This is a genomic window from Embleya sp. NPDC127516, assembly GCF_044765325.1.
Taxonomy (GTDB): Bacteria; Actinomycetota; Actinomycetes; order Streptomycetales; family Streptomycetaceae; genus Embleya.
The window spans coordinates 172,531-287,873 of sequence record NZ_JBIWJT010000007.1 but is presented as its reverse complement, the minus strand read 5'-3'; the positions used below and the strand labels follow the sequence as shown (position 1 = coordinate 287,873).

The following is a 115,343-nucleotide window of genomic DNA, read 5'->3' as shown; positions in this document are numbered from 1 at the left end:
CGCGGTGGAGCTGCAACCGGGCGCGGACGGCGGCACGGTGGTCGAGATCGTGCTGCCGCACGCGATCATCGCCTCGGTGGGCCGCCATCGACGCCGGGTGGAGCACGTCACCCGACCGGGCACCCCGCAGATCGGCCCCGCGCGCCCGATCGCCATCGGCGCCGGCGTGAACGGCCACGGCCCGAACGGCAACGCCGCGAACGGCGGCGCCGCCAACGGCAGCCACCCGCACGGAGCGGATCCGAGTGCGTCCGCCCCGGTCGTCGGCGGCCCGCTCCCCGCGAACTACGCGCCCGAGTTGACCGCGCAGGGCCTGCCCCGCCGCGAACGCCGCACCGGACAGGCGACCCAGTTCCGTCGTACCGCCCCACCCACCCGTGACATCGCGCAGGCCAGCGCCGCCGCCGCCTCGTTCGGGCGCGGCGCCCGCGACCTGCCCTTCACCCGGACCCCCAAGGAATCCCCATGACCGAGCCCGCCGTCGACCAGAGCGTGCTCGACGACTTCATGCGCCAGTTCGTGCACGACCACGCTCCCGACGTGCTGCACGCGGTCGCCGCCAGCGGCGACTCGCTGCTGGTGGCCCAGGCCGCGCTGCCCGGTCGCATCCGTACCGACGCCGCCGCGCAGGCGGCGTGGATCGCGAACGCGGAGAAGATCGCGTCGAGTGCGCCCGGTGCCCTGCTCATGCAGGACTACAGCGCCGACTTGATGGGGCTGGGCCCGGTCAGTGTGCTGATGTCGCAGGCCGAGCACGGGCTGCTGCTCACCATGGGCAACACCAGTCCGGGACCGGACGGGCAGGTGCACCCCTCCGCGCTGATCGTGGCGACCACCTGGAACGCCGACGTCGGCAACCTGATCCGGGCGATGCACGCGCTGATGGAGCGTGTCGGCCCGTCCCTGACCCCGCTCGCGCGCGGTCGCGGCCTCCAGCCGCAACCCGCCCGCATGCCGGCTCCCAGCCGGGTCTTCTGACCCCACGATCCCGGCTGCCCTCGCCGGGCGCCCCGGCCATCCGCCCGGGTCGTCCGGAGTATTCGCGCGCCCCGGCCCACCGGCCGATCCGGCGCGTCCGCCCCGCCCGGCACCCGCGCGCCCCGAGACCGCCTTCCACCTCGTCGCGTGAGTGAACCGGCAGCCACACCCGGAGAGTTCGAACCCCCGTATCGCGAACCTGCCGAGAGAGAGACCGACATGCGCAGCAGCACCAGTAGACGGTTCCGCAGCACCCGCGTCCCGCTGGCCATCGCCTCCACCGGTTTACTCCTGGTGTTGTCGGCGTGCTCGGGCAGTGCGGCCGGTGACGACAAGGGCAAGGCATCCGACGCCGTCGCCAAGATCGGCCTGCTCACCCCCGCGAGCGGTCCCTACGCCGCCGTCGGCGAGGACACCCGGGCGGGGCTGGAGCTGTACCGCGACACGCACGGCGGCAAGCTCGGCGGGCTCAAGGCGGAGATCGTGGTGCGCGACGAGGGCGCGGGCCCGCCGACCGCCGTCCCGGCCGCGACCGAACTGGTCAAGCAGCAGAACGTGTTGGCGATCACCGGCATCGTCAGCGGCGGCAGCGTGGCCGGTGTGCTGCCGATCGCGGCGGCCAACAACACGGCACTGATGGGCGTCGCGGGCCGACCCGAGTTCCCCGATCCCAAACTGACCGCGCACGTCTGGTCGTTCAACACCCAGTCCTACGAGGCCGGCGCCGCCGCCGGTCCCTGGGTCAAGGAACACGTCAACGGCCCGGTCTACGCGATCGGCCCGGACTACCAGGGCGGTTGGGACCAACTCAAGGGCTTCACCGAGTCGTTCACCAAAGCCGGCGGCACGCTGGCCAACCCGGACGGGAAGACCACCTTCACCCCCTTCCCGGCCACCCAGAACTTCCTGCCCTACCTGAACAAGATCGCGCAGAGCGGCGCCAAGGCCGTCTACGCGTTCTACGCGGGCACCGCGGCGGTCGACTTCGTCAAGCAGTACAAGGCCTCCGAGGCGGCCAAGCTCCCGCTGTACGGCAGCGGACCGCTGACCGAGGGCCGCCAACTCGACGCGCAGGCCGACGCCGCCGCCGGGATCACCACCTTCGCCACCTACGGCGCGGACCTGGACAACCCGGCGAACCGGGCGTTCGTCGCCGCGTGGCAGCAGCGCCACCCGGACCGCAGCCCGACCATCTACGCGGTCGCCGCGTGGGACATCGCCCGGTCGCTGGACACCGCCATCGCCGCAGTCCGCGCCGAGAAGAAGACGCTCACCCCCGAGGCGGTGAACACCGCGCTGGGCAACGTCGGGCAGATCGACAGCCCCCGCGGCGTGATGCAGCTCAACCCGGCCACGCACTCGCCGGTGCAGCAGTGGTACCGCTTCGAGGTGCGCAACGACGGCCCCAAGCGGGCCAACGTGGCGGTCGAGCAGCTCGCCGTCCTCGGCGGCTGATCCCGCCGGTCCCCTTCCCCACCGCTCCACCCACCCCAGGAGGGCTCTTGTACGCGTTCGCCGAAGCCGACGACATCACCTTCCAGTTGGAGACTTTGCAGAGCCTGCTCGACCCCAGCACCCGGATGGTGCTGGACTCCCTCGACGACCCGACCGGCCAGGAATGGCTGGAGATCGGCTACGGACTGGGCAGCATCGCCCGGGAGTTGTCCCGCCGCATCGGTCCGATCGGCGTCGTGCACGCCACCGACCTGGACGCGCGCCCGCTCGCCACTCCCGTCGACGGCGCGCCGATCCGCACCTTCCCGCTGGACCTGCGCACCGACGAACTGCCGCGCCGGCCCTACCGGGGCATCCACGGGCGACTGGTCCTGCTGCACATACCCGAGCGCCGGGCCATCCTGTCGCGCCTGGTCGACGCGCTGGAACCCGGCGGTGTCCTGGTCGTCGAGGACTGGTACTGCCCCGAGCCACCACGCGTCCTGGCCTGCGCCGACCCCGCCGACGAGAAGGTGTTCACCGAGGTCGTGGCGGGCATCCTGGCCGAACTGCGCAGCCGGGGCGCCGACCTGGAATGGGCGGCGGCGACCAAGGACGCGTTCGTCGAGGCGGGGCTGACCGACGTACGGGTGACCCGTTCCGACGCGGACTGCGCCGGACCCGGCCTCGCGCACCGCCTGTACGCCTGCAACGCCCGGCAACTCCGGTCTCGGCTCGCCGAGTCGGGCCTGGACGACGACATCCTGGACCGCTTCCAGGAGGTCGCCGGCCGGCCGGGCCTGGTCACCACCGGCTGGCGGCTGTATTCCACGATCGGCACCAAACCGGCGGCCGGCTGACCCGGGACGGCGCACCGACCTCGCCCCCTGTCGACGCTCCGACAGGGGGCGAAGTCGTCTGCGCCCGGGCACCTGCCCTCGAACGAGCCGAGGTGACGCTCTGTACGGCCGACAGGACAATCGGTGAACGGTGATCGTGCGCTCCGCCGGGACCGGGACTACAACTCGCGCACCGGTCGGCCGGCCAGGAACGCGGCGATGTCCTCGACCGCGTCGGTGTACGCCAGCGTGTAGTTGCCCTGGGTCGCATAGCCGATGTGCGGCGTGAGGATGGTGTTGGGGGCGTCCAGGATCGGGTCGTCGGCGGGCAGCGGCTCCACCTGGTGCACATCCAGCGCGGCACCGGCGATCCGACCCTCGTGCAGCGCGGCGAGCAGGGCCGCTCGGTCCACGATCGCGGCCCGGGAGGTGTTGACCAGGTACGCGGTGGGGCGCATCAGGGCGAGTTCGGCCGCGCCGACCAGGGACCTGGTCCGCTCGCTGTGGCGCACATGCACGGAGACGAAGTCGGCGCGGCGGAAGAGTTCGTCCTTGGCGACCACCTCCACACCGAGTTCCGCACCACGCTCGGCTGTCAGGTTTTGGCTCCAGGCCAGTACCCGCATCCCGAACGCCGCGCCGATCGTGGCCACCCGCGCGCCCAGTTTGCCCAGACCGATCACCCCGAGGGTGGATCCGGCGAGGTCCGACCCGATGCCGCACTGCCATCCGCCGGCGCGCAGGCTCGCCTCCTCGGCGCCGGTACGGCGGGCCAACTCGAGGATCAGCGCCCAGGTCAACTCGGCCGCCGGATGCGGCAACAACCGCGTGCCGCACACCGTCACGCCTTGCGCCCGGGCCGCCTCGATGTCGATGGCGGCGTTGTTCATCCCGGTGGTGACCAGCAGCCGCAGGCCCGGCAGTCGCGCGAGCAGCCCGGCGGGAAACGGGGTACGCTCGCGCATCGCGATCACCGCGTCGAACGGCGCCAACCGCTCGACCAGCGCCTCGGCGTCGGTCACGTGGTCGGGGAAGAACGCGACCTCGGTGCCTTCCGGCAGTTTGCACCAGCAGTCGAGCGCCGCGGCCGGCCCCTGGTAGTCGTCGATGACGGCGACCCGAAACACCTGTAGTCCCCCCGCGTCCGGCGACCGCCGGAGCGCGGATCACCCGGTCGGCTCGCCCGTCCGACCCTATCGGGCGGAGCCGTCGAGCGCGCCCAGACCCTTCTGCAGGTCTTCGAGGTTCATCACCGGCTTGACGCTCACCTTGGCGCCCATCGAGAAGAACGGCTCCGCGATGCCCGGCAACTGCGACGAGTCCTGCATGTCGAAGACCAACAGGCACGAGCGGTCGCCCTCGACGGCGGTGAAGTAGGCCGCCTCGGGGTGTAGTCGCCCGACGATCGCCTGGATGGTCTTGGCCAACGACCCGTCGGCGATCGCCCGGTTGCCCGCCTCGGTGTCCATGCGTGCTTGGAGGAACATGCGCATCGATCTCACCCGGTCTCGCGTACGGACCGTGTTCGGCGCTCACCACGGGCACTCATGAGGACTCGGTCGCGTACGCTTCCAGGCTCCTCTCGTGCGCCGGCGCCCGCAAACGCCGCGGACGGCATCGGCCGCGATTCGCGTACCGGTTCGGTGGTCGGGTATGCGAAAGGTATGAACGCGCGACATCGCGCTCCGGCCAAGCGCCCTCCCGGCAGCGAGGCGGCCCATCCACGCAGCGACCTCGCCGCACGCAGGGTCATGTCCAGGATCGCGCTGCCGTTCTTCGTGGTCGGTTGTGCGCTGTGCGCGTGGGCGGCCTCGACGGATGTCACGAGCGAGGTGCGCACGTTGTGGATCGTCGCCGCGATCGCGTGCGCGGTGACGGCGTTGATCGCCTGGATCGATCTTGTGGTCATCGCGCGGCGGATGCGCGGCGAGCGGACCTGGTCGGCACGAGACCGGTGAGCAGCGGCCGACCGTGGGTGGGCCGACGCGCGGTGCGCCTGTCGATGGGTCGTTCGACGCGCTTGATCGGCGTTCCGCTCCGCGTGCCGCTCGGCGCGCGTGTGGTCGGCCTCCCCCTCGGCATGCCGACGGTGCGCTGTGTACGTCAGTGCGCCGCTTGTGCCACCGGGGGTTCGGCGCGGGCGGTGGGCTCGGTGTGCGCGGTCTCCTCGGTGTGCCCCATGCGCCAGTAGCCCATGAAGGCGATCGAGCGGTGGTCCATGCCGCGCTCGTCCTTGAGGTGGCGGCGCAGCGCGCGCACCCGACCGGCCTCACCGGCCAGCCACGCGTAACCGTGTTCGACCGGCAGGTGGGCGTCGCGGATCGCGTCCAGCAACCGGTTCTCGGCGACCGGTGCGTCGCCGCGGTGGATCCAGTCCACCCGTACCCCGGGCGGCGCCGCGAGATGTTGGCGATCCGCCTCGGAGGCCACCTCGACGAAGACGTGCCCGCGTGCGTCCGGCGGCAGCGACTCGACGATGGAACCGATCGCGGGCAGCGCCGCGTGGTCACCGGCCAGCAGCAGCCGGCGCCCGGCGGGCGGCTCGAAGCTGTAGCCGCCGTTGCGCTCGGCGGTCGGCCCGAGCAGCTCGATGGCGTCGCCGGGACGCGCGGCGCGGGCCCAGCGACAGGCGGGTCCCCCCGGCGCGTGCAGTGCGAAGTCGATGTCGATCTCGACCGGATCCGACCGGTGCGCGCGCACGGTGTAGGTGCGCTGGTACGGCCGGTCGGCCTCGGGGATCCGCGTCCACGCCTCGCGCCAGGTCAGGTCGTCCCGGGTGATCCGGGACGCGGGCCGGCCCTCGCGCGGCACGAAGAGCTTGACCCGCTGGTCGGGCCCGCCCGGGACGAAGTGCGCCAACCTGGGGCCGGTCAGGGTGATCCGGGTGGCGTTGCGGGTGATCGGCGTATTGCGGACCACGGTGAGCTGGAAGGGCCGGTAGAGCTGCGCCCGGCGTTCACGTTCGGTGGAGATTGGAACTCGCCCTCTCGGACACGGTCGGCCACGGACGACCCGAGACGATGTCGCGGTTAGGTTAACCTAACCACAGACTCCCGCCGGCCGCCGCCGACGCGCCGGACGAAGCCGGGAACTCCCGGGGCGCACCGAACGGCCCTGGGACCGACCGGATTTGGCCGGCAAGTATGCCTACCCTAAGTTGTGGGGCGTCCGGGTGGACGGGTCCGGATCGACGCTCCGGTCGATGTTCCCGTTCGACGTGCCCGGGTCGAGGTGCCCGGTTCGCCGTGTCCGGGTCGACATGTCCCAGGGGGAGCGATCACGCATGCGGCTGTACCTGCTCGCGCTCAATCCCACCGACTCGGTGACCGAGGGATTCCTGCCCGCCGCCCATCGCCTCGGACTGCACGTCACCCTGCTGGCCGACCCCGCGCACGCCGCGCGACACCGCGAACTGTGCGCCGCGCTCACTGGGGTGCGGGTGCTGGACTGCGACGTCCGCGACTTCCGCGCGGTGATAGACCGGATCTCGGGCGCACATCGTCCGGACGCGATCTTCACCAACAGCGACCACCTCCAGGTGCAAGCCGCCCTCGCCGCTTCCTACTTCGACCTCCCGGCCAAGGACTGGAAGGCCGCGCTGCGGACCAAGAACAAGGCCCGGATGCGCGGCCGACTGGCCGATACCGGCACGGACACCGTCTGGGCCGCCGAACTGGCGCCCGGGCAGCCGGTCGCCGACCTGTTCGACCTCACACCGCCGTATCCGTGCGTGGTCAAACCGCGCGAGGGCGTCGCCGGAGAGGACGTGGTCCTGGTCACCGACGACGCGGAACTGCTCGAGCGCTGCGCCGAGATCCAGGCCCGCCGACCGGCGGCGGCGCTGCTGGTCGAGGAGTTCCTGCCGGGAGAACTGCACACCCTGGAGACGCTCGGCGATCGGCACGGCATCCGGGTCCTGGGCGGCTTCCACACCCGACTGTCGCCACCGCCGTACTTCGTCGAGACACGCCTGGATCTGGTGCCCGAACCGCCCGCCGCGACCACCGCCGCCGTGCTCACCCAACTCCACGCGCTGGGAGTGGGTTTCGGTGCGTGCCACACCGAATTCGTGGTCCAGGACGGGCGACCCCGGATCATCGAGGTCAACTACCGTGCCATCGGCGACCAATGCGACCTGCTGCTGCGGGACGTGCTCGGCATCCCGCTGTTCGAGCACATCCTGCGCGTGCACCTGGGCATCGACCTGCCCGCCGACCTCGGCGCGCGCGCCGGCCGGCACGCCCGGGTGGACTATCCGTGCGCCGACCGTGCGGGCACCCTCACCGCGGGCCCGGACCGCGTGCGCTCCGACCCGGCCGGCGACACCCGCGTGGACTACCACCCGCTGCGCGCGATCGGCGAGCGACACCCGGTGTACGGGTCCAACCGGGACTACCTCGGAGTGCTGCGCACCATCGGCACCGACCGGGCCGCCGTCGACCGGGCCGCCGAGGACTTCCTGACCGGCCGGCAGTGGAGCATCACGCCGTGACCGAACACGCCGCCGGCGAACCGCCGCCACCCTCGGCCGGCGCGGACGCGCCGCTCGACGCCGCCGCCGGCGAACCGCCGCTCCACACGGCCGCGGCCCATCCGGCCGATGCCGCCTGTGCGGTCGACGGGCCCGGTGGCTTCGACGGCGAGCTGCTGTGTCGGGTGCTGGACACCGTGTTGCGCGAGGACGTCCTGGGCCTGCGCGGCACCGCCGTACCCGAACAACGACCGGACGGGACCTGGCTGCGACTGACCGCGCGGACCGGCACCGACGCGTTGCTGCTGCCGGTGCGCGCCGACGGGTTCCAGTGCGAGTACGCCGCCCGCGCGCCGCTCCTGGTGGCGTCGCGGGACGGCGCGCGTGTGACCGACACCGACCGACTGCTCGCGATCCTGCGGGACTGGGCGGATCCGCGGGACCGGTCCGGCTTCGACGACTTCGCCGAGGAATGCCGGCAGGCCGCCCGGGCCGGCCGACTGCTCGCGCACACCGGCCCGGCCGTTCGCGCCGGGCTCGCCGACCGGTACGGCCCGGACCCGAGCGCGTGGACCGGGCTCGGCTCGGGCCCGGCCCTGGACACGTTGGCCGCGCACGTCGACCATCCGCTCTACCCCACCGCGCGCGCCCGCTCCGGCCTGACCGAGACCGCGCTGCGCCGGTACGCGCCCGAACACCACCCGAGCTTCCGTCTGCGCTGGGCCCTGCTCCCGCACGACGCCACCACCCGCGCCGGGACCCTGCCGCCCTGGTGGCCGACCCCCGCCGACCTCGGCCGGCCCGACCTCGCCGGCAGCCATCTCGCCCTGCCCGTGCACCCGTTGACGTTCGACCGGCTCCCGGACCCGGCCGTGCCGACCGACCGGGCGTATCTGGACGTGCGCCCGACCCTGTCGATGCGCACCGTCGCGGTGACCCGCGACCCGGCCGTGCATCTCAAGCTCCCGCTGCCGATCGCCACCCTCGGCGTGCGCAACCGGCGCACCATCAAACCCGGCACCCTGGTCGACGGTGCCGCCGGCCGACGACTGCTCGCCGAGGTACTGCGCCGGGAACCACGCTTTCGCGACCGGGTGTTGCTCGCCGACGAACAGAGCTACCTGCACGCGGACCACGAACTGCTGGGCGTGCTGGTGCGCCGGCATCCGCCCGACCTGGAGCACACCCTCGTGCTGCCGCTCGCCGCACTGCTCGCCCGAGGACCCGACGGCACGCTGGTCCTGGACCGGGTGGCCGAGCGATTCCACGCAGGCGATCGATTCGCGCTGCTCGACGCCTACCTCACGCTGCTCCTGGACTGGCAGACCACGCTGTTCCGGTACGGCATCGCGCTCGAATCACACCCGCAGAACCTGTCCCTGGTCCTGGCCCAAGGGCAACCGGCTCGCCTGCTGTTCAAGGACAACGACGGCCCGCGCGTCAATCCGGCGCGCTGTCCGCTGCCGCACGGCGGATTCGAGGACGCGCGCACCTACACCGCCGACGACGGCCCGCTCGCCGACCTGTTCCTCACCATAACCGTGCATCTGTGCGCCGGTGCGCTCGCGTTCGCGCTGCCCCCGCCGGAGCGGGACCGACTGCTGCGGCTGGTGCGCGAGCGGCTGGCCGTGCTGGCGCCCCCGGAGCTGCGGCGCCGCGCACTGGACGGGCAACGATTGCCGGTCAAGGCGATGATCACCGCCGGCACGCTGCTCACCAAGGAGCGCTCCGGCGCGGCCGATATCAACAAGTACTACACGACCGGGCCGAACTACCTTCGTGGTGCGCAGCGTTCGACCTAGCGATCGACCGCGACCGTCGATCCGCCCGACCGTACACCGCGCACCGCGCCTCGCCCTCGAATCGTTGGAGTCGCCCATGCCGCTGCCGTCGGCGCAACCCCGAACCGATCCCGCGCACACCGGCCAGGCGCCACCCGCCCCGCCCACTGCCGATGAGGTCGTCGTGCACACCCTGCTCAACTGCCTGCATCGGGAGGTCTGCCGGCCGGAGGGGCGCAGCGTGGTCGAGCCCGGCGACGGCGGGCACCTGCGGTTGCACCTGGCCCGCTCGGGCACCCGGTTGCGGGTCCGCCTGCGTCGCGCCTCGCTGTTCGGCGACCATCGCTTCACCGGCCCGGTGGCCGAACTGCGCGGCTCCACCTGGCACGTGCTGACCTGGCCCGAGGTGGCCGAGCGCGTGCACGCCGAACTGGGCCTGCGGACCGGTGTGCGCAACGACGAGTTCCTGGACCAACTGGCGTCCAGCCACGCGGGCGTGCGCGCGGGACTGGCCCGCCGGAGCGCACGACCCGCCTCGCGCTACCTCGACTCGGAGCAGGCCCTGCTGTTCGGACACCGCTTCCATCCCACCCCCAAGGCGCGCGGCGCCGACCCGGCCGCGTGGGCGGCCTACGCGCCCGAGGCCCGGGCCGCGTTCCGGTTGCGGCATCTGGCGGTGCGCAACGAACTGGTGGCGCAGGAACGGCTGACCGAGTCGGCGACGGCCGTGCTGGACCGGCTGGGCCCGGTGCCGGCCGGATACACACTGCTGCCCGCGCACCCGTGGCAATACGAACTTCTCGCCGAGCACCCGCGCCTGCGGGCCGCGCTGGACCGAGGCGACGTGCTCGACCTGGGCCCGCGCGGCGACTCGTTCGCTCCGACCGCGTCGGTGCGTACGCTCGCCGGCGCGGGCGCCTTCCTCAAGTTCAGTCTGAATGTGCGCATCACCAACTGTGTGCGCAAGAACGCCGCCTACGAACTCTCCGGGGCGGTCGCGCTGACCCGCGCGCTGGGCCCGATCCTGGCCCGAACAGCGGCCCGACGGCCGGACTTCGCGATGCTCGGCGAACCCGCGTACCGCAGCCTGTCGGCCGCCGTCGCGCCGGAACTGCTCGAAGGCTTCGGGGTGATCGTCCGGGACGGTCTCGACCCGCTGCTGCGGCCGGGCACGACGGCGCTGCTGGCCGGCGCCGTGGCCGCCGAGTACCCCACCGGGTCCGCGCACGTGTCCCGGTTGCTGGACGGCGCCGGGCCGGACGCGGTGATCCGCTGGTGGGACGACTACCTGCGGCTGCTGGTGCCGCCGGTGCTGGCCGCCTACTTCGAGCACGGCGTGGTGTTGGAGCCGCATCTGCAGAACGTGCTGCTCGCGGTGGACGACGCCGGCCGGCCCCGCCAGGTACTGATCCGGGACATGGAGGGCACCAAGCTGCTTCCCGGGCCGCACGCGGCCACCCTGTCCGCGCTGCCACCCTCGGTCGCCGAGCCCATGACGTACAGCGCCCGGCGCGGTTGGGATCGGGTGGCCTACTGCCTGCTGGTCAACAACATCGCCGAGTTCCTCGCCGCGCTGACCGACCTGTACCCACGGCTGGAGACCCGCCTGTGGGCCCGGGTGCGGGCGGTCCTGGCGGACTGCGCGACCGAACACGGCGAACCGCCGCCGCTGCGCGCGCTGCTCGCGGGCGCTCCGCTTCCCGCCAAGGCCAATCTGCTCGCCCGCTGGGAACGGCGGGCCGACCGCGAGGCGGAGTACGTCCGCATCCCCTCGCCGCTGGCCGCGTCCCGGCCCGACACCGCCGCCCGCACACCCGCCCGGAGCGCACGATGATCACACCGGCCGTACGGACCCGCGTGGCCGATCTGGACTCCGCCGAACTCCCCGCCTACATCCACGACACCACCCACCTGCGGGCACACGCGGCCTCGGTACGCGCGGCGCTGCCGGCGCGGGTCGAGCTGTACTACGCGGCCAAGGCCAACCCCGCGCCGGAGATCCTGACCGCGCTCGCCGGCGACGTGAACGGCTACGAGGTCTCCTCCGGCGGTGAACTCGCGCACGTACGGGCACATCTGCCCACGATGCCGGTCGCCTTCGGCGGCCCCGGCAAGACCGTCGACGAACTGACCGCCGCGCTGCACCTGGACGTCGGACGCTTTCATGTCGAGAGTCCGTACGAGGCGCGCCGACTCGTCGCGCTCGCCGCCCGGACACGGCCCGACCAGGACGTCGACGTGCTGCTGCGGGTGAACCTGCCGCTCGGGCCGGACGTCCTGCGCGGCGCGGCGCTCACCATGGGCGGCGATCCCGGACCGTTCGGCATGGACCCGGACGACGTGGAGTCCTGCCTGCAGGTGCTCCGCGGACCGGACGCGGGTCGGGTCAGGGTCCGGGGCATCCACGCCCACCTGGCCAGCGGCCTGGACGCGGACCGCCAACTCGCCCTGGCCGAAGGCGTCCTCGCCTGGGCCCGCGACATCGCCGACCGGCACGGGATCACCCGGCCCGAGGTGAACATCGGCGGCGGAATGGCGGTCGACTACACGAACCCCGCCGCCCGCTTCGACTGGGCCCGCTTCGGCGCCGGCCTGGACCGGCTCGTGGCCGACCGCCCGGACCTGACCGTGCGGATCGAACCGGGGCGGGCGCTGACCGCCTACTCCGGCTGGTACGCGACGGAGGTGCTCGACCTCAAGCACAGCCGCGGTCGGGCCTTCGCCGTGCTGCGCGGCGGAACCCACCACCTGCGCACCCCGGCGGCCAGGGGCCACGACCAGCCGTGTGTGGTCGTGCCGACCACGAGCCCGTGGCCGCACTCGTGGCCGCGGCCGGAGATCCACCACACCCAGGTCACGTTGACCGGTCAACTGTGCACCCCCAAGGACGTGTTCGCCCGCGACCGCGTGATCACCGAACTCCGCGTCGGCGACCGGATCGCCTTCGCGCTGGCCGGCGCGTACGCGTGGAACATCTCCCACCACGACTTCCTGATGCACCCCCACCCGACGTTCCACTACCTGTGACCCACCCCCCGGTGATCCCGCCCGATGACCCCATCCGCAGCCCGCGGACCGGGTGCACCGGGTCGGGATCGGGGACGTCGCAAACGAGGACAGGCCGTAGGGTCGGCACATGCTCTTGTGGATCAACGGCCCGTTCGGGGGCGGCAAGACTCAGACCGCGTACGAACTGCGACGACGGTTGCGTGGCAGCGTGGTCTGCGACCCGGAGCAGGTCGGCTTCGGCCTGCACCGAATGTTGCCGCCGGCGCTGCGCGGCGACTTCCAGGATCTGCCGGCCTGGCGCCAGGGCGTGTTCGAGATGTTGGACCTGACGCTGACCAGGCACGACGGCCCGGTGATCGCGCCGATGACGGTGGTCGATCCGGGCTACTTCCGGGAGATCGTCGGGCGGTTGCGCGAACGCGGGCACGACGTGCGGCACTTCGCACTGCTGGCGGAGCGTGCGACGGTGCTGCGGCGACTGCGCGAACGCGGCTTCGGGCACGCGGTCCGGGTCGTGGGCGGCAAGGACGCGCCGCTGCGTCGGGAGAGCTTCGCGGTCTCCCGGCTCGACCTGTGCCTGGAGCGGTTGGTCGACCCGGAGTTCGCCGAGCACATCCACACCGACCACATCGACGTCGCCCGGGTCGCCGATCGCATCGCCCACTCGGCCGGTCTGACCCTGGCCCCGAACACCGACAGCCCCCTGCGCGGTCGGCTGCGCCGGGCCTGGACCGGTGTCAAGCACATCCGCTTCGACTGATCCGGGTGCGATCAGGCGGCGGAAGATCTCCTGGGCGTGATGCGGCGTCCGCTACTCCCAGACCCCGAGCGCCCGAAAGAAGTCCCGCGGATCCGGCCGATCGTAGATGTCGTCGAAGTGGGGGCACGGAACGCCGGCGCCCCGGGGATGCGGCAAGGGGGCCCGGCGTCTCGGCCGGGATGCGGTGGGGTGTCGGTCGGGGTTCGTTTCAGGTGGGGGTGGTGGGGTGAATCTGGTCGGGTGACCCATCGGCGAGGAGTTCCCGTGAGTACAGACGACACCGGGGCGGGCAGCCCCTCCGGCGCCTCGCCGGCGCTGGACGTCGAGCCGCACCCGCATACCACCACCGTGGCCGAGGCCACCGGGCTGCGAGTGGCCACCCGGCGGATCGCCGCGGCGCCGTCCGCGAGCCCGCGCACCTGGTTCGGTCGGGTCCTGGACACGCCGTTCGGCCCCCGGGTGCTCTTCGGCGATGTGTCCGGCGACCCGTTGTGCGCCCCCGACCTGACGGCGGACGTGGTCGCCGCCTTCGCTGCGGCGGCGCCCGACGTACCGGAGCTGCCCGATGTCGCGCACCGGATCGCCATGTCCCTGCGCGAGGATCATCTGCGCGGCCATCGCTCCATGGTGCGACTGCTGCTGATCGGCCACGTCGAGGAGGCGGCCGGGACCGGCTCGCTCGCTCTGGTCAATCGCGGCTACCCGGCCCCGCTCCTGGTCGTCGGTCGGCAGGTGCTCGGCCTCGAACCGGCCTTCACCACCCCGCCGATCGGCGCGCTGACCCCGGGCAGCCTGCGGCCGACGGAGCTGATTGTCGCGGCCGGCGGCGGCGAGCGCGTGTTGTTGTACACCGACGATCTCGCCGAGGCGTACGACGCCGCCGGCGAGCGCTATCCGGTGGCGCGGCGCGCGCCGGATCGGCTGCACGGCGCCTTCGTCGACGCGCTGGAGCGTCTCGCGGTCGACATCGAGGCCCATGTCGACGCGTCCTTCGCCGGCGACGCGGCGCTGTTCCTGCTGGAGGCCGAGCGAGCGGGCGGCTGAGCACGCGGGCAGAGCCGGGCCACCCGTTCGGCTCGCCCACGGCGCGCCCGGGCGGCGCCGGGCCTAGCGTTCGAACATGGCGAAGACCTCGAAGCACGGCACGGCTGAGCGAGGCTCGCGGGTCACCATGCGGCAGATCGTGATCGTCGTGGTGATCGCGCTGAGCGTCTGGTTCGTCCTGGCCAACACCGGGACCACCTCGATCCGCTTCTGGATTCCCGAGGTGGAGGCCCCGCTCTGGTTCGTCCTGGCCGGCTCCTTCGTGGTCGGGGCGCTCATCGGATGGCTGATCGGGCGGAACCGCCGGCCCAGGTGAGCACGGACCCCCGCGCCCGAACCGGCCCTACACCCCCGGCCCCCGCACCGTCGCGGACGAAGTGAGCCGCCCCACGGCGCCCGTCGCGCGTTGCGCCGAACCGTTCAGGTGCACGCCGTGCAGGCGGAGCTGGAACATCGCGTCGAAGCGGGCGTCGCCGTCGGCGAGGTCGATCGCACCCACCTCGGACAACCGGCGCAGCCGGTAGCGAAAGGTGTTCGGGTGCACGTGCACGGCCGCCGCGGCCGCGGTGACGTCGCCGAAGGTGTCCAGCCACGCGGCGAGGGTCTCGGTGAGATGCGTGTCGTGCTCGGCGTCGTAGGCGCGCAGCCGGGCCACCGGCCCCGCCGGTGCGTCGTCGGTGGCCGCGACCCGGTCGGCGACGTCGACCAGGAGCGAGGACACGTACACGTCGCACAGTCGGGCCACCCGCAGCGACGAGCGGCCCGAGCGCAGCACCCGCAGCGCGCGGTCCGCGTCCGCGCGGGAGGAGGGCAGGTCCACCTCGCGCGCGACGACCCGCCCGATGCCCACGACGGCCTCGATCCGGCCGCCGATCCGGGCCAGGAACTCCTCCGCCAGCCGGACCGCCCTGCCGTCCGACTCGGTGGGCAGGATCGCGTAGGTGAAGCCGCCGAGCCGCGCGGTGGCCGTGCGCGGGTGTACCGCCGCCAGGTGCAGGGCCAGCGCGTCCACGATCCGGTGTTCCTCCGCGGTGCGCTCCGCGGGTGCCGAGTCGCCGACCACCGCGAGCGCGAGCACGCACGCGGGCTGGTGCGCCAGACCCAGTCGGCCGGCCGCGTCGACCGCCGCGGGGCCGCCTTCGAGCACGGTGGCGAGCAGGTCGGTGCGCAGTCGGCGCTCGACGTCCGCGCCGGCGCGGCGGCGCAGCAGGTGCAGGGCGACCACCTTGGCCGCCTCGGTCAGCGAACGCTCCAACTCGGCGGACAGCGGTGCGCGCACCACGACCCAGATCGAGCCGAGGATCTCGTCGCCGGCCCGGACCGCGATGGCCACCCGGGGCAGGTCCGAGACACCGGCCAGGTACAGCGGCCCCTCGTTGCGGTACAGGGCGTGGAAGGCGCCGCGTTCCTCCAGGATGCGCAACATCTCCGCGGGTACCTGGCGGTCCAGGATGGTGGCGATCCGGGGTTCGTCCGCCTCGTCCTGACGGCTGGAGAAGGCCAGCACCCGCCCGCTGCGGTCCTCCACCGTGACCGGCCCGTCCAGGAGCGCGGCGATGGCGTTGACCAGCGCGAACAGATCACCGGCCGGTGCGCCGTCGAGGGCTTCGCCGGTCTGCGCGGTGCCCACCTCGTCCACCGCGAGCAGCGCCCGCAGCAGTGTGGTGACCTGGGACCAGGAGGCACCGGGGGTGAGCGCGAGGACGACCACGCCGGTGCTCGCCACGGCCGCCTCGATCTCGGCGTCCACCACGATGGGGCCGCGCACCACGACGGCCGGCGCGGCCAGGCCGGCCGCGCGGTGCACCAGGGTCACGATGGCCGGCGATCCGTAGACGGCGACGCCCAGGACCACCGCGCCGGGCGCGTGCGAGGGTTCGTCGTGCGGGTCGTGGATGAGCACTCCGGTGACCTCGCGGTCGGGATCCGGCTTGCCGGCCGCCACCTCGAACAACGTGGAGCCGAGGTCGTCGATGATGCGCCCGAGAACGGCGCGCGAATGCGCGGTCATCGGATGGCCACCGGCGCGGCGGCGAGAATGCCCGACGCTATTCGCGGCGGGCCCAACACGTTCACCACGTTCATGACACGGGGATCCAATCGGTCGACACAGTCCCCCGTCGGACGCTCCGGGCCGACCGCGTCTGCGCCGGTCACTCCGTGGCGGGAGTCTAAACGATCTTGTGATGGATGTCGTGGTCCATCGTGACGCCGGGTGCCCGTCCCCCGAGACCGGGCACCCGGCGCGGGGTCAGCGCGGGCGCGGGCCCCGACCGAGCACGTACCGTCCGTCCCGGGTGAAGCCGAGCACCACCCGGCCCTCGGCCATCAGCCCGCCGAGCACCTCGCGCAACGCCAGGCGCCAGCCCCGCGCCGCCGCCGGATCGGTCCGGCGCAGCGCCTCGATGTCGCGCGGCACCGCCACCAGCACCACGTCCCCGTCGGTCCGGCCCGGGATCGGCCGCTTGTCCGGACCCGTGTCCAGGCCGATCACCACCTCCCCCACCAAGGCCCCGGCGTCCACCGGCCCGGGTGTCCCCGCGCAGGCGAGGGCCACCCGGTCGGCGGTCAGGTCCCAGCCGGCCAGGATGCGATCGGAGTAGTCGTCGCCGTTGATGGCATCGGACATGGGCCCGTAGAAGTCGGCGAGGTACTGCGCGGGTACCGCGCCGAGCTTGGCCAGGTTGAAGTAGGCGTTCCGTCCGACCAGGGGGTCGAACGTCCAGGTGACCCGGGTGATCCCGCGGGTCAGGCACCACGCCCGCTGGTACACCTTGAGCGCGTAGCCCACCTCGCGTCCTCGCGAGCGTTCGTCGACGCCGGCGATGTGCGAGTGCAGGCCGTCGGTGGAGAGCAGGCCCACGCCCGCGCCGACCAGTCGATCGCCCTCGTAGGTGCCCGCGACGTAGCCGCCGGAGTGCGCGACCACGGTCATCATCTCGGGGCTGATCATCGGGGTGTCGGGCTGCCAGACGTGTTGGAACAGGGCGCACGCGTCGGACATCTCGACCGGCGTGTGCAGTTCGCGGATCTCGATCCGAGCCACGCGAGCCGCGCGGTCGGCCGCCTCGGCCGCGCGGTCGCGCAACGCACCGGGGTCGGGTTCGGGTTCGCGGTCGGCGCGGTACAGGTCGCCGCCGGTACGCGCCCCCGCCGGTGTCGGGGTCATCGGGTCGCGGCCTCCGTCTCCACATCGGTATCGGGGTCGACCGTCGCGCGTTCGGGCAGCGGCTCGCCGATCGTGGGCACGCCGGACAGCAGCGCCCGGGTGTACTCGTGTTCCGGGTTCTCCAGGACCTGGGCGGCGGGGCCGGACTCCACCAGGACGCCGCGGTCCATCACCGCGATCCGGTCCGCGAGATAGCGCACGACGGCCAGGTTGTGCGAGATGAACAACATCGCGAAGCCGAGTTCGCGTTGCAGGTCGCGGATCAGGTTGAGCACCGCGCCCTGGACGGAGACGTCCAACGCGGAGGTGACCTCGTCGGCGACCAGTACGGCGGGCCGGGCGGCGAGCGCGCGGGCCAGTGCCACGCGTTGGCGCTGGCCGCCGGAGAGCGCGTGCGGCAGGCGTCCGGCCACGCCGGGGTCGATGCCGACCAGGTCGAGGTAGCGGGCCACCTCGCTCGCCCGGGTCGCCCGGTCGGTGCGCGGCACCGCCTCGGCGACCGAACCGCCGATGGTCAGGCGCGGGTTGAGCGAGGCGAACGGGTCCTGGAAGACCAGTTGGATCGGTCGGCGCCCGGGCTTGCGGCCCTGGTCGACGCCGTCGACCAGGACCTGCCCCGAGTAGACGGGGACCAGGCCGACCGCGGCCCGACCCAGGGTGGACTTGCCCGACCCGGAGCCGCCGACCAGGCCGACCACGCTGCCCGCGGGCACCTCCAGGGACACGTCGTCGACGGCGGTGGAGGCGCCGCGGCCGCGGCCGTAGCGCACGGTGATGTTGCGCAGTTCGAGCGAACCGGACGTTGCGCTCCCGGCGGGGCCGGGGGCGGCTTCGGCGGCGGAGGGATCCACCGTGCTCGCGGCTTTCATCGTGCCTCCTCCAGTTCGTGGGTGACGGTGGTGATCGGGTCCCAGCACGCGACGCGGCGACCGGAACCGATCGATTCCAGGACCGGCTCCTCGGTACGGCAGCGGTCCGTCGCCCGGGCGCAGCGCGGCGCGAACGGGCAACCGACGCTCTCCTCGCCGGGCTCCGGCGGTCGGCCGGGGATGGTCGCCAGCGGGACGTCCCGGTCGGTGGTCATGCTGGGCACCGCGCCGATCAGCGCGGCCGAGTACGGGTGGGCGACGCCGTCGGCGAGGTCCCCGACGGGCAGTTCCTCGACGATCCGTCCCGCGTACATCACCACGACGCGGTCGCACACCTGGGAGACGACGGCGATGTCGTGCGAGATGAGCAGCAGTGCGGCGCCCGATTCGGTCCGCACGTCCCGGAGCAGGGCCAGCACCTGGGCCTGCACGGTCACGTCCAGGGCGGTGGTGGGCTCGTCGGCGATGATCAGCCGGGGTTCGCCCATCAGGCCCATCGCGATCATCACGCGTTGGCGCATGCCGCCGGAGAACTCGTGCGGACGCTTGCGGACCCGCTGTTCGGGGTTGATGATGCCCACCGCGCCCAGTCGGGACACGGCCCGGGAAAGGGCCGCCGCCCGTCCGGCGTTGTGGTGCACCTCGGCCACCTCGGCGAGTTGCCGGCCGACCGTGAGCGCGGGGTTGAGCGAGGCCATCGGGTCCTGGAAGACCATGGCCATCGAGGTGCCCTTGGGGGCCTGCTTGTTCAGGTCCCGGTCGCCGAAGCGCAGGGTGCCCGCGCTGACCCGGCCCGGGTGCGGGACGAGTCCGGCCGCGGCGAGCGCGGTCAGGCTCTTGCCCGAGCCGGACTCGCCGACGATGCCGACCGCTTCACCCTCGGCGACGGTGAGGCAGACGTCGTGCACGGCGGTGTGCCCGGGGAAGCGCACCCGCAGGTGGTCGATGTTCAGCAGCGCCGACTCGGCCGCCTCGGCGGGCCGTTCGGTGACCGGGTCGGCCGCGCCGACCTCGGCCTGCGGCGCGGTACGGCCGGCGTTCGCCTTGGCGACCACCTCGCCGATCAGGCCGAAGGTGATGCCGGTGAGCACGATCGCAAGACCCGGCCCGACCGCCGACATCGGGTCCACCATGACCCGGTCAAGTTGCTCGTTGAGCAGGCGTCCCCAGTCGTAGTCGGGCGGTTGCACGCCCAGACCGAGGAAGGACAGGCCGGAGAAGGCGACCAGGATGCCGGCTGCGGTCGTGGAGACGAACAGCGCGACGGGTTCGGCGATGTTGGGCAGGATGTGCCGGACGATGATCCGGAAGCGGCCGACGCCCAGGATCCGCGCGGCGGCCACATAGTCGGTGCCGGCGACCGAGGCGGTCAGGTTCTGCACGAGTCGGGCGGTGCTGGGGGCCGCGCCCAGGCCGATGGCGAAGGCGGCGGAGAAGGTGCCGACGCCGAAGATGACCGCGAGGAAGAGCACGAACAGCAGGCCGGGGAAGGCGACGAGCAGGTTGACCGTCGCGGTGATCAGGCGACCGGCGCGGCGGCCGAGGACGGCCGGCAGGACGCCCAGGACCAGGCCGCCGACGACCGCGATGAGCGTGGCGAACAGGGTCAGTTCCACGGTGAGCCGGGTGGCCACCACGACGCGGGCGGCGATGTCGCGACCCAGGGCGTCGGTACCGAACAGGTGCTCGGTGCCGCTGTGTCGGCCGATCTCGTCGGTGTCGATCCGGTCGGCGGTGTCGCCGAGCAGCATGGGTCCGAAGATCGCCACCAGGGCGATGATCGTGCTCGCGACGGCGGCGGTGATCCCCAGCGGGGTGCGCAGTGCGAGGCGAAGTCTTGGTGCGTTGGCCATCTTCAGCTCCCGCGAATCGTGGACTGGGGATCGGCGGCGGCGACGGCGAGGTCGACCACGAAGTTGATCGTGAGCGCGGCGGCTCCGTAGACCAGCACGATGCCTTGGACGAGCGGATAGTCCTTCTGCAGGATCGCCTGGACGATGGTCATGCCCAGGCCGGGCCAGGCGAAGACGTTCTCGATCAGTACGGTCCCGGCCAGCAGGCCGCTCAGGAGCAGGCCGCCCAGGGTGAGCGAGGAGGTCAGCAGGTTCGGCAACGCGTGCCGCAGGTAGACCAGTCGGCCGGGCAGCCGCTTGGCGCGGGCGGTGCGCATGTAGTCGGTCTCGAACACGCGCAGCGCCTCCACCCGGACGATCCGCGAGAGTGCGGCGATCGGGGTGATGGCCAGCGCGAGTACCGGCAGGACGTAGGAGTCCGGGCCTTCGCGCAGCGCCACCGGGAACCAGCCCAGCGAGACGCCGAACACCGAGGCCAGGCAGACCGCGAGGAGGAATTCCGGGATGGCCACGATCGCCCCGGTCGAGGAGGCGAAGGCGAGTTCGCCGCGCCGGCGCCGGCCGTTGCGGGTCCACACGGCCATGGCCATGCCCAGCGGGATGGCCACCAGCATCACCAGGAGGAACGCGTAGATCGCGATCTCCATGGTCGCCGGGAGTCGGTCGCCGATCATCCGGGACACCGGGACCCGGGCGGTGATCGATTCGCCCAGGTCGCCGTGGAAGAGTCCGCCGACGAAGTGCTTGTACTGGGAGATCAGCGAGTCGTCCAGGCCCAGTTGCTCCTTGCGGGCGGCGACCGCCTCGGGCGTGGCGTTGAGTCCCAGGGCGCCGCGGACCGGGTCGCCGGGGACGAAGTGGATCATCGCGAAGGCGGCGGTGACCAGTGCGGCGAGCGAGACCACCAGGCGCCCGGTACGGCGCACGAGGAAGGAGGTCCAGGGGCCGAGCCGGAAGTCGATCACCCGGCCGGCCGTGGTTGCGGTACCGGCTGCGGTACTCATCGGCCACCGACCTTGCGAAGGGTGGTCGGAATGGGACCGCCACCGTCGAGTTCGAAGCTGTAGCCCCGAGCGAAATAGGGGGTCAACGAGTCCATGAAGGTCACCACATCGAGACGTTTGATCAACTCGGATTCGGCCGCGGTCCACTCGGGGCAACCCGAGGTGTCCGGCTTGGCCATTGCGAGAGCCACGAGACGTTTGAATTCGGGGTTGTCCAACGAACCGAAGTTGAGCCCGTCCGGTGGGGTGGCTCCCATGAAGAAGGGGAGGGCCTGGTCGGGTGTGGTCACCGAGAGCGGTGCCCACGCGACTTCCCACTGACCGCCCATCAGGATCGTGGCGTTCGTCGCGGCGGTGGTCGGCTGAGCGTTGACCTTGACGCCGAACGACTTCCATTGCTTGACCGCCAACTCGACGGCGGCGATGAGCTGGTTGCCGAACACACCGGGGTAGGGCATGGAGATCGACAGCTGTTTGCCGTCCTTGGTCCAGCGCCCGCCGGACTTCTTCCACCCCGCCGACCGCAGCGCCTCCGCGGCCCGAGCCACGTCGTGCCGTGGCAGGTGCTCGGTCACCGCGTCCTCGGTGCACGGCGGCGCCGCCGTGACACCGACGCGGGTCGCGGGTTGACCCTTGCCGCCGGTGGCCACCGCACCGATCTGCTTGAGGTCGAGCGCCTCGATCAGCGCCCGACGCACCAGGGGATCGGCGGTGACCCGATTGGCGGCCTCGTTGAAGACCAGCATCCCCAAGGGGTCGCGCTGGACCACGGACTTGACGCCGGCCGCGGTCAGCCGGGCGCGGTCGCCGCCGACGATGGGCGCGATGTCGATCTGTCCGCCGAGCACCAGGTTCGCCCTGGTGGATTCGTTGGCGAGGACCTTGAAGACCACTCGGTCCGGCAGGTCGGTGTTGCCGATGCCGTTCGGCCCCCAGGTGTAGCCGGCGCGCTTGGTGAAGGTGAAGTGGTCGCCCGGGACCACCTGGCTCAGTCGGTAGGGTCCGGTCCCGTCGGACGTGTGGCTCAGGACATCGGGGGACTTCATGGCGCTGGGGCACACCAGTCGCAACATCGCGGTGCCGCGGACCAGGAACGGGGCCGGGTCCGGGGTCTTCAGCGTCAGGGTGCCGGCCGCGTCGTCGGCGGTGGCGACGGTCCCGGGAGGCACCATCAGGCCGTACAGAGGCGACTTGTTGGCCGGGTCGGCGATGTAGGCGTACTGGGCCGCGATGTCGGAGGCGGTCAGTGCTCGGCCGCTGTCGCACATCACGTCGCGGCGGAGCGTGAAGGTCGCCGAGGTCGCGTCGGAGGTCCAATTCTCGGCGACGCCCGAGACGATCCGCCCGTCGTTGGCGACATGGATCAGCGAGTCGTAGGAGTAGCGGTTCATCGTGACCGCGGACGAGGTCAGCGCGGTCAGCGGGTTCATGTTGCCGGGGTCGCCTTCGATGGCGATCGTGACGGTGTCACCGTCGCCGGCACCACCATCGCTCGCGGTCCCTCCGCACCCGGCGGCGAACAGACCCAACGCGACGGCCGCTGCGGCCCCGCGTGGGACGCCTCTCATCGCGCGCCGCCGGCGGAACACTCGACGGCACCGTTCGCCGCGGCCGACTCGCCGACCGTCACGCGCGGAACCGCGCGGGTCATGTGCAGGAAGCGGGCCCGGTCGCCGTCGCCGAGGAAGGCATACTGCGTGTGCTGCCCACCCTGCGCCTCGACCTCGATCAGCGTGCGGGCGTCGCGGATCACCAGCTTGCTGGTCTTGACCTGTTCGCCGAGCATCTCGGCGGCGGCGCCGAGCGTGCGCATGGTCAGTTCCAGTCCCTCCTCGGACTCGACCACGTCCAACGCCATCGCCTGCGAGGCGTAGCGGCCGACGAAGAAGCGCGGGTCCACCACCGGGGGCTCGGCGGGCGGTACCACGGGCTCCGGTACGCGCACGTCCGCAGTCGTCGCGAACACGTCGCGGACCAGGTCGTACATCACGGCCAGATCGCCGCCGTTGGTGAGGATCGCGATCGAGACGTCGCTCTCGGGGGCCACCCGCAGGATCGCGGCCTGGCCCATGGTGCCGCCGTCGTGACCGATGATCGGGCCGCCGACCCAGTCGAACAGGTTCCAGCCCAACCCCCACGCGCCGCCGACCGCCTCGATGTCGGGCACCTGGACCTGCGGCTCGCGCATCGCGAGCGCGGACGCCTCCGACAGCAGGCGGGTGCCGTCCGGGAGCAGTCCCCGGGCGATGTGCGCGGCGGCGAACGCGAGCAGGTCGGTCGCCGTGGTGGTCAGCGTCGAGCCGGCGGGCGCGTTGGAGCGCGGCATCTCCCACCCCGGCACCCGCACCGCGGTCCCGTCCGGCCCGGACACGTGCCCGATCGCCACCCGGTGCAGGATCGCCTCGTTCGCGCTGGTGGCCAACCGGCCCAGCCCCAGGGGCACCGCTATGCGCTCACGCAGCGTCGCCTCCCAGGTCTGTCCGGTGAGCACCTCGATGATCCGACCCAGCACGACGAACCCGCTGTTGCAGTACGAGAACATCTCGCCGGGTGCGAACAGTTGCCCGGCCTTCGCGGCCAGGTCCGCGACCAGCTTGGCCACCGCGTCGTCCCCGGGACCGTGGTCGTCGAACAGGTCGCCCTCGAAACCCGCGGTGTGGCACAGCAGTTGACGCGTCGTCACCACCTGTGCGGCGGCCTCGTCGACGAGCTTGAATTCCGGCAGGTAGGTGCGCACGGGGGCGTCGAGGTCGAGCACGCCCTCGTCGACGAGCTGCATGATCAGCGTCGCCGTCCAGACCTTGGTGATCGACCCGATCTGGAAGATCGAGTCCGGGGTCGCCGGGTACCCGATCTCCACGTCGAGCACGCCCGTGGCGGCCACGACCGTCTCGTCGCCCATCCGTACCGCGACACTCGCCCCGGGAATGTTGCCGCGCTTGGCCAGTTCGCCGAGTCGGGTCGCTAGGTACTCGGGCGTCGGCAGTGTCCGGGCAGCAGACCCGGGCACGTCGGATCGTCCCATCGTGGGATACCTCCTCGGAAGGCGGCGGCGAGTGCCGCAGAGGACGATCACGGTAGGCAGCCCCCGAAAACCTCGAATCGTCCTCGTGGACGAAGAACCGCCGCCGAACCTGTCCGAATCACCGACGCCGAGCCCCGGCCGCCTCGGCAATCCTCGGCAGAGGCGGCCGACGGTCGGCACACCGCCCGGCCCGGCGTCGGGCGACGCGCGCGTCGGGTCGCTCACGGGCAGCGCGACGAACGGGAGCGACCGATGGACGTGTACATCTCGATCGACATGGAAGGTGTGGCGGGCATCGCCACCCTGGATCAGATCTGGCGCGGGGGCAGCGGCTACCCCCGGGCGCAACACTTGATGACGGGTGAGGCGAACGCGGCGATCGAAGGCGCGTTCGCGGCGGGCGCCGAGCGCGTACTGATCAACGACAGCCACGGCACGATGGACAACCTGATCGCGGAGGACCTGGACCCCCGCGCCCGGATGATCCTGGGCACCCCCAAGGCCCAGTGCATGGCGCACGGCCTGGGCCCGCAGCACGCGGTGGCGCTGTTCGTCGGCTACCACGCGGCGGCCGGCAAGCCCGGCGTGCTCTCGCACACCTTCTCCGGCAACTTCACCTCGGTGAAACTGGGCGACCGCCACGTCACCGAGGCCGAGGTGATCGCACTGCTGGCCGCCCAGCACGGGGTGCCGATCGGACTGGTCACCGGCGACAACCACGTCTGCTCGGTGGCCGAGGAGGTATTCCCCGGCGTGGTCACCGCACAGGTCAAGTCCGCCGAGGGATGGACCGCGGCGGACACCATGCACCCCTCCCTGGCTCGGGACCTCATCCGGGAGAAGGCCGCGCTGGCGGTCCGGAACGCGAGCGGGCTGCAAGCCCTGCCGATGCCCGATGAACTGGTCCTGGAGGTGGGTTTCCAACTCCCCCTGGCCGCCGAGTTCGCCGCCGCCGTGCCCGGCGCGGAACGACTGGACCTGTTGACCGTGCGATGCGCGGCACCCGATCCCAACGTCGTGATGGACCTGATCAACCTCTGGTACACGGTGGGCGCGCACGCGGCCGCCACCCACCTGCCGAACGTCGCCGCCAAACGCTGAACACACCCCGTCGAGCCCCTCGGGGCCACCCGACCACCCTCACGGAGCGAACATGATCACCGACCAGGATCCGGTCGAACCGGCGAAGAGCATCCGCGCCGTCTTCGACGCGGCCGAGGTCGAGGGCTTCCTGCACGTACGCGACCTCGACGGCGACGACGAGGTCTGTTACGGGTCCGACGACAAGGTCGTGCTCGCCTCGGTCTTCAAGATCCCGATCGCCTTGGAGTACGCGCGACAGGCGGCCTCGGGCCGGCTGGACCGGGCCGGGCGGCACGTGGTCACCGACGCCGACAAGGCAGGCGACGGCATCGGCACCGACGGCTGCATGCACGACGTGGAGATGAGCGCGCGCGACCTCGCCGCCATGATGATGACCATGAGCGACAACGCGGCCACCGACGTCGTGCTCGGCCTGGTCGGCCGGGAGAACGTGCGAGCCACGCTGGACGAGTTGGACTGCCGCGCCACCGCGGTCACCGGCTGCAAGGAACTGCTCTCCAGCGTGGTGACCGACCTGGGCATCGACCCGGCGGCCGAGGACGTCGAGGAGCAGCTCGCCCGGGTCACCCCGGACCGCATGCGCATGGTGACCGTGCGCGACCCCGAGCGCACCGCCTCGACCACCCCGCGCGAGATCACCAAGCTGCTCGCCGCCATCTGGCGGGACGAGGCCGGGCCCGCCGAGGCCTGCGCCGAGGTGCGCGAGATCATGGGCCGGCAGATCTGGCCGCACCGGCTCTCCTCCGGCTTCGAGGACGAGATCCGGGTGTCCGGCAAGACCGGCACCCTGTGGGGTGTGCGCAACGAGGCCGGGGTCGTCGAATACCCCGACGGCAAGCGCTACGCCGTCGGCGTCTTCCTGCGTTCGGAGTCGATGGGCTACCGGCTGCCCCGGGCCGACGCGGCGATCGGCCGGGCCGCCCGCGTCGCCATCGACCACCTGCGCTCCTGAGCGGTGCCGCGCCCGGCGGCTCGTGCCCTGTCGCCGGGCGCGGCACCCCGCGTGTCCTCGCACCCCGGTAGGGACCCGGTGGGGTGTTCGAGGACACGCCCGGCACCCCGCGTCCCGACCCGGTTCGCCGTCCCGTCGGGTCAGGACGCGGGGTCGCCCGCCTTGCGCGCCACGTACACGGTGTTGGTCGCCGTACCGCCTTGGAGCGGGTTGTCGAAGTCGACCACGTGCGCGGCCGAGGCGGGGAACACCTCGGCGAGCACCGCGCCGAACTCGTGGTCCGGCGGGTCGTTCGACCACAGGGCGAAGACGCCGTCCGGATGCAGCCGATCGGCCAGCGCGCGCAGCCCGGCGGGCCGGTAGAGCGCGGCGTGGCTGGGGTGCAACACGTGCCGCGGCGAGTGGTCGACGTCCAGCAGGATGGCGTGGAAGCGCCGGCCGGGCGCCTGCGCATCCCACCCGCGAGGGTCGCCGGCCAACGCGAAGAAGTCGCCGAGGACCAGCCGACAGCGCGGATCGCCGGCCAGCCCCGCGCCCAGCGGCACCAGCCCGCGCCGGTGCCAGTCGATCACCTCGCCCAGCGCGTCCACCACGATCAGGCTGCGCACGCGCGGGTCGTCCAGCGCCGCCCGGGCGGTGTACCCGAGCCCGAGCCCGCCCACCACGACGTCGAGTTCGGCGTCCGGCAGGTCGGCCAGGCCCAGTCGGGTCAGCGCGATCTCGCCCGCCGTGAACAGGCTGGACATCAGGAACTCGTCGCCGAGTTTGACCTCGTACACGTCCTCGCCCGTGGCCGGATCCCGCCTGCGGCGCAGACTGATCTCGCCCATCGGCGTCGGCCGCCAGTCGAGTTCCTCGAAACGCGCGCTCATCCGTGCACCCTCAACCGTGTCGGTGCCGCTCTCCGGCGCCAGTGGGTGGTCTGTGGGTGGTCAGCCTATAGAGCGCGCGGGCCGCCGCCGACCAGGCGCGAGGGCTGCCCGGGGTTGGTGTGGGCCACCCGAGGCGGGTCCGAACTTTCGTCCGCGACGACGGTGCGGCCCACGACGGGCAAAGCGGAGAGTGACGGCATGCGAATGCCGGCGGAAACGACATCCGGAGCCACCATGACCGAGCTCGCGACGGGCCCTTCGAAGCCGCGCCCGCGCATCCGCGACTTCGGCCACGCGCCGGGCCTGCTGGCTCCCGGGATGTGGAACGCGCTCACCGACGTCCCGGGCGTGCGGGTGGGGCACACCACGCTGCGTGACCCCCGGGAGGGGTTGTACTCGGGAGTGACCGCGATCGTGCCCGACGCGCTGGGCAGTCACGGCCCATTGCCGGCCGGGCAGTTCGTCGGCAACGGCCACGGGAGGTTCGTCGGCGCGGGCCGCTCGGTGGAACCGGGCGAATTGGAGACCCCGTTGCTGCTCACTTCCAAGCTGTCCACCTTCCCCGTCGCGAACGCCCTGTCGACCTGGCTGCGGGAGCGGGCCGATCCGCCGCTCACCTCCGTGCTGCCGGTGGTCGGCGAGATCGACGACACGTGGCTGTCCCGGAACCGCCCACGCCGGGTGACCGCGGCGCACGTGTACGCGGCGCTGGACACGGCCTCGACCGGGCCGGTGCCGCAGGGCAGTGTGGGCGGCGGCACCGGCGCGTGCGCGCTGGGCTACAAGGCCGGCATCGGCACCGCGTCGCGCCGGGTGCCCACGGACACCGGCGAGGCGACCGTGGGCGTGCTGGTGCAGGCCAACATGTCCGGCGAACTACGGCTGGGTGGGCAGGTGTTGCGCCCGGCCACGCTGGGTCTGCCGACCGCCGGACCGGCCGGCGGGCAGGGCTCGTGCGTGGTCGTGGTCGCCACCGATCTGCCCTGCTCCACGCGCGAGTTGACCCGGATCGCCGGGCGCGGTGTGTTCGGTCTGGCCCGGGTCGGGGCCGCGTTCGCGCACGGCAGCGGCGACTACGCGGTGGCCTTCTCCACCGCGCCCGTGCGCGCCGCCGAGCCGCTGCCCTCGGCGCTGTTGGACACGGTCTTCGCCGCGACGATGGACGCCGTCGAGGAGGCGGTGCTGGACGCCCTGTTGGCCGCCGAGACGGTGCACGCGCCGTCCGGGCACAAGGCGTTCGCGCTGCCGCACGCGGCCGTGCGTCGCGCCCTGGGATGACGGACGCGACACCCCGCCGACCGGCCCGGGAGCGGGCCCGGCCAGGCCCGCCGGTCAGGGCCAGACGGCTCGCTCGTCCTCGCGCGGGGCGAACACCGTGCGGGTCTCGGGATGGTCGAACACCCGTACCGGGCGCCGGGCGTCCCACGGTTCCCAGCCCGGGTCGCCGGTCTTGGCGAAGCGCACCCACGCCGCGTGCATGTCGTCGGCCAGCCGCTGCGGAGCCGCGTCGCCGGTGAGGGCGCGCCAGTCGGGCGTCGCGAGGCCGTCGAAGACGAAGGGCAGCTCCATCGCGTGCGCCGCGCCCAGGTCCAGGACCGGGCTGCGCCAGCCGAACTCGTAGACGTAGGTGGACGCGCCGCGATCCAGTCGGGCGTCCGCGACCCGGTTGATCGGCAGTCGCAGCAACAGATCGCCGACCAGCGTGCCGAGCAGTTCACCGCGCGAGGCACCCGGCCGATTGGCCCGATACGCGGCCAGGATCCGGCGTGTGATCCGGAATTTGAGCCGCGCACCCGCGAACAGCAGTGCGCCGACCCGGTCCAGCATCCCCGTGGGCACGAACCACAGCCGGTATTCCTCGGTATTCGAGCCGAGCAGCAGTGTGATGTCCGACCCACCGCCGGCCTGCAGGGCCGCCATCGGCTCGACCGGCACCAGGTCCGCGTCGACGGCCATGGTGAATCCGGGGCCACCGGTCATCGGCGAGCCACCGGCGGTGACGGCCTGTTCGGCCGCGACCAGTTCGGCCGCGGGCACGTCCGCGAACGCCTCCCGGGTCGCCGCGCGACCCAGCCGCTCGGCCACCAGACGGGTGATCCGGCCGGCGCCCTCGGGCGGGAGCGCGCCGGGCATCCCGCTCTGCAGAATCGCCCGACCGAACAACGACGCGGCCTGCGGGTGGGCGACCAGGGCGCCCAGCAGGATCGATCCGGCGGACTCGCCGAACACGGTGACCTGTTCGGGATCGCCACCGAAGGCCGCGATCTCGGCGTGCACCCAGCGCAGCGCGGCGAGCACGTCGGCCAGTCCGAGATTGAGCGGCGCGCCCGCCAACACCGAGAAGCCCTCGGAGGCCAGCCGGTAGTTCGGCGCCACGAACACCACGCCGTCCCGGGCGAAGGCGGAACCGTCGTACCCGGGCAGCGCGTTGGCGCCGTGTGCGAGTGATCCGCCGTGCACCCACACCATCACCGGCAGACCGGCCGCGTCGGCCGGTGCCCAGATGTTCAGGTTCAGGTATTCGTCGCCCTCGACCACCACCGTCGGCAGCAGGTCGCCCAGGCCGCCCCGGTACGGCGCCTGGGGCGCGGTCGCCCCCATCGAACCGGCGTCGCGCACGTCCGCCCACCCCGGATGCGGGGCCGGCCGGTCGAACCGTCTCGGGCCCACCGGCGCGGCGGCGTACGGGATGCCGAGGAAACGACGCACGCCGTCCGCGGTGGTGCCGCACACCCGGCCGGCGGAGATCGACACCGTCGGGCGCCCGGACTCGTCGTTTGGGGAAACGTTCTTCATGGGCCATCCGATCCGCGGGGAGCCCCGCTCGACGATTCGCCAGATCGGGCGAGGGTAGCGAAGGGGTCGGCACACCGGAACGGTTGTTTCCCACTTCGGATTTTCCTCCCATTCTCCCGTCACGAAACAAGATTCGATGACACTGTGTTTTCGAGTCGACACCCACTGCGATCATGGCGGGGTGTCGGCCTCGTCCGCACGAGTCGACGAAGTGGGAAGGAACCGACGTGAGTTCTCAGGAACCGCAGCCGACCAGCCTCTACCCCGAACTGGACGAGGCGACCTTGACGCAGGTCGTCGAAGCACTGGAGACCGGGAACACCGGCCGACTGGCCCCCGCGCGCGTGACCGAGGTCGAGGAGACCCGGGCACAGGTCGAGTTCAGCAAGGTTCGGGTGCCCGGCGCGGGAGGCGACGAGCTGGACGGCGCGCTCTGGCTGCACCGGGACGGCCGACCCCGACCGTTGATCGTGATGCCCTCGCCATGGGTGAACCTGGGCTGGGTCGTCTACGCGGTGCAGGCGACCCGCTTCGCGCTCAAGGGCTACCACGTACTGGCCTACACCGCGCGCGGGTTCGGCGAATCCCAGGGTGAGGTCGAGGTGGCCGGTCTCGAGGACATCGAGGATGGTCAGGCGGCGATCACCTTCGTGGAGGGCTTGGTCACGGGCGAGTTGACCGGCGTCGGCTTCATCGGCGACTCGTACGGATCGGGCATCAGCCAGCTGGTCGCCGCCGAGGAGCCCAAGGTGGGCGCGGTGGTGGCCCTGAGCACCTGGGGTGATCTGGGCGAGGCGTTCTTCGAGAACGGCACCCGGCACCTGGCCGCGGTGTCCACGCTCCTGGGTGCCGCCGCCGACGCCCGGCTCAGCGAGACGACACAGCAGGCGTTCCGGGACGTACTGACCAACCCGGACCCACAACCGGCGCTGGACTGGGCGGTACCGCGCTCCCCGCACGAGCGCGTCGGAAAGCTCAACGAACGCCGCGTGCCGATCCTGTTCGCGAACGCGTGGCACGAGACGCTGTTCCCCACCAATCAGACGTTGAAGATGTTCAACGCGCTGACCGGCCCCAAGCGCCTCCTGTTGTCCATCGGCGACCACTCGGGACCGGAATCGCCCGGCATCATCGGGCTGCCGAACCGGATCTGGGAGGACGCGCACCGGTGGTTCGACCACCACCTCAAGGGCATCGCCAACGGCATCGATGCCGAGGGCGAGGTCGTCACACAGATCATGTGGAAGGGCCCGATCGAAGAGCGGCCCACGTGGGGCGCGGTCACCGGGCGCACCGAACGGCTATACCTGACCGGCCCACAGAACGGCGGCGACGGCACGCTCACCGACAAGGCGGGCGGCGACACGGACATCGTCTTCCGGTCCGGCGCGGACACCCCGGCCACCGTCGCAAACAAGATCATCTTCTCCGGCTACCCGGAGATGGCCGGCTTCCCCAAGGTCTACCCGACCAACGAGATCGATCGGTCCCACGCGGGCGTGTGGGCCACCGCACCGCTACCCGTGGCGGTGAAACTGCGGGGCGTGCCTCGACTGCGGGTGACTTACACGATCGAGGGACCGACCCCGACGGTGATCGCACACCTCTTCGACGTCGACGCCGACGGCAACGCCCACATCATTACGCACGCGCCGTTCACCGGCCCCGAGGGCGAGGCGGAACGGCTGGTCGTCCTGGACATCGCCCTCCAGGCCACCGGCTACAACGTCCCGGCCGGCCACCGGGTACTGCTCGTGCTGGATACGTTCGACCCGTTCTACGGTGCGGCCCCCGTCGCGGGCACCACCATCACGGTCTCCCCCTCCGACGAGGATCCGTCCTACCTGGATCTTCCGGTGAGCTGATCGCGACCTCCGGGTGAGTCGTTCGCGCCTGCTGCCCGGCACCCGATGCGCCTCTCCGGTCGCCGCACCGGGTGCCGGGCAGCCCCGTCGACCGACTCCCGGAATCATTCTCCGATGCGCGCAACTCACTTGTGTGGAACGGAGTTTGACAGATTTTGCCGGCCCTTCGAGCGCGCATTGAACGGAACGGGCAGACCGTGTGAACGTGTGCCGATCGGGCACGAACCCGGCGGCCAGGCGCGTCGGCGGTTCGCTCACCTTGCGGACACGCATCGCGAAGGTCGGATTCGTGGTCGAGGTCTACCTTCCACTCGAGGAGCCTCGATGAATCGCAAAACGGTGACGGCCGGGACAGTCCTGGCCGTACTCGCCGGATTGGCGGTCTCCACGACCGCGCAGTCGGCTTCGGCCGATCCGCCTTCCCCTCCCGGCTCGCAGGCGCTGGCGGTCTCCGCCGCCGACCGAGCCGCGACCAGTGGCTTGGACACCCTCGCCAAGGGTCCCGACGAGCAGTACGAACGCCAAGCGGTGACCCCCTGGGTCAACGGCCTCTACTCGGTCGCCTACGAGCGCACCTACCGGGGCATCCCGGTGGTCGGCGGCGACGCCGTCGTGCTCGCCGACGGCCAGGGCCGGGTCCGCGCGACCCAGTCCGCCACCAGCACCCGCATCTCGGCCAAGACCACGCCCACGATCGACGCGGGCGCCGCCGAGACCACGTCCAGGGCCAGACTCGCTGCCGTGGACAAGGTCGAATCGCACCGCCTGGTCGTCCGGGTCAAGGACGGGCAGAGCAATCTCGCCTGGGAAACCGTCCTGATCGGTCGTACCGCGACCGCGCCCAGCAGGCTGCACGTCTTCGTCGATGCGAGCACGGGCACGGTGCTCGACACCGTCGACGACGTGAAGGCCGGCACCGGCAACAGTCAGTGGAACGGGCCGAACCCGCTCACCATCGACACCACCGGCTCGGGCGGTTCCTTCTCCCTGCGCGACCCGAACCGTCCCGGACTGACCTGCGCGGACTACAGCAACGGCCAGGTCTTCACCAAGTCCACCGACTCCTGGGGCAACGGCCAGGCCACCAGCAAGGAAACCGGCTGCGTCGACGCCATGTGGGGCGCGCAGAAGGAATGGAACATGCTCCGCGACTGGCTCGGTCGCAACGGGCACAACGGCAACGGCGGAAGCTGGCCCATCAAGGTCGGCCTCAACGACCTCAACGCCTACTGGGACGGCTCCTCCATCACCATCGGCCACAACCAGTCCAACCAGTGGATCTCGTCGATGGACGTCATCGGCCACGAATTCGGCCACGGCATCGACCAGTTCACCCCCGGCGGCGCGGGCACCGAACCGGGACTGGGCGAATCCACCGGCGACATCATGGGCGCCCTCACCGAGGCCTACACCAACGAACCCTCCCCCTACGACGTCCCCGACTACACCGTCGGCGAGACCGTCAACCTGGTCGGCCAGGGCCCCATCCGCTACATGTACAAACCCTCCACCAACGGCGACCCCGACTGCTACAGCTCCTCCATCCCGAACACCGAGGAACACGCCGCGGCCGGCCCGATGAACCACTGGTTCTACCTCCTCGCCGAGGGCACCAGCCCCGGCGGCGGCAAACCCAACAGCCCCACCTGCAACAACACCACCCTCACCGGAATCGGCATCCAACAGGCCGGCAAGATCTTCTACGGCGGCATGCTGCTCAAGACCAGCGGCATGACCTACAAGAAGTACCGCACCGCCACCCTCAACTCGGCCAAGACCCTCGATTCCACCTGCGCCCTGTTCAACAAGACCAAGGCCGCCTGGGACGCCGTCAGCGTCCCCGCCCAACCCAACGACCCCACCTGCACCGGCGGCCCGGGCCAGAACGACTTCTCGATGACCCTCAGCCCGAACTCGGGCACCGTACAGGCCGGCAACTCGGTCTCGTCGACGCTGAGTACGACCGTCACCTCCGGTGTGGCGCAAACCGTCGCGCTGACCGCGTCGGGTCAGCCCACCGACGTCTCCGTGACCCTGACCCCGAACTCCATCCAGTCCGGCGCGTCCTCGACGCTGACCGCGACCGCGGCGGCGAACGCGGCGAACGGCACCTACGTGATCACGGTCACCGGTACCGGCGCAACGGCCACGCACACGGCCCAGTACACCCTGACCGTGGGCAGCGGCCCGCCCGGCAACGCGCTGCGCAACGGTGACTTCGAAGCGGGCACCGCCAACTGGACGCAGAACGCCAACATCATCACCAACAGCAACCCGGGTTCCGCGCACGGCGGCTCCTGGTACGCGTGGATGATGGGCTACGGCTCCACGGCCACGGAGAACCTGAGCCAGGCCAACGTCACGATCCCGGCCGGTTCGCCGAACCTGCGCGCGTGGATCAAGACCACCACCCGGGAAACCGGCAACACGGTCTACGACACGCTCAAGATCAAGATCGGTTCGACCACCCTGGCCACCTATTCCAACGTCGGCGCCACCGGTGCCTACGTGCAACGCACGGTGAACCTGAGCGCCTACGCGGGGCAGACGGTCACCATCACCTTCGCGGGCTCCGAGGACTCGTCACTCGTCACCACGTTCCTCGTGGACGACGTGACCATCTCCTGATCGCACGCGACCGACAACGGCCTCGCTCCCGGCGCCCCACGCCGGGAGCGAGGCTTTCGCGTGCCCGCCGCCGGCGGCGGGGCGGGGCCCTGGTGTCGCCGGAGTCGTTGGGGGTGGGGTGGGTGTCGGGCGCAAGGGGGTTCGCTCGTCTCGCGCAGGTGGGGTTTCGGGGGGCGGTGAAGGGGTGACCATCTCGCGCACGGTGACCGTGTCCGCCCGCACCCGGCGCGGGTGGTCGGCCCGCCCCTCGGCTTCTCTGGAGAGTGATGGCATCGAACCAGTCCACCCCCTGGGTGGGTGCGTCGCGGGTGTTGCGCAACCCGCGGATCTGGGTGATGCCCTCGGTCATCGTGGGGCTGCTGGCCTTCCTGCTCTCCATCCTGTACATGGGCGGCATCCTCGATCCGCGCAGGGACCTGCACCGCCTGCCGATCGGCCTGGTCAACGCGGACCAGGGCGTGCCGTCGGCGGGCGGGACGGAGAACCTGGGCGCGCGCATCATCGCCGGCATCGCCGCCGCGCCCGACCCCGGGGACACGGTGTCCTGGCGCGTTCTCGACGAGGCGTCGGCACGCCGACGGATGGCCTCGGGCAAGCTGTACGGCGCGATCGTGGTGCCGGCCGACTTCACCGCGTCGGTGGCCGCCCTGAACACGCCCGCGCCGGCCGCGCCGACCCGCCCGACGGTCAACCTACTGACCAACCCCGGAGCGGGCAGCCTGGCCTCCTCGTTGTCCACCGCGATCGCCCAACAGGCCTTGCACGCCGCCTCGTTGCAGCTCGGCGCGACGCTGACCGGCGCGCCGCAGGCGGCTCCGGGGCAGACCACCACGGCCGGTCGCCTGCTGCTCGCGGACCCGATCGCGGTCGCCGTCGCGGTGGGCCACCCGATCGCCCCCCGCAGCGGACTGGGGCTGACCGCGTTCTACTACACGCTCCTGCTGGTACTGGCCGGCTTCCTCGGCGGCAACATCATCAGCAACGGGGTCGACGTCGGGCTCGGCTACGTGGCCAGTGAGATCGGCCCGTGGCGTACCGAACGCCCACTGGTACACATCACCCGCACCCATCAACTCGCGGTCAAGTGCGTGATGTCGGCCGTGTTGTCGGTGCTGACCGCGACCCTGATCATGTTCGCCACGATCGGCATCCTGGACATGGACGCGTCCCACCTGCCCCTGCTGTGGGTCTTCTCGATCTGCGCGAGCACCGCGGTGGGGCTGGGCGTCCAGGCGATCAACGCGGCCTTCGGCGGGATCGGCCAGTTGGTGAGCATGTTCGTGTTCATCGTGCTGGCGCTGCCGTCCTCCGGCGCGACCATCCCGCTCCAGGCGCTGCCGCGCTTCTACCGGGTGCTGTCCGCGTTCGAGCCGATGCGCCAACTCAGCGACGGCGTACGCGCCATCCTGTACTTCGACGCCCGCGCCGACGCGGGCCTGACCCGGGCCTGGGCGGGCATCGCCTTCGGCGCACTGGCGGGCCTCGCTTTCGGCTTCGCGATGACCACCTATTACGACCGCAAACAACTGCACCGCGTCGCCCCGACACCCGAGTAGCCCCACCGAACCCGGCCGCGAACGGGCGACCCGGGCCGATTCGGCAGGCGTCGGGATCGATGCTTCGTCTCGTCCGATATCCGCCGAACCCGGTGCCGATCCCGCTGATTCGGCCGGCCCGCGAGCACCGCGGGATATCGTGGTCGAACCCGTACCGGTGGCGAAGATCCCGGATCCGTGAGACCAAAGGACCCCTCCAGTGCCCGAGATTCGTGATTCGTCGTCGGATCGCCGTCGCCGTCGGGGGGCCGCCGCCGAGGCGCGTCCCCGGCGTGGCGAATATCTGGACGGCGATGTTCCGGACATCGACTACGACATGGAGCCGAAGTACACGGACAATCGTCGGGGAACGGCTACCGAGGCAAATGTCGGGCCGGACGTATATCGGGACGGCGATGTCCCGGACATCGACCGCGTCACCGAGCCGGAGTACAAGGGCACCGAGGTCTTGGAAGGCGACGCCCTGGACGACGAGGTGGAACACCACGCGCCGCGCGAACACACCTCGAGTCGACGCATGCTGGAGCAGGGCCCGGACGTCTTCGGAACCGATTCGACCGCCGCAACGCGGGGGCGCGTCCCGGCGGACAAGATCCCCTCCCCGTTTCTCTCCGCCCCCGCTCCCGCTCTCGGCTCCGGCTCTGCGGGGATCGCTGCCACCGGCATGACACCGGCCCGCGGATCGAACCCCTCCGTGAACCGAACCACCCAGGTCGCCCACCCACGCGCCACGACTCTGGGCGCGGGCAGCGACCTGAAGAACTCACCGCATCGCACCCCACAACGCGGCTACTGACCCGTCCCCGGGCCGGGCCGGGCCGACGGGCGTGAGTGGGTCGGTGGTCTGTCTCGGCAGGTCCCGGCTTGGGCCGGTCCTAGCTTCGGGTGGTCATGGCCAGGAGGCGCGGGCCCGCGACGTGGCGGAAGATCGACCAGTACTCGGCGTGGCCGAGCAGCGGGGAGACCACCCGCAGGTCGGCGGCGTCGCGGATGTCCTCGTCGGCGGCGGCCAGAAGGGCCTCCACGATCGCTGCGGTCCGCGCCAGCAGGTCGCCGTTCCGGGTCTCGACGGCCGGGACGATCACGGGCCAGAAGAGCGCGTCGGAGAGGATGCCGTACGGATTGAGCAGGTAACCGACGGAGGCGTCGGGGATCACGCGGCCTTCCTGCACGGCGTCGAGTTCGGCGTCCGCCTTCAGCTCGGCAAGGTGGGGGCGCGCCTCCGGGAGCCGTTCCCACAACCAGTCGAACAGTCCTCGAAACGTCAACGCGGGCTCGCGAGACTCCGGCACGTCCTGCCCTCTTCCCATCACGTGAACCACGGTGCCCGAAGCGGCATTTGCGGTGAGATCGTATCGTTCGACCGGCCGCGGATCCCGCGCGGCCTCGCACGGCGCGGTGCGGGGGCACCGTCAGGGGTCGGCCTCCGGGCCGTTGCGTCCGCGTTTCCTGGTCGAATCGTTCGAAGCCGCGAGCCCGCCACTGCGTCCCGGTTGTGGGCGCAGGGCCTCGGATCCCCGCGCGGTTTCGATCAGTGCCGCAGCCCGGCCCATGCCCCGGGCCGCGACGCGCGCGGCCTCGGACGCGAGGTTCTGCGGTTCGGGTCTGGCCAAGTGGCGCCGCAGATCCGCGATCAGACCCATGTCGGGAACCACCGCCTCGAGGGCGGGGCGCTTGAAAGTGGACGTGAGAAAACGCGACCCCGTCACCGACGCCAGCTCGGGTTCGGCCTTCACCGAACTCGACCGCGTTCAGCATGGTGTTCGCGCGCTCCGGATTGGCGTGCAGCCACGCGGTGATGCCACCCGCCACGTCGCGCATCTGAAGTGTCCGGTACAGCTCGCCGGACTCGGCCAGGATGACCGACTTGTCCCGGGCCGAGAGTCCGGGCTCCCGGAGCGCCTTGCGATATCGACCGAGCAGGTCGGCCACATCAACGGCGTGGATCTTCTCGCGGCCGGGAGGGCCCGTGGGTCGCCCGTCGTGCAGTTCGGCACGCAGGGCCGCGGCGGCCTTGCCATTGCCGACCCAGGTCCCGGTGTCGCCCGGCTTCGCATAGGTGTCGGCGACGACATGACGCAGCTTGTCGCTGTCCACTTCCGGAGGCGTCGCCTTGGCCAGTTGACTTCTCGGCGATCCGGTCGGCGGGCCCTGTGGCTGAGACATATACCGACCGAACTCCTCCCATGGGGAAACGAGGAAAACCTATCGAGGAGGACCTCGTGCCACATGCGATTGCGGCACATTGCCGGTCCGGACGAGGGACTTCCCTGGACGTTCGGCCTGTTGGCCGCGACCTGTACGGCCCGGCTCGGCTTCATCCCCCATCCTTACCAAAATGTAAGTACCCGACAAAAATGTAGGTACTTGAGGGACCGCATGTGCTCCTCCAGCATGGAAGCGAGCGGCGCGCCGAGTTCACCCGGACCGGCGGCGCGCACAAGCTCGTTCGTATTTTCCGGGAACACCGACGTGGAGTGGAGCGCACATGGCCGACGAGAATCGCACGCCCGTGACCGTGATCGGGCTCGGTTCGATGGGCCGCGCGTTGGCCGCGGCCTTCATCGCCGCCGGCCATCCGACGACGGTGTGGAATCGTACGCCGGGCAAGGCCGCCGCCCTCGTGGCCGCGGGCGCGGTCCACGCCGAGGCCGTGGCGGACGCGGTCGCGGCGAGTCCGCTCGTGATCACCTGCCTGACCACCTTCGACGACACGCTCGGCGCACTGGCACCCGCTGCGCGGGCATTGCGCGGGCGGGCCCTGGTCACCTTGAACAGCGGCTCCCCGATCGGTGCCCGCGAAACAGCGGCCTGGGCCGATGCGCACGGCGCCCGCTTTCTGGCCGGGGCGGTCAAGAATGTACCGGCGGCCGTGGGGGCGCCGGACACGCTGCTGTACTACAGCGGCGACAGATCCGTCTTCGAGGAGCACGAGGCGACCCTGAAGGTGCTGGGTGGCGACACCGTCCACCTCGGCGACGAAACCGACCTGGCCGCGCTGTACGAGATGGCGGTCGGTGCGATCCTGCTCCCCGCGCTCGTCGGCTTCTTCCAGGGCGCGGCCGCCGTCCAGGCCCGCGGGCTTCGGGCCGACACCACGGTGCGGTTCGCCGGCAAGTGGCTGGACATGATCAAGTCGCTGCTGCCGACCTTCGCCCAGGAGATCGACAGCGGCGACTACACCGACGCCGCCGCCACCGTGAACCTCTTCATCGCCGGAGCGGCCCACGACGAGGATTTGACCAAGGAGACGAACGTCGACACGTCCTGGCTCGCGCCACTGCACGACCTGGTGCGGCGCACGGCCGAGGCGGGCCACGGTGAACACAGCATCTCGGCCGTGACCGAACTCCTGCGCCTGCCGCCGACACAGCCGTAGACGCGACACCCGGCAACCGGTGCTCGGCACCCGGCCCCGGCACCGGCACCGGCACCGAAAGGGCGCGGAGCGCCGCGTCCGCGAGGGTCAGACGCGGCTCAGTTTGTCCGGGTTGGCCACCATGCGGATGCCGTGGATGAGGCCGTCCGTGCCGGTCTCCAGGGCGATCACCGTGACCACCCGACCGTATGCGCTGATCCGCAGCGCGGGCTCGCCGTTGATCTCGGCCAGGTCGGGCACCATGTCGGCGAGGTCGACGCCCTCGTACGGGCGTTTGGTGACGCCGGCGAGCCAGGCCGCGACCTTGTCCGCGCCGACGATCGGGCGCAGCGCGGCGCGGACCTTGCCGCCGCCGTCGGTCCAGATCGTGACGTCCGGGGCGAGCAGTTGCATGAGTTCGTTGATGTCGCCGCCCGTGGTCGCGGCGAAGAACTTCTCGGTGACGGCCTTGCGGGCGCCCCGGTCGGCCGCGTACCGGGGTCGGCGCGCCCGCACGTGCTCGCGGGCGCGGTGGCCCAGTTGCCGGACGGTCGCCTCGGGCCGGTCGATCGCCGTACCGACCTCGGCGTAGGGGAAGCCGAACACCTCGTGGAGCACGAAGACCGCCCGCTCCAATTCGGAGAGCGACTCCAGCACGACGAGCATCGCCAGGGACACCGAGTCGGCCAGCGCCGCGTTCTCGGCCACGTCCGGACCGGTCGAAATCGGCTCGGGAAGCCAGGGGCCGACGTAGGTCTCCCGGCGCACCCGGGCCGAACGCAGCGCGTCCACCGCGAGGTTCGTGGCGATCCGCACCAGGTACGGCTTGGGGTCGTGCACATCGGAACGGTCCGCGGACGACCAGCGCAGCCACGCCTCCTGGACGACGTCCTCCGCGTCGGCCGCGCTGCCCAGCATGCGGTAGGCCACCGAGAACAGCAGGTTGCGGTGGTCCTCGAACACGTCCGTGTCGACCACGTGTCTCCCTCGTCCCCTCGGTCATCGTGCCCGACGAGTGGCCCGGCCTCCGGTCGGCCACTTTACGGCTCCGCCGATCCTCTTCAGCAGGCGGAACGACTTCCACGGCGAGCTGCTGACGAACTCCTTGTACATCACCGCCCACCTGCCGGTCAGGACGAACCGGCGCGGCGTGTCGTCGGGGTGGGTGAACTGGATGACGCCGTCGTGGCGTCCCAGACTCACCGGCTGATGGATGTACCCGAACCGGAACGCCTCGGGCTCCCTGCCCTCCACCTGCCGGGCGATCGACGCCGCGGCGTGCGCCCCCGTCGGGATGCCGCTCTGACAGGTGCCGTGGATGACGCCGTACGTCTGGCGGACCGCCGCCGCGTCGCCGATCGCGTACACCTGCGGGTGGGAGACCGAGCGCAGCGTCGGATCGACCACGATCCGGCCGCGCTCGTCGACGGTGAGACCCGCTTCGGCGGCCAGTGGCGACACCCGTACCCCGGTCGTCCACAGCAGCGCGTCGGCGTGCACGAGCTCGCCGTCCTCCAGTTCGGCCGCGTCCGGGAGCACCTTGACGATCGTGGTGGCGGTGCGGACCCGGACGCCGAGGCGGTCGAGGGCCGCGTGCAGGTGGGCGCGCGCCTTGGCGCCCATCATCGCGCCGGGCTCGTGCCGGCTGAGCAGGACGACCCGCAGGGCCGGGTGGTTCTCGGCGATCTCCGCCGCGGCCTCGATCCCGGTCAGGCCGGCGCCGCCGATGACCACGGTGCCGCCGGTCGCGTCGAGCTCGGTGAGACGTTCGGCCAGCCGGCCGGCCGCGGCGGCGCTGTCGAGCGTGAAGGCGTGTTCGCGCACACCCGGCACCGTCACGGTGTCGGCGACACTGCCGAGCGCGTACACGAGGGTGTCGTAGCCGATCGACCGGTCGTCGTGCAGCCGGACGGTACGGCCGGCCGCGTCGACGTGCGTCACCCGCGCCTGCACGAAGTCGATTCCGGTGCCGCGGAGCATGTCGGGAATCCGAAGATCGGCGAGCTCTTCGCCGGCGGCCCGCTGGTGCAGCCGCAGCCGCTCGGTGAACCGGCCGATCGGGTTGACCAGGGTGATCCGGACGTCGTGTTTGCGGGTGCGCCGGGCCACACCGAGCACCGCGGTCATGCCCGCGTAACCGGCCCCGATCACCAGGATGCGCTGTGTCATGGTCCTTCCCTTCCTTGTTTGCCCCCGTGGACGGGAAGGGTCGGCAGAACGTGACATGACCTCGTGCGTGATCCAGGTCACATAAGTTCGGTCACTCCGGGTATCGGGTGCCGAGGTTTCGTTCCAGGAGCTCGGTGGCGGTTCGGACGCCGACCGCGGCCGGGCCGTCGGGCGCGGGCAACCGGCCGTCGGACCGGATCAGTTCGGCCAGCGCGGTGTCGATCGCGGTGTGCGCGGCGAACAGGCACGGCGTGCTGTAGATCGCCGCGTCCACGCCCAGGTCGGCCAGTTCGGTCAGGGACAGGCGCGGCGACTTGCCACCCGCGATCTGGTTGAACAGGAGCGGCTTGTCCGCGACCGCCGCGCGGATCCGGCGGATCCACTCGACGCTGCGCACGCCGTCCACCAGGACCACGTCGGCGTCGGTCTTGGCCAGCGCCTTCGCGCGGCGCAGGATGTCGTCCGGCTCGGTGGCGTCGGTGCGCGCGACCACGACCAGGTCGCCGCGGCAGTCCAGGACCCGGGTCAGCTTGTCCAGGTAGTCGTCCAGCGGCAGCAGCAGTTTGCCGTCGGCGTGACCGCAGCGCCGGGGCCGCGCCTGATCCTCCAGGATCACCCCGGACGCCCCGGCCCGGTCCAGCCGCCGCACCACATGGCAGGCCACCTCCGGATCGCCGTACCCGTCGTCGATGTCGACCAGGAGGTGCTGCCGGGGAAAGGCGAGGCGCAGGCGTTCGACGAACGCCACCATGTCGGGCCAGGCGATGAAGCCGATGTCGGGCAGCCCGTAGTACGAAGCGGCGAAGCCGAAGCCGGAGACGAAGAAGCCGTCGAAGTGGCTCGCCGCCAAGGACGCGGAGTACATGTCATGGATGCCGACCAGCGGCGTGGTCCGCGTGCCGGCCAGGTCGTCTCGCAATGCGCTGCCGTAGAGCACGAGTTCTCCGAGGGTCGGGCGCGGAGCCGAGGTCGAACCCGACACGTCTCCGAAGCGGGCGGAGCACCTGCGGTCGCCCGAAGACCCGGTCTCCATGTGTAGCCATGTGACTACACAGGCAGTATGGAGATCTTGGTCGATTCATGTCAATCCATACCAACCGCCCGCCCTGGGGGACGTATCGCGAGGTGGTCGGCGGGAGCGGGTGAACCTACGCACGCGCGCCGGTCAGGTCGCGGCTACCCGGTCGACCTCGACCACCTCGACCATCCGGCGCAGTCTCGCCTCGACCCGGGCCGCGTCCCGGGCGAGCACGGTGACCTCCACGGTGGCGGCCCCGAACTCGGTGGACACGTACGTGAGTCGGCGTACGCCGTGGTTGTTCAGCGTGGTGGCGACCCGGGCGAGCACGCCGTGGCCGTGGCGCATCCGGGCCACCAACCGGGCGGTCTCGCCGACGGGATCGACCGCGTCGCCCTCGGGCGCGGCGAGCGGTGCGGGCGCTGCGGCCGGGGCCGGATCGGCGAGGCTCGGAGCGGGATCGGCGAGGCTCGGGGCGGGCCCCACGAACCGGGGGGCTTCGAGGACCTGGGTGCCGTCGTCAACCATGAGTCGCTGTTCTCCTGTCGCTGTGCGGGGGATCGGGTGGCGTCGACGAGCGTCGGAGGCGGGGCCGGGCCGGGAAAACAGAAAGACCCCTCGCGAAGCGCGAGAGGTCTGCGTGCGGACGGTGGGCCGCAGGGAAGTGGTCGTCCTGGTCAGCCCGGTGTCGGCACGCTGCCGGTAATAATCATCCGACGTCGCATGACGTCGAACCTGGCACACCCGCCCCGCGCCGTCCAACGCGTCTCATGATGCGGATGCCGAGGACCGATCCCCGGACGACGACGCCCGGCCGGCGGATGCCTTCGTACCGATTCGGGTGCCGACGGCGCCCGGTCGAACGACCGGGCGCCGTCGGGGTGTCTCAGAACTTGATCCACTCGCTGGACGTGGTCACCGAGTCCAGGATGTCGACGATCGGGTCGATGCCCAGGCCGGGGCCGGTGGGCACATCGAGGTGGCCGTCGGCGAGTTCGAACGGCGTGGTGATGTCGGTGGCGTAGTAGCGACGCGAGGCCGAGGTGTCGCCGGGGAGGATGAAGCCGGGCAGCGCGGCGAGCGCCACGTTGGCGGCCCGACCCAACCCGGTCTCCAACATGCCGCCGCACCACACCGGTACGCCGTGCGCCACGCACAGGTCGTGGATCGCCTTGGCCTCCAGGTAGCCGCCGACCCGACCGGGCTTGATGTTGATGATCGACGCGGAGCCCAGGGTGATCGCCGCCGCGGCGTCCTCGACCGACTCGATCGACTCGTCCAGGCAGATCGGCGTGCGCATCTGCTTGGCCAATTGGGCGTGCTGGACCAGGTCGTCGTCGGCCAGCGGCTGTTCGATCAGCAGCAGGTCGAACGCGTCCAGCTTGGCCAGTTGACGCGCGTCGGCCAGCGTGTACGCGGCGTTCGCGTCCACCTGCAGCAGCAGATCGTCGCCGAACCGCTCGCGCACCGCGCGCACCGGCGCCAGGTCCCAGCCCGGCTCGATCTTCAGCTTGATCCGCACATAGCCCTCGTCGACGAACTCACCGACGGATTCGAGCAGTTGCGGGATCGAGTCCATGATCCCCACGGACACCCCGCACGGCACCCGGTCCCGGGAGGCGCCCAGGAACGATCCGAACGACTGTCCTGCGGCCCGCAGTTGGGCATCCAGTACGCCGGTCTCCAGCGCCGCCTTGGCCATCTTGTGGCCCTTGAACGGCTTCAGCGCCCGCTTGACCGACAGGGCGTCCACCCGCTCCGGCAGCGCGGGGATGAAGAAGCGCTTGAGCACGTCGACCGCGCCGTCCACGTACTCCGAGTTGTACAGCGGATCGGACATCGCGACGCACTCGCCCCACCCCTCCGCCTCCGGCGTGACCACGCGGAGCAGCAGGATGTCGCGTGCGGTCTCGACGCCGAAGGAGGTGCGGAACGGCGCGCGCAACGGCATCGCGATCCGGCGCAGTTCGATTCCGGTGATCTTCATGGTGCCTGGACTCCTGATCGTTGGGGGGTCACGCGGCGGTGTCGCGCGTGAGGACGTAGCGGGACTTGTCCTGGAAGCCGATCACCCGCGCGCCGTCGGCCAGCAGGCCGCCCAGCACCTCGCGCAGGGCGATCCGCCAGTCCTTGGCGGCGCCGGGGTCGGTGCGCCGCAACTTCTCGATGTCCGCGGGGACCTCGACGAGCAGGTGGTCGGCGTCCGTCCGGCCCAGGACCGGCAGGTCGCCCTCGACGGACAGCGCGGCCACCGCACCCGCCGGCACCGCGACCGGGATCGGCGTAAGGTTCGCGGCCGCGACCACCCTGGGGTCGGACAGGTCCCAGATCACCAGCGCGCGGTCGGTGTCGGTACCGCCGTTGATCGCGTCGTCGACCGAGCCGTAGAAGTTGGGCAGGTAGCCGTCCGGGCGACCGGCCAGCTTGGTCACGTTGAAGTGGGCGTTGCGCCGGATCAGCGGATCGTAGGTCCAGGTGATCCGGGTCACGCCGCGGGCCAGGGCCCAGTTGCGCTGGTGCAGCTTGAGCGCGAACCCGGCCGCGTGGCCGGGGCGGGCGCCGGTGACGTGTGAGTGCATCGTGCGGGCGATGGGAGCGCCGAAGAACCCGACGGTGGCGCCGACGATACGCCCTTCCGCGTAGGCCCCGGCGACGTAGTTCCCGGCGTGCGAGAGTGCGCGCATCTGTTCGACGGACATCGGCGCGTTACCCGGTCCGGTCCCCCAGATCTCGCAGAACAGGGTGAACGCGTCTTCGAGCTCGTGGAGTTCGTGCAGCTCCCGAATGACCACGGCGCTCATCGGACCGCCTCGATCAGACCGGCGAGCAGCAGCGCGCGCGGCGCCAACTCGGACACGATCACGTGCTCGTGGTCGGCGTGCGCACCGCCGCCGACCGCGCCCAGGCCGTCCAGGGTCGGGCAGCCGACGCCGGCGGTGAAGTTGCCGTCGGAGGCACCCCCGACGGCCGCGGCACGCAGCGGCGGCAGACCGCTGCCGCTCGCCACCCGGTCCGCGAGGTCGAACAGCGCGCTGGAGGAACTCTCCTCCAGCGGGGGTCGGTTGGGACCGCCGAGCACCTCGAGCCGAGCACCCGGCACGGTCGTGGGCAGCGCCCGGATCAACTCGTCCACCCGCTCCTGGGCCTTGATCGTGGGCACCCGGACGTCCACGGTCACCCGGGCCCGATCCGGGACGGTGTTGGACACCGCGCCCGCCTCGACCACCGTGGGGGTCACCGTGGTGCGCCATCCGTCCAAGGCGCCCTCGTCCGCCAGATCGGCCAAGCCGCCGAGCGCGAGCACCAGGTGCGCGGCCTCGATCGCCGCGTTGATGCCCCTCTCCGGCTCCAGGCCCGCGTGCGCGGCCTTGCCGTGCACGACCAACTCGTACTGGGAGCCACCCTTGCGCCCGGTCTTCAGCGCCCCACCGTCGGCGGACGCCTCCAAAACGAAGGTCGCCGCGCAGCCGCGGGCCGAGTCCTCGATCAGGGCGCGCGAGGTGGTCGAGCCGACCTCCTCGTCGCCGGTGATCAGCACCCCGATGCCGTCCAGCGAGGGCAACGAGGCGAGCGCGTGGAACATCTGGACCAGACCGGCCTTCATGTCGAAGACACCCGGCCCCCGGGCGATCCCGTCCACGACCGACCACGGGTGGGTGGCCAACGAGCCCATCGGCCACACCGTGTCGTGGTGCCCAACCAGCAGGACGCGCGGTGTGCCGAACGTCCACTGCAGGTGGGTCACCCCGTCCAGCACGATCCGGCGCGGCTGCACGCCGAGGTGACGCGCACCCTGGGCGGCGACCACGTCCGCGCTGCGCGCCACCGCCGCCAAGTCGGCGGAGAAGGACTCGCAGCGCACCAACTCGGCCAGGTCGGCCAGCATCGCGTCGGTGTCGAACACGGGTGCACCGGCCGTCGAACCGGCCGTCGCGCCGCTCATCGGGCCAGGCCCAGCTCGGCACGGAACAACCTGTGCACATTGCCGCCGAGGATCGCCATGATCTCCTTCTCACCCAGTCCGCGCCGCACCAACGCCTCGGTGAGCGCGGGAAGTTCGGCCGGGCCGTTCAGCCCGGGCAGTTCGGTGGTGGCGTCCACGCCGGTGTAGTCGACGCCCTCGCAGCACGGCGGGGTGATGTCGGCGAGCACCTCGCGCAGGAAGTCGGGGCCGATCCCGACGTGGTCGACACCCACCAGGTCGATGATGTGCTCGATGTGGTCGACGAGCCCGTCGATGTTCTGCCGGTCCCGGTCCCTGGACAGGAAGTCGGGCACGAAGTTGACGCACACGACGCCGCCCGTGGCGGCCACGCCCCGGATCTGCTCGTCGGTCAGGTTCCGGTGGTGGTCGCACAACGCCCGGGCACCCGAGTGGGTGGCGATCAGCGGACGAGTCGCCTCTTCCAACACGTGTGCGACACCGACCGCCCCCAGGTGGGAGATGTCGAACACGATGCCGAGCCGTTCCATCTCGCGCAGCGCCTCGACACCGGCGTGGGTCAGCCGGCTGCCGGTGGCGTCCTCACCGCTGCCGTCGCCCAGCGCGGAGCGACCCCAGTGCGCGATCGAGGCGACCCGGACGCCGAGGCGGTACAGCGTACGGAACAGTTCCAGGTCGGCGTCCACGCCGGGCGCGCTCTCCAACGCGAGCACGAGCGCGATCCTGCCGGCGGCCAGCGCCGCGTCGATGTCGTCGCCGTCCAGGCACAGCCGCACCTCGTCCGGGTTGCCCTCGGCGATCGCGTGCGCGCACTCGACCATCCGCAGCGTCCGCCGCAGCGCGCCCTCCGGACGGAACTGGTCGTCCACGAACACCGGCAGGACCTGGATGTCCACCCCGCCCTCGCGAAGCTGGGGCAGCCATTGTTCCCGGAAGAAACTCGCCCACCGGCTTGGTGGTCGTTCGACCACGGCCATCAGGAGGTCGTTGTGCGTGTCCGCCACGACGGCACGGGTGTGCAGCTCGGCGCTCATATCGCGTCCTTCCGGTCGATGTGTGATCGACGCTAGGCCGCGCCGCGCACCGGGTGCTTCGTTCGAATGGCCAATGCCGGCGACACTTTCCGTCACCGGGCACCAAGCCACAGTGTGATCGCCTCGCTTCGATATCGACGGTTCACCACCGGATCCGCCCCCCGCGAGAGAGGGATTCGGACCCATAGGTGGGCCTCGACGAAGAACCCGGCTCGGCTTTGTCGCGCCGGACGATCCCGGGCCGGCGGCCGGGCACCTACCGTGCGCAGGTGTCCTGGCATCCCCCGGCCCGGGCCGGCCCGTCCACACCGCCGGCCCGGCTCGGGTCCTCGCCCCGATGACCCGGATTCCCCACCCGGCCCGACCGTCCACCCCAGGGATGCGCCCGTGCCCGTCGATCGTCTGCTCCCCACCGACGAAGCCCACGACCTGATCGCCCGGACCCGGGCGTTCGCGGACCGGGAACTCGCGCCCCGGGTAACCGGGTGCGAGGCCGACGCGAGCTATCCCACCGGCCTGTTCTCCGCCCTGGGCAGGGCGGGCCTGTCCGGCCTGCCCTACCCGGTGCACTACGGCGGCGGCGGTCAACCGTACGAGGTCTACCTCCAGGTACTGGAGGAACTCGCGGCCCGCTGGCCGGCGGTGGCCGGCGCCCTCGACGTACACACGCTGGCGTGCCTGCCGACGGCGGCGCACGGCAGCGCGACGCAGCGCGAGCAGTGGTTGCCCGGGATGCTGGACGGCGCGCTGACCGGCGGCGGCAGCCGGTCCGAACCGCACGTGGGCGCCGACCCCTCGGCGGTCACCTGCCGAGCCGAACGCACTCGCGGCGGACACCTGCTCCAGGGCACCCAGCTCGCCCTCGTGCACGGGGGCCGCGCGCACTTTCACACCGTGTTCGCCCGCACGGGTTCGGCCCGACCGGACATCTCCTGTTTCCTGGCTCCCGGTGCCGACGAGTACCTCTACTTCAGCGCGCCGGAACCGACGACCGCGCTGCGCGCCATCCCGACCACGACCGCCTACTGGGACGGGGTGTACCTGGAGCCCGAGCGGTTGATCGGCGCACCGGGCCGGGGCCTGCGGATCGCGTTCGACCTGTTGGACGCGGGCCGCCTGGGCACTGCGGCGTGCGCGACCGGACTGGCCCAAGCCGCGCTGGACGTGGTCGGCGACTTCGCCGGCGGGGGCGATCGGCACGCGTTGGCCGAGCCCGCGGGCGCGGTCGACTCCGCCCGGGCGATCTACCTCGACGCGGCCCGCCGGCGCGACGCGGGCATCTCGTACACGCGCCAGGCGTCGGTGGCCGAGTCGGCGGCGGTCGAGGCGGCGGTCAGGGCGACCGCGGCCGCGGTGCGAATCCTGGGGGCGGAGGCGGACACCGACGAATTCCCGGTGCGGCGCTATGCGCGCGAGGCGGCGGCGCTGCGCGGGCGGATCGCGCCGGTGGGGACGGGTGCGGGCGCCGGCGTGGGTGAGGGTACGAGTACGGCCGTGGGCACGGGCGCTGCCGTGGGCACGCGCGGGGCTGTGGGCACGGCCTCGGGTACGGGTACGGGTGCGGACTCGGGTGCGGCGCCCGTGGGTTCGTGTGGTCCTTCGACCTTGGCCACCGTGGGTCCTTGAGCGGCTTCCGGTCACTTTCGGGGGATCTCGGCGGGCCCGGGCCCGTCCGGGGGCGGCCGAACCGACCCGACCGGGGTTTCGGCGCCGGGTCCGTCCCGGGGGCTCGGCGAGGCCGGGTTTCCGGGGTCGCGGCCCGTGAAGCCTTGGCCGGAAAGCGAGTTACCCTCGGCCGCGAACTGTCCGTAGAGTGCGCAGCGTCTCGCCCGAGGATCTTCGGCGCGACGGCGACGTCCGCTTTCGGGCCCGCCGTGCCCGTTCGATCCGGGGTGTGGCGACCCGCGTCATCTTCGGCCGCAGGGGAAGTCCGGTGCGAATCCGGCGCTGACCCGCAGCGGTGGTCCGTCCGCGTGACGGCGAGCCCGAATGCCTGGGGCCGGAGCGTTCCCTCTCCATTCCCCGTCGTGGCCTACGGGGCGGAGCCCTCGCGCCGCCGTGCCGAGGCCGTGTCGCCCTCCGGGTCGCGGTCGAACGCGCTGCGTGTCCGCCGGGCATGCCGCGTCGCAGGCCCGGAAAGGCTCCACCATGACGCTCACCCGACCCGGCCGGAGGATCTCCGCCCTGCTCGGCGGTCTGCTCCTCGCCGCGGCAACCGCCATCGTCCCGGCAACCGCCTCCGCTGCCCCGGCGGACTCCGCGCCGACGAACTCCACGCCGTCGGAAGCCGGTTCCATCCTTTCCGGCAATCGCACCCAGGCCGCCGCCGGTTGGCTGGCCCGGCAACTCGTCGACGGAGAACGCTTCGAGGCGACCTTCGACGGGGTGACCTACCCCGACCAGGGTCTGACCATCGACGCGATCCTCGCGTTCGCCGCCGCCGGGGTGGCCGAGCAGAACGCGGCCAAGGCCACCACATGGCTGGCCCGCCCGGAGATACTCTCCGGCTACATCGGCGACGGCGCCACCAACGCGTACGCCGGCGCCACCGCCAAGCTGCTGCTCGCGACCGAGGTGCGCGGGGTGAACCCGAGCAGCTTCGGCGGCGTCGACCTGCCGACTCGGCTGCGCTCGCTGCAACAGCCCTCGGGCCGGTTCACCGACCTCTCACCGTGGGGTGACTACAGCAACGCGTTCAGCCAGTCCCTCGCGCTGCTGGCCCTGGACCGCTCGCCGGCGGGCGCACCCGCCGGCGCGGTCGACTTCCTGGCCGGCGCGCGTTGCGCGGACGGCGGGTTCCCGCTCGACTTCGGCAAGCCCACCTGCACCAGCGACGCGGATTCGACCGCGATAAGCGTGCAGGCGCTCGCCGCCACCGGCCGCCCGCAGGAGGCGGCGGCCGGCCTGAACTGGCTGGTGGGCCACCAACTCGCCGACGGCGGCTTCGGCACCCCCGGAGCCGGCACGTCCAACGCCAACAGCACCGGCCTGGCCGCGCAGGCGCTGCTGTCCTCGTGGCGGGTGCTGCCCGGACTGACCGCGCGACACTTCATCACCCAGCGCCAGGTCCCCTGCTCCGGCACGCCCGCCACGCGTGGCGCGATCGCGTACGACGCCACCGGATTCGACCCGTCCACCGCCACCCGGGCCACCGCCCAGGCGGTACTGGGTCTGGCCGGCACCGGCTTCGCCGGGCTGAGCGCCGCGGGCGCCCGACCCGACGCGCCGAACCTGCACTGCCCCTCGCCCACGTCCTGACCCGCGATCCGGTTCGCCCGCGCCGTCGACCGCCGATCACGGCGGCCGCCGGCGCGGCGCGCCCCGGAACCGGGTGCCGAGCCGGTTCATCTGCCGGCTCCGGTCGATCCGGAGCTTGAAACCGAGGCTTTGTCGGGGTGGGTGCGGTGACGTCGCCGGCGAGGCCCGGGCGGGCTCGCCGGCGACGGTTGGTCATGGGTTCATGGCTTCGCGGGTGCTGCGGGGTCGCAGGTCGGTCCAGACCTTGTCGATGTGGGCCAGGCAGGCCGGGCGGGTGCCGGTGAAGCCTTCCGCGCGCCACCCGGGTGGGATGTCGCGGTCGGTGGCCCAGACCGAGTATTGCTCCTCGTCGTTGATCACGACTCGGCAGTGGCGCTCGGGGAGTTCGTCGGTGGTCATACCTTCTCCAGTTCGGAGGTGGGTTCGCTTTCGGGTTCGCTTTCGGGTTCGGATGCGGGGGACTTCCCGGTGGGCGGCGACGGGGGCGCGGCGTTGGTGCGCTTTTTGCGGCGTTCCTCGATGCCGATCAGGTCGTCCGGCATCGCGTCGGGGACGTCGTCGTCGAAGCGCGCGATCACCCGGTGGCGGAAGGAGGCGAGCGCGAGCAGGATCATCGCGGACGCACACAGCAGGTACAGGAAACCCGTGCCGCGGCCCTCGCCGACCCCGATCACCCGGCCGACGCTGGAGGCCAACGCGCCGTCCGCGGTGAACAGTGGTTCGAGCAGGTGCACCGCCAGCGGCGCGATCACGCCGAAGCCCAGCGGGAGGGTGGACCAGGCCACCATCGTGTTCAGCGCGATCACCCGGCCGTGGAACCGCTGCGGCACCTTGACCTGGATGATCGTCGCGTAGATGCCGTTGAGCAGCGACAGGCCGAAGAACACCCCGAAGAAGCCGACGCCGACCAGCACCGGCGAGGGCCGCAGCCCGGCCACGAAGGCGAACACCGCGATCAGCACGGTGGCCAGCAGGATGCCGTGCATCCGGCGGTGTCGGGGACCTCCCCACACCCCCATCGCCAGGCCACCGAGCAGCGCGCCCGCGCCCGCCGCGACGCCGACCGCGCCCGCCGTGTGTACCGACCCGAACGAGAGCACCAGCGGCGTCATCAGCACCAGCATCGGCGCGAGGAAGACGTTCAGCAGCGCGAAGTACAGCAGCATCGTGCGGAATCCGGCGTGCCCCATCGAGTAGCGCACCCCGTTGGCGATCTCCTTCACCATGCTCTCGCGCCGGGTCTGCGCCATCGTGTCGGGGAAGGGCACGAACGCGACCACCGTCACCGCGATCACGAACGTGGTGATGTCGATCACCAGGATCCCGCCGAGTCCGATGCTCGCCAACAGCGCGACCGCGATCAGCGGCACCACCAACTGCGCCATCCCGGTGCTCATTTGCACGATGCCGTTGGCGTGCCCGAGGTAGCGCTTGGGCACCAGTTGCGGAACCGCCGAGTTGTAGGCCAATCGTTGGAAGGTCGCCGTCACCGACAACACCACCAGGAGCCCGTACACCGCTCCCACGCCCAGGTGACCGCCCCACAACAGCAGCGCCATCACCACCTGCACCGCGCCGGCGGCGCAGTCCGCGGCCAGCATCACCGAGCGCCGACTGTTGCGGTCCACCACCGCGCCCGCCAGCGGCGCGACCACGATCCCGGGGACCAGCGCCAGCACCGAGAACAGTGCGAACTGGGTGAGCGAATCGGTGCGCAGGTAAATCCAGATCGGGATGGCGAACTCGGTCAGCGCCGACCCGGTGATCGAGGCGAGCTGCCCGAGCGCCACCGCCATGAACCGGCCCATGCTCGGCCGTACCGCCGGTGTGCGCGACGGTGTGGCCCCGACTGCGAATCCCGGCTTGTCCGCGGCTCCCGGCTTGTCCGCGAACCCCGGCCCGTCCGCGGCTCGCGCCTCGACGTCCGGGCCGGACACCCCGTCCAGCCACCAACCCGCGTCCTCCCCGCGCGCCGCCCGGGTCAGCGGTTCGGTACGGTCCCGGGCCACCGCCTCGTGGGTGGCGGTGATGATCTCGGCGAGTTCGTCCGCGCGGTAGCGCAGGAAGTAGTGGCCGGCCTCGTCGATCACCACCAGCGCGGTGGAGTCGGCCATGAAGTGCCACTCCCGGTAGCGCTCCTGGTAGAACTCGGTGCTGGGGTCGCGCTCGCCGATCACCGAGATCACCGGCGCGGCCAACGGCCGCATGCCCTCGGCCATCCGCCTGGTGAAGTACTCCTCCGAGGTCCGGCCGTCCTTGCGCATGTTGCGGACGATGAAGGTGACCTGTTCCTCGTCCAGGTCGCCCAGGTCCGCGCCCATCGAGGTGAGCCAGTTCAGGTGCACCCGGTCACCGCGCAGACGCTCCAGTCCGGCGAACCGGGACAGCGCACCGAGCACGCCGCCCTCGGGTCGAGCGAACGGGAAGATCGCGCCGAGGTAGACCGCCTCCAACGTGCGCCCCGACTCCTCCAGGAGGTGGGCGATCTGCGCGGTCAGCGCGCTGCCCACCCCGCAGTGGCCGTACAGCGCCAACGGCCCCTCGACCCGGGCCAGGATCTCGTCCACGCACTCCTGCGCGACCTCCTCGATCGGCCGGGGCGCCTCGGGCATGGACAGGTCGTGGCCGGGGATCGCCACCGAGTACAACGAGTGGCCGGCCGGAAGCGCGTCGGCCAGTGGCTGGTACACCACCGCGCTGCCGCCGCCGTAGGGCACGCACACCAGCGAGAGCACACGCTGCGCGAGCGGTACGGGACGGGTCAACTCGTGCAGCAGCGAACGTGGTTCGTCGGCACCGCGTGGGCGGTCGATCAGCGCGGCCAGTTCCCGGATGGTGCGGTGCTTGAACAACTCCAGCAGGCTCACCTGCCGACTGCCCGGCGGCAGTGCCTTGCGCAGCCGGGCCAACACCTGCATCGCCAGCAGCGAGTGCCCGCCCAGTTCGAAGAAGTCGTCCGTGACGCCGACCGCGGCGAGGTCGAGCACCGCCGTCCAGATCCCGACCAGGGCTTCCTCGGTCGCGCCCGTCGGGGCCACCCGATCCGTGTCCCCCACGCCCGCGCCCGCGTCCGGTTCGGGCAACAGGGCCCGATCCACCTTGCCGTGCGCCTTCAGCGGCATCCGGTCCAGCCACACGAACCGGGACGGCACCATGTACTCCGGCAGCCGAAGCAGCAGGTCGCGGCGCAGCTCGGCGGCGGCCGGCGGCTCGCCCGGATGCTCGTCGGCCGCCACCAGGTAGGCGATCAACCGCTGAGCGCCGGCCGGGCCACGCGCGTCCACCACGGCCTGCCCGACGGAGGGCAGGCTCCGCAACGCCTCTTCGATCTCGGCTGGTTCGACCCGATAGCCGCGAATCTTGATCTGCTGATCGCTGCGACCCAGGAACTCCACGTCGCCGCCGGGCAGATACCGGCCCAGGTCGCCGGTGCGGTACAACCGGGCGCCCGGCGGTCCGAACGGGTCGGGCACGAACCGGTCGGCGGTCGCGCCGGGTTGCCCCAGATAGCCGCGCGCCAACCGGTCGCCGCCGATGTGGATCTCGCCGGTGACCCCGATCGGCACCGGTTCCAGGTGCTCGTCGAGCAGGTACACCCGGGTGTTCGCCAATGGTCGCCCGATCGGCGTCACGGTGGAGGTGGGCTCGTCCCGCGGGCCGACCCGGTAGGTGGTCACGCCCACCGTGGTCTCGGTCGGCCCGTAGTGGTTGACCACCGCGCACGTCCCGAGCCGGGCCAGGTCCCGCGTCCACTCCCAGGACGAGCCCTCGCCACCGAAGATCAACAACCGTCGGGGCAAAAGGCGTTCCGGGTCGACCTCGGCGGCCAGCCCGGCCAGATGGGACGGCGTCATCTTGAGGTAGTCGACCGGGTGCCGGGCCAGGTGGTCGGCGAACTCGGCGCCGGACAACCGCTTGGGGATCAGGTGCAGTTCGCCGCCGGTGGTCCAGGCGAGGTACAGCGCGGTGATGGCGAAGTCGAAGGACAACGACTGGGCCAGGCCGTGCACCGATCCGGGCACCACCTCGAATCGTTCGCGCACGCCGTCCAGATAGGTCAGCGCCTCGCGGTGCTGCACCGCGACGCCCTTGGGTCGGCCGGTGGATCCGGACGTGTAGATGACGTAGGCCAGGTTCCCCGGCCCGGCCGGCACGGGTGGCGGGCCGCTCTCCTCGGCGACGGTCGCGTCCGGTTCCCGATCGAGCAGGATCACCGTGCCGGGGTGACCCGCCGTGCGCTCGCGCAGCGTCGTGTCCGTCACCAGGACCCGCACCTCGGCGTCCGACAGCATGAACGCCAGTCGCTCGACCGGCTGTTCGGGATCCAGCGGCAGGTAGGCCACGCCCGCCTTGAGCACGGCCAGGACGGCCACCGCGAGGTCGAGCGACTGTTCCAGGCACAGCGCGACCGGCGTCTCCGGGCCGACCCCGTGCCCGCGCAGCCGACGGGCGAGCCGGGCGGCGCGCGCGTCGAGTTCACCGTAGGTGAGGCTCTTCCCCCGGTAGGTCACCGCCGGCGCACGCGGATCGCGGGCCACCTGGGCCTCGATCGCCGCCGTCAGCGTCGGGTGTTCGGGCGGTGGCGCGGCGGTGTCGTTCCAGCCGGTGGTGACCTGGGCCCGCTCCGTCGGCCCGAGCAGGTCGATCCGGGACAGCGGCGTATGCGGATCGGCGACCACCGCGCGCAGCAGGGTCTCCAGGTGTGCGGCCAGCCGGGCCACGGTGCTCGCGTCGAACAGGTCGGTGTTGTAGGTGAGCAGGCCGTGCATGCCGGTCGCGGTCTCGAACACGAACAGGCTCAGGTCGAAGCGGGTGACCCGGGAGTCGCCGGTGAACCAGTCGTGGGTGAGCCCGGCGAAGCCGCGCTCGCCGCGCCCGTAGTTCTGCAGCGCGAAGGTCACCTGGAACAGCGGCGTGCGGCTGACGTCGCGGGTGACGTTCTGGTCGCGGACCACCTGGTCGAACGGGAGGTCCTGGTGGGCGTACGCGTCCAGGCAGCTCTCCCGGACCCGGCGAAGCAGTTCGGTGAAGGTGGGGTCTCCGTCCAGCGGTGCCCGCATGGCCAGCATGTTCACGAACATGCCGACCATCGGTTCCAGGTCCGGGTGGGGGCGTCCGGCGATCGGGGATCCGACCGCGAAGTCGCGTTGTCCGCCGTGCCGGGACAACACCGCCTGCCACGCGGCGAGCAGTGTCATATAGGAGGTGGCGCCGTGCGTGCGCCCCGACTCGGCAATCGCGGCGCAGAGTTCGGGGTCGAGGGTGAAGGTGTGCGCGTCACCGGCGAAGGTCTGCCGGGCCGGGCGGGGTCGGTCGGTGGGCAGTGCGAGCGTGCCGACCCCGGCGAGCCGCTCCCGCCAGTACGCGGCTGCGCGTTCGCCTTCGGGGCCGGCCAACCGCTCGCGCTGCCAGGCGGCGAAGTCGCCGTAGCGCACCGCCGGCGCGGGCACCTCGGACTCCCGACCCGCCGTGAACGCGTTGTAGTCGGACATCAGTTCGTTCACCAGGAGGTGGACCGACCAGCCGTCGCCGACCAGGTGGTGCAGGACCACCACCACTACGGTGTCCTCCCGGTCCAACCGCACCAGCGCGGCCCGCATCAGCGGCGGCACCTCCAGGTGGAACGGCCGGGCGAACTCCGTGCCCACCAGCGCCGCCGCCCATTGCTCCCGCGCCCGGGCATCGAGGTCGCGCTCGGGCGAGTGCCGGGCGACGGTGATCGGCATCGGCGGGTGCACGGTGGCGATCGGTCGACCGTCCGCGCTGGTGGCGAACGTGGTACGCAGGCTGTCGTGCCGGGCCGGCAGCGCGTTCAACGCGCGTTCCAGCGCCTCTTCGTCCAGCCGTCCGCGCAGGCGCAGCGCGAACGGAATGGTGTACGCGGCGGTGCCGGGGGTGAGGTTCTCCATGAACCACAGCGGGATCTGCGCGGACGACAGCGGTACTTCCGCGCCCTCCGGCAGTCGTGGTATCGACGCCGGGGCGGTCGTCGCGGATCTGCGCAGCCGCTGTTCGAGCAGGGTGCGCTTGGCGGCCGACAGTTCGCCCGGCCGGGTCGGCGGCGCCGGGGTGAGCGTCATCGCGGGTCTCCCGTCTCGGCTTGGTCCAGCACCAGTCGTTCGGCGTCCGCCTCGGAGAGCGTGTCCAGTTCGGCCACCAGGAGTTCCTCGACCGAGGCGGCCAGTCCGGCGACCGTGGGGTCGGCGAACAGGGCCCGGATCGGCACGGTGAGTTCGATCGCCACGCCGAGCCGGGCCACCGCCCGGGTGGCCAGCAGCGAGTGCCCGCCGAGCGCGAAGAAGTCGTCGAGCGCGCCGACCCGTTCCAGGCCGAGCACATCCGCGAAGGTCTGCGCGACCAGTTCCTCGGCGCTGCCGCGTGGAGCCACGAAGGACGCCTCCGGCGCGGCGCGTTGCTCGGGTGCGGGCAGCGCGGCCCGGTCCAGCTTGCCGTTGGCGGTCAGCGGCAGACGGGGCAGCACCACGAAGGCGGCGGGCAGCAGGTAGGCGGGCAGCGTCCGGGCGAGCGCGGCACGCACCGCGTCCGGGTCCGGGGCCGCCGCGTCGGTACGGGGCACCAGGTAGGCGACCAGCCGCCGATCGCCGCGTTCCTCGCGCAGCAGCACGGCCGCCTGGCCGATGTCGGGCCGGGCGACCAGGGCCGCCTCGATCTCGCCGAGTTCGATCCGGTAGCCGCGCAGTTTGACCTGGTGGTCGGTGCGGCCGAGAAACTCGAGTTGTCCGTCCGGGCGTTGCCGGGCCCGGTCGCCGGTGCGGTAGAGCCGGGCGCCGGGTGGACCGTACGGATCGGGCACGAAGTGACACGCGGTCAGGCCGGGGCGGCCGAGGTAGCCCCGGGCCGGCCCGATGCCGCCGACGCACAGTTCGCCGGGCACCCCGGGCGGCACCGGTTCCAGATGCCGGTCCAGCACGTGCACGCGCGTATTCGCCAGGGGCCGTCCGATCGGCGGGCGGGTGCCGTCCCACGGCTCGGCCAGGGGGCCGGCCAGGGTCGCCGAGGTGGCGATGACCGCGGTCTCGGTGGGGCCGTACGTGTTGACCAGGTCGACCCGATCGCCGAACACCTCGCGCCAGCGCCGCATCGAGGCCACATCGGCCTGGTCGCCGCCGATGATCAGCAGCCGCAGCGCCGGCGGCCACGGCAGGCCCGGCGTTTGCGCGACCAACTCGTGCCAGTACGGCGTGGGCAGGTCGAGCACGGTCAGCGTGCGGCCCGCGTCCGTGGCGAAGAAGTCGGGCAACAGCGCGTCGGCGGGGGCCAGTACCAGTGTCGCGCCGCCGAGCAGGGTCGGATAGACCTCCTCGACATGCGTGTCGAAGCCGAACGAGGCGAATTGCAGGACCCGGTCGCCCGGGCCGGTCCGGTAGCGCTCGCGCATCCAGGCGAGCCGGGCGCCCAACGCCGCACGGCTGATCAGGGTGCCCTTGGGTCGGCCGGTGGACCCGGAGGTGTAGACGAGATAGGCCAGGTCCTCGGGGCCGGCGACAGGCGCGAGCGGCTGCGTCTGTGCCCCGTCTCCCCGACCGTCGTCGGCTCCGGCACCCTCCAACGCCAGTATCGGCCGCCCGAAGTCGGCGAAACGGTCCGCGAACTCGGCCCGGCACAAAAGTTGTTCGGCGCCGCTGTCGGCGAGCATGTAGGCGATCCGCTCGGCCGGCAGCGTGGGATCCACCGGAAGGTATGCGCCGCCCGCCTTGAGTACGGCCAGCAGCGCGACGATCGTCTCGATCGAGCGCTCGGCGCACACCGCGATCACCGAGTCCGGCCCCGTGCCGCCGCGCCGCAACACCCGGGCCAGCCGGTTCGCCCGGGCGTCCAGCTCCGCGTAGTCGATGCGATCGCGGCCGGACTCGACCGCGTCGGCATGCGGGGTGCGCAGCGCCTGCACCTCGAAGGCCAGCACCGGGTCCGGGCATTCGCCGAGCGGCGGACCGGCCGCTGCGGCCAGCACCCGCGCGCGGTCGGTCGCCGGCAGCAGCGGCAGCCGGGACAGCGGCGTGTCCGGGTCGGCCACGGCCCCTTCGAGCAGTGTCTCGAGGCAGCGGGCGAAGCGGGTGACGGTCTCGGGGACGAAGCGTTCGGTGTCGTAGACGAACTCGACCACGAGTTCGTCCCCTTCCGGCCACACCTCCAGCGCCAGATCGAACTTCGCCTGGCGAAAGCCGGATTCGAAGACCTCGGCGCGCACCTCGCCGAGCCGCAGCCCGGGTCCGGCGGGTGGTCGCAGGGTCAGCATGGTCTGGAACACCGGCGGGCTGTCCGGATCACGCTCCACGTCCAGGGCGCCCAACAGCCGCTCGAAGGGTACGTCCTGGTGTTCGTAGGCCTGGAGCGCCACCGTACGGGTGCGGGCCAGGAAGGCCCGGAAGGTGGGGTCCTCGGCGGTGCTCCCGCGCAGGACCAGCGTGTTGAGGAAGTAGCCGACCAGCGGCTCGTACTCCTCCTCGTCCCGGCCCGCCAGCGGCGAGCCCACGCACACGTCTTCCTGGTCGCAATACCGCGAGAGCAGGGTCTGGTACGCGGCGAGCAGGGTCATGTACAGCGTGACCTTCTCGCGGCGGGCGAGTTGCTCGAGGCCGGTGCGCAGCCTTGCCGGCAGGTGGTGGGTGACGGTGCCGCCTCGTGCGGTGTGGGTGCCGGGGGTGCGCGGGCGGTCGGCGGGCAGGTCCAGGGTCGGCGCGCCGGCGAGTTGCCCGGTCCAGTACGCCAGTCGCGCTTCGAATCCGGGCGAGTCGACGAGTTCGCGCTGCCGTCGTACGTAGTCTCCGTAACTCAGCGCCGGCTCGGTCAGCGGCGACGGCTGCCCGGACGCGAACGCCTGGTACAACGCCGCCAACTCGGTGTCCAGGACATTCATCGACCAGCCGTCGGCCACGATGTGATGCAGGATCAGGCACAACACGTGGTCGTGTGCGGCGTCGTCCAGGCGCAGCAGGCTCGCCCGCAGCAGCGGGCCCCGGGCCAGGTCGAACGGGCGGTTGGTGCGCTCGGCGACCAGTTCGCGGGCGTGGCGCTCGCGTTCGCCCGGGACGCCGTCGACGCCGACGCGTTCGAGCACGAAGCCGCCGGGCGGGCCGATCACCTGGGTGGGCACGCCGTCGCGGTCCGGGAAGGCGGCGCGCAGGCTGCCGTGCCGGGCGACCAGTTCGGCCAGTGCGCGTTCGAGCGCGTCGGCGTCCAGCGGGCCGCGCAGGCGGTGCACCTGGAACATGTTGAACGCGGCGTCGCCGGGGTTGAGCCGGTCCAGTAGCCAGAGCCGTTCCTGGCCCGCGGACAGCGGTAGGTGTTCGGTCCGCCCCGGTTCGGGACGGTGCGCGGGCCGCACGGCCGGCGCTTGCCGGTAGGTGTGCGGATCGTGGGTCGGAGAGGGGTTGTTCATGGCCGCCGTTCGCTTCGCATCGCGGAGACCGCGCTGGTGAGTCCGGTGATGGTCGGGGATTCGAAGAACACGTGCAGCGGTACGTCCACGCCCAGGCGTTTGCGGATCCGGGCGCCGATGCGGGTGACGGTGAGCGAGTGCCCGCCCAGGTCGAACAGATCCTCGTCGGGGCGGATGTCGTCCAGACCGAGCACTTCGCGCCAGATCGCGGTGATCTCGGCGGTCGGGCCCGGGTCGACGGGCTCGCGTTCGGGGTCGGATTCGCCGCGCTCTTGCCCTGCGGGCGCCGGGCCCGGATGCGACCGCGCGGTGCGCAGGCGCGGCGGAGCGGGCAGCGCGGCCCGGTCCAACTTGCCGTTGGGCGTCAGCGGCAGGCACTCCAGCACGACATAGGCGCCGGGCACCAGTGCGCGCGGCAGGGTCGCGGCCAAGTGCACGCGCAGTTCGGCCGGGCTCGGAGCGGGGCCGCCGCGCGGTACCAGATAAGCAACCAGGCGCGGGCCTTCGGCGGCGTCCTGCCGGGCCAGCACGGCGGCCGCCGCGATCTGCGGATGCCCCAGCAACGCGGCCTCGATCTCGCCGAGCTCGATCCGGTGACCGAGGATCTTGACCTGATGGTCGACCCGGCCGAGGAACTCGATCCGGCCGTCCGCGCGGTAGCGGGCCCGGTCGCCGGTGCGGTACAGCCGGGCGCCGGGTGGTCCGAACGGGTCGGGCCCGAACCGATCGGCGGTGACGCCGGGCAGGTGTCGGTAGCCGCGGGCCACTCCACTGCCGCCGATGTACAGATCACCCGCGACGCCGACCGGGACGGGCTGCGACTCGTCGTCCAGGATGTACATCCGGGTGTTGGCGATCGGGCGACCGATGCTCACCCGGTCCTCGTCCACCCCGATCTCCGCGACGCTGGACCACACCGTGGTCTCGGTCGGGCCGTACGCGTTGACCAACCGCCGCACCCGGCGGCGCAGTTCCCGGGCCAGCGGTAGCGGGAGCGCCTCGCCCCCGGCGACCGCGAGCACGGCGGGCTCGCGGAAGCCGGCGTCGAGCAACATCCGCCAGCCGGACGGGGTGGCCTGCACGTGCGTGACGCGTTCGGCGCGGATCAGTCGCAGCAGCGCGCCGCCGTCGCGCACCTCGCCGTCCTGCGCGAGGACCAGTCGCCCGCCGGTGATCAGCGGCACGAACAGTTCCAGGGCGGAGATGTCGAAGGACGCCGAGGTCAGTCCGAGCCACACCGCGTCGCGATCGCTGCCCAGGATGTCGCGCATCGATGCGAGCAGGTTGCCCAGCGCGCCGTGCTCGATCTCCACACCCTTGGGCCGGCCGGTGGATCCGGAGGTGGCCAGCACGTAGGCCAGGTCGCCCGAGCGCGGCGGCGCGCACGGCCCCTCGGCGTCCGCCGCCGGCGTCCCGATCTCCTCGATCAACAAGGCTCCGGCGGCGTGTTCGGGGAATCGGGTGAGCAGGTCGTGCTCGGTCAGCACCATCGTCGCCGCGCAGTCGCCGAGCACCGAGGCCAGCCGCGCCGAGGGGTACTCGGGATCCAGCGGCAGGTAGGCGGCGCCGGTCCGCAGGACGCCGAGCAGGGCCGTCGGCAGTGCGGCGGTACGCCGCACGCAGACCGCCACCAGGTCGCCGGGTCCGACCCCGGCGGCACGCAGGCGCCCGGCGACCGCGTCCACCGCCGCGCCCAGGTCTGCGTAGGTCAGCCGCTCGGCGCCGCAGTGCACCGCCGGCGCGTCCGGGGTGCGGGCGACCTGCGCGGCGAACAGTTCCGGCAGCGTCGCGGGATCGTGTTCCCGGGCGGTGTCGTTCCAGTCGCCCAGAATCGCGGTCCGCTCCCGGTCGGACAGCAGCGTGAGCCGGGACAGCGCGGTGTCCGGGTCGGCGACGATCGCGCGCAGCAGGGTGGTGAGGTGGTCCGCGATGTCCAGCGCCGTGCCCGGATCGATGGCCCGGGCGGCGTGGTGCAGGGTCAGCGTGAGTCGGTCGGGGTCGTCCAGGCATTGCAGGTGGAGGTCGCCGCGCGCGGACCGGTTGAACATGGTCCAGTCGATCGAGGTCGGCAACTCGGCGAAGCCGGGCACCTCGGTGCGGCGGCGATAGCTCATCGACACCGGGGCCAGGGCCAGGCGCGGGGTGAGGCCGGGCACCGCGCGGCCGAGCGGCACGTCGCGCACCGTGTACAGCCCGCGCAGGTCCGCGCGCAGCGCCCGGGCGAAGGCGCCGAACGGCGTGTCCGGCAACGGTCTTGTGTGTACCGGGAGTTCGTTGACGTAGGGACCGATCCGGTCGCGGGTGTGCAGGGTGCGGGTGCCCAGGTCGATGGCGACCGTGGGGTGTTCGTTGCCGTAGCGCCACAGCAGTACGTGCAGGGCGCCCAGCAGCAGAGCGAACGAGCTGACGCCCAGCGATTCGGCGGTGTCGGCGATGCCGTGGCGCAGCTCGTCGTCCACCGGGATCGGCACGGCCGCGCCGGGGCCGCCGTCGGTGCCGGTGCGTCCGGACCCGGGCAGCACCACGCCGGGTGGCTCCTGTGGCTCGGTGGCGAATCGGGACCTGGCGAGTGTGACGCGGCGGGCGAACTCCACCGCCTCGCGGGCGGCGCGCTCGGCGTCCCCGGGATCCGCCGGGTCCGGGAGAGCGGGCAGGTCGGGCTTGGTTCCGGTGCCGAACGCGGTGTAGTGCGCGGCCAATTCGCGGACGAGGATGTCCTTGGAGCCGCCATCGAAGGCGAGATGGTGCGCGACGATCAGCAACACCTTGGGCCCGGTGCCCGCGTCGATCAGGGTGAAGCGCACCAGCGGGCCGGCGGCGGGGTCGAACGGGCGCACCGTCTCGCGTCGGATCAGCTCCGCCGTCGCGGCCTCGCGCGATTTCGCCGGTGTGTCGGCGAGCCGCTCGGTGACCAGGCGGGGCGGGTTGTCGGCGGGGACCAGCCACAGGTCGCCGTCGGCTTCGCGCAGCGCGCTGCCCAGGACCGGGTGGCGGGCCACGAGCGCGTCGCACGCGTCGGCCAGGGCGACCGGGTCGAGGTCGCCGGTGAAGCGGATGGTGAGCGGCATGTGGTGTGCGGTGCCGGTGCGACCGGCGAGTTCGGTGAACCGGATGCCGTGTTGCGCCGGGGAGACCGGGGCGCGGTGGACGGGTTCCGGCGGCAGGGATGCCGGCTGGGACTTGCGCATCGTCAGCCCTTCTCGATGGCGGTCGGTGAGTGCGCCAACGCGTCGGTGTCCCCGAACACCGGCGCGTGGGGGTGGTCGAGCGCGTGCCCGCAGGCGTCGACGAAGGCCCGGGCGAGGCCCTCGACGACACCGCGCTCGAACGCCCGGTCGTTGTACAGCAGCCAGCCGGCGATGGTGCCGTCCGGTTGTTCGGCGAGCGCCAGTTCCGGCACACCCAGGTCCGGTCGGCCGCCGGGGGTGCCCCATTCCGCGTCCAACTCGCGGGGCAGCTCGAAGGGTTCGGAGAGCAGGCCGAGGAAGTGCGCCGGGTTGGTCCAGCTCTCGTAGCGAATCCAGGCCGCGTCCGGAAAGCGCGGGTAGAACTCGGCGAAGGGATAGCACTGATGCTCGTTGGCGGCCAACGCGGCGCCGCGGACCCGGCCGACCAGGTCCTCGAAGGAGGGGTCGCCGTGCAAGTCGACCCGGATCAGCAGGGATTGCACCAGGCAGCCGATCAGGTTCTCGCTGCCCGGTCGCGAACGTCCCGGGACCGGTGACATCACCACGATGTCGCGGGTGCCGGCCGCCTTGGCCAGCACGCTCGTCCAGCACGCGGTGGCGAGCATGAACGCGGTCGCGCCCTGCTCCCGCACGCCGGCGCGCAGCCGGGCGACCAGGGCCGCGTCCAGGGCGAACCGTACCGAGCCGCTGTGCAGCCGGTCGGTGACGATCCGGTCCGGGAAGGGATCGATCGCGGAGGGTGCGCCCGCCAACGACCGTTCCCAGAACGGCCGGGTGCGCGGCCACTGCGCGCGGGCCCAGGCCAGATGCTCCGAGCAGGTCGGTGTCGGCGGCGGCAGCGGGCCGGGCCGGCCGGTGCGGGTCGCGGAGTACACGAGCGCGAGTTCGCGCAGCAGCACGCCCATGGACCAGCCGTCGAAGACCATGTGGTGCACCGCGAGGATCAGGACGTGGTCCTGGGTGTCGAGTTCGATCACCAGGGCGCGCACGAGCGGACCGGCGGCCAGGTCCCAGTCGTGCTCGCGCTCGCCGCGCGCGTACTCACGGGCGAACCGTTCGCGCTCGGCGGTCGTCGCGCCCTGTGCCCGCACTCGGCGTACCTCGGGCGGCAGTTCCGCCAGGACGAGCGCCTCCGCGGCGCCGTCACGATAGTGGAACACCGTGCGCAGAGCCTCGTGTCGGCGCACGATTTCGGCCAGTGCCGCCTCCAGCGCGTCCGGGTCGAACGTGTCGGTGATCCGGATCCCCACACTCACCGGACCCACGTCGCGCGTCTCGTCGGTCGCGTGCATCCAGACGAGGAAGTTTTCCTGCTGCGAGCTCAGCGGCATTCGGGCGGGCGCGGTCGCCGGCTCCGGCGCGTTCGGGCGCCCGGTTTCGGGTCCGGTGCGCGCGCTGTCGATCCAGGCAGCCTGGGCGGCCAGTTCGGGGTGGTCGAAGGCCAGCGACGCGGGCACTTCCAGGGCGAACAGGCGTTCCGCGGCGGCGGCCAGTCGGCCGGCCTTGAACGAGTCCCCACCGAGTGCGAAGAAGTTGTCCTCGGCTCCGGCGCCGGCGGCGCCGAGCACCTCGTTCCACAACCCGCTGACCGCGACCTCGGTCGCGGTCGCCGGGGCTCGCCCGGGGGATGTGTCGGCCGCGGCCAATCGGGCCCGCAACTGCGCTTTGCGCACCTTGCCGGCCGGGTTCCTGGGCAGGGTGTCCACGCGCAGGAACCGGGTCGGGATCTCGTGCCGGGCCAGCCGTTCGCGCAGGAACACCCGCAGGTCCTCGGCGGACGCCTCGGCGCGGAGCACCAACGCGGCGGCGACCATGGTGCCCATCGCCGCGTGCGGCACGCCGAACACGGACGCGTCCGCGACGGCGGGGTGTTCGTACAGCGCGGCCTCCACCGCGAGGGTGGACACGCGCAGCGCGCCGGACTTGATCAGGTCGCTTTCCCGGTCGACGAGGTACAGGTAGCCGTCCGCGTCGAGCCGGCCGATGTCGCCCATGCGCACCCAGCCGTCGGTGAACACCGCCGTGTCGGCCCCCGGGTCGCGGTAGTAGCTGCGCGAGGCGGTGGGCGAGCGCAGCCAGATCTCGCCGGTCTCGCCGACGGGCACGGCCTCGCCGTCCGGGCCCAGGATCCGCAGGTCCACGCGTCCGGTGCCGCGTCCCACCGAGGTGGGCCGTTCGGGGTCGAAGACCATGGTGGTCTGCGCGGGCGCCGCCTCGGTGGAGGTGTACGCGTTGACGATGGTGGCGTCCGGGAACGCCTCGGTCAGCGCGAGCGCCGTGGCCGGGGGCAGCGCGGCGGCGGTCGAGCCGAACAGTTGCACGGAGCCGACGTCGTGCCGGGTCCAGGCCCGGGAGTTCACCAACTCGCCGGCCATCGCGGGGACGGTGAACACCGTCCCGACCCGATGGGCGGCGATCAGCGCGCAGAACTCCTCGGCATCGAACGTCGGTGCGCACAGCGCGGTCGGCGCGGCGGTCAACGCGTTGAGCAGCATCGTCTGGCCCGCGTTGGTGCCGATCGGAAACGCGTGCAGGAAGTGTCGCGAATGGGCCAACTGGCGTCGGCGGGGGGCCACTTCGTGGCCGAAGGCGAGGTTGGCGTGGGTGGCGGCGACACCCTTGGGGGTGCCGGTGGTGCCGGAGGTGTACAGGATCTGGGCCAGGTCGTCGGGGCCCGGCGCGGGCGGGTCGGGTGGGTCCGCGGGGGCCCGAGGCGGTACGGAATCGCGGTGCGCGGCCCGTTGTGCGGCGGCCTCCAGGTCGGCGGCGGGGGCGGTCCACGCATCGGTCGCCGGTGGCCGGATTCCGGCGCCGTGCAGAACGGCGCCGGCCGCGCAGTGGGTGAGCATGGTGCGCAGGGCGGCGGGCGGCAGGCGCTCGGGCAACGGAACCGCGACCGCGCCGGCGCGTTGCACCGCGCAGTAGGCGACGGCGTAGTCGGCCCATTCGGAGCCGGTGAAGATCAGCCCGATCCGGTCCCCCGCGAGTACCGAGCGGGCTCTCAACTCCATTGCGAGCAGCGTGGATCGGTGGTCCCAGGCGGCGAAGGTCAGGCGACTTTCGGACCTGCCGGGCACCAGGATGGCGACCCGTTCGGGGTCGACGAGCGCGCGGGCTGCCAACAGGCCCGGCACGGTCGGCCCCGACGCGGTCGGGTCGGTGGTGGTGGCGCCGCTCGTGGAGCACGCCGGGTCGGTGGGTCCGCGGCGGGTGTCGGCGGCGGTCATGTCGCGATCCGATGCGGCGCGATCGGGTCCGGACATGGGTGAGCTCTGGCTCTGCGCATGGGATATCTCCGGGGTAGGAGCGAAACGCGGAACGCCATGGGCAACATCGGCCCATGCTGAGCGGCGGAAAATGCCATACGGGAACCGCCGATCCGGTCATGGAGCGATGACCGTCGGCGACGACTCCAAGACTGTCAATGGACTAGACCAATGACAAGAGCCGGCCGGAATCCCGCTGCCGATCCGGGGCAGAAACCGGGCGGTGGGCGGCGCGGCCCCCCGTCGCACGAGACCACCGGTTGGTCGGCCGGCGTCGCGCGAACGCCCCGATTCGCTTGCCTGGACGGCGAATTCACCCGCCGAAAACTGGGTCTGTCGCCGCCGTCCCCACGGCGCTACCGTGAGCCTGCCGCACTTCCCTAACCCAGGGTCGATGACCGGTGCACCCGGCGTACCGGCCGGGTCGTCCGGCATCGGCGGAAAGGTATCGCCATGCGCACCGCATCGAATGCCGCTCGGAACACCGTCGTCAACGCCTGGCGCTCCGGCGCCGCATCGGCCGACGTCGAGAACCCCGCCGGTTCGCTCTACATCGGCGGATCCGCAACCGAACAGAGCCTCACCGAGATCGACGTCGCCGCGATCAGCTGCGGCACCGCGTGCTCCGGGTCGCGCACTCGCCCCTGTTGTTGATCCGTTCCGCACCGACCCGCCGCCCGGAACGGTCGCCTGTCGACCGGTTCCGGGCGGCGGGTCCGTCCTCGATGGGTGGCGATCCGCGCATGGCAATCCCGGTCCGGCCCCGCCCCGTGGTGACCTACGACGACGCCGGCGAATTCGACGCCGCGTTCGAGCCGTTGATCGGCCCCGCGCTGGACCGCTTCCGACGCCGACTGCGGGCGATCCCCGATCCCCTGTCGGCGGTCGAGCGGGAGGTGCTGCTGCGTGCCGCCCACCGCTCGCTGCTGGACGTGGTCCGGCCCAAGGCCAACCGGCTGCTGCTGCTCGAACTGCACGCCGCCCGGATGTCCGGCCGCCTCACCCGAGACACCAGCGCGCAACGCTGGGACGAGTTCCTCGAACTCGCCTCCGGTGCCGAGTTCTGGAGCGAACTCGAGCTCGACTACCCGGCGTTCGCACCGCGGCTGGAGCGGGTGATCCGCAATCGATGCGCCGCCCTGCTCACCCTGGCCCGCCACCTGGCGAGCGACCGGTCGCGCCTGGCCGACCTGCTCGGCAGGCCGCCCGGCGATCTCGTGCAGATCCGCCTGGACGCCGGCGACTCGCACCGCGGCGGCCGTACCGTCGCCGTGGTCCGCTTCGAGGCCGGCCGCGTGGTGTACAAACCCCGCTCGCTCGACGTGGACGCCGCGCTCGCCGCGACGCTGGACGAACTCCTGGCCGGCACCCCGCGCCCGGATCGCATCAAGGTGCCGCGGGTGCTGCTCGGCACCGACTACGGCTGGGCCGAGCACATCGAACACCGCTACTGCGCGAACCCCGCCGAACTCGCCCGCTTCTACCGAGGTTTGGGCGAGTGGATGTGCGTGATGCAGCTGCTCGGCGCCACCGACCTGCACTCGGACAACGTGATCGCCCAGGGGCCGGTGCCGTGGGTGGTGGACTGCGAGACGCTGTTCAGCCCGGAACCCCCGATGGCCGCCAGTGGACTCGGCGACGCCTTCGACACCGCCGCCGCCTCGGTCCGCCGAACCGTGCTGCGCACCGGACTGTTGCCCATGCGACTGGCCCAACTCGTGCTCCAGGGCGTAGACATGTCGGCCGTGGGCGCACTGCCCGAGCAACAGCCCAGGATCCCGGCACCGGTGATCGCCGGAGCCGGAACCGACCTGGCCCACCTGGCGATGGAGCCCGCCGACGTGGGCGGTTCGGCCAACCTGCCCGCCCCCGACACCGATCCGATCGCCCATCAGGACGACATCGTGCGCGGCTACCGCGACCTGCGCGACCGACTCGACACGCTGGACCGGGACGGCCGGCTGCGCCCGATGCTGGACGGCTTCGTCGGCTGCGACCTGCGCGTGGTGCTGCGGCCCACCCAGGTCTACGTGGAGATCGCCCGGATGTTGTGGCATCCCGCGTCCCTGCACGACGAACCCCCGGCCGTCGAACGCGCCACGGACGTGCTGACCCGGCAGGCGAAGGCACTGCACGGCGCGCCCTCCACCCCGGAAGTGGTCGGCGCCGAGGTCGCCGACCTTCTGGACGGCGACATCCCGTTCTTCGGTGTACGGCCCGAACACGGCCGGATGGACGGGCCGCGCGGCACCACATGGGGAGAGCCGGTCCACCTGATCGACGCGAGTGTCGAGCGCTGGCGGGCGGGCGATCCGCGGTTCGAGGAGGTGATGATCCGCTCGTCGCTGCTGGGCGTCTACCGCGACCGCAGCGCGATCCCCGAGGCGGAGCGACGGCACGACACCCCGCTCCGCACCGGCGACCTCGCGGAGCGGCGCCGCGACCTGGCCGCCCGATTCGCCCGGGACCTGTGCGCACGAGCGGTGATCGGCGCGGACGGTACGGCCACCTGGATCGGGCCGGTCTACACCGAAGGCGGGTTCAGCGTGCGGCCGTTCGCGGCCGACTTCTACAGCGGGCAGGCCGGGGTCGCGCTGGCACTGGACACCTACCTGGCCCGCTCCCGCGCCGGCCGGGTGCCGACGGTGCCCGGTCTGCGGGCGATCGCCGACGGCGCGATCCGGGCGCTGGCGGCGATGGAGGACGCGGTTCCCACCGGCCGGCTCGGCGCGTTCGACGGGATCGGCGCGGCCGTACGCACCTGGCTGGCGCTGTACGCCCGCTCCGGCCGACCGGCGGACCTGGAGCGCGCCGTCCGGCACGCGGAACGCGCGCCGGGCCTGTTGGCCCGGGACACCATCCTGGACGTCGCGGGCGGCGCGGCCGGGCTGATCGTGCCGCTGCTGGCCCTGGCCGGCGTGACCGGCGACGGCACATGGCGCGAGGTCGCCGAGTCCGCGGGGGCCCTGCTGGTCGAACGCGCCGTCGTCGAGGAGGCCGACGGGGGCCGCACCGCGCGCTGGCCGACCGCGCTCTTCCCGGACGGCATCGGCGGATTCGCGCACGGATCGGCGGGCATCGGCTGGGCACTGGACCGCCTGTCCCTCGCGACGGACGATCCCGGGCCGCTCGAACCGGCGTCCCGCGCCTGGGCGTTCCAGGAGCACCTGTATCGGCCGGAGGCCGCCGCCTGGCTGGACGGCCGGGAAGCGGACCAGGTCCTGTACCTGGACTCCTGGTGCCACGGCAGCACGGGCATCGGCCTGGCCTCCTGGGACCTGTACGCGCGCACCGGCGCCCCCGCCCACCTGGACCGCGCGCTGCGCGCCGCGGCGGCGACCCGGCGTACCGGGTTCGGCTGGGACTACACGCTGTGCCACGGCGACGCGGGCTCCTGGGAACTCCTGGACACCCTCCTGCGCGGCGCCCCCGACCGGCTGCGTGCCCACCTCCCGGACACCCCCACCCGGGACGACCTGGACGCCCTCCTGCTCACCGCGCTGGAAACCTACGGCCCCCTCACCAAGTCCATCACCGACACCACCACCGGTCTGCTCCCGGGCACCGCGGGCGCCCTGCACCAACTCCTGCGCCTGGACCACACCGACCCGGAACGTGCTCCGTCCCTGTTGCTGCTCGACGAGTTGTAGGACGGCCCGGGGCGTGTCCTCGATGCCCGCCGTGGTGCTCGGCGGGCATCGAGGACCCGCCCCGGGCCGGTCTCACCCCGCCGGGTCGGCGTACGCCTGGGCCTGGAGGCGGTACAGCTCCGCGTACTCGCCGCCCTCGCACATCAGTTGCTCGTGCGTGCCCTGCTGGACCACCTCGCCCGCCCGCAACACCACGATGCGATCGCATTCGCGTACCGAGGCCAGGCGATGGCTGATCAGCACCACCGTGCGCCCCGCCGCCAAACGCCGGATGTTCGCGTACACCGCGTGCTCCGCCCGCGCGTCCAGGGCCGCCGTCGGCTCGTCCGCGATCAACAGACGCGCGTCCCGGTAGAAGCCGCGCGCGATGCCGATCCGCTGCCACTGACCGCCGGACAGATCCACCCCGGCCCGGAACTTCTTCGACAACAACGTGTCGTACCCGTGCGGCAGACGCTCGATCAACCCGTCCGCCCCCGCGTCCCGCGCCGCCCGCAGCATGGCCGCACCCTCCGGATCCACCCGATCGGCCCGCCCCAGCACGATATTGCCGCGCGCGGTCAGCGGCCAGCGGGTCGGCTGCTGCATCACCAGCGCCACCTGCTCGCGGATCCCGGCCGGATCCACCTCGGCCAGGTCGGTGTCGTCCCAGTGCATCGTGCCCTTGTCCGCGTGGTACAGCGCGGCCAACAAGAGTGCGAGCGTGGTCTTCCCGGACCCGTTCTCGCCGACCAGGGCCACCGTCTCGCCCCGGCGGATCACCAGATCCACCCCGCGCAGCGCCGACTGCGCACTCCCGGGATAACCGAAGTGGACGTCCCGCAGCCGGATCTCGGCGAACCCGACCGGCACCGCCGCCGTCGTCCCCGGCCGTGCGCGCGCGCTCGCCTGCTCCAGGAACGCGTGATAGTCGGCGATATACAGGGACTTCTCGTAGAGCCGGTCGACCGCGACCATCAAGGTGGCCAGCGAACCGCTCGCGGTACGCACCGCCAGCACCGCCGTGCCCGCCACCGCGAGCGGCACGACCTCGGCACGCACCAGCAGGCCAAGCGCGACGTACGTGGCTCCCAGCGCCAGGCCGGAGAGCGTCCGTCCGATCAGCCCCACCCGGACCTGCGCGTAGCCGACCCCGACCTCCGCCCGCTCCACCGACCCGGCCAGCCGCCGGAATTCGGCCAGCAACGGTCGTTCGGCGGTACAGGCCCGAACCTCCGCCGCCGCCTCCCGGGCGCTGAGCAGGTCGGCGAACAACCACAGTCGCCGATACAGCGTCATGCGCCGGACCATGCCCTCGAAGCCGATCCGGGCCGAGCGCAGCGCCGCCCACCCCTGCGGCGCGATCGACAGGGCCAGCAGCGGCAGCAGCACCGGATGCAACCCGGTCACCACCCCGATCCCGACCAACAGGCCCACCAGCGCCCCCAACAGCTCGACCGCGTGCCCCAGGGCCAGTTGCGCGTGATCGATGCCGCGATCGCGGGCCCGGGCCAGCGCGTCGTGCCAGTCCGCGTCGTCGAACGCACCCAGATCCGCGCCGACCGCCGCGGCGTGCAGCCGATTCTCGGCCACCCGGCGAATGCCCGGGGACAACCGCGCCTGGGTCGCCGCCACCACGGTCTCCAACCCCGCCCGCACCGCCGTGGCCGACACCACCGCGATCACCGCCGGCAGCGCGGCACCGACCCGGTCCGGCGCCGGCCCCGAGGCGAACAGCGCCCCCAACGCCCGCGCGGTGGCCAGCAACGCCAGCGCCGTGGCCACCCCGGCGGCCGACTGGGCCAGTATGAGCAGCCACGTCGCACGCCGACTCGCCGCCCGGGACAGTCGCCACACCTGCACCAGCGCGACCGGCAGCCGAGTGAGCATCCGACCCAGGCCCGCGTTCGCCGCGTCCCCGTCGAACGGGGTGTCGTACCCCTCCCCCAACTCGTCGAACTCGCCCATCCCCGAAGGCACTTGCCCAGCCATCCCGAACCCCTCCCGGCCGACAGGTACGGTATGCCCGGGACGGGGGTGCGCTACGGGTACGGATGGGATCCGAACCCCGACGGGGCAACTCCCGCCGCCGCGTCCGGCCCCGGCGCCCGGGATCGACGCCGCTCGGTCCGGGACCGACCCGAATGCGCTCGGCCGGGGATGACCCCACCCGGCTCAGTCCGGGAGCAACCCGCTGCGCCGGGCCAGGGCCACGGCCTCGGTGCGGCGGGACGCGCCGACCTTGGCCATGATGTTGGAGACGTGCACACTCGCGGTCTTGGCGCTGATGAACAGTTCCTCGCCGATCTGCCGGTTGGTCCGGCCCTTGGCGAGCAGTTCCAACACCTCCTGCTCGCGCGCGGTCAGCATCGCCTCGCCGGCCGGCGCCCGGTTCGGATCGCCCAACCGCGCGCGCCGCACCGCCGCGTCCACCGCGTCCCCCAGCGGCACCGACCCCAGCCGATCCGCCGTCGCCCGCGCCCGCCGCGCCAGGTCGGCCGCCTCCTCCCGGCGTCCGGCCGCCACCAGCGCCTGGACCAGCCGCAGTTCGCTGCGCGCGCCCTCGAAGACGTTGCCGTAGTCGAACGCCCGGACCGTCTTCTCCCACAGCGCGACGTCCGAAACGCCGGACACCCGCGACCACTCGGCCTCGACACGCAGCAGCCAGGCGGTGCCCTCCGCCCCGGTGCGCGGATAGCGACGACCGGGCCAGGTCGCCGTGGTGCGGGCCAGTTCGATGAACTCCCGTGCCGTCGCCATCTCCTGCTCCACCCCCTCGGCGTCGCCCGCGGCCCGCAGCTCGGCCACCGTGTCGCCGATCGCGGACAGCACCAGGGCGGACAACCGCACCCCCACGTCCGGGTACCGATTGTGCTCCTCGGACAGTTCGGACAGCGTGCGTCGCGCCCAGTCGGCCGCCGCGCGGGAATCCCCGCGCCAGACCGCCTCGTCGGTCAGCACCAGACCGCCCACGAGCACGCCCATCCAGTTGAACGGCCGCCCCTCGAACAGGATCCGCGCCCGCTCCGCGGCACCGGGCCCACCGCGACCCAGCAGCACGTACAGCTCCGCCGCCGCGACGTGGCCGAACGCCGAGGGCACCGTCGAGGGCACCTCGGCCAGGGCGTCGTCCCAGCGTCCCAGCGTGTACAGGAGCTGGGCGCGCAGGTAGCGCATCTCGAGCGGATAGGGTGACGTGGTCCTGGTGCTGCTGCGGGCCAGTTCCAGGCCCTCGTCCAACCAGCGCAGGCACTCCTGGAGCAGTCCCGACTCGAACGTGCCCATGGCCAGGTTCATCAGCGCCCGCAGCTCGATCGTCGGATTGCCCGATCGCCGTGCCAACTCGCGTGCCTGAACCAGCCGTTGGCGTCCCTCGTCGGACTGCCGACTGGATTCCAGACCGGTCAGCGAGATGATCGCGTCGGCGAGGGCGTCGTCCGTGCCGAGTTCCTCGGCGACCGCCAGCACCTGGCGACCGACGCGCCGGGCGGTCTCGTCGTCCTTGTAGTAGTACGCGGCCTGCACGTACGTGGCCGCCGCCCACAACCAGGTGTGCGACGGCGGCTCGGCCGGAATCATCTCGAGCGCCTGTCTGCTGTACTCGAACGCGGCCTGGAGGTCGTCCACGCTCATCAGGCTGGAGGCGAGCGTGTAGCGCACGGTCACCGCCAGGTCGACGTCCGCGTGCTCACCGAGCCGATCCAGTGCGGTACGCGCGAACGCGACGGCACGGTGCGCCTCACCGGCTCGGACCGCGGCCGCGGACGCGCGCAACATCAGCGACACGTTGTCGCTGTCGACCAACTCCCGCGCGTTCGGCACCGCGTCCCATACCTCGAGGGCCGTTTCGACCCAGCGCATCTCCTCGGCGGGCGCACCCATGCGCGCGGCGTGGTCGGCCGCCTCGATCGACGCGGTGAGTGCTCCGGGCAGGTCGTGCGCGGCCCGGTGGTGGTGGGCCCGCTCGGCCGGACTGGCGACCCGGCGCTCCGCGGCGCCGAGCAGGCGGCCGAACACCGCGTGGATCCGTACCCGTTCGCCCGGCAGCAGGTCCGCGTACGCCGCCTCGCGGATCAGCGCGTGGCGGAACGCGTAGGTGTCGCCCTCGCCGGCCACCAGAAGGTGCCGTCCGACCGCCTCGCGCAGCGCCGCCTCCAACTCGTCGTCCGGCAGCTCGACGGCGTCCCGGAGCAACCCGTGCTCGACCCGGCGACCGGCCACGGCGGCCGTGCGGATCACCCGCTGGGCGGTGCCCGACATCTGCTCGATCCGAGTGAGCAGCACCTCGGCCAGGCCGCTGGGCACACCGCCCACCGCGGTGTCGGTGGCGGCGCGCAGTTCCTGGGCGTAGAACGCGTTGCCCTCGGCCCGCTCGACGATGGCCCGTACGGTGTGCTCGGGCAGCGGGTGGGCGTCCAGGCCGCGCACCAGGCTGGCCACGTCCTCGTCGTCCATCGGGCGCAGGTCCAGCCGCCCGACCGAGGGCAGGCGGACCAACTCGGCCAGCAGCGGGCGCAGCGGGTGCCGCCGATGCAGGTCGTCCGAGCGGTAGGAGGCCAGCACGGTCAACCGCTGGTATGCGGCGCCACCCGGGCGCTGCGGCAACAACCGGCTCAACAGGAAGCGCAGCAGGTCGCGGGTGGACTGGTCGGCCCAGTGCAGGTCCTCGACCACCAGCAGGACGGGAGCCGACTCGGCGAGGTCACCGAGCAGCGCCGCGACGTCCTCCAACAGCCGCAGCCGCACCCCGGAATCCGGCATCGTGCCGGCGTACTCCGCCGCGCCCCCGCCGGCGCGCAGCAGCCGATCGACGGCCGGGTGCGCGGCCAACAGGTCGGCGTACCGCTCCTCGGCGTCCAGCCGGCGCAGCACCTCGACGAACGGCAGGTAGGGCAGACCGACGTCACCGAGATCCACACAGTGGCCGGTCAACACGGTCATGCCGGCGCCGGCCGCCCGTGCGGCGGCCTCCGCGAGCAGCCGGGTCTTGCCGACTCCGGCGTCCCCGGCCAGCAGCACGGCACAGGGATCACCCGCCCGCCCACGCGCCAACGCCTCGTCGAGCCGGGCGACCTCCTCGCCCCGCCCCACCAGCGCCGCATCCCAACCCACGTCAGTCACCGCGCAATCCTGACACGTGCCGGCGACACAGGACATCTCGCCCCACAACCGTGTCCTGCGACGACACGCGGCGGCGACCCGCAGGCTCTCCCGGGGTGGAACGCGCGCGCTCCGCGTGGGGCCGATGTCACGGATCGTGCGCGAAAGGCCACCGCGGGCCGCGGTGGCCTTTCGTCGTGCGGGAAGAGCAGGGTGGCTGGGTCGGCTCGGCCGTGCTTCGGGCCGGGGCCGGGCGGGGCGCCGAGTGCCGGGTGTAGCCGGGGTCGCGCTCGGGGGTGGTCGGGCTCGGGGGTGGTGGGTCCTCGGGTGGTCGGTGCGGCCTCGATCAGCTCTTGATCGAGTAGCTGTCGCCGTAGACCTTCCAGTTCAGCGGCGGGTTGAGGTCGAGGTTGCCGGCCTTGAGGAAGACGCGCTGTGCGGTGTCGACCCGGCTGGTGTCGCTGTGCGCGTCCTCGTGCTTCATCGCGACCTTGCGGGCGTCGAGGAAGGCGTTGAGGTAGGTGGTCTCGTTGCCGCCCTGGGCCGGCGGCTTGGCCTTCTTGAGCGCGTTGGCGCGGATCGAGCTGAAGCTGTCCCGGTCGCCGCCGTCGCCGTGCATGACGATCGCGTCGTAGTAGATGAACTGGCCGAGTGCGCCCAGCCCGTCCGACTTGCCGCGGTTGACCGCCGGGTTGAAGTACACGCGGTCCCGCTCGTCGTTCTGTGCCTGGCGGAAGTCGGCGTCGCCGGCGGCGGTCACCCAGGCCTTGGTGAACGAACTGCCCAAGCCGGCGTGTGAGTCCGTGCCGTTGACCTTGCGAAGTGCGGGCAGGAACTTGGCCAGCACGTTGCCGGGCTTGCGCGCGGTGTACAACTCGACCAGGTCGAGCATGTCACCGGTGCCGGAACAGAAGCCGATGATTCCGGCCGTGTATCCGCGCCCGTCGTCGATGTCCTCGATGTACTTGTACTGCGCCTTCCAGTCCAGGGTGGAGTTCTCCGCACTGGACACCAGTTGCATGGCGATGTCCTTCTTGTGCGGGTCGTCCAATCCGATCCGCGCGGCGGCGACCTGGGCCGCCGCGCCGGTCGAACCCGACTGCGCGGCGTCGTTCGTCGCCGCGTGGGCCAGCGGCCCGGGTACCGCGATCAGCAGTCCGGCGGCCACAAGCAGAGTCAGGCGCTTGCGGCTTCGTCCGAGGTGAGAGTGCACGTGCGTCTCCGTTCCGGCTCTACGGCCACGTTCGGGGGGCTCCGTGTCCATCCTTTGTTAGGAAAGTTTCCTAACAAGGACGAGTCACATTGAAGCACTGCCGGGATCCGCCGCCAAGGGGACCGAGGACATCACCTGAAAACTGATGTGCCGTCATCCGGGTTGGTCACAAAGCGACCTGATGATCGATCAGGTTCGAAAGAGGGCGCGCACGGAAGGGCCGTCCAACACCACGATCCGGCCCGAGCGGTCCCAGGCGGTGATCCGGCCCGCGTGTTCCCGGAAGCCGATGGTGTCGGGGGCGGCACCGGGAAAGGCGATGTCCGCGATGGCGTCGGTGTCCGTGCCCGGGTACACCGACGCCGAGCCCTCGCTCGACACGAGCAGGTGGGCATCACCGGAGACGAGGACCGCCTCGAAGACGGTGGGAACGACGACACCGGTACCGGTGACCAGAGAAGGTGGCATCGCGCCCTCCAGGATGGACCGTTCCCGCAGCGTCCATCCCGGCATGTCCCAGCGCCACTTGACGAGTTCCGTCATCCGTTCGGCACCCTCCCGGGTCTGTGCCAGGGCCGCGCAGGAGGTCGCGGTCCGAGTCACGCCGAGGAACGGCGCGGGTGCGGCGTCCTCACGCCAGACCACGCGCGGTCGCGGGGTGGTCGTGTCGAGCACCGTGATCACCCCCTGATCCAACGTCACCAGGTGTGCGCCGTCGAACGAGTCGGGGAACTCCCGTGCCGACACGGTGGCCCAGTGGCGGATCCGACGGGTGAGCACCTCCAGTCGGTGGATGTCACGGGACACGCCGCGTTCGGCGACCAACAACGCGACGGCGCCGTGGTCGGCCAGGACGATCCCGTGCGCCGGCACGTCCCAGCGAACCCGCTCGCGGCCGTCGGGGCCGAACAGTCGGGTACCGGCCGCGCCGCACGCGACCAGGACCGTGCCGTCGGGCAGGGCGGCGGCACTTCGGACCGACACCCGCCCCGGGAGGTCGCCGGCGGTCACCGCGACCGGGCCGTCCCGCCGCCCGCGCCCGGGTTCCTCGGGCGGACGCAGATCGACCGCGGCGAGCGGATCGGCGCGGACGCGGAGTGCGTCGAATCGACGGCGCACGCTTCCGGGCGGCGCGGCGATCATCCCGGCGGGCCGTCCCGAAGCGCGGGCCAGGGCCCGGGCGGCCAGGGTGGCCAGTTCGCGATCCCACGCGGGGTCGGCGGCCGACAACTCGGCCAGTGCGGACGTGAAGGTGTCCAGCGCGGTGCGGTCGGCGCGGACCGCGATCGGTCCGGAGCCGGCGCCGCTTCCGGCTGCCGACTCCGTGGTCGAGGCCCGGTCGCCGGGCTCGACCCCGCTGTCGCGCGCCTCGGCCCCGCCCGCGCCCACGTCCGCGTCCAGGAACGCCACCACCGCAGGCCTGGCCTGCTCGACCGGCGCCTCCGTGGCGAGGTATGCCAGCAGCCGTGCCCCGGTCGTGCCGCCCAGTGCGATGCCGGCCGTCACATCGGCGGCCACCGCCGGGCGCAGGTCGCGGTCGGGCCAGGCGGCCTCCACCGCGCCCAGATGATCGCCGATCGCCCGGCAGGCCGCGACCCACTCCGCACGCAACGCGGCGGCCGTCTGCGGGTCGGTCGGCGTCAGCCGTCCGATCGCGGTCGCGAACGCGCCGTGCAGCCGCGCGTGCCGCACCGCCCGCTCCCGCTCGCCGGCGCGCCACCACAGCCCCACCACCAGGTCCGGTGCCGCCATGCGGCTCTCGGCCAGTTCGGCGGCCTCACGGAAGCGACCGTGGCGGGTGTACAGGGCCACCGCCGCGTCCGGTGAGCCGAGCAGGTCCGCGAGCGCGAACGCGGCCTCGTCGATCCGGTCGTCCCGCTCGAGGCGTTCGGCCGCATCCGTGTACAACACGCGCAGCCGGGCGAACATCGCCGGTTCGGCCCGCAGCGCGGCGCCCACCGGGCCGACCCGGACGGCCGGCCTCAGGTCGCCGGTTCGCGGCCTCGGCACCCCGAGCGCCGGCGGAACCCGCCGCCCTTCGGCCGACGCCTCGGACAGCGCGATGCCGTTCCGCAGCCCCTCGTGGTAACGACCGCGCTCGAACTGCCGGGCAAGGTCACGCAGATAGCGCTCCTGCCGATCGGCGACCAAGCGGGCCATGGGGCTTCGCATCAGCAACTCGGCGAGGCGGGCGCCGGGGGCGCCCAGGAGCCGTGCGAGCGGACGGCGAGGGCGGGTCCCGTCCCGGGAGCCACCGACGAGAGGGGCCTCCGCTTTCCCGGTGCCTCGATCGGCCGTCGTGTACCGGCCCGCAGGGGCGCCGCGAGAGCGTCGACGCCACAGCAGCGCGGCCGACACCAGGACGGCACCGAGCAACGCGGTCGGGGCTCGGCCGTCGGTCACCGTGCCGAGGACCGCGACGGCGCCACCGACGACCAGGGCGAGGACACCGACCGAGGCGACGATCCCGAGGAAGGCGAACGGTTCGCGCCCCGCGTGCGGCAGCGATCGCGCGGAGCCTCGCCCGAACCCCGCGAAGGCTCGCCCGAACCTCGCCGAACCCCGGCCGCCGACGCGGGGGTTCGCCAACTCGGCCGCGACCCGTTCCGCCCGCTCGTCGCGCCGGCCCACCCCCGCCCTCGCCCGCAGGTCCGAAGCGGCTTCCGGAGCCGGCTCGATCGGGGCTTCGGGGCAGGCCTCGACCGCGTCGAGCGCGGGCAACCGCCGGATCGGCAACCCCTCGACGCGCAGCCACGACGCGGGCGTCAGGACCGGCAACCCGGCCAGGGCGACGGTGACCCGCCGCCCACCGGAACGTCCCACCAGGTATCCCCGGTCACCGGGACCTGGCCGCAACCCCGGTTCCGCCAGGGCCTGATCGATCCCGCACAGCGGCGTGCCGGGCGCGTGCTCGGCCCGCACGACACGCTCCGCCCCGAGCCGCATCAACCAGCGCCCGTCCGGCAGCGCGTACAGCCGGGCGCCGGGGTCCCACAGGGTCAACACCCGGGCGGCGGCCTCGTCCCGCCCCAGGACCGGCACGTCCAGGAGGAATCCGGCGGCCCGCACCGAACCGCGATACCCGGTCGCGCCGCGGCCCGGCGACCCGTCGGGGGTCCCGCACGGCAACCTGTCCGACGACCCATCGGGGGTCCCGCACGGCGCCCCTCCCGGTGCCCCGTCCCGCGTCCGGTCCCCTGTCGCGCCCGTCATACCGCCGCCAAGGTCGCCAGGACCCGGCCGGTCACCGCGTGGCCGACCCTGATCCGCCCGGTCCGGTCCCGCATGGCGATCAGCGGCAGCGTCGGATGTACCGTCAACGGGTCCGTCGCGTCCGACCAGGCGCCCAGCACCCGGTCGCCGTCCGAGGTGTGCGCGCGCACCAGCGCATCGCCCGCCGACGTGCTCACGATCGCGGCCCTGCCGTCCTCGACGACCAGACCGATGGGTCGCACCCCGAGCGGGACGTGCAACACCTGCTCCGGGGCGTCCGGCGCGGTGTGGATCCGCCACCTGGTCGGATCCTCGGCGCACCACCCGAACGCGCCGCCGCCCAGCAGGTGATCGGTGACGTCGACCGCCGTGATCGGCCTGGGCCCGCCGGTGAATCGCAGATGTCGGGTGCCGGTCGGAGCGGTCATCAGCGGTTCGTCCCGGAACGAACCGACACCCGGCGCGATCGAGACCTGCTCGGTCCGAACCGGTGACTCCCGCGCGCACAACCGCCACCACGCGTCGCCGATCCGCCAGAGCACCGCCCCCGGTACGTGCAGGACCGGCCGGATCGGATCGTCACCGGTCATCGCGCCCGGGTCCGCGTCGAACCCCTCGATCGGCCCACCGATATCCTCCGCGTCCCAAAACGGTCGCCCGATCACGTGTACGGCGAACTCCCCTCGGGCGAGCGTCACCACGATCAGTCGGCGGCCCCACCAGGACGCGGCGTGGACGGTGCCGCGGAAGCCGTGCCGGGTCGGTCGGCCCAACGGTCTGCCGTCGGTGGGGATGTACACCGAGAGCAGCTCGCCCGGCCCCTCGCCGCGCATCAGCAGGTATCGCGACCCCCCGGTGAACGCGGGCAGCCGCAGCGGGCCCACCGGGGGCCGCGGCGGGGTCGACACGATCGCGGCGAACTCGCGTCCGCGCAAGGCTCGGACCGCGATCTCGGGCGCGGGCAGGGGGAGTTCCACGGTCGCCCCGGCGATCGACACCAGGACGCGCGACGCGCCCGCGGCGGTCCATTCCGCCTCGCGCGCGGTGATCACCCGAGGTCCCGTGGCGGTGGTGCCCAGGATCCACACCTCGTCGGCGGCGTCCGTCTCGGCCACGCGCGCCGCGACCTGCCCGGGTGTGGGTGGCCGATCCAGACGGATGTTCAGCCAGGAGCGCAGGATCCGACGCAGATCACCGGTGAGCCGGGTGCCCGGATCCGTGCCGAGCACTTCGACCACCAGCTCCATGTCGCGCGCCCGGGCCTTCGCGGCCAGCACGATCAGGCAGGCGAGTTGCACCAGACGCGGCGCACCGGCCTGGAGCGGTCCGGCATCGACCAGCACGACCACCCGACCGGTCGTTCGCGGGTCGACGAAACCACGCTCCAGGTAGAGCAGTTCACCGGACACCGCACGGCGCAGGAACTCCGTCCCGCACTCCTGGGCCCACAACCACTCGGATGCGAGCAGCCGCTCCGGGTGTCCGCGTCGGCCGATCCCGCCGTAGCCCGCGAACTCCCCGGCCGGGGCGGCGCCTGGTTCGGCCGCCGACAACATCGTGTCCAGTCGTCGAATCATCGGCCCCAACGCGGTGCCGAGTTCGGGGGTGAGTGCGCGCAACGGACCGGCCCAGGGCGCGAGCGCGTCCGGCAGCCTCACCCGGCGCCGCCGGCAGCCAGGGTCGCCAGCGCGTCCCGGTCCGCCGGACCGGCGGGCATCGGCGCCACGAGAACTCCGTCCGGCAGCAGAACCACGAGGTCGCGGGGCCCCAGCGCGAGACGCCACAACTCGGCCGAGGGCGCCGGCCGCATCGTGGTGGGCGTCAGGGCCTCCCCGTCCCACCCGAGATAGCGCAGCCCGTCCAGCCAGGGCAGGTCCTCCCCCACGACGACCAGCCAGTCCCGATCACCGACGGCACGCAGGACGTCCCCGCGCTCCAACCGATCGACGATGCGCAGCGCGAGGCCCGGCACGGCCGAACCGCGGGCCAGGACGGCGGCGATCGGAAGCGGCGGTTCCCGGGGATGCCACACGGGCGCGGCGGGGCCGGCCGCGAACGGCTCGTCGCGTGGACCGGAGGCCGTCGCAGGCACGGACCCGGCCGGGTCCCGGGGGCCGATCACCTCCGCGGGGCCGGCCGGGTTGATCCGCCCCGGCGATCGCGCATGCCCGCCCTCCGCGTGCCTCGTCGGCTCGGCGGCGTCCGTCATCACGACCCCACGGCCGCGATCAACCGCTCGCGGATCGCCGCCAGTTCCGCGCCGAGGTCGGGTGTCGCAAAACCGGCGTCGATCTCGCGCAGCACCGCCTCCAGCCGCAACCTCCGGTCCTCGTCGGCCGGTTCCGTCCCATATCGATCGAGCAGGTCCCGGCCGGCGGCCACCAGGCGCAGTGCCCGGGCGGCGCTGCCCCGCGAGTACTCCTCGGCGGCATGGAACAGGCCCCGGTTGGCCGCGTCGCCGATCAGGTCGGCCAACACCTCGCGTGCCGCCGTCTGCGCGGCCGGGTCCGGCGCGATCAGCGGCAGCGTCCACAGGTCGCCGGCCTCCGCGACCACCCGCCCGTCCAGGACGGCGGCCGAGGCCACCAGTCGTTGCGAGCGCACCGCCCGCCGGTCGGTGATCGGTACGCCCGCCGCCCGCATGCGCCGGATCGCCGTGGCCAACACCGGTCGAAGCGAACCGAGTTCGCAGGCGAGCGCCGCCGCCGCGAGGCGATCGAGCCCGGCCCACGCGTGCGGGGCCGGCACCTCGGGCCGAGCGGCGGCGCGGGTGTCGCCCTCCTCCAGCAGTTCCTCCAGCCGCGCGTCCGCGACCGGTTCGACGAACACCCGGGCCAGGAACCGGTCCGTGAAAGCCGCCTGCGCGGGATCCTCCGGAACGTGGTTCGCGGCTCCGACACACACCCGCAGCGGCGCCGCCAGCACGGTTGCGCCGCGCCGGAAGACCCGTTCGTTGAGCAGCCCGAGCAGCGTGTTCAGGATCGCGGTGGAGCCGAGGAACACCTCGTCCAGAAAGGCGATCTCCGCCTCCGGCAACATGCCGGCCGTCTCGATCTCGACGACGCCCTCACGCAGTCGGCGCAGGTCGACCGGGCCGAAGATCTCGTTCGGCTCGGTGAATCGGCCCAACAGGTACTCGAAGTAGCGCCCGCCGAGCTGCTCCGCGATCCGGCGCACCGCCAAAGACTTCGCCGTCCCGGGTGGACCGACCACCAGCAGATGTTCACCCGCGACCGCGCACAGCGTCACCACCTCGGCGACCACCTCGCGATCGACCAGACCCACCCGCGCGGCGGCCAACGCCGCCCGCACCGCGAGCGCGTCCTCCCCCACCTGCGTCGGCTCCGAAGCGATCATCCGCGAAGTCTATGCATCGAGCCCCACACGCACATTCGCGTTTCCGAAGCACCGCGTCGGAGCCGGCCAAGCCACGTCGGAGCCGACGAAGCGCTGCGGCGGAAGCGCCGCATCGCCCGTCCCGGCGGGTCGCAGGCCGGCCCGAGCCGGTGCGGCCTTCACGCCGTCGCCGCGTCGAACTCCGCGCAGGGCACGAGTCGATGCGGGTGCCCCGACAACCCGTTGGACCCGATGTCGGCCGGTATGCGGCGGCCGGCCCGTGCCATCGCGGGGAAGTCTCGAATCGGCCGGGTAACCGGTTGATTACGGACTGATTCGGATCCGATGGCAGCCAACCGCGCCGTCGCGTGGCAGCATCGTGGCATGGACGAGCATCCGCAGCCCGAAGGCGAGCCCGAGTGGCTCGACCACGACGACTTCGAGCGGCTCTTGGCCGAGGTCCTCCCGGACCCCAAGCCACAGTTGCCACCGCTCGCCGACAAGCGGGTCTACGAGCGCGCCGCCCGAGGCGACACCGGCAGTTGAGCGACCCGGTCGGCCCGAGGCCGCGCGGACGCCCGAGAACCGGGCGTCCGGCGTCGGCCCGGCCGGCCGGCGCGGTTCATCGGCGGAACCAGGTCGAGTCGCGTACCGCGCGGGAGAATTCGGCCTGATTCAGCGGCGGCGCCGGCAGCAGCGGGCCGTGGGCCGTGGGTCGGACCACCGACGATGCCGGCGGTGACGTGGATCTCGATGCTCCGGCCGTCCGCGCGGGTCACGCTCGCGCCGAAGCCCTCCGGTCGACCGGTGTCCGGCCTCGGGTTGCTGTTGGTCCGGCGGCAAGGTCCAGGTCTTGAACAGCGACCCGTCGGACAACGTGCCGTTCACACGAGACGTGTTCGGCGCGACCACACCCAGGCCCGCGCACCAGTCCCGCCCCGCCTCGGCCATCCCGGCCAGGAGTCGGTCCACGGCGTTCTCGACGGCCGGTCGCAGCGCGGGGATCCGGCGCGCGGTGAACACGGCCGCGATCGGCTTGCGCAACCTGGTGTGCACGGGCGGGTTGCTCTGCAGGATCGAGCGGCCGAGCAGCCCCCAGGACGGCGGTTCCTCGGTCCCGCCGAACACGGCCGCGGTCGGTTCGCGGTCGAGTACGCCGAAGTCCCGGTCGCGCAGCACCCGATCGGCCTCGGCGTAGCCGGTCACCACGACGAACGTGTCGCTCACCCACAGCACGGGGCCGAGTCGGTGGGCCTGTTCGTACAGCGGGTAGGGGTCCGCCCGGGTGTCCGGTGCGGTGAGTCGCGCCACGAGTGCGGATGCGTCCACGAGCCGGCCTCTCGTCCCCCGTCGCCGGCCGGCTCCGTGTCCGGGGCCGGCCGCCTGTCATCGGGTCAACCGTGGGGAGCGGGCCAGGAGTTCCTGTCCGCTCGGGCGAATCACGCCGCGTGCCGCGGGGCGTGGCTCAGGCGGTCGTTCGGTCGGCCTCCACACCCAGGACGAACTCCCGTATCGCCGCGCCGATCTCGTGTGGCGAGTCCTCTTGGACGTAGTGGCTTCCGGCGACCGTTACCTCGCTCTGCCGGGGCCAGCTTCGGGCGAACTCCAGTGCGCGGCCGACCAGGATGGCCCCGGGTTCGGCGGTGATCAGCAGCTTCGGGACCGGGCTGTGCGCAAGCCACCTCCCGTACTCCTCCACCGTGTTCGCGACATCGGCGGGGGTACCGTCGATGGGAAGTTCGCGGGGGAAGACCAGGGTGGGCACGCGGGACTCGCGGGTGCGGAACGGCGCGCGGTAGGCATCCATCTCGGTCTCGTCGAGCGTGCGCAGGATGCTCTTGGGCAAGACCGTCTCGATGAAGAAGTTCTCCTCCAAGACGAGCTGTTCGCCCTGGTCCGAGCGCATCGCCCGGAACAGGGTGTCTCGCCCCGGCGGGAAGTCCGACCACAGCCGGGGCTGCACGATCGCCTCCATGTACGCGATGGCGCGCACCCGGTCGGCGTGCCGGCGGGCCCAGTCGAAGCCGAGCGCGGAGCCCCAGTCGTGCAGCACGAGAGTGACCGGACCGGCGGGCAGTACGGCGTCGAACCAGGCGTCGAGCCGGCGGCCGTGGTCGGCGTATCGATAGGCGCCGTCGGGTGCGGCGTCCGAGGCGCCCATGCCGATCAGGTCGGGTGCCAGGCAGCGTCGTCGGTCGGCGAGGTGGGGGATCACATTGCGCCAGAGGTAGGACGACGTCGGGTTGCCGTGCAGGAAGACCACGGGGCCGGGGCCGGTGTTCGGATCGTCGGCATTGCCGTCGTCGGGGCGCGGGCCGGTGTCGACGTAGGACATGTAGGCGTCGAGCACCCGGATGCGGCGGCGCGGGTGCGGGTCGTGTGCGGCGATCGCGGGGAGGGTGGTCGGATCGACATGGGACATGACTGACTCCGATTCCGCTCGGTGGGACCGAGCGCGCCATGGGTGTGTGTGGTGGTGATGTGGGCCGGGTCGGGGCCGGGCCGTCGGGCGCTGCGTGCCGGTCAGCCGGCGGCTGGGGCGAGCACGGTGGCGAATGTGACGGTCTTGAACCGCTCCAACGGCCCGGGGTCGCGCTCGACCTTCATCCGCAACATCGCGCCGTGCCAGGACGCGAGCAGATAGTCGGCCAGGTCGAGCGGCGGCAGCCCGGTACGGATCTCTCCGGCCGCCTCGGCCTCGGCGAGGCACCGCGCGAACGGCTCGCGCCATTCGGCGAAGATCTCCACCAGGCGCTCGCGGATCACCTCGCTGTGCTCGGCCGAATCCACGCCGGTGTTCCCGATCAGGCAGCCGTCCCGCCACTCGCGGCCGGCCAACCTCTCGGTGACGACGTCGAAGTACGCACGCAGCCGCTCGACCGGCGGCCGACTCGCGTCCTCCAGCGTCGCCGCCACGATCGTCCGCACATCCGCGAAGTAGCGATCCAGCACGGCCAGCCCGAACGCCTCCTTCGAGGCGAAGTGGTTCGAGAACGACCCCAGCGGCACGCCCGCGCCTCCGGTGATGTCCCGCACACTCGCCCCGACCAGCCCCAACCGACGCACGGTCTCGGTCCCCGCGTCCAGAATCTGTTCCTTCTTCGATGCCCTCGCCATAACTCCAATATGGACGACCATATTGCTTCTGTCAACGCCCCTCCTCCCGACAACGCCCCCACCGTGGCGCCGCGCCGCGCGGGCGGGGCCGCGGTGCGATCAACTCGCCGTTCGTACGCGGGAGACCTGGGCTGTGGCGGCTGGGGCTACGTGTTCGGTGAAGAGTTTGGCGACCAGTTCGCCGCGGCTGGTGACGCCGACCTTGGACAGGACGGACTTGATGTGGTCGCGCACCGTGTGTTTGGAGATGTGCAGTCGGCGGGCGATCTCGTCGGTGCCCAGGCCGCCCGCGATCAGACGGGTGATCTCGGCCTCGCGCCCGGTCAGTTCGTACGCCTCGACGATGATCGCGGCCACCTCGGACGCCGGGGCCGCCTCGATCATCACCACCGTGAAGGGGTCGTCGCCGCTCAGCCGGGACGCGTGGCACACCAGCCAGCGTCCGGCCCGGGTACGCACCCGCACCCGACCGGTCCCGGCCGCCGCCAGGGTGGCGATCCACATCGGCATCGTGGTTTCCGCGTCCTCGCCGGCCACACTCGCGATTCGCTCGCGGGCCTGCGCGTTGGCCGAGATCAGGCGTCCGGCGCGGTCGAAGAGCAGTACGCCGGTCGCCTCGTCCGTGCCGGCCACCTCCTCGACGGTGACCTCGCCCGGCCGCAGGAAGCCGCGCAGCCGCCTGGCGAGTGGCGCGGACAGACCCGCGACCAGTTCGGTGTCGGCGGAGGTGAAGGCCGGCCGATCCCGGTCCCGGAACAGGCTCACGCTGCCCCACGGCCGACCCGCCGTCCGCAGCACCGCGCGCAGTTCGTCACCGAACCGGCGCGGGCGCAGGTACGCGTCGTAGAGCGGACCGAGCTCGGGCCGATCGCCCGTGCTCTCACGCAGCGCCGCCGCCGGAACCCGGGCGTCCACGAGGGTACGGAAAGCGTTGATCGTGCCCGGGTCGGCCTCGCTGGTCCAAAACGCCGCGCAGCCACCCGCGTCGATGTTCTGCACCCGGATCGGCGCGGCGATCAACCCGGTGAGCGGATCGGTCGCACGCCACACGGCGGCGTCGAACGGGACCAGGCGCCGCAGCCGCACCGACGCGGTCGCGAACAGCGCGAGCGCGTCGGGCGCCTCGGCGGCGCGGGCGAGCAGTTCGTCCCGCTTCCAGCCGTCGGTGTCGGGTCGGCGGGTCATCGGCGCTTCCGTTCACTGGTCGGGTATCTCGGGCGCAGGCGAAGGCCGGCGCGGCAATCGGGTCGGCGGGTCGGTGGGCCCGAGTCGGTGCACTGTGAGTCGGCGGTCGGCCGTCGGTGTGCCGGCGGGTCAGCGGGTCAGCGGGTCAGCGGGTCAGCGGGTCAGCCCAGCAAAGGCGTCAACCCGGGGAATCGGCAGAAGCTTCCCCGTCGTCCGCCGGCTCTTCGCGCGCCGGACAACGTGCGCTCGAACACGTCGCGCATCCGGCGAGCAATTCCACGCGGCCACGGACACAGCCGGCGAAGCCCGGCCGGGTGGCGGCTCGGCGTGCCGGCACGTCGGCGGGCTCACCCCCCAGCCACGGCATCGACCCGGAGCATCAACAGAAGTCTCCCCGTCGTCCGCGGGCTCCCCGGGCCCCGTGCACACCACGCGCCCGCGCCGGGCGGGCAGCGCCCACCCCCGTACGGCCGCAGCGCGCCGGACAACGTGCGCTCCAGCACGTCGCGCGCCCGGGCGAGCAATTCCGCACGGTCGCGGAAGTAGTCGGCGATGCCCGGCCAGGTGGCGGGACGGTGTTCCGGCAGGGGCAGCAGGGGGCAGCAGGGTCACCCCCCGGCGAAGGCGTCAGCCCCGGGAATGAGCAGAAGCTTCCCCGTCGTCCGCCGGCTCTCCAAGTCTTCGTGTGCCCGACGTGCCTGCGCCAGCGGGTAGCGCCCGCCCACGTGCGGCCGCAATGCGCCGGCCAGCGTGCGCTCGAACACGTCGCGCGCCCGGGCGAGCAATTCCGCACGGTCGCGGAGGTAGTCGGCGATGCCGGGCCGGGTCAGGTACAACGAGCCCGCGCCGAGCAGGCGGCCGGTGTCGAAGTCTCGTACCGGGCCGCTCGCACCGCCGAGCAGCACCATGGTGCCGCGGGTACGAAGGCTCGCCAGGCCGCCGTCGAAGGTCGCCGCGCCGACCCCGTCATACACCACGTCCGCGCCCCGCCCGTCGGTGGCCTCGCGCACCCGCTCGGCGAACCCGTCGTAACCGAACACGAGATCGGCCCCGGCCGCGCGGGCCCGGGCATGCTTGGCCGGGTCGGACACGGTCGCGATCACCCGCGCGCCGCGGGCGACCGCGTACTGGGTGAGCAGTCCGCCCAGGCCGCCCGCCGCCGCGTGCACCACGACAGTCTCGCCTTGGCGTATCCGGTGGGTGTCGTGGGTGAGGTAGTGCGCGGTCATCCCGTGCATCAACACCGAGGCGGCCGATTCGGCGCTCAGCCCCTCCGGGATCGGCACCGCACGATCCGCGGAGACCACGGCGCGCTGCGCGTAGCCGCCGTACGCGGTGGTCACCGAGCCGTCCATGGCCCAGGCCACCCGGTCGCCGACGGCGACGCCGGTCACGTCCGGGCCGAGTTCGGCGACCGTACCGGCGCCCTCGACGCCGGGGACGAACGGCGTGGGTACGGCGAACACACCGCGGCGCTGGCTGATGTCGATGAAGTTGACCCCGCTCGCGGCCACGTTCACCAGCACCTGCCCCGGGCCGGGACGCGGTTCGGGATGGGCGTGGACGGCGGTCAGTACCTCGGGACCACCGTATGCGGTGGCGATGACGGCTTGCATGACGCGTACTCCTCGGCCGGATCGATGCGGACGTCGTCGATCCTGCGCGTCCCGGCCGCACGCGCCCATCCCCCAGGTGAGGGATGGGCGGCGGCCGGGCGCGGGCCGAGAGTGGCCCGGGTCGGTGCCCGGGGCTCGATGGTCGAGGACACCCCGGCGGCATCGCGGACGAGGAGCACGGTCGTGACGACGAGGCAGGCGGCGCCGGACGGGAGTGCCGGGCAAGCGGGGCCGGTGCCGATCCGGACGGCAGCGGAGCCCGGTGCGATTCGCGGGGAGGGGATCCGGCTCGGACTGCTCGGCGGGCCCTCGGTGTTCGGGGTCACCTCGGCCGGGGTCGCGCTGCCGGACGTGGGTCGCGCGCTGGACGCCGGGCCGACGACCGTCGGCTGGGTGCTGACCGCGCACGCGCTCGCGCTCGGCATGGGGACGGCCGTGTTCGGTCGGCTGGCGGACGCGCGCGGCGTGCGGTTCTCGCTGTCGGCGGGCGGCGCGCTGCTCGCGCTGGGCATGGCGGTGTGCCTGGGGGCGCCGAACCTCGGTGTCCTGGTCGCCGGTCGGTTCCTGGCGGCGGCCGGTTCGGGCGCGATGGTCTCCGCGGCACTGGCGCTCGCGGTGGCCGCCGATCCGGCTCGGCGGGCCCGGATCCTGGGCGGCTTCGGCGGCACGATGGCGGTCTTCGGGGCCGGCGCCACCCTGGTCGGTGGCGTGGTGACCGAGTGGATCGGCTGGCGGGCCACGCTCGTACTGCCCGCGCTGTCCCTGCCGGTGATCGCCCTGTGCCTGCCGCTGATCCGCCGTGCCGGGACCGGTTCGCGCCGCGCGGTGGACGCGGTGGGTGCCGGACTGGTCGCGCTCACGGCCACCACGTCGCTGGTGCTGATCCAGTCCCCCACGCTGTCCCTGGGCACGCCCGCGGTCTCGGCTCTGGGTGCCGGCGCGGCGCTCGCCCTGGGCACGCTGACCTGGTGGACCCGGCGCCGTCCGCACGGTTTCGTGCCGCGCGCGCTGATCGGCGACCGCACGATCGTGCTCACGGCGGTGATGGGGATCGGCGTGTTCGGCGCGCTGTTCTCGGTGATGTACGCGGCGCCGCAACTCTTGGTCCGGGAGTACGGGTGGAGCGTGCTCCAGGTCGGCGCGGCGCTGCTGCCCGGCGGCCTGATCGGCTTCGTGCTCGCCCGTCGGGCGGTGGGATCGCGCGGGCGCGGGTTGTTCGCGGCGACCACGGTGGCGGCCTCGGCGGGCCTGCTCGCGGTGGGCCTGAGCTCGGGCGCGGCGGTGATCGTGGTGGCCGCGTCGCTGTGCATCGTGGCCTTCGCGGTGAGCCAGGTCGTCACGACCGGGCGGGTAGCCACTCTGGTCGATCCCGCCGTACGCGGCGGGGCGGTCGGACTGCTCAACCAGATGTACTTCGTCGGCGGCGGGATGGGCGCGGCAGCGGTCGGCGCGCTGTCCGAGACGATGGACCCGGCGCGGGCCCTGGCCCTCGTCGCGCTGCTACCACCACTCGCGGCGAGCGCGGCACTGTGGCCGACCGGGACGAACGGGCGCGCGGCCTCGGGAGGATGACACATGGCGCGGCAACAACCCACCTGAGGCGGGTATTTCGCCACAACGCGCATCGGCAGGGATTCGGCCGGCGCAGGCGCTCGGGCTGCCGAACGAATTCGGCCACGACCGGCGCTCGGACCGCCGACCGGCGTACCGCCGATCCCTTGCGTCAGCGGGTCGGTGCCACGTTTTGCGTGAAGGAGCCCGTCAGATTGCCCGGTGCCCGCCAGTTGACCACGATGTAGGTCTCGTACCATTTCGAGCCGCGACCGGCGGAGCGGGCCGCGCCGATCCTGGTGCTGCCCTTCCAGACCAACTGGGTGAAGTTGCCCGTGGCGCCGCTGAATCGGCCGGCCTCGAAGTCGTACGCGGCAACCTCGTCGTACCAGGCCCGCGCCGCCGCTCGGGCCGAGACCGGGCCCGGCGCGGTGGCGCCGCCCCAATAGAGCGTCTCGCCGGTGCCGGGGTCCAGCCCGCGATGGTCCTCCGAGAGCCCCTCGAAGGCCGAGATCCGCGCCGCGCGATTCTTCGCGTACGCGTTCAGCTCCGGGTCGAACCGCACGGCCGGCGCGCCGTGCCGACTCCGGTAGGTGTTGATCGCGGTCAACATCTCGTTCAGGTAGGCACCGTCGGTGGCGTCCGGCAGCGCGGGCCGGGCGTACGCGGGCGCGGCCCCGGCCACCACCAACAACGCTGCCGCGACCATGACTCCGAAGCGTTTGCGCACGCGTGTCCCTCTCGATCCCGGACCGCCGGTTGCGACCGCAGGCTCAGCATGGGCTCGGGCGCGGGGCGGCACGGGCGACTCGAAGTGGGTTCACCCGTCCGGAGCAGGGTGAACGGCCGGGGGAGCAGGACCGGAGGCGGGGCGGAAGCGGATCGGAAGCAAATCGGAAACGCGTCGCAGGCGGGTCGGAAGCGGGTCGGAAGCGGCTTCGGGCGCCGGCGAGGCGCGAGAGCACGGAGAGCACGCGCGGGCGACGTCAGGTCGTCGTGGCCGCGTCGCCCAGCGCCGGGACGTCGGCCGCGTTGGCCAGGGTCGACTCCCGGCTGATCCGGAGCGCTCCGCGCAGCGTCGCGTCCGGGCCCAACACCCCTGCCACGATGGCCGGTTGCAAGCGTGGCGCGAGCGCGCGGCGGCCGGCCAGCGTGGCGTCGACCCCGGGGGTCAGCCATGCCTTCCACGTCGCCAGGTAGCCGCCCAGGATCACCTCGCCCGGGTCCACGAGTCCCGAGATCGCCAGCACCGCCGCGCCCACCGCGCGGCCCGCGACGGCGAGCGCGTCGACCGCCCGCGGGTCCCCGGCGGCCAGTCGGCGGTCGAGTTCGGCCAGGGCCGCGTCGATCCCGTCCCGGGCGGCGAGGTCGGCGAGCCCGGCGGCGGCGGTCAGCGGCTCGGGCCCGACGTACATCGCCAGGCACCCGCGCGCGCCGCACGGGCAGTCGGGGCCATCGAACGCGAGCGGGATGTGGCCGACTTCGCCGGCCATGCCGTGCGTACCGATGTGAATGCGGCCGTCCACCACCAGACCGCCGCCCACGCCGGTGTCGGCCTTGATGTACGCGACGGCGTACGGGAGTTCGCCACCCGGTTCGGCCCGGGCGTGGTATTCGGCCAGGGCCGCGACGTTCGCGTCGTTGACCACGTCGAGCGGGCAGGCGAGGTCGGGCAGGTGCGCCAGCACCAGCGCGCGCAGGTCGGTCCGGGACCAGCCGAAGTCGATCGCGGCGGCAACGGTGTGGCCAGGCCCGGTCACCGGCCCCGCCATCGCGATCACCACCCGGGCGAGATGTACGTCGGGTCGGGCGCGCACCACCGCTTCGGCCCGGCCGATCTCGCGCGCGAGCACGGCGGCCGGCGGTTCGGGATCGCCGAACGGCGCGTGATGCGGCACGGACGCGCGGTGCACCACGGTGCCGGCCAGGTCCGCGGCCATCACCTCGACCCGCTCCAGGGTCACCTGCACCGCGATCGCCACCACCCGTTCCGGCACCAGGCGCAACAACCGGCGCGGCCGACCCCGCCCCCCGGAGGACGCGGAGCCCACCTCGGCCACCAGACCACGCCCGATCAGGTCGGCGGCCAAGCCGGTGACCGAGGCGGGCACGAGTCCGGTGGCCGTCGCGACCTCGGTACGCGCACAGGGGCCGTGCGCGGCGATCTCACGCGACACGAGGGCGAGATTGTGCCGGCGAACCGCGGCGGTGTCGGTGGGGGCGGGGGCGGGGGTGTTCACCCGAACGATTCTGCCCCAGTCGAATCCGGACGCTTCCGGTCGACATCGGGGCCGATGGTGCCGAGGTCGGGCGACGCCCCGCGGTCCCACCGACCCGTGGGTCGGCAACTCGGCGCCACCGTGGCCCAACGGCTCTGCGGCTCCGCGGCTCCGCGGCTCTTTGCTCGCGTGGCCGGTCATATTTTTTTCAAGACTTGTAATATTTATGAGTCGCGGTCGATACTCGGCCATGGACCGCTCGGGATTCGCCCCCGTGTGGGCCGCTCGACCCCTCCGCGCAAAGGATGAACCCGTGTCCAACCAGCCGCTCGTCACCACCACCCTCGGCCCCGTCCGGGGTTCGTGGCAGGGCCGGTCCGCCCGCTTCCTGGGCATTCCGTACGCCAAGCCTCCCGTCGGCGACCTGCGCTTCGCCGCGCCCGACGCCCCCGAGGCGTGGACCGAGCCGCTGGACGCCACCGCGTACGGCCCCACCGCCCAGCGCCGCAGCTTCGGCGACGGGCCGACGATCATCCCGGAACCGTCGATCCCCGGTGACGGCGTGCTCAGCGTCAACGTGTTCACCCCGAACCCGAGCGCAAACCCGAGCGCGAACCCGAGCCCGGACACGGACGCCGGGCTGCCGGTCCTGGTCTGGATCCACGGCGGCGGCTTCGTGGCCGGTTCCGCCGCCAGCCCCTGGTACGAGGGCGGTGCGTTCAACCGGGACGGCGTCGTCCTGGTCTCGCTCGGCTACCGGCTGGGCATCGAGGGCTTCCTGCACCTGGAGGGCGCCCCCGACAACCGAGGCGTGCTGGACTGGATCGCCGCGCTGCGCTGGGTCCGGGACAACATCGCGGCCTTCGGCGGCGACCCGGCCAAGGTCACCATCGCCGGTCAGTCGGCGGGTGGCGGCGCGGTACAGACGCTGATGGTCACGCCGTCCGCGCACGACCTCTTCCGGGCCGCGATCTCGGTCTCCGGCGCCGTGATGGAGCCGCAGAGCCGCGCGGCCGGCCTCGCCGTGTCCGAACTCTTCACCGCCCGCACCGGTCTGCCCGCGACCGCCGCCGCGCTGCGCGACGTCTCGCACGACGAGATGCAACGGCTGCAGGACCTGGTCACCGCGCCCGAGGAGGGTTCCGCCGCACTGCCCGGACTGCTCCTGGCGCCGTTCACCGACGGCGAGTTGGTCCCCGAGGACGTACACGCGGCCTTCCGCGACGGCTCGGCTACACCCGCGCCGCTGATGCTCGGCGCGACCCACCACGAGTTCAACGCCGCCGCCGAGTTCGGCATGCCGAACGCTCCGATCGAGGCCGCCGTGGGCATCCTCGGCTCGGTCGGCCTGCCGCCCGAGGGCATCGAGGCGTATCTCGCCCTGCACGAGGGCGCGACCCCCGCCCAGGTGATCGGCCAGGCGCTGACCGACACGCTGTTTCGGGGCGCCGCCGTCTCGATCGCCGAGGCCCGCGCGGGTCAGGACCGGCCGACCTGGCTGTACACGTTCGAATGGCTGTCCAGCGCGCCGATGTTCGGCGGCAAGGCGTTCCACTGCCTCGACCTGCCGTTCGCCTTCGACCTGCTCGCCGCCGACGGCGCGGAGAACGCGACCGGCCCCGACGCCCCGCAGAAGCTGGCCGACGCGATGCACGGCGCCTGGGTGGCCTTCATTCGCGACCTCGACCCGGGTGCCCAGTGGCCGCGCTACACCCACGAGCACCGCCACACAATGGTGTGGGACACCACCCCGCGCGTCGTCCGCGACCCCCTGGGCGCCGAACGCGAGATCTGGAACACCCGCCGGGCACCCGCCGCCTGAGTCCAGCGACCCCGCAGCCGAGCACGAACGACCCGCCGACCCGCCGACCCGCCGACCGTCCGGCTTCCGGCTGTCCCGATGTGCTCGACACAGCCTTCACGGACCCCGCCGGGAAAGTGTGACGGCCCTTCGGCACACGCATCGTGAAAAGCGGTTCGAGGACGGACCGGAGCGGTCCCGACGGGTCGGCGAAGGCCCGAGCGGTGGGTGATTCGGGCACGGTGGCGGCCGCGCAACACTTGAAGGCGCGCCCTCGGATCGGCGCCGCCGGGTCGGGGTGCGCCATACGAACGACCGAGCAACCGAGGCGCATCGTGGCCATCCTGATCATTCTGGGCGTCGTTCTGGCGGTTCTCCTCCTGCTGTGGTTCGGCTTCGCCGTGAAGATCGTCAAGCAGTACGAGCTGGGCGTGCTGTTCCGGCTCGGCCGGGTCAGGGGAGTCCGGGCGCCCGGATTCCACCTGATCATTCCGTTCGTCGACATCCTGCACCGGGTGTCGCTGCGGATCATCACCAAGCCGATCCAGTCGCAGGGCATCATCACCCGCGACAACGTCAGCGTCGACGTGTCGGCCGTCGCCTATTTCCGGGTCGTGGACGCGGTGAAATCCGTGGTCGCGATCGAGAACGTGCACGCGGCCATCGACCAGATCGCGCAGACCACCCTGCGCAAGGTGGTCGGCCGGCACACGCTCGACGACACGTTGTCCGAGACCGACACGATCAACCTCGACATCCGGCGGATCCTCGACGTGACCACGGCCGAGTGGGGCGTCCAGGTCACCCTCGTCGAACTCAAGGACATCCAACTGCCGGAGACGATGAAGCGCGCGATGGCCAAACAGGCCGAGGCGGAGCGGGAGAAGCGCGCGAAGATCATCAACGCCGAGGGCGAGTCGCTCGCGGCGGCAGCGCTGGGCGACGCGTCGGACACCATGACGGCCCACCCGCTCGCCCTGCAACTGCGCAACCTGCAGAGCCTGGTCGAGCTCGGCGTGGACAAGAACACCACCGTCGTCTTCCCCGCGCCGTTGATGAGCACGATCGCCGAACTCGGCTCCTTCATCGCCCGGGAAACGGCCGCCGCGGCACCCTCGGCCCGGCCCGATCCGCCGCCGACCCGTGCGATTCGGCCGACCGGGCCGGATCGGGACGTACCGGCCGGCGACGAGCGGCTCGCCACCCGCGCGTAACCGCCCGCCACCCGCGCGCGAGCGTCCACCCGGCCACCCCGGCGGACACGCGTCGCACGTCGGGTCGAAGGTCACATCGCCCGGCGCGGGCGGGGTCGGGCCGCGATCCGTCTCCCGAACAGGCCCTCGGTCTCGGTCAGTGCCGGCAGCCGGGCCACCACCGGAGTGACGCCACGGGGGTTCCGCCCCGTTCACCTCTCCTGCCGGCGCCCTGTCAACGCCCGCACCCGGCAAACCGACCCGACGACGACACGCTCCCCCGACCCGGAATCGAGGCGTGGGGGGAATCGACCATCGGTTGACCACCCGCTTCATTTGGTTGTACAACAGTAATGATTGTATTGCTATAACGATTGGGGTTGGTCCATGTCCTCCGCCGAGAGCACGGCCGGATCCGGAGGCGGCGGCGACGGGTCGGTCGGTCGGCGCAGGAAGCTCGTAGTCCTGGTGACCTGTTGTCTGAGCCTGTTCATCGTCGGCCTCGACAACACCATCCTGAACATCGCCCTGCCCGCGATCCGCAGCGACCTGGACGCCTCGGTGTCCCAACTGCAATGGACCATCGACGCCTACACGCTCGTGCTCGCCGCACTGCTCATGCTCGCCGGCTCGACCGCCGATCGCATCGGCCGGCGCCGGGTCTTCCAGACCGGACTCGTGCTCTTCGCCGTGGGCTCGCTGCTGTGCGGCCTGGCCCCCGGTCTCGAGTGGCTGATCGTGTTCCGGGTGGTGCAGGCCGTCGGCGGGTCGATGCTCACCCCCGTCGCGATGTCGATCGTCACCAACACCTTCACCGAGCCCCGCGAACGCGCCCGCGCGATCGGCGTGTGGGGCGCGGTGGTCGGGGTGGCGATGGCACTGGGTCCGATCGTGGGCGGCGCCCTGGTCGACGCGGCCGGCTGGCGCTCGGTGTTCTGGATCAACCTGCCCGTCGCGCTCGCCGCGATCGTCCTCACCGCGCTGTTCGTCCCCGAGTCCAAGGCGGCGCACCCCAGGCGCGCAGACCCGGTCAGCCAGGTACTGGTGTTCGCGTTCCTGCTGTCCCTGACCTACGCGATCATCGAAGGCCCCGAGGCGGGCTGGTCCTCGCCCCCGATCATCGCGCTGTTCACCCTCGCCGCCGGCTGCGTGGCGGGCCTGCTCCGCTGGGCACCCCGGCGCACGGAACCCCTGATCGACCTGCGCTTCTTCCGCAGCGTGCCGTTCGCCGGCGCGACCGTGATCGCGGTGTGCGCGTTCGCGGCGATGTCCGGATTCCTCTTCCTGAACACGCTCTACCTCCAGGACGCACGCGGCTTCTCGCCGACCGAGGCCGGTCTGCACACGCTGCCGATGGCGTTGGCGACCGTCGTGTTCTCGCCGATCTCCGGGCGCCTGCTCACCCTGGTGGGCCCGCGCCTACCGCTGATCGCCGCCGGCCTCGCGATGGCGGCCGGTGCCGGACTGCTGGTCGGACTCGGCGAGGACACCTCCACCGCTCGATTGATCACCGCCTACGCCCTGTTCGGCAGTGGATTCGGACTGGTGAACGCGCCGATCACGAACACCGCGGTGTCCGGGATGCCGCGCGCCCAGGCCGGCGTCGCCGCCGCGATCGCGTCCACCAGTCGCCAGGTCGGCCAGGCCTTCGGAGTCGCGGTGGTCGGCGCCACGATGGCGTCCGTCCTGGCCGCCCCCGGCGCTGCCGGCCTGGCCGCCGCCACGCACACCGGGTGGTGGATCGTGCTGGGCTGCGGCGTCGCCGTCGCGGGCCTCGGTATGCTCACCACGGGCCGCTGGGCCCGGCGCACGGCCGAGCGCACGGGCGCGGAACTGATGCCCGCGGCCGCGCCCGCCCAGGCACGCGATACGACGGACGTGAGGCAATGAACGCTTCCCCCGCGCGCGACACCGCGAGCGACACCCCCGCCGACGCCGCGGCACGGGTCTGGATCGGGATGCGCGCCCTGGTCGTGGAACGCCACGACCGCCGTCGCGAGGTCACCGAGGCCACCGGGCTGAGCTTCGTCCGTGTCAAGGCGCTGCGCCGGGTGGCCGCCGGTCCGATGTCCATGCGCGAACTGGCCGCACGGCTGTCCACCGACAAGCCCTACACGACGCTGGTCGTCGACGATCTCGAACGCCGCGGCCTGATCGAACGCACCGTGCACCCCGACGACCGCCGCCAGCGCATGCTCACCGCCACCCCGGAGGGTCTGCGCCTGGCCCGCATCGCGCGCGGCATCCTGGACGAGCCCCCCGAGTCCCTGCGCGACCTCGCGCCGGCCGATCTGGCCACCCTGGACCGGGTGATCGGCGCTCTCGTCGAGTCGGACCACCCCGCGCCATCGCACTCCCCGCACGGCGACGGGGCCGACGGGGCCACGGGCTCGACCGCGAACGAGTAGACCCGCTCCGCCACCCGGCACCGGTCGTCCGGTTGGGACCTTCCCTCGAACCCGGGCGAACCGACCCCCGCGCGGAACCGGTCGGCACCGCGGCCACGTCACCCCGGGCAGTCCGCCGGCCCACCGGGGAATCCGGGGTCGGCCGATCACCGGGTCCGGGACGCCAAGACGCCGGTCCCGCCGGTGGCGGGCCCGAGCGAGGAGGACGCGCGAACCAGGATCCAGGCCGCCGGCCTGCTCCCGACCTTCACCAGAACCAAGACCCCGGACTCGCGGAACCACGGCAAGGCACTGCGTACCGACCCCGCCGGCACGTCGGTCACGGTCCTCACCGCGGTGACCGTCCACCTCGGCATCCCGGACATCCGCTGACGGCAGGCGCCGACGAAGGCCGCCCGCGAAAGGTCCGGCAACCACGGACCCCGAAGCGCGACGACCGGCAACTCACGGGCGGGCGGGCTCGTCGAGGACCACCGGATCGGCGGAGTCCGCACACGCCGGCGAAGGGCGTGCCCACAGGATCACCGCACCGACCGCCCCCGCCCGGGGTACACACCATCGACGCGACCACACCCGGCGGCGCGCCGAAGCGGGACAGGGAGGCGAGAGGACGATGGCACCCGGCAACACCGACATCGCCGCCATCGAACGTCTGGTGGGCACCGGCGTCCGGGAGCGGGTCTACCCCGGCGCGGTGTGGGCCCTCGGCGACACCGAGGGAACCCGGGCGGCCGGCGCCACCGGCACCCTCGACCCGCTCGGGCCCACCGCCGCCGGCGACCGGCGGCTGCCGGCCCCGGACACGATCTTCGACGCGGCCAGCCTGACCAAGATCATCGCCGCCTGGGCCTGTGTCGGCGCCCTGTGGGAGGACGGCGTCCTGCCCCTGGACGCTCCGCTCGCCACCTACTGGTCGGAGGTGGACGACCGGCCGCTCGGCACCGTCACCGCGCGCGAACTCCTCACCCACACCGCGGGCGTCCCGCCGCACGCCGACCTGGCGAGCCACTACGGCACCGAACCCGGGCACATCCGCGCCGGCGTACTGGGCGAGGTCCTGCACCGGCCGGCCGGTGAGGCCGTCGAGTACACCGATCGGGCCGCGCTCATCCTCGGCTACCTCGTCGAACACCTCGCCGGCCGACCGCTCGACCGAGTCGCCACGTCCCGGATCTGGCGACCGCTCGAGATGCGCGACACCCGGTTCGGCCCGCTCCCGACCGCACTCGCCGCCCGCTGCGCGCCCACCGAGCCCGATCCGGCCACCGGGGTCCGGCTCCGGGGCACGGTGCACGACCCGTCCGCGCGCCTGCTCGGCGGCGTCTGCGGCGTCGCGGGTGCCTTCACCGTCCGGGACGACCTGGCCCGCTTCCTCCGTCGACTGCTCGGCGCGCCCTCGGCCGCCGGCGGAGCCGAACCCGGATTCGGCCCCGCCTGGGTCGCCGAATCGCTCGCCGTCCACACCGGAGACCTCGAACCCGCCCGGGGCCTGTTCTGGCACCCCGCCCCCGGTACACACCCGACCGAAGGCATCTACACCCACTACGGCTTCACCGGTACCGCCATGTGGGTCTCCGCGAAACGACACCGCTGGGCGGTCCTGCTCACCAACAAGGTCTACTACTCCCGCGAACGCGAACCACTGAACACGATCCGCGACACGTTCCGCGGCCTGGCCTTCGACGCGTAGCCGCCGCGCACCCGGCCGCCCCGTCCGCGGCGCCGCGGCGGTCGTCGACCCCATCGGTTCGGCCGAACCGGCCACCGGGCAGGATGGGGTGCCATGACGGAGAAGACGGAACCCGTGTCGGCCCTGATCGTCGTCGACGTCCAGATGGCATTCGTCACCGGTGCCGGCGCGGTACCCGCGGCGGAGCGGGTGGTGGACCGGGCCGCCGCGTTGGTCGACCGCGCCCGGGCGGGCGGCGCGCTGGTGGTGCACCTGCAAAACGACGGGCCGGTCGGTGCGGACGACGAAGTCGGCACCCCCGGCTGGGAGTTGCGCCTTCCGGTACGGCCCGGTCCCCGCGAGTTCGTGGTGCGCAAGACCGAGGACGACGGCTTCGACGGCACACCACTGGAGGACCTGCTGACCCGCGCCGGCGTCACGGACCTGGCCGTATGCGGAGTGATGTCGGAGATGTGCGTCGGCGCCACCGCACGCGCGGCGCTGGAACGCGACCACCGGGTGGTGCTGCCACACGACGCCCACGCCACGTACGACATCCCCGCCGCGCCCGGCATCAGCGAGGCGGTCCCGGCCCACATGGTCTCGCGGGTGGCCGAATGGGCCCTGGGCGACGAGGTCGAGATCATCGCCCACGCCGACGACGTGACCTTCACCGCCGCGAAGGACGCCACGCACACCGAGAGCCCCGCGCCACCGGCATAGGGCCGACCCGGAAACCCGGTGGCCCCGAGCCGGGCAGGGCCCGGTGGTGCCGTTCGGATCACGCACCGACGGCACCACCACCGCACGCATCGAGGCCACCCGCCTACTCGGCCGCGCGAATCACCGTGTCGGCGGTCGGCAGCGGCACGACTCGGGCGGCGGCCACCCGTCGCGCCAGTTCGCGGTCGAACGCGGCCGACAGAAGGTCGAGTCGAAGGCGATCGCGAGCCTGGTCGAAGGCCGGTGCCCCGGCCGACGGCGAAGCGGCGGCGAGCAGTTCGGCGTATCGCTCGCGCAGCCGGGATTCGGACAGGTCCACCTGGCCGGCGAGCGATTCCCGTAGCGAGGCGGAGAGTTCGGCCACCTCGTTGCGGGCGAAGCCGTCCTCGTCATAGCTCGGTACACCCGGCATCGGGCGCCCCTGAGCCCGGGCCGCCGCGCGGCGGGCGTTCTCGGCGTCCAGGCGGGCCCGGAAGCCCGCCTCGGACGGGTCGGTCGACACACCGGCCTGCCGGGCCCAGCGGCGCAGCACCGCTTCCCCGACGGCCGCGCGCAAGGACCGCTCCCGCAGCACCTCGTGCGGCGTGCGACCCACGATCGGGGTACGCCAATAATCGGCACGCGCACCGGCGATCGGGAACTCCGCCACCACCTCGGCCCGCAACCGCACCACGGCCCGACGCAACTCACCGGCGGTAAGCGGTACTTCGTCCACCGTCGCGACCACGACGGCCCGATCCACGACGGCGGCCGGCAAGGCCGAGCCCGGAGCGGGAGCGGGGTTGCGGTCGGGTGTCGCCCGTCCGGATGCCGGGGACGGGCCGAGCAGGGCCACCAGGATGCCCACCACCGCGACCGCGAGCGACGCGGCGATTACGGCGGGCCGGCCGAGCCCGCGTCGCCGACGACGACGTACGTCGCTCGTCCGCGACCCGGTCCCGCGTGGTGGCCGTACGGCCCGTCCCCGGCGGGACATCAGACGACCTTCAGGTCGAACACGTGCAGTCCGGGTCCCGCGATCGGACTGCCCGCCGGCAGCGTCACCGACGCCACGGTCCGCCCGGGGTCGATGGCGAGCGACGCGACGCGTACCGTGACGTCCTCCTCGGAACGTGCCGTGGCCGGATTGCGGTAGTCGGTCTGCGGCTTGTGGTGATAGGCGGCCCGGACCGCGACCTGGTCGGAGGGGCCCGCCGCGGTGCTCCACCAGTCGCCGAGGGCGAGCGTCGCCGTCGTCGACGTGCCGTCGGTGTAGGTGACGGTGACCGTGCCGCTCTGCGCGCCGTAGGCGCCCGCGCCCAGCACCACCAGGCGGCTGCCGCTGCCGGTCAGCGCGATCCGCTGGCCGGCGACCTTGACGTTGTCCGGCAGGCCGTAGGCACGGGGGTGCCACGTGAACGCGGCGCCGCCCGCGGTGACCCTACCTCCCGGGACGTATCCGGCCGCCGCCAGCGCGGGTCCGGAGTAGCTGCGCCCGGAGAGCCCGAGGCCGCCGGTGTTGGGGTTGGCGTCGTCGCCGACTCCGACGTTGTTGTACGCGGCGGCGATCGACGGATACAGCGGCGCGCTCACTGCGGCGCCGTTGTACGCGCCCCGGTTGACGCCCGCCCCGCCGGCCGCGACGGGGTTGCCGAAGTAGTCGCGCGAGCCGATGCCGGCTATCGCGATTCCGGTGCCCAGCGCGGGAGATCCGGCGAGCAGCGCGTAGCCGCCCGCGTCGCCGCGGCCGGTCGCGGTACCGGGTGCGGCCAGGCCGGGATCGGTGGTCACCGCCGAGGTGTCACCGGTCGGCGCGGTGAAGCCGCCGTGGTAGACGTTGGCCTGGTAGCTGACGCCCGCCCCGGTGGGCAGCGCGCCCTGACCGGCCACGAACACGTTGTTGGCGACGAGCGTGTTCGCCGAGGGGCCGTTGGGCAGTTCGACGTCCAGCTTCTTGCTCGGGCAGAAGAACGTGTTGTTGTACATCCGCAGCGGGCTGGTGTTGTCGCCGGACGCGTTGGCCCGGATCCGGCAGTCGTCCTGGGCGATGTTGAAGCGCAGGATCTGGGTGGCGTGGAAGTTTCCGAACGCGGTGCAGTTCTGGCAACCGAGGTAGAAGCCACCGCCGTTGTCGTGCGAGTAGTTGTACTGGTAAGTGCACGAGCCGGTGATCGCCCCGTCGCAGTCCCACGCGGTGGAGTCGAAGATGGAGGGCCGCTGCCGGGTGACCTCGTTGTACTGGAACACCGGGTCGCGCGAGTTGATCGGCCACATCCCGGCGAAGTTGCCGTTGACGTACGGGTACTTGCCGCCGCCACCGTCGTCGAAGAGGTTGTACTCGACCAGCGGTGCGTCCGAGCCGTGCACCACGATCCCGTCGCCGCCCACGCCGCGGACGGTGTTCGCCCGGATCAGGACGTCGCGGTGGAAGTCGGCGGGCTTGACCGAGATCTTGATGCCGCCGCCACCGGTGTCGTGCACCTGGTTGTCGGCGATCGTGAGGCTCTCGATCGGTCCGGCGCTCGCCCGGCCGAGCACGACGATGCCGGCCGAGGCGGAGAACCAGCCCGCGTTGGCGCCGGTCTTGTCGCTCCAGCCGGCGACGTCGGAGACCTCCAGGTCGCGCAGCACGATCCCGTACTTGCGGTCGGGGGTGGTGGTGTCGATCTGGACGCCGGTAAGGAGGGCCTGGGTCGGCGCCGGGTTGGTCACGTGCAGGCCCTGGACGGTCCACCAGCTCTGGTCGACCAGGCGCACGGTGGAGGGGCCGCCCGTGCCTTGGACCACGGGACGCGGGCCTTCGCCGTAGGCGCCGATGGTGATGGGGTGGCCCGGGGTGCCCGAGCCTTTCGGGGTGAGGGTTCCGGTGCACAGGGTGCCGGCGCGCAGGAGGATGCGGTCGCCGGGTTGGTGGGTGCGGGTGTTGACGAGGGTCAGGTCGCCGAGGGGGTCGTCGGGCGAGGTCCCAGTGGCGTTCGGTCGGCCGACGCCGCAATCCACGTACGTGGCCGTGGGCGCGGTTGTGGCCGTGGGCGCGGTTGTGGCCGTGGCGCTCGCGGTTTGGGCCGAGACCAGGCCGATCGTGGTGGCCAGGAGGGTCGCCGAGAAGGCGAGGGTCAGGGGTCTGGTGCCGTGCATGTGACCTCCGGTCTGGGGGGTCGTGCAGGTGCCTCCGGCTGGGGCCGGAAGTTGTGTGGGCAAGGTCCCCGACGGCTTCGTTTCGGCCGACGTTCGGCATCGGTCGGGCTGCGTTGGCCTCAAACGCCGGCCGGGCTGAATCTCTTTCGGCGGGCCTCGCGGCTCGGTTGTCTCAGGTGGCCTCGAACGCCGGCCGGGCTGGATGTGGCCGGATCTCGCGAATCGGGGGCCGCGGACGCCGGGTTGAGGTTTCGGCGGACCTGCCGGCTCGGTTGTTTCGCGTGGCCGTGAATACTCGCCGAGCTGCGTCTTTCGACGGACTTCGCGGGTCGATTGCTTCAGGTGGCCGCAAACACCGGCCTGGCTGGATGTGGCCGGATCTCGCGAATCGGGGGCCTCGGGGCCCCGAACGCCGGTCGGGCTGGGGTTGGCCATGTCTTGTGAATCGGTGGCCTTGGGTGGTCCCGAACGCCGGCCGGGGTGGGAGGTGCGTTCGGCCGGCGTTCGTGGGCCTGTTAGGCCGAGTGGGTGAGGGTGGCTGGTTCTACCGCGTGGGTGAAGGGGAGGCCCCTGGTGTAGCGGTCGAGTTCGTCGAGGGCCAGGGCGACCATGCGGCGGAGTTCGCCGCCCAGGGAGCCGGCGATGTGTGGGGTCAGGAGCACGTTGGGCAGGTCGTACAGCGGGGAGGCGGCGGGGAGGACGTCCGGCTCGGTGACGTCGATGACCGCGTCGAGGCGACCGGCCACCAGTTCCTCGGTGAGCGCGTCCTGGTCCACGAGCGAGCCCCGCGCGGTGTTGATCAGCGTCGCGCCGTCCCGCATCAGCGCCAGTCGGCGACGGTCCAGGAGGTGCCGGGTGGACTCCAGTTCGGGCGCGTGCACGCTGACCACGTCCGAGCGCTCGACCAGTTCGTCCAGGTCCACCCGACGCGCGCCCAGTGCCTGGGCCTGCTCGGCGCTCACGTACGGGTCGTGCAGCAGCAGTTCGAAGTCGAACGGGCGGAGCAGTTCGAGCACCCGGCGACCGATCCGCGAGGCCCCGACGATGCCGATGGTGCGCCGGTAGTTGCCGAATCCCGGGAAACGCGCGTCCCAATCGACGAGTCGCCGCTCGGCGCGGTACGCGTCCCGGATCCGCAGCACCTTCTTGTTGGCGAACAACACCGCGGCGACCGTGTACTCGGCCACCGGCAGCGCGTTCGCCGAGGCTCCCGAGGAGACGGCCAGGCCGCGCTCCCAGGCGGCGTCGGTGAGGTGGTGCTTGACCGAACCGGCCGCGTGCACCACCGCGCGCAGTCTCGGGGCCCGGGCCAGTACCGCCGCGTCCAAGGGCGCGCTGCCCCAGCAGGTGAACAGTACTTCCGCCTCGGCCAGCGCGGCGGCCACGGCCGGCGTGTCGAAGTCGGCGGCGATCAGGTCGAGATCGACGTCGGCCAGCGTGCTCAGCCGGGCCCGCGCCTCGCCGTCGAGGATGCGCGTGGCCACGGAGGGGTCCATCGCGAGCAGCAGTCGCGGCCGGTGCCGGCGCGGCGCGCCCGTACCGCCGGCGGACTCGAATCGGGTGGTGCCGTCGCTCACTTGACGCTCCCCGCGGAGAGCCCCGAGCGCCAGTGGCGCTGGAGCGAGACGAACGCGACGACCAGCGGAACCACGGCCATCAGCGATCCGGTGATCACCAGCGGATAGAACTCGGGGAAGGCGTGCGCGTTGGTATTCCACGAGTACAGGCCCAGGCTGACCGGGTAGAGCTTTTGGTCGGAGAGCATCACCAGGGGCAGGAAGAAGTTGTTCCAGATCGCGGTGAACTGGAACAGGAAGATGGTCACGAAGCCCGGCATCATCATCGGCATCGCGACGCCGAAGAAGGTCCGGATCTCGCCGGCGCCGTCCATCCGGGCGGCTTCGAGCACCTCGCCGGGGACGTATCCGGCGCTGAACACCCGGGCCAGGTAGACCCCGAACGGGTTGACGATGACCGGGATGAACACCGCCCAGAAGGTGTTGACCAGGCCCACCTTGGACGCGAGCAGATACAGCGGCAGCGCGACGGCGGTGGTGGGTACGAGCACGCCCAACAGCACGCCGCCGAACAACTTCTCCTTGCCGGGGAAGTCGAATTTGTCGAACGCGTAGCCGGCGAGCACGCTGATGAACGAGCCGAGCCCCGCGCCGACGCCGGCGTAGAGCAGGCTGTTGAGATACCAGTGCCAGTAGATGCCGTCGCCCTCGGTGCTGACGGCCTTGACGTTCTCGGTGAAGTGGAACCCCTCGAACGCGAAGCCGTCGCCGCCGAACAGGCCGCCCATGTCCTTGGTCGCCGCGATCAGCAGCCAGGCCAGCGGCAACATCATGTAGAGCGTGACCAGCACCAGGGCGCCGTTGACGGCGACCTTGCCCATCAGCGCCTCGGTGGCGCGGCCCTTGGCGCGTGGGCGGCGGATGGGCTTGGCCGCGGGTGTACGGGTCGGCGCGGGAGCGGGGGCCGCGGCCCCGTCCGGTTGTTGCACGGTGGTGCTCATGCGGTCCTCCGTCCGGACGACAGGCGGGTGACGCCGAACGACAGTGCCGCGGCGAAGACGGCGAGCAGCACCGATGCCGCCGCCGCGAGGCCGAAGTCGTTGGCGCGGAAGGCGGCCGAGTAGGCGTACATGTTGGGTGTCCACGAGCTGCCCACGGCGGGGTTGGCGTCGCTGAGGATGGACGGCTCGGTGAACAGTTGCAGTGAGCCGATGATGGTGAACAACATCGTCATCGCGACGGCGGCGCGGATCATCGGGATCTTCACCGAGACCGCGATGCGCACCGGTCCCGCGCCGTCCACCGTGGCCGCCTCGACCACCTCGCGCGGGATCGCCTGGAGCGCGGCGTAGAAGATGATCATGTTGTAGCCGATCCACTCCCACGTGGCGATGTTGACGATCGAGAACAGCGCGGTGTCCGAGGCCAGGAAGTCCCAGTGGATGCCGCCGGATTCGAGCAGTTCGATAACCGGGCTCAGGCCCGGTGTGTAGAGGTAGACCCAGATCAACGCGGCGATGATGCCCGGGACCGCGTGCGGCAGGAACAGCGCGAGTTGGAAGAACCGGCGGGCCCGGGCCAGCGCCGAGTCCAGCAGCAGGGCCAGCGCGAGCGCGGTGCCGACCATCACCGGGATGTAGAGGAGGCAGTACAGCCCGATCGCGACGAAGCCGTCGCGGAACTTCTCGTCGCCGAGCGCGTCGGCGTAGTTGCCGAAGCCGCTGAACACACGTCTGGTGCCGCCGAAGCCCAGTCCCGAGGTCTTCTCGGTGAACAGGCTGAGCCAGATCGCGTAGCCGATCGGCACGACCATGGTGGCGATGAACAGCGCGTAGAACGGGGTCAGGAACAGCGCGGCGGTGGTCTTCCGGCGCCGGCGTCCGGCGCGCAGGGATGTGTTCATGGAACTGCTTCCTCGTGGCGGTCCCCCGGTACGCGGTGGCGCGGGGCGCACCGGGGGCCTGCGGATCACGGGTCGGGCCGAAGGACGGCCTCGCGGGGCGAGCGGTCTGCTCTCGGCCCGTCGCGGGCGAGCGGTCAGCTCTTGACCGAGATGCCGCGCTTCTTCAGGTCCTCGACGGTGGTCTTCTGGGCCTCCTCCAGGGCGCCCACGATGCTGCCGCCGCTGGAGAGCTTGCCGAACTGGTCCTTGAGGATGGTGTTGGTCTGCGTCATCGACGGGCCCCAGGTCCAGCCGGTGCCGATCTTCCCGGTGGCCTCGGTGAACAGCGGGTAGATCTCCTGCTTGCCGAAGTAGCCGGTGTCGAAGGACTGCGCGGCGGTGGGCACCAGCTCGGTGGCGGCGGGGTACGCGCTGGAGGTGCCGCTGGCGATCCGCGCGGTGATGCCCTCCTTGGTGGTGGTCATCCACTCGATGAAGGTGAGCGCGGCCTTGGTCTTCTTGCTGTCCTTGCTCACCGCGAAGGTCGAGCCGCCGAGCATGCCGTTGGACGCGGTCCCCCAGTCCGGCAGCGGCGCGACCGCCCACTTGCCGGCCAGGTCGGGCTGGCTGCTCTTGAGCACGCCCGCGCTCCACGAGGCGCCGACGATGCCGACCGTGCCGCCGCTCTTGAGGTCGGCGTTCCACTGCTGGCTGAACGAGGGCTGCACGCGCACCAGGTCGTCGGAGACCAGTTTGTTCCAGTACTCGCCGACCTTGCGCGAGTTCGGGTCGGTCAGCGAGACCTTCCAGGCGTCGCCCTCGGTGCCGAACCACGAGCCGCCGGCCTGCCAGGTCAGCCCGGCCATGGTGCTGGGGTCGTCCGGGTAGAAGGTGCCGATCCGCGCGTTCGGGTCGGCCTTCTTGACCTGCTCGGCGGCGGCCCGATACTCGTCCCAGGTCTTGGGCACCGGGATGTTGTGGTCGGTGAAGAAGTCCTTGCGGTAGTACAGCGCCATCGGCGCCGCGTCCAGCGGCACGGCCCAGGTCTTGCCGCCGAGTTCGGTCAGCTTGTTGACCGACGCGGGGAATTTCGACTTGAGGCCGGATACCTTCGACGAGAGGTCCTGCACGGCCCCCTGACTGACGAAGTCCGGCAGCTGCGGGTACTCGATGGTGAGCACGTCGGGGGCGTTGCCCGCCTTGACCGCGTTGGCCATCTTCGCGTAGCCGCCGGCGTTGCCGGAGGGGATCTGCTCGTACTTGACCTGGATGTCGGGGTGCGACTTGTTGAACGCGTCCACGACCTCCTGGGTGCCCTTGGTCCAGGACCAGAAGGTGAGCTCCTGCTTCTGGCCCGGGCCGCCGCCCGCGGCGGGGGCGGCCCCGGCGTCCTTCTTGTTGTCGTCGCCGCCGCCACAACCGGTGACGAGGCTCAGGGCGGTGACTATGCCGACGAGAGCCGTGCCGAGTCTGATGGATGTGCGCTGCATGGATGCTCCTGGGTCGAACCTGCATCGAAGGCGATAGCGAGCATCATTCGGTCAGGAGCGAACAGCGTCAAGAGCAAATGAACAATCGATGAAAAACGAAACTCGCTATGATCGTTCGATCACAGAATGGCTTGTTCGCTTTCGCTCGCTCGGATCGAATCGGTCGGGTCGGTCGAATCGCTCGCGTCGCCCGGCACCGGGCCGGCCGACTTCGGGTCGCTCGGCTGCGCTGCGCTCGGCTCCGTGGTGGCGCGCAGCCGCAGCCTGGGCACCAGCGAGATGTGTCGGGGCGCGCGCCCGTCGTCGCCGTCGGCCAACCGCGCGGCGAGCAACTCGACCGCGATCCGGCCGACCTCGTGCTTGGCCGGCGCGATCGCGCTCAGCGGCGGATCGGCCAACGCGGCCACCTCGTCGTCGTAGGCGATCAGCGCCAGGTCACCGGGCACCTCCAGCCCCGCCGCACGCAGCCGGGACACCAGCAGCAGCGCGTCCTGGTCGTTGTGCACCAGCGCGGCGGTGGCGGCCCCCGAGCGGGCCGCCTCGATCACCCGGGTGACCGCCCGGTCGAAGCCGTCCGCGTCCTCGCCCGGATGCGGTGTCTCCACCCCGGCCGGATCCGGCGGGGTCAACGACAGCGCGGCCATCGCGGCGGTGTAGCCGGCGTGCACGGCCGGCGTGGTGGGACTGCCGAGCCGGGCCACCAGCAGGATGCGCTCGTGGCCGAGCGCGCCCAGTCGGCGAACCGCCTGCGCCGCGCCCAGCGCGTGGTCGGAGGCCACCCGGTCCAGGTGTTCGAGCCCGGAGCCGATCTCGGCGCGCCGCTCCACCAGCACCACGGGCACCGGCAGGCGTCCCATCCACGCGTCCTCGCCGCCCGGCCCCGGCGCGCGCGAGGGAGTCAGCAGCAGCCCGTCCACGCCGCCGCGCAACAACTGGTCCACCTGGTCCCGGTCCTCGCTGGGCAGGTAGCGCGAGATGCCCAGCACCAGCCGGCCGCCGATCGCTTCGACCGCGTCCCGGGCGCCGCGCACGACCTCCGGAAAGTAGTAGGTGGCGGACGGTACGAGCATGCCCACCGTCGGGCCGTCGTGGCCGTTCGCGGGCGGCCGGCCCGGCTCCGGCGCGGACGGGCGGGCATGCGGGAGGGTGGCGCCGCCGTGCACGCGGGCCAACAGGCCGCTCGCCACCAGAGCGGTGACGTCGCGCCGCACGGTGACCAGGGACACGCCCAGTTCCTCGGCGATCTCCACCACCTTGACGCTGCCCTGTTCGCGGGCCGTCCTGAGAATGAGTTCCTGCCGCTGTTCCGCCAACACCGTGGACGTCGTCCTTCCGTTCAGCGCACGGCCCGGACCGGGCCGTGCCCCCCTGCGTCCGGCTGCTGTCCGGCCGCCGCCTCAGCCTAGGGCATCGCCATTCGATTTTGATTGAAAAGGATCGTTCGATCAAACCGACTCTTGACCTGATCGATCGACCCCGCCTAGCGTGTCGACGGCCGCGCGCGTCCAGTCGAGGAGATCCGTGAACACACCGCACCCCTTCGTGCTCCCTCCGGAGGATCGCGCGCTGAGCCCGTACACCGGCTGGACCCGCGCGCACTGGGAGGCGGTGGCCGACGGCCTGCTCGCCGCGGTGCGCCCGTACCGCTCCCCCGGCGGCGCGCTGATCACCCTTCCGGGGCGCACGAGTTGGTCGGGCGAGCGATCGGACGGACTGGAGGGCTACGCCCGCACGTTCCTGCTCGCGGCGCTGCGCGCGGCCGGCACCGCCGCCTCCGGCCGCGCGGTCCCGGCGGGCCTCCTGGAGCCGTACGCCGACGGCCTGCGCGCGGGAACGGCCGCGCCGGGTACGGCGGATCCCGAGTCCTGGCCGGCCGTGGTCGACCGCGGTCAGGCGATGGTCGAGTCCGCGTCGGTGGCCCTGGCCCTGCACCTGACGAAGGATCAACTGTGGGACCGGCTCGACGAGTCCACCCGCGAGCGGGCGGCCGACTGGCTCGCGGGCGCACTGCGGCACGAGCCGGTGGACAACAACTGGTGGCTCTTCCCGGTCGCGGTGGGCACCTTCCTGGAGGCGGCCGACCGGCACCGCGACGAGGCTCGCGCCGCGATCGAACGGGGGCTGGGCAGGATCGAGAAGTGGTACGTCGGCGACGGGTGGTACACCGACGGCGCCGGACGCTACTTCGACCACTACAACGGCTGGGCCATGCACCTGTACCCGCTGCTGTGCGCGGCGGTCGCGGGCGCGCCGGCCGATCCCGTCCGGCGCGCGCGCCTGCGCGAGTTCCTGACCGGCTACGGCCGGCTCTTCGACCGCACCGGCGCGCCGCTGCACCAGGGACGCTCACTGACCTACCGGTTCGCGGCGGCGGCTCCGCTGTGGCTGGGCGCCCTGGTGGACGCCACGCCGTACCCGCCGGGCACCACCCGGCGGCTGGCGAGCGGGGTACTGCGACACTTCCTGGACCGCGGCGCGGCCCGCGACGGCCTGCTGTCACTGGGCTGGTACGGACCGGACCCGGCTACCGTGCAGGCGTACTCGGGCTCGGCGTCGCCGTACTGGGCGGCCAAGGGCTTCGTCGGCCTGCTGCTGCCCGAGGGGCACGAGGTGTGGACCGCCCGGGAGAGCGCCGGACCGGCCGAGGACGTGGACGTCGACCCCGCGCTCGGCCTGCCCGGTCCCGGCCTGCTCGTGCACTCCGGGCACGGCGTGGGACGGCTGGTCAACCACGGCGCCGACCACCAGCCGGCCGCCGCGACCACAACGTCCGCCGGCCTCGACGCGGACGATCCGCTGTACGCCCGGCTGGCCTACTCGACGCTGACCGGCCCGACCCGGGAGGGCGATCCGGCGGACAACCACATCGGGCTCGTCCTGGCCGGCGGGACGACCGGGCGCGGCCGGATCGAGCCGCTGGGCGCCGGCCCCGGGTGGGCGGCCTCGGCGCACCTGCCCACGCTCGCCGGGCAGCCGGTGCCGGACACCCGGATCGTGTCGATCAGCGTGGCGCGCGGGCCGTACGAGGTACGCGTACACCACGTCCGGGCGCCCGAGGGCGCCGCCGTGCGCGAGAGCGGGTGGGCGCCGGCGACCTCGTCCCGCGACGAGTTGCGGTCCGCGGCCGACGGCCTCGGCGCGCGGGTGGCCACCGCGTCGGTACACAGCACGCTGACCGGCGCGCACGGCTGGGACCGGGCCCGCGTCGACTCGGCGCCGCACGGGACCGCGTTCGGCGAGGTCGCCGAACTGGCCGTGGTGGAGGGCACGGTGGCCGCCGGCCCGCTGGTCACGGTGCTGTCGCTGACCTGGGCGGACGCCGCGCCCGTCGCGGCGCCGCGAGTGCTGGCGACGGCGTCGGGCGTGCACGTGACATGGGCCGACGGAAGCACGAGCCGGATCCGCCGAGACGGGGCGGACCGCTGCTCGGTGACCCACGAGCACGTCTGAACCGAAGCGCCGCCGCCACCCTGCCCGCTCGGACCGGGCGGACCGGGCGGACCGGGCGGACCGGGCGGACCGGGCGGACGGTGCCCGGTGACCCACGAACACGCCCGAACCGAAGCGCCGCCGCGCCCACCGCGAGCGCCGCGACCGCTCGGTCCGGGTCGCCCGGCGGCGCCCGGGCGACCGGCTCAGCCCGCCAGGCGGCGCACCATCAAGGTGTTGTCCGTGCGGGTGGTGGGCCGACCCTCGGGGTCGTTCTGGATGCGCTCGTGCTCCTCGCTGCGGAGCACCTCCCACTGCCCCTCCGGGAGTTCGAGCGCGGCCAGCACCTCGTCGGGGGCGGGGAACCGCACGTCCGGGTGCGGGTTCGTCTCCCAGGCCGGGAACCCGCAGTGGCCGACCACCAGCAGCACGCCGCCGGGCGCGACGTTCGCGGCTGCGGTGCGCAGGATCGCGTCGCGGTCCAACTCGCCGTGCGAGTGCAGGAAGTGCGCCGAGATCAGGTCGAAGGTGCCGGCCGGGAAGGTCGCGCCCAGGTCGTGCCACTGCCAGTCGATCAGGTCGGTGACCCCCTCCTCCTTCGCGTGCTCGGCGGCCCGCTCCAGCGCGATCCGGGAGACGTCGGTGGCGGTCACCCGCCAACCGCGCTTGGCCAGCCAGATCGCGTCGGCCCCCTCACCGCAGCCCAGGTCCAGCGCGTGGCCGGGCGGCAGGTCGGAGGTCTCCCGGACCAGGGCGGCGTTCGGGTTGCCGCTCCAGATCCGGTGGCTTTCCGCGTAGCGCGCGTCCCAGAGTTCCGCCGCCGAGGGCTGGTCGGCGTGCTCCGCAAGCTGGTCGTCGGTCATCGTGGGAGTCCTCTGTGACGGTGGCGAATGCGCCCGGCCGTGTCCGGCCGAGGCAGGGCGGCACGTGGTCCGCCGCCCTGTCCAAAATGGTCCGCCCGACGCCCGGCGATTGACAAACCTTGTTGCCGAGTCGGCAAATGGTGCCATGAAAGATGGCGAGCTCACCTCGGTCCTCACCGCCGTCGGCCCGCGCCTGCGAGCCCTGCGCCTGGAACGAGGCACCACGTTGGCCGACCTGAGCGAGAGCACCGGGATCTCGCCCAGCACGCTGTCCAGGCTGGAGTCCGGGCTGCGCAAACCCACCCTGGAACTGCTGCTCCCGCTGGCGAAGGCGTACGGCGTGCAGTTGGACGAGTTGGTCGACGCGCCGGAGACCGGGGATCCGCGGGTACACGCGCGCCCGATCCAGCGCCACGGGATGACCATCATCCCGCTGACCCGGTACAGCGGCGGGCTGCACGCGTTCAAGCAGATCCTGCCGCCCGGACTCGGCGGGAGCGCACCCGAGTTGCAGACGCACGAGGGCTACGAGTGGATGTACATCCTGTCCGGCCGGCTGCGGCTGTACCTGGGCGAGCACGAACTCGTGCTGGTGGCGGGCGAGGCCGCCGAATTCGACACCCGCACCCCGCACGCCTTCACCTGCGTCGGGCCGGAGCCGGTGGAGTTCCTCAGCCTGTACGGCACCCAGGGCGAGCGCATGCACGTACGGGCCCGGCCCGGCGGCGGCGGGTAAGCCGCCCACGCGTGCCGGAGGGTCGTCGCGGTGCGGCGACCCTCCGGCACGTTCGTACCGGCATGGGACGTGCCGGGTGGGATCAGAAGGTGACGTCGGTGCACTGGTAGAAGGCGTTGCCGGTGTCCGCGATGTCCCAGACCGCGAAGATCACCGCCTTGCCGCTGCGGCCGGCCGGGAGCGTGCCGGTGTGCGAGACGGTCGCGCCGGGCTGGACCCCGCCGTACGGGACGCTCAGGAACGGGGTGCTCTCCAACTGCGCCCGGGTGATCGGCTGGCTGGGATTCCAACTCGCCTTGGTGACGAAGTAGCGGAACGTCGTGGTGGCGTGCCGCGCGGTCAGCTTCCAGGTGAACGTCTTGCTCGATCCGGAACTCACCGGAGTGCTCGGCCACGCGCCGCCACGCGGGTCGTCGAGTTGGGCGAAGCGGCTGTTGCCGCCCGCGCAGAGTCGGCCGTCGGCCGGTCCGCGCGCCGGGAAGCCCTTGGGGCCCTCCACGCTCTGCGGTTCCCACTGGATCTCACCGCAGTTGGTGACGGTGCCCTGGGCGCAGTAGGCGGAACGGCTCGGCGGGCTGGTGACCCAACCGTGCGCGCCCGCGGTGCCGGCCATCATCAGGGGGAACGAGACGGCGGGGATGGTCAGCGCCGTCAGGATGGTCCTTTTACGCATGGAACTCTCCTTGGGGACGAGTGAATGCGAAGGACGTTCGAACGGTCCGGGTCCGCGTCGTACGCCTTTTTCACCGGATGCCCACATCCGTAGTGCGTTCCTCAAGTTAAGAGGTCCAGACCACTCGGTCAATGGTCTGGACCACAGCAACGAAGATGAAGTCCCTTTCCGGACACGGAGATTGATGATCTTGCCAATTTTTGCCGGTCGCTCCGAGCGGGGGTCGAACGCTCAGACGCGATCAGCTTCGGCGTGCGACTCCGGTGCCAGTACTTCCAGTTCCGCCATCGCGCCGACGGTGATCTCGCGGGTCAGTCGCTCCGCGCCGGCCGCGTCGCCCTCGCGGACCGCCTCGGCGACCCGGACGTGCAGCGTGACCGCGGCCGGGTCCGGGTCCGGGAACATCACGTGGTGGTGGGTGCGGCCGGTCAGCACCTCGGCGACCACGTCGCCTAGCCGGGCGAACATCTCGTTGCCGGACGCGGCCAGGATCACCCGGTGGAAGGCGATGTCGTGCACGAGGTACGCCTTCAACTGCCGGCCGCGCGAGGTGGAGACCATGCCGAGCGCGTGCTCGGTCAGCGCGGCGCACTGGGCCGGCGTCGCGGACGCCGCGGCCAGCGCCGCCGCCGCGGGCTCGATCGCCGAGCGCAGTCCGGTCAGCGACCGGAGTTGACGCGGGCGGTCGGCGCCCGCCAGCCGCCAGCGGATCACGTACGGGTCGAAGACGTTCCATTGCTCGGCCGACCGGACGGTGACCCCGACCCGGCGCCGCGACTCGACCAACTGCATCGACTCCAGCACCCGAATCGCCTCGCGGACCACGGTGCGCGAGACCTCGAAACGGTGCTCCAGCTCGTCGGTGCGCAAAACCGTGCCGGCGGGGTAGGCGCCGGCCGTGATGGCCGGCCCGAGGGACTCCAGCACCTTCATATGCAAGCCCCGGCCCTCGTTCTCCATGGCGGCAGCCTACTGGGCGGGGTGCCGTGAGCCGATCAGATTACGTATGACTTAATTGTT

General features: G+C 72.3%; 85 protein-coding genes, 1 pseudogene and 1 riboswitch (1 of these 87 running past the window's edge). Of the genes and pseudogenes, 35 read left to right on the top strand and 51 right to left on the bottom strand.

Annotated features, from left to right (window positions below; genetic code table 11):
• The 4 genes from ACIRL2_RS16335 to ACIRL2_RS16320 all read left to right on the top strand — a co-directional run.
• On the top strand, positions 1-469 hold the end of the coding sequence (locus ACIRL2_RS16335; RefSeq protein WP_402232622.1) for a nitrate- and nitrite sensing domain-containing protein. It extends 1,946 nt beyond the left edge of the window; the window shows 469 of its 2,415 coding nt (coding positions 1,947-2,415); the start codon falls outside the window, past its left edge; it ends in the stop codon at positions 467-469.
• A complete protein-coding gene (locus ACIRL2_RS16330; RefSeq protein WP_395871538.1) occupies positions 466-978 on the top strand; it encodes a hypothetical protein in 513 nt (170 codons plus the stop codon). The genes ACIRL2_RS16335 and ACIRL2_RS16330 overlap by 4 nt, the downstream gene beginning before the upstream one ends.
• A 219-nt stretch (positions 979-1,197) precedes the next feature.
• Complete coding sequence (locus tag ACIRL2_RS16325; protein WP_395871540.1) at positions 1,198-2,433, top strand: ABC transporter substrate-binding protein; 1,236 nt, start codon at positions 1,198-1,200, stop codon at positions 2,431-2,433.
• Positions 2,434-2,480: 47 nt separating this feature from the next.
• Positions 2,481-3,272 (top strand): class I SAM-dependent methyltransferase, encoded by a 792-nt coding sequence (locus ACIRL2_RS16320; RefSeq protein ID WP_395871542.1) that lies wholly within the window; start codon positions 2,481-2,483, stop codon positions 3,270-3,272.
• Between the two features lie 158 nt (positions 3,273-3,430).
• Here the strand turns inward: ACIRL2_RS16320 and ACIRL2_RS16315 are convergent, their stop codons facing one another.
• Together ACIRL2_RS16315 and ACIRL2_RS16310 are read right to left on the bottom strand one after the other, a co-directional pair.
• Positions 3,431-4,378 carry a D-2-hydroxyacid dehydrogenase family protein gene (locus ACIRL2_RS16315; protein WP_402232617.1) on the bottom strand — a complete coding sequence of 316 codons (948 nt, stop codon included), beginning with the start codon at positions 4,376-4,378 and terminating at the stop codon, positions 3,431-3,433.
• Positions 4,379-4,444: 66 nt separating this feature from the next.
• Positions 4,445-4,744 carry a hypothetical protein gene (locus ACIRL2_RS16310; protein ID WP_395871546.1) on the bottom strand — a complete coding sequence of 100 codons (300 nt, stop codon included), beginning with the start codon at positions 4,742-4,744 and terminating at the stop codon, positions 4,445-4,447.
• A 171-nt stretch (positions 4,745-4,915) separates the two neighbouring features.
• On the opposite strand from ACIRL2_RS16310, the gene ACIRL2_RS16305 reads away from it, so the two are divergent.
• Positions 4,916-5,209, top strand: coding sequence for a hypothetical protein (locus ACIRL2_RS16305; RefSeq protein WP_402232614.1), 294 nt, complete (start codon positions 4,916-4,918; stop codon positions 5,207-5,209).
• A gap of 145 nt (positions 5,210-5,354) precedes the next feature.
• On the opposite strand, the gene ACIRL2_RS16300 is transcribed toward ACIRL2_RS16305, so the two are convergent.
• Entirely contained in the window at positions 5,355-6,170 is an 816-nt protein-coding gene (locus ACIRL2_RS16300) for a siderophore-interacting protein (RefSeq protein WP_395871550.1), read from the bottom strand.
• Between the two features lie 364 nt (positions 6,171-6,534).
• On the opposite strand from ACIRL2_RS16300, the gene ACIRL2_RS16295 reads away from it, so the two are divergent.
• The 7 genes from ACIRL2_RS16295 (at position 6,535) to ACIRL2_RS16265 (ending at position 14,632) form a co-directional block, all read left to right on the top strand.
• Entirely contained in the window at positions 6,535-7,743 is a 1,209-nt protein-coding gene (locus ACIRL2_RS16295; RefSeq protein ID WP_395871552.1) for an ATP-grasp domain-containing protein, read from the top strand.
• Positions 7,740-9,524: an IucA/IucC family protein gene (locus ACIRL2_RS16290; RefSeq protein WP_402232611.1), complete on the top strand. Its 1,785-nt coding sequence runs from the start codon at positions 7,740-7,742 to the stop codon at positions 9,522-9,524. Before ACIRL2_RS16295 ends, ACIRL2_RS16290 begins: the two co-directional genes overlap by 4 nt.
• Positions 9,525-9,600: 76 nt before the next feature.
• Complete coding sequence (locus tag ACIRL2_RS16285; protein WP_402232609.1) at positions 9,601-11,337, top strand: IucA/IucC family protein; 1,737 nt, start codon at positions 9,601-9,603, stop codon at positions 11,335-11,337.
• Complete coding sequence (locus tag ACIRL2_RS16280; protein ID WP_402232607.1) at positions 11,334-12,530, top strand: type III PLP-dependent enzyme; 1,197 nt, start codon at positions 11,334-11,336, stop codon at positions 12,528-12,530. Before ACIRL2_RS16285 ends, ACIRL2_RS16280 begins: the two co-directional genes overlap by 4 nt.
• 109 nt (positions 12,531-12,639) lie before the next feature.
• Positions 12,640-13,272 carry an AAA family ATPase gene (locus ACIRL2_RS16275; RefSeq protein WP_395871561.1) on the top strand — a complete coding sequence of 211 codons (633 nt, stop codon included), beginning with the start codon at positions 12,640-12,642 and terminating at the stop codon, positions 13,270-13,272.
• 264 nt (positions 13,273-13,536) lie between these two features.
• Positions 13,537-14,316 carry a SpoIIE family protein phosphatase gene (locus ACIRL2_RS16270; RefSeq protein WP_395871563.1) on the top strand — a complete coding sequence of 260 codons (780 nt, stop codon included), beginning with the start codon at positions 13,537-13,539 and terminating at the stop codon, positions 14,314-14,316.
• Positions 14,317-14,392: 76 nt separating this feature from the next.
• Positions 14,393-14,632 carry a lipopolysaccharide assembly protein LapA domain-containing protein gene (locus ACIRL2_RS16265; RefSeq protein ID WP_395871566.1) on the top strand — a complete coding sequence of 80 codons (240 nt, stop codon included), beginning with the start codon at positions 14,393-14,395 and terminating at the stop codon, positions 14,630-14,632.
• Positions 14,633-14,659: 27 nt separating this feature from the next.
• On the opposite strand, the gene ACIRL2_RS16260 is transcribed toward ACIRL2_RS16265, so the two are convergent.
• The 7 genes from ACIRL2_RS16260 to ACIRL2_RS16230 all read right to left on the bottom strand — a co-directional run bounded on the left by ACIRL2_RS16260 (position 14,660) and on the right by ACIRL2_RS16230 (position 24,236).
• Entirely contained in the window at positions 14,660-16,327 is a 1,668-nt protein-coding gene (locus tag ACIRL2_RS16260; protein WP_402232604.1) for a PucR family transcriptional regulator, read from the bottom strand.
• 240 nt (positions 16,328-16,567) lie between these two features.
• Positions 16,568-17,485: a GNAT family N-acetyltransferase gene (locus ACIRL2_RS16255; RefSeq protein WP_395871571.1), complete on the bottom strand. Its 918-nt coding sequence runs from the start codon at positions 17,483-17,485 to the stop codon at positions 16,568-16,570.
• Positions 17,482-18,354 (bottom strand): ABC transporter ATP-binding protein, encoded by an 873-nt coding sequence (locus ACIRL2_RS16250; RefSeq protein ID WP_395871573.1) that lies wholly within the window; start codon positions 18,352-18,354, stop codon positions 17,482-17,484. Before ACIRL2_RS16250 ends, ACIRL2_RS16255 begins: the two co-directional genes overlap by 4 nt.
• Complete coding sequence (locus ACIRL2_RS16245; RefSeq protein ID WP_395871575.1) at positions 18,351-20,207, bottom strand: dipeptide/oligopeptide/nickel ABC transporter permease/ATP-binding protein; 1,857 nt, start codon at positions 20,205-20,207, stop codon at positions 18,351-18,353. Before ACIRL2_RS16245 ends, ACIRL2_RS16250 begins: the two co-directional genes overlap by 4 nt.
• A 2-nt stretch (positions 20,208-20,209) precedes the next feature.
• Positions 20,210-21,211: an ABC transporter permease gene (locus tag ACIRL2_RS16240; RefSeq protein ID WP_395871577.1), complete on the bottom strand. Its 1,002-nt coding sequence runs from the start codon at positions 21,209-21,211 to the stop codon at positions 20,210-20,212.
• A complete protein-coding gene (locus ACIRL2_RS16235; RefSeq protein WP_402232602.1) occupies positions 21,208-22,641 on the bottom strand; it encodes an ABC transporter substrate-binding protein in 1,434 nt (477 codons plus the stop codon). Before ACIRL2_RS16235 ends, ACIRL2_RS16240 begins: the two co-directional genes overlap by 4 nt.
• A 134-nt stretch (positions 22,642-22,775) precedes the next feature.
• On the bottom strand, positions 22,776-24,236 hold the full coding sequence (locus ACIRL2_RS16230; protein WP_395871581.1) for a serine hydrolase domain-containing protein: 1,461 nt from the start codon (positions 24,234-24,236) through the stop codon (positions 22,776-22,778).
• Between the two features lie 252 nt (positions 24,237-24,488).
• Here ACIRL2_RS16230 and ACIRL2_RS16225 point away from each other — a divergent pair, with 252 nt between their 5' ends.
• Together ACIRL2_RS16225 and ACIRL2_RS16220 are read left to right on the top strand one after the other, a co-directional pair.
• The gene (locus ACIRL2_RS16225) at positions 24,489-25,337 is read left to right on the top strand and encodes a M55 family metallopeptidase (protein WP_402232600.1); all 849 of its coding nucleotides are present in this window, start codon (positions 24,489-24,491) and stop codon (positions 25,335-25,337) included.
• A gap of 52 nt (positions 25,338-25,389) precedes the next feature.
• Positions 25,390-26,292 (top strand): serine hydrolase, encoded by a 903-nt coding sequence (locus ACIRL2_RS16220; RefSeq protein ID WP_395871585.1) that lies wholly within the window; start codon positions 25,390-25,392, stop codon positions 26,290-26,292.
• A gap of 140 nt (positions 26,293-26,432) precedes the next feature.
• Here the strand turns inward: ACIRL2_RS16220 and ACIRL2_RS16215 are convergent, their stop codons facing one another.
• Complete coding sequence (locus ACIRL2_RS16215) at positions 26,433-27,164, bottom strand: spermidine synthase (RefSeq protein WP_395871587.1); 732 nt, start codon at positions 27,162-27,164, stop codon at positions 26,433-26,435.
• 234 nt (positions 27,165-27,398) lie between these two features.
• Between ACIRL2_RS16215 and ACIRL2_RS16210 the strand changes: the two genes are divergently transcribed.
• Positions 27,399-28,442: a P1 family peptidase gene (locus tag ACIRL2_RS16210; protein WP_395871589.1), complete on the top strand. Its 1,044-nt coding sequence runs from the start codon at positions 27,399-27,401 to the stop codon at positions 28,440-28,442.
• A 54-nt stretch (positions 28,443-28,496) separates the two neighbouring features.
• Here ACIRL2_RS16210 and ACIRL2_RS16205 read toward each other — a convergent pair whose 3' ends face one another.
• A complete protein-coding gene (locus tag ACIRL2_RS16205) occupies positions 28,497-29,960 on the bottom strand; it encodes a carboxylesterase/lipase family protein (protein ID WP_402232597.1) in 1,464 nt (487 codons plus the stop codon).
• 227 nt (positions 29,961-30,187) lie between these two features.
• Between ACIRL2_RS16205 and ACIRL2_RS16200 the strand changes: the two genes are divergently transcribed.
• The 4 genes and pseudogenes from ACIRL2_RS16200 to ACIRL2_RS16185 all read left to right on the top strand — a co-directional run bounded on the left by ACIRL2_RS16200 (position 30,188) and on the right by ACIRL2_RS16185 (position 36,805).
• Complete coding sequence (locus ACIRL2_RS16200) at positions 30,188-31,825, top strand: CocE/NonD family hydrolase (protein ID WP_402232595.1); 1,638 nt, start codon at positions 30,188-30,190, stop codon at positions 31,823-31,825.
• A gap of 324 nt (positions 31,826-32,149) precedes the next feature.
• A pseudogene (locus ACIRL2_RS16195) lies at positions 32,150-34,123 on the top strand (M4 family metallopeptidase); the annotation flags it as partial.
• A 596-nt stretch (positions 34,124-34,719) separates the two neighbouring features.
• Positions 34,720-36,009 carry a YhgE/Pip domain-containing protein gene (locus ACIRL2_RS16190; RefSeq protein ID WP_402232593.1) on the top strand — a complete coding sequence of 430 codons (1,290 nt, stop codon included), beginning with the start codon at positions 34,720-34,722 and terminating at the stop codon, positions 36,007-36,009.
• A gap of 199 nt (positions 36,010-36,208) precedes the next feature.
• Positions 36,209-36,805 carry a hypothetical protein gene (locus ACIRL2_RS16185; protein ID WP_395859298.1) on the top strand — a complete coding sequence of 199 codons (597 nt, stop codon included), beginning with the start codon at positions 36,209-36,211 and terminating at the stop codon, positions 36,803-36,805.
• A 79-nt stretch (positions 36,806-36,884) separates the two neighbouring features.
• Here ACIRL2_RS16185 and ACIRL2_RS16180 read toward each other — a convergent pair whose 3' ends face one another.
• Both ACIRL2_RS16180 and ACIRL2_RS16175 read right to left on the bottom strand, forming a co-directional pair.
• Positions 36,885-37,301 (bottom strand): hypothetical protein, encoded by a 417-nt coding sequence (locus tag ACIRL2_RS16180; RefSeq protein ID WP_395859297.1) that lies wholly within the window; start codon positions 37,299-37,301, stop codon positions 36,885-36,887.
• 120 nt (positions 37,302-37,421) lie between these two features.
• Positions 37,422-37,745 carry a hypothetical protein gene (locus tag ACIRL2_RS16175; RefSeq protein ID WP_402232592.1) on the bottom strand — a complete coding sequence of 108 codons (324 nt, stop codon included), beginning with the start codon at positions 37,743-37,745 and terminating at the stop codon, positions 37,422-37,424.
• Between the two features lie 752 nt (positions 37,746-38,497).
• Between ACIRL2_RS16175 and ACIRL2_RS16170 the strand changes: the two genes are divergently transcribed.
• The gene (locus ACIRL2_RS16170; protein ID WP_395859295.1) at positions 38,498-39,388 is read left to right on the top strand and encodes an NAD(P)-dependent oxidoreductase; all 891 of its coding nucleotides are present in this window, start codon (positions 38,498-38,500) and stop codon (positions 39,386-39,388) included.
• 87 nt (positions 39,389-39,475) lie between these two features.
• Here ACIRL2_RS16170 and ACIRL2_RS16165 read toward each other — a convergent pair whose 3' ends face one another.
• From ACIRL2_RS16165 to ACIRL2_RS16130, 8 genes are all read right to left on the bottom strand, one after another.
• Positions 39,476-40,345 (bottom strand): RNA polymerase sigma-70 factor, encoded by an 870-nt coding sequence (locus ACIRL2_RS16165; RefSeq protein WP_402232589.1) that lies wholly within the window; start codon positions 40,343-40,345, stop codon positions 39,476-39,478.
• Between the two features lie 21 nt (positions 40,346-40,366).
• Complete coding sequence (locus ACIRL2_RS16160; RefSeq protein WP_395859293.1) at positions 40,367-41,536, bottom strand: NAD(P)/FAD-dependent oxidoreductase; 1,170 nt, start codon at positions 41,534-41,536, stop codon at positions 40,367-40,369.
• A gap of 91 nt (positions 41,537-41,627) precedes the next feature.
• On the bottom strand, positions 41,628-42,473 hold the full coding sequence (locus tag ACIRL2_RS16155) for an oxaloacetate decarboxylase (RefSeq protein WP_395859292.1): 846 nt from the start codon (positions 42,471-42,473) through the stop codon (positions 41,628-41,630).
• A gap of 228 nt (positions 42,474-42,701) precedes the next feature.
• Positions 42,702-43,082 carry a hypothetical protein gene (locus ACIRL2_RS16150; protein ID WP_395859291.1) on the bottom strand — a complete coding sequence of 127 codons (381 nt, stop codon included), beginning with the start codon at positions 43,080-43,082 and terminating at the stop codon, positions 42,702-42,704.
• 358 nt (positions 43,083-43,440) lie between these two features.
• Positions 43,441-44,541 carry an o-succinylbenzoate synthase gene (gene menC, locus ACIRL2_RS16145; RefSeq protein ID WP_402232587.1) on the bottom strand — a complete coding sequence of 367 codons (1,101 nt, stop codon included), beginning with the start codon at positions 44,539-44,541 and terminating at the stop codon, positions 43,441-43,443.
• Between the two features lie 28 nt (positions 44,542-44,569).
• Positions 44,570-45,355 (bottom strand): GNAT family N-acetyltransferase, encoded by a 786-nt coding sequence (locus ACIRL2_RS16140; RefSeq protein WP_395859289.1) that lies wholly within the window; start codon positions 45,353-45,355, stop codon positions 44,570-44,572.
• A complete protein-coding gene (locus tag ACIRL2_RS16135; protein WP_402232585.1) occupies positions 45,352-46,497 on the bottom strand; it encodes a M20 family metallopeptidase in 1,146 nt (381 codons plus the stop codon). Before ACIRL2_RS16135 ends, ACIRL2_RS16140 begins: the two co-directional genes overlap by 4 nt.
• Positions 46,494-47,531, bottom strand: coding sequence for a dipeptidase (locus ACIRL2_RS16130; protein WP_395859287.1), 1,038 nt, complete (start codon positions 47,529-47,531; stop codon positions 46,494-46,496). The genes ACIRL2_RS16135 and ACIRL2_RS16130 overlap by 4 nt, the downstream gene beginning before the upstream one ends.
• 387 nt (positions 47,532-47,918) lie before the next feature.
• On the opposite strand from ACIRL2_RS16130, the gene ACIRL2_RS16125 reads away from it, so the two are divergent.
• Both ACIRL2_RS16125 and ACIRL2_RS16120 read left to right on the top strand, forming a co-directional pair.
• The gene (locus tag ACIRL2_RS16125; protein ID WP_402232583.1) at positions 47,919-49,157 is read left to right on the top strand and encodes an acyl-CoA dehydrogenase family protein; all 1,239 of its coding nucleotides are present in this window, start codon (positions 47,919-47,921) and stop codon (positions 49,155-49,157) included.
• A gap of 297 nt (positions 49,158-49,454) precedes the next feature.
• A riboswitch (cobalamin riboswitch) is annotated at positions 49,455-49,525 on the top strand.
• A gap of 154 nt (positions 49,526-49,679) precedes the next feature.
• The gene (locus tag ACIRL2_RS16120; protein WP_402232581.1) at positions 49,680-50,789 is read left to right on the top strand and encodes a prenyltransferase/squalene oxidase repeat-containing protein; all 1,110 of its coding nucleotides are present in this window, start codon (positions 49,680-49,682) and stop codon (positions 50,787-50,789) included.
• A 192-nt stretch (positions 50,790-50,981) separates the two neighbouring features.
• Here ACIRL2_RS16120 and ACIRL2_RS16115 read toward each other — a convergent pair whose 3' ends face one another.
• The 5 genes from ACIRL2_RS16115 to ACIRL2_RS16095 are packed head-to-tail and all read right to left on the bottom strand — an operon-like array spanning position 50,982 to position 66,604.
• Positions 50,982-51,188 carry an MbtH family protein gene (locus tag ACIRL2_RS16115; RefSeq protein ID WP_395859284.1) on the bottom strand — a complete coding sequence of 69 codons (207 nt, stop codon included), beginning with the start codon at positions 51,186-51,188 and terminating at the stop codon, positions 50,982-50,984.
• Complete coding sequence (locus ACIRL2_RS16110) at positions 51,185-56,869, bottom strand: amino acid adenylation domain-containing protein (protein WP_402232580.1); 5,685 nt, start codon at positions 56,867-56,869, stop codon at positions 51,185-51,187. The genes ACIRL2_RS16115 and ACIRL2_RS16110 overlap by 4 nt, the downstream gene beginning before the upstream one ends.
• Complete coding sequence (locus ACIRL2_RS16105) at positions 56,866-60,189, bottom strand: amino acid adenylation domain-containing protein (protein WP_402232578.1); 3,324 nt, start codon at positions 60,187-60,189, stop codon at positions 56,866-56,868. The genes ACIRL2_RS16110 and ACIRL2_RS16105 overlap by 4 nt, the downstream gene beginning before the upstream one ends.
• Entirely contained in the window at positions 60,186-63,377 is a 3,192-nt protein-coding gene (locus ACIRL2_RS16100; protein ID WP_402232576.1) for an amino acid adenylation domain-containing protein, read from the bottom strand. Before ACIRL2_RS16100 ends, ACIRL2_RS16105 begins: the two co-directional genes overlap by 4 nt.
• Before the next feature lie 2 nt (positions 63,378-63,379).
• Positions 63,380-66,604, bottom strand: a complete 3,225-nt coding sequence (locus ACIRL2_RS16095; protein WP_402232574.1) for an AMP-binding protein — start codon at positions 66,602-66,604, stop codon at positions 63,380-63,382.
• Between the two features lie 492 nt (positions 66,605-67,096).
• Between ACIRL2_RS16095 and ACIRL2_RS16090 the strand changes: the two genes are divergently transcribed.
• Positions 67,097-67,297: a DUF6229 family protein gene (locus ACIRL2_RS16090; protein WP_402232572.1), complete on the top strand. Its 201-nt coding sequence runs from the start codon at positions 67,097-67,099 to the stop codon at positions 67,295-67,297.
• Positions 67,298-67,386: 89 nt separating this feature from the next.
• Positions 67,387-70,293: a type 2 lanthipeptide synthetase LanM family protein gene (locus ACIRL2_RS16085; protein ID WP_402232570.1), complete on the top strand. Its 2,907-nt coding sequence runs from the start codon at positions 67,387-67,389 to the stop codon at positions 70,291-70,293.
• Positions 70,294-70,365: 72 nt separating this feature from the next.
• On the opposite strand, the gene ACIRL2_RS16080 is transcribed toward ACIRL2_RS16085, so the two are convergent.
• From ACIRL2_RS16080 to ACIRL2_RS16050, 7 genes are all read right to left on the bottom strand, one after another.
• A complete protein-coding gene (locus tag ACIRL2_RS16080; RefSeq protein WP_402232568.1) occupies positions 70,366-72,264 on the bottom strand; it encodes an ABC transporter ATP-binding protein in 1,899 nt (632 codons plus the stop codon).
• Positions 72,265-72,447: 183 nt separating this feature from the next.
• Positions 72,448-75,429: an AAA family ATPase gene (locus ACIRL2_RS16075; protein ID WP_395859276.1), complete on the bottom strand. Its 2,982-nt coding sequence runs from the start codon at positions 75,427-75,429 to the stop codon at positions 72,448-72,450.
• A gap of 289 nt (positions 75,430-75,718) precedes the next feature.
• Positions 75,719-76,636 (bottom strand): chitosanase, encoded by a 918-nt coding sequence (locus tag ACIRL2_RS16070; protein ID WP_395859275.1) that lies wholly within the window; start codon positions 76,634-76,636, stop codon positions 75,719-75,721.
• Positions 76,637-76,774: 138 nt separating this feature from the next.
• On the bottom strand, positions 76,775-79,654 hold the full coding sequence (locus ACIRL2_RS16065; protein ID WP_402232566.1) for a bpX6 domain-containing protein: 2,880 nt from the start codon (positions 79,652-79,654) through the stop codon (positions 76,775-76,777).
• 140 nt (positions 79,655-79,794) lie between these two features.
• Positions 79,795-81,456, bottom strand: a complete 1,662-nt coding sequence (locus ACIRL2_RS16060; protein ID WP_402232564.1) for a hypothetical protein — start codon at positions 81,454-81,456, stop codon at positions 79,795-79,797.
• Positions 81,453-82,007: a hypothetical protein gene (locus ACIRL2_RS16055; protein WP_395859272.1), complete on the bottom strand. Its 555-nt coding sequence runs from the start codon at positions 82,005-82,007 to the stop codon at positions 81,453-81,455. The genes ACIRL2_RS16060 and ACIRL2_RS16055 overlap by 4 nt, the downstream gene beginning before the upstream one ends.
• Positions 82,007-83,155 (bottom strand): AAA family ATPase, encoded by a 1,149-nt coding sequence (locus tag ACIRL2_RS16050; RefSeq protein WP_402232562.1) that lies wholly within the window; start codon positions 83,153-83,155, stop codon positions 82,007-82,009. The genes ACIRL2_RS16055 and ACIRL2_RS16050 overlap by 1 nt, the downstream gene beginning before the upstream one ends.
• Positions 83,156-83,518: 363 nt before the next feature.
• Between ACIRL2_RS16050 and ACIRL2_RS16045 the strand changes: the two genes are divergently transcribed.
• Positions 83,519-83,680: a hypothetical protein gene (locus ACIRL2_RS16045; protein WP_402232560.1), complete on the top strand. Its 162-nt coding sequence runs from the start codon at positions 83,519-83,521 to the stop codon at positions 83,678-83,680.
• A gap of 129 nt (positions 83,681-83,809) precedes the next feature.
• Here the strand turns inward: ACIRL2_RS16045 and ACIRL2_RS16040 are convergent, their stop codons facing one another.
• The 5 genes from ACIRL2_RS16040 to ACIRL2_RS16020 all read right to left on the bottom strand — a co-directional run bounded on the left by ACIRL2_RS16040 (position 83,810) and on the right by ACIRL2_RS16020 (position 89,052).
• Positions 83,810-84,463, bottom strand: coding sequence for a hypothetical protein (locus ACIRL2_RS16040; protein ID WP_402232558.1), 654 nt, complete (start codon positions 84,461-84,463; stop codon positions 83,810-83,812).
• Between the two features lie 136 nt (positions 84,464-84,599).
• Positions 84,600-85,556: a haloalkane dehalogenase gene (locus ACIRL2_RS16035; RefSeq protein ID WP_395859268.1), complete on the bottom strand. Its 957-nt coding sequence runs from the start codon at positions 85,554-85,556 to the stop codon at positions 84,600-84,602.
• Positions 85,557-85,657: 101 nt separating this feature from the next.
• A complete protein-coding gene (locus ACIRL2_RS16030) occupies positions 85,658-86,251 on the bottom strand; it encodes a TetR family transcriptional regulator C-terminal domain-containing protein (RefSeq protein ID WP_395859267.1) in 594 nt (197 codons plus the stop codon).
• A 99-nt stretch (positions 86,252-86,350) separates the two neighbouring features.
• A complete protein-coding gene (locus ACIRL2_RS16025; RefSeq protein WP_402232555.1) occupies positions 86,351-87,436 on the bottom strand; it encodes a LuxR C-terminal-related transcriptional regulator in 1,086 nt (361 codons plus the stop codon).
• Between the two features lie 608 nt (positions 87,437-88,044).
• On the bottom strand, positions 88,045-89,052 hold the full coding sequence (locus ACIRL2_RS16020; protein ID WP_402232553.1) for a quinone oxidoreductase family protein: 1,008 nt from the start codon (positions 89,050-89,052) through the stop codon (positions 88,045-88,047).
• Between the two features lie 183 nt (positions 89,053-89,235).
• Between ACIRL2_RS16020 and ACIRL2_RS16015 the strand changes: the two genes are divergently transcribed.
• On the top strand, positions 89,236-90,624 hold the full coding sequence (locus ACIRL2_RS16015; RefSeq protein ID WP_395859264.1) for an MFS transporter: 1,389 nt from the start codon (positions 89,236-89,238) through the stop codon (positions 90,622-90,624).
• Between the two features lie 151 nt (positions 90,625-90,775).
• Here the strand turns inward: ACIRL2_RS16015 and ACIRL2_RS16010 are convergent, their stop codons facing one another.
• A complete protein-coding gene (locus ACIRL2_RS16010) occupies positions 90,776-91,333 on the bottom strand; it encodes a CAP family protein (protein WP_395859263.1) in 558 nt (185 codons plus the stop codon).
• 256 nt (positions 91,334-91,589) lie between these two features.
• Complete coding sequence (locus ACIRL2_RS16005) at positions 91,590-92,843, bottom strand: ROK family protein (RefSeq protein WP_402232551.1); 1,254 nt, start codon at positions 92,841-92,843, stop codon at positions 91,590-91,592.
• Between the two features lie 292 nt (positions 92,844-93,135).
• Between ACIRL2_RS16005 and ACIRL2_RS16000 the strand changes: the two genes are divergently transcribed.
• The 7 genes from ACIRL2_RS16000 (at position 93,136) to ACIRL2_RS15970 (ending at position 100,616) form a co-directional block, all read left to right on the top strand.
• Complete coding sequence (locus ACIRL2_RS16000; protein WP_402232549.1) at positions 93,136-94,644, top strand: carboxylesterase/lipase family protein; 1,509 nt, start codon at positions 93,136-93,138, stop codon at positions 94,642-94,644.
• 314 nt (positions 94,645-94,958) lie between these two features.
• A complete protein-coding gene (locus ACIRL2_RS15995; RefSeq protein ID WP_402232547.1) occupies positions 94,959-95,837 on the top strand; it encodes a slipin family protein in 879 nt (292 codons plus the stop codon).
• Between the two features lie 366 nt (positions 95,838-96,203).
• The gene (locus tag ACIRL2_RS15990; RefSeq protein WP_402232545.1) at positions 96,204-97,706 is read left to right on the top strand and encodes a DHA2 family efflux MFS transporter permease subunit; all 1,503 of its coding nucleotides are present in this window, start codon (positions 96,204-96,206) and stop codon (positions 97,704-97,706) included.
• Positions 97,703-98,224, top strand: a complete 522-nt coding sequence (locus tag ACIRL2_RS15985; protein WP_395859258.1) for a MarR family winged helix-turn-helix transcriptional regulator — start codon at positions 97,703-97,705, stop codon at positions 98,222-98,224. Before ACIRL2_RS15990 ends, ACIRL2_RS15985 begins: the two co-directional genes overlap by 4 nt.
• A gap of 183 nt (positions 98,225-98,407) precedes the next feature.
• A complete protein-coding gene (locus ACIRL2_RS15980; protein ID WP_395859257.1) occupies positions 98,408-98,596 on the top strand; it encodes a PASTA domain-containing protein in 189 nt (62 codons plus the stop codon).
• A 241-nt stretch (positions 98,597-98,837) separates the two neighbouring features.
• The gene (locus ACIRL2_RS15975) at positions 98,838-99,914 is read left to right on the top strand and encodes a serine hydrolase domain-containing protein (RefSeq protein ID WP_402232542.1); all 1,077 of its coding nucleotides are present in this window, start codon (positions 98,838-98,840) and stop codon (positions 99,912-99,914) included.
• A 93-nt stretch (positions 99,915-100,007) separates the two neighbouring features.
• Positions 100,008-100,616: an isochorismatase family protein gene (locus ACIRL2_RS15970; RefSeq protein WP_395859255.1), complete on the top strand. Its 609-nt coding sequence runs from the start codon at positions 100,008-100,010 to the stop codon at positions 100,614-100,616.
• 103 nt (positions 100,617-100,719) lie between these two features.
• Here the strand turns inward: ACIRL2_RS15970 and ACIRL2_RS15965 are convergent, their stop codons facing one another.
• The 7 genes from ACIRL2_RS15965 to ACIRL2_RS15935 form a co-directional block, all read right to left on the bottom strand.
• Positions 100,720-101,592 carry a hypothetical protein gene (locus tag ACIRL2_RS15965; protein WP_402232540.1) on the bottom strand — a complete coding sequence of 291 codons (873 nt, stop codon included), beginning with the start codon at positions 101,590-101,592 and terminating at the stop codon, positions 100,720-100,722.
• Positions 101,592-103,733 carry a right-handed parallel beta-helix repeat-containing protein gene (locus ACIRL2_RS15960; protein WP_402232538.1) on the bottom strand — a complete coding sequence of 714 codons (2,142 nt, stop codon included), beginning with the start codon at positions 103,731-103,733 and terminating at the stop codon, positions 101,592-101,594. The genes ACIRL2_RS15965 and ACIRL2_RS15960 overlap by 1 nt, the downstream gene beginning before the upstream one ends.
• Positions 103,734-104,248: 515 nt before the next feature.
• Positions 104,249-105,229, bottom strand: a complete 981-nt coding sequence (locus ACIRL2_RS15955; RefSeq protein ID WP_395859336.1) for a hydroxyacid dehydrogenase — start codon at positions 105,227-105,229, stop codon at positions 104,249-104,251.
• Positions 105,230-105,306: 77 nt separating this feature from the next.
• Positions 105,307-106,251, bottom strand: coding sequence for a carbohydrate ABC transporter permease (locus ACIRL2_RS15950; RefSeq protein ID WP_402232536.1), 945 nt, complete (start codon positions 106,249-106,251; stop codon positions 105,307-105,309).
• Complete coding sequence (locus ACIRL2_RS15945) at positions 106,248-107,153, bottom strand: carbohydrate ABC transporter permease (protein ID WP_395859251.1); 906 nt, start codon at positions 107,151-107,153, stop codon at positions 106,248-106,250. Before ACIRL2_RS15945 ends, ACIRL2_RS15950 begins: the two co-directional genes overlap by 4 nt.
• 134 nt (positions 107,154-107,287) lie before the next feature.
• Positions 107,288-108,622, bottom strand: coding sequence for an ABC transporter substrate-binding protein (locus tag ACIRL2_RS15940; protein WP_402232534.1), 1,335 nt, complete (start codon positions 108,620-108,622; stop codon positions 107,288-107,290).
• Positions 108,623-108,741: 119 nt separating this feature from the next.
• On the bottom strand, positions 108,742-109,938 hold the full coding sequence (locus ACIRL2_RS15935; RefSeq protein ID WP_395859249.1) for a substrate-binding domain-containing protein: 1,197 nt from the start codon (positions 109,936-109,938) through the stop codon (positions 108,742-108,744).
• A gap of 205 nt (positions 109,939-110,143) precedes the next feature.
• Here ACIRL2_RS15935 and ACIRL2_RS15930 point away from each other — a divergent pair, with 205 nt between their 5' ends.
• Positions 110,144-112,072, top strand: a complete 1,929-nt coding sequence (locus ACIRL2_RS15930; protein ID WP_402232532.1) for a DUF2264 domain-containing protein — start codon at positions 110,144-110,146, stop codon at positions 112,070-112,072.
• 185 nt (positions 112,073-112,257) lie between these two features.
• Here ACIRL2_RS15930 and ACIRL2_RS15925 read toward each other — a convergent pair whose 3' ends face one another.
• Complete coding sequence (locus tag ACIRL2_RS15925; protein ID WP_395859247.1) at positions 112,258-112,914, bottom strand: SAM-dependent methyltransferase; 657 nt, start codon at positions 112,912-112,914, stop codon at positions 112,258-112,260.
• A gap of 145 nt (positions 112,915-113,059) precedes the next feature.
• Between ACIRL2_RS15925 and ACIRL2_RS15920 the strand changes: the two genes are divergently transcribed.
• The gene (locus tag ACIRL2_RS15920; protein ID WP_395859246.1) at positions 113,060-113,650 is read left to right on the top strand and encodes a helix-turn-helix domain-containing protein; all 591 of its coding nucleotides are present in this window, start codon (positions 113,060-113,062) and stop codon (positions 113,648-113,650) included.
• An 82-nt stretch (positions 113,651-113,732) separates the two neighbouring features.
• On the opposite strand, the gene ACIRL2_RS15915 is transcribed toward ACIRL2_RS15920, so the two are convergent.
• Together ACIRL2_RS15915 and ACIRL2_RS15910 are read right to left on the bottom strand one after the other, a co-directional pair.
• Complete coding sequence (locus ACIRL2_RS15915) at positions 113,733-114,323, bottom strand: lytic polysaccharide monooxygenase (protein WP_395859245.1); 591 nt, start codon at positions 114,321-114,323, stop codon at positions 113,733-113,735.
• A 231-nt stretch (positions 114,324-114,554) separates the two neighbouring features.
• Positions 114,555-115,283, bottom strand: a complete 729-nt coding sequence (locus ACIRL2_RS15910; RefSeq protein ID WP_402232529.1) for a FadR/GntR family transcriptional regulator — start codon at positions 115,281-115,283, stop codon at positions 114,555-114,557.
• Positions 115,284-115,343: the final 60 nt, after the last annotated feature.

Bases quoted from the DNA above. Each gene is read 5' to 3' on its own strand.
- ACIRL2_RS16330 (WP_395871538.1), top strand. From the start codon at position 466: ATGACCGAGCCCGCCGTCGACCAGAGCGTGCTCGACGACTTCATGCGC.
- ACIRL2_RS16325 (WP_395871540.1), top strand. From the start codon at position 1,198: ATGCGCAGCAGCACCAGTAGACGGTTCCGCAGCACCCGCGTCCCGCTG.
- ACIRL2_RS16310 (WP_395871546.1), bottom strand. From the start codon at position 4,744: ATGCGCATGTTCCTCCAAGCACGCATGGACACCGAGGCGGGCAACCGG.
- ACIRL2_RS16305 (WP_402232614.1), top strand. From the start codon at position 4,916: ATGAACGCGCGACATCGCGCTCCGGCCAAGCGCCCTCCCGGCAGCGAG.
- ACIRL2_RS16295 (WP_395871552.1), top strand. From the start codon at position 6,535: ATGCGGCTGTACCTGCTCGCGCTCAATCCCACCGACTCGGTGACCGAG.
- ACIRL2_RS16285 (WP_402232609.1), top strand. From the start codon at position 9,601: ATGCCGCTGCCGTCGGCGCAACCCCGAACCGATCCCGCGCACACCGGC.
- ACIRL2_RS16280 (WP_402232607.1), top strand. From the start codon at position 11,334: ATGATCACACCGGCCGTACGGACCCGCGTGGCCGATCTGGACTCCGCC.
- ACIRL2_RS16275 (WP_395871561.1), top strand. From the start codon at position 12,640: ATGCTCTTGTGGATCAACGGCCCGTTCGGGGGCGGCAAGACTCAGACC.
- ACIRL2_RS16265 (WP_395871566.1), top strand. From the start codon at position 14,393: ATGGCGAAGACCTCGAAGCACGGCACGGCTGAGCGAGGCTCGCGGGTC.
- ACIRL2_RS16260 (WP_402232604.1), bottom strand. From the start codon at position 16,327: ATGACCGCGCATTCGCGCGCCGTTCTCGGGCGCATCATCGACGACCTC.
- ACIRL2_RS16255 (WP_395871571.1), bottom strand. From the start codon at position 17,485: ATGACCCCGACACCGGCGGGGGCGCGTACCGGCGGCGACCTGTACCGC.
- ACIRL2_RS16250 (WP_395871573.1), bottom strand. From the start codon at position 18,354: ATGAAAGCCGCGAGCACGGTGGATCCCTCCGCCGCCGAAGCCGCCCCC.
- ACIRL2_RS16245 (WP_395871575.1), bottom strand. From the start codon at position 20,207: ATGGCCAACGCACCAAGACTTCGCCTCGCACTGCGCACCCCGCTGGGG.
- ACIRL2_RS16240 (WP_395871577.1), bottom strand. From the start codon at position 21,211: ATGAGTACCGCAGCCGGTACCGCAACCACGGCCGGCCGGGTGATCGAC.
- ACIRL2_RS16235 (WP_402232602.1), bottom strand. From the start codon at position 22,641: ATGAACCCGCTGACCGCGCTGACCTCGTCCGCGGTCACGATGAACCGC.
- ACIRL2_RS16230 (WP_395871581.1), bottom strand. From the start codon at position 24,236: ATGGGACGATCCGACGTGCCCGGGTCTGCTGCCCGGACACTGCCGACG.
- ACIRL2_RS16225 (WP_402232600.1), top strand. From the start codon at position 24,489: ATGGACGTGTACATCTCGATCGACATGGAAGGTGTGGCGGGCATCGCC.
- ACIRL2_RS16220 (WP_395871585.1), top strand. From the start codon at position 25,390: ATGATCACCGACCAGGATCCGGTCGAACCGGCGAAGAGCATCCGCGCC.
- ACIRL2_RS16215 (WP_395871587.1), bottom strand. From the start codon at position 27,164: ATGAGCGCGCGTTTCGAGGAACTCGACTGGCGGCCGACGCCGATGGGC.
- ACIRL2_RS16210 (WP_395871589.1), top strand. From the start codon at position 27,399: ATGACCGAGCTCGCGACGGGCCCTTCGAAGCCGCGCCCGCGCATCCGC.
- ACIRL2_RS16205 (WP_402232597.1), bottom strand. From the start codon at position 29,960: ATGAAGAACGTTTCCCCAAACGACGAGTCCGGGCGCCCGACGGTGTCG.
- ACIRL2_RS16190 (WP_402232593.1), top strand. From the start codon at position 34,720: ATGGCATCGAACCAGTCCACCCCCTGGGTGGGTGCGTCGCGGGTGTTG.
- ACIRL2_RS16170 (WP_395859295.1), top strand. From the start codon at position 38,498: ATGGCCGACGAGAATCGCACGCCCGTGACCGTGATCGGGCTCGGTTCG.
- ACIRL2_RS16160 (WP_395859293.1), bottom strand. From the start codon at position 41,536: ATGACACAGCGCATCCTGGTGATCGGGGCCGGTTACGCGGGCATGACC.
- ACIRL2_RS16150 (WP_395859291.1), bottom strand. From the start codon at position 43,082: ATGGTTGACGACGGCACCCAGGTCCTCGAAGCCCCCCGGTTCGTGGGG.
- menC (WP_402232587.1), bottom strand. From the start codon at position 44,541: ATGAAGATCACCGGAATCGAACTGCGCCGGATCGCGATGCCGTTGCGC.
- ACIRL2_RS16140 (WP_395859289.1), bottom strand. From the start codon at position 45,355: ATGAGCGCCGTGGTCATTCGGGAGCTGCACGAACTCCACGAGCTCGAA.
- ACIRL2_RS16135 (WP_402232585.1), bottom strand. From the start codon at position 46,497: ATGAGCGGCGCGACGGCCGGTTCGACGGCCGGTGCACCCGTGTTCGAC.
- ACIRL2_RS16130 (WP_395859287.1), bottom strand. From the start codon at position 47,531: ATGAGCGCCGAGCTGCACACCCGTGCCGTCGTGGCGGACACGCACAAC.
- ACIRL2_RS16120 (WP_402232581.1), top strand. From the start codon at position 49,680: ATGACGCTCACCCGACCCGGCCGGAGGATCTCCGCCCTGCTCGGCGGT.
- ACIRL2_RS16115 (WP_395859284.1), bottom strand. From the start codon at position 51,188: ATGACCACCGACGAACTCCCCGAGCGCCACTGCCGAGTCGTGATCAAC.
- ACIRL2_RS16110 (WP_402232580.1), bottom strand. From the start codon at position 56,869: ATGACGCTCACCCCGGCGCCGCCGACCCGGCCGGGCGAACTGTCGGCC.
- ACIRL2_RS16105 (WP_402232578.1), bottom strand. From the start codon at position 60,189: ATGAACAACCCCTCTCCGACCCACGATCCGCACACCTACCGGCAAGCG.
- ACIRL2_RS16100 (WP_402232576.1), bottom strand. From the start codon at position 63,377: ATGCGCAAGTCCCAGCCGGCATCCCTGCCGCCGGAACCCGTCCACCGC.
- ACIRL2_RS16095 (WP_402232574.1), bottom strand. From the start codon at position 66,604: ATGACCGCCGCCGACACCCGCCGCGGACCCACCGACCCGGCGTGCTCC.
- ACIRL2_RS16090 (WP_402232572.1), top strand. From the start codon at position 67,097: ATGCGCACCGCATCGAATGCCGCTCGGAACACCGTCGTCAACGCCTGG.
- ACIRL2_RS16085 (WP_402232570.1), top strand. From the start codon at position 67,387: ATGGCAATCCCGGTCCGGCCCCGCCCCGTGGTGACCTACGACGACGCC.
- ACIRL2_RS16080 (WP_402232568.1), bottom strand. From the start codon at position 72,264: ATGGCTGGGCAAGTGCCTTCGGGGATGGGCGAGTTCGACGAGTTGGGG.
- ACIRL2_RS16075 (WP_395859276.1), bottom strand. From the start codon at position 75,429: ATGTCCTGTGTCGCCGGCACGTGTCAGGATTGCGCGGTGACTGACGTG.
- ACIRL2_RS16070 (WP_395859275.1), bottom strand. From the start codon at position 76,636: ATGGACACGGAGCCCCCCGAACGTGGCCGTAGAGCCGGAACGGAGACG.
- ACIRL2_RS16055 (WP_395859272.1), bottom strand. From the start codon at position 82,007: ATGACGGACGCCGCCGAGCCGACGAGGCACGCGGAGGGCGGGCATGCG.
- ACIRL2_RS16050 (WP_402232562.1), bottom strand. From the start codon at position 83,155: ATGATCGCTTCGGAGCCGACGCAGGTGGGGGAGGACGCGCTCGCGGTG.
- ACIRL2_RS16045 (WP_402232560.1), top strand. From the start codon at position 83,519: ATGGACGAGCATCCGCAGCCCGAAGGCGAGCCCGAGTGGCTCGACCAC.
- ACIRL2_RS16035 (WP_395859268.1), bottom strand. From the start codon at position 85,556: ATGTCCCATGTCGATCCGACCACCCTCCCCGCGATCGCCGCACACGAC.
- ACIRL2_RS16030 (WP_395859267.1), bottom strand. From the start codon at position 86,251: ATGGCGAGGGCATCGAAGAAGGAACAGATTCTGGACGCGGGGACCGAG.
- ACIRL2_RS16025 (WP_402232555.1), bottom strand. From the start codon at position 87,436: ATGACCCGCCGACCCGACACCGACGGCTGGAAGCGGGACGAACTGCTC.
- ACIRL2_RS16020 (WP_402232553.1), bottom strand. From the start codon at position 89,052: ATGCAAGCCGTCATCGCCACCGCATACGGTGGTCCCGAGGTACTGACC.
- ACIRL2_RS15990 (WP_402232545.1), top strand. From the start codon at position 96,204: ATGTCCTCCGCCGAGAGCACGGCCGGATCCGGAGGCGGCGGCGACGGG.
- ACIRL2_RS15985 (WP_395859258.1), top strand. From the start codon at position 97,703: ATGAACGCTTCCCCCGCGCGCGACACCGCGAGCGACACCCCCGCCGAC.
- ACIRL2_RS15975 (WP_402232542.1), top strand. From the start codon at position 98,838: ATGGCACCCGGCAACACCGACATCGCCGCCATCGAACGTCTGGTGGGC.
- ACIRL2_RS15970 (WP_395859255.1), top strand. From the start codon at position 100,008: ATGACGGAGAAGACGGAACCCGTGTCGGCCCTGATCGTCGTCGACGTC.
- ACIRL2_RS15965 (WP_402232540.1), bottom strand. From the start codon at position 101,592: ATGTCCCGCCGGGGACGGGCCGTACGGCCACCACGCGGGACCGGGTCG.
- ACIRL2_RS15960 (WP_402232538.1), bottom strand. From the start codon at position 103,733: ATGCACGGCACCAGACCCCTGACCCTCGCCTTCTCGGCGACCCTCCTG.
- ACIRL2_RS15955 (WP_395859336.1), bottom strand. From the start codon at position 105,229: ATGGACCCCTCCGTGGCCACGCGCATCCTCGACGGCGAGGCGCGGGCC.
- ACIRL2_RS15950 (WP_402232536.1), bottom strand. From the start codon at position 106,251: ATGAGCACCACCGTGCAACAACCGGACGGGGCCGCGGCCCCCGCTCCC.
- ACIRL2_RS15945 (WP_395859251.1), bottom strand. From the start codon at position 107,153: ATGAACACATCCCTGCGCGCCGGACGCCGGCGCCGGAAGACCACCGCC.
- ACIRL2_RS15940 (WP_402232534.1), bottom strand. From the start codon at position 108,622: ATGCAGCGCACATCCATCAGACTCGGCACGGCTCTCGTCGGCATAGTC.
- ACIRL2_RS15925 (WP_395859247.1), bottom strand. From the start codon at position 112,914: ATGACCGACGACCAGCTTGCGGAGCACGCCGACCAGCCCTCGGCGGCG.
- ACIRL2_RS15920 (WP_395859246.1), top strand. From the start codon at position 113,060: ATGAAAGATGGCGAGCTCACCTCGGTCCTCACCGCCGTCGGCCCGCGC.
- ACIRL2_RS15915 (WP_395859245.1), bottom strand. From the start codon at position 114,323: ATGCGTAAAAGGACCATCCTGACGGCGCTGACCATCCCCGCCGTCTCG.
- ACIRL2_RS15910 (WP_402232529.1), bottom strand. From the start codon at position 115,283: ATGGAGAACGAGGGCCGGGGCTTGCATATGAAGGTGCTGGAGTCCCTC.